At 70.9% G+C, this 115,343-nt stretch carries 89 protein-coding genes and 2 pseudogenes (1 of these 91 only partly in view); 35 read left to right on the top strand and 56 right to left on the bottom strand.

All coding sequences use genetic code 11. The features are described 5' to 3' along the window. Positions 1-39 precede the first annotated feature (39 nt). Both WME95_RS26300 and WME95_RS26295 read left to right on the top strand, forming a co-directional pair. Positions 40-1,581 (top strand): NCS1 family nucleobase:cation symporter-1, encoded by a 1,542-nt coding sequence (locus WME95_RS26300; RefSeq protein ID WP_437540875.1) that lies wholly within the window; start codon positions 40-42, stop codon positions 1,579-1,581. A gap of 429 nt (positions 1,582-2,010) precedes the next feature. Next, positions 2,011-4,791: a hypothetical protein gene (locus tag WME95_RS26295; RefSeq protein ID WP_437902145.1), complete on the top strand. Its 2,781-nt coding sequence runs from the start codon at positions 2,011-2,013 to the stop codon at positions 4,789-4,791. Positions 4,792-4,850: 59 nt separating this feature from the next. Here the strand turns inward: WME95_RS26295 and WME95_RS26290 are convergent, their stop codons facing one another. The 5 genes from WME95_RS26290 to WME95_RS26270 all read right to left on the bottom strand — a co-directional run bounded on the left by WME95_RS26290 (position 4,851) and on the right by WME95_RS26270 (position 10,750). Then, a complete protein-coding gene (locus WME95_RS26290; protein WP_437902144.1) occupies positions 4,851-6,095 on the bottom strand; it encodes a vWA domain-containing protein in 1,245 nt (414 codons plus the stop codon). Beyond that, positions 6,092-7,450 carry an AAA family ATPase gene (locus WME95_RS26285; protein ID WP_437902143.1) on the bottom strand — a complete coding sequence of 453 codons (1,359 nt, stop codon included), beginning with the start codon at positions 7,448-7,450 and terminating at the stop codon, positions 6,092-6,094. The genes WME95_RS26290 and WME95_RS26285 overlap by 4 nt, the downstream gene beginning before the upstream one ends. 188 nt (positions 7,451-7,638) lie before the next feature. Further along, the gene (locus WME95_RS26280; RefSeq protein WP_437902142.1) at positions 7,639-8,247 is read right to left on the bottom strand and encodes a hypothetical protein; all 609 of its coding nucleotides are present in this window, start codon (positions 8,245-8,247) and stop codon (positions 7,639-7,641) included. A 319-nt stretch (positions 8,248-8,566) separates the two neighbouring features. After that, positions 8,567-9,565: a hypothetical protein gene (locus WME95_RS26275; RefSeq protein ID WP_437902141.1), complete on the bottom strand. Its 999-nt coding sequence runs from the start codon at positions 9,563-9,565 to the stop codon at positions 8,567-8,569. Between the two features lie 129 nt (positions 9,566-9,694). Continuing rightward, positions 9,695-10,750 (bottom strand): hypothetical protein, encoded by a 1,056-nt coding sequence (locus tag WME95_RS26270; RefSeq protein ID WP_437902140.1) that lies wholly within the window; start codon positions 10,748-10,750, stop codon positions 9,695-9,697. Positions 10,751-11,344: 594 nt separating this feature from the next. Here WME95_RS26270 and WME95_RS26265 point away from each other — a divergent pair. Continuing rightward, positions 11,345-11,932 (top strand): DUF3995 domain-containing protein, encoded by a 588-nt coding sequence (locus tag WME95_RS26265; protein WP_437902139.1) that lies wholly within the window; start codon positions 11,345-11,347, stop codon positions 11,930-11,932. 5 nt (positions 11,933-11,937) lie between these two features. After that, positions 11,938-12,531, top strand: a complete 594-nt coding sequence (locus WME95_RS26260) for a TetR/AcrR family transcriptional regulator (protein ID WP_437902138.1) — start codon at positions 11,938-11,940, stop codon at positions 12,529-12,531. 19 nt (positions 12,532-12,550) lie between these two features. Here the strand turns inward: WME95_RS26260 and WME95_RS26255 are convergent, their stop codons facing one another. Both WME95_RS26255 and WME95_RS26250 read right to left on the bottom strand, forming a co-directional pair. Beyond that, positions 12,551-13,261, bottom strand: coding sequence for a hypothetical protein (locus tag WME95_RS26255; protein WP_437902137.1), 711 nt, complete (start codon positions 13,259-13,261; stop codon positions 12,551-12,553). A gap of 4 nt (positions 13,262-13,265) precedes the next feature. Then, positions 13,266-13,742 (bottom strand): MarR family winged helix-turn-helix transcriptional regulator, encoded by a 477-nt coding sequence (locus WME95_RS26250; protein WP_437902136.1) that lies wholly within the window; start codon positions 13,740-13,742, stop codon positions 13,266-13,268. A gap of 507 nt (positions 13,743-14,249) precedes the next feature. On the opposite strand from WME95_RS26250, the gene WME95_RS26245 reads away from it, so the two are divergent. Then, complete coding sequence (locus WME95_RS26245; protein ID WP_437902135.1) at positions 14,250-16,322, top strand: TonB-dependent receptor plug domain-containing protein; 2,073 nt, start codon at positions 14,250-14,252, stop codon at positions 16,320-16,322. Between the two features lie 66 nt (positions 16,323-16,388). On the opposite strand, the gene WME95_RS26240 is transcribed toward WME95_RS26245, so the two are convergent. From WME95_RS26240 to WME95_RS26230, 3 genes are all read right to left on the bottom strand, one after another. Further along, complete coding sequence (locus tag WME95_RS26240) at positions 16,389-17,021, bottom strand: NUDIX hydrolase (protein ID WP_437902134.1); 633 nt, start codon at positions 17,019-17,021, stop codon at positions 16,389-16,391. Between the two features lie 160 nt (positions 17,022-17,181). Further along, complete coding sequence (locus tag WME95_RS26235; RefSeq protein WP_437902133.1) at positions 17,182-18,858, bottom strand: carboxylesterase/lipase family protein; 1,677 nt, start codon at positions 18,856-18,858, stop codon at positions 17,182-17,184. An 11-nt stretch (positions 18,859-18,869) separates the two neighbouring features. After that, complete coding sequence (locus WME95_RS26230) at positions 18,870-19,112, bottom strand: hypothetical protein (RefSeq protein WP_437902132.1); 243 nt, start codon at positions 19,110-19,112, stop codon at positions 18,870-18,872. 127 nt (positions 19,113-19,239) lie between these two features. On the opposite strand from WME95_RS26230, the gene WME95_RS26225 reads away from it, so the two are divergent. Further along, complete coding sequence (locus WME95_RS26225; protein ID WP_437902131.1) at positions 19,240-21,045, top strand: hypothetical protein; 1,806 nt, start codon at positions 19,240-19,242, stop codon at positions 21,043-21,045. A gap of 51 nt (positions 21,046-21,096) precedes the next feature. Here WME95_RS26225 and WME95_RS26220 read toward each other — a convergent pair whose 3' ends face one another. From WME95_RS26220 to WME95_RS26205, 4 genes are all read right to left on the bottom strand, one after another. Beyond that, on the bottom strand, positions 21,097-22,911 hold the full coding sequence (locus WME95_RS26220; RefSeq protein ID WP_437902130.1) for a hypothetical protein: 1,815 nt from the start codon (positions 22,909-22,911) through the stop codon (positions 21,097-21,099). A gap of 287 nt (positions 22,912-23,198) precedes the next feature. Beyond that, the gene (dsrP, locus tag WME95_RS26215) at positions 23,199-24,473 is read right to left on the bottom strand and encodes a sulfate reduction electron transfer complex DsrMKJOP subunit DsrP (protein ID WP_437902129.1); all 1,275 of its coding nucleotides are present in this window, start codon (positions 24,471-24,473) and stop codon (positions 23,199-23,201) included. A 15-nt stretch (positions 24,474-24,488) separates the two neighbouring features. Continuing rightward, positions 24,489-25,391 (bottom strand): 4Fe-4S dicluster domain-containing protein, encoded by a 903-nt coding sequence (locus WME95_RS26210; protein ID WP_437902128.1) that lies wholly within the window; start codon positions 25,389-25,391, stop codon positions 24,489-24,491. Continuing rightward, entirely contained in the window at positions 25,388-26,008 is a 621-nt protein-coding gene (locus WME95_RS26205; protein ID WP_437902127.1) for a hypothetical protein, read from the bottom strand. Before WME95_RS26205 ends, WME95_RS26210 begins: the two co-directional genes overlap by 4 nt. A gap of 276 nt (positions 26,009-26,284) precedes the next feature. Between WME95_RS26205 and WME95_RS26200 the strand changes: the two genes are divergently transcribed. The 7 genes from WME95_RS26200 to WME95_RS26170 all read left to right on the top strand — a co-directional run bounded on the left by WME95_RS26200 (position 26,285) and on the right by WME95_RS26170 (position 34,135). Then, positions 26,285-26,527 carry a hypothetical protein gene (locus WME95_RS26200; protein WP_012237335.1) on the top strand — a complete coding sequence of 81 codons (243 nt, stop codon included), beginning with the start codon at positions 26,285-26,287 and terminating at the stop codon, positions 26,525-26,527. After that, positions 26,524-28,947, top strand: coding sequence for a molybdopterin-dependent oxidoreductase (locus WME95_RS26195; RefSeq protein ID WP_437902126.1), 2,424 nt, complete (start codon positions 26,524-26,526; stop codon positions 28,945-28,947). The genes WME95_RS26200 and WME95_RS26195 overlap by 4 nt, the downstream gene beginning before the upstream one ends. Then, positions 28,944-29,717 carry a nitrate reductase cytochrome c-type subunit gene (locus tag WME95_RS26190; protein WP_437902125.1) on the top strand — a complete coding sequence of 258 codons (774 nt, stop codon included), beginning with the start codon at positions 28,944-28,946 and terminating at the stop codon, positions 29,715-29,717. Before WME95_RS26195 ends, WME95_RS26190 begins: the two co-directional genes overlap by 4 nt. After that, positions 29,714-30,070 carry a hypothetical protein gene (locus WME95_RS26185; protein ID WP_437902124.1) on the top strand — a complete coding sequence of 119 codons (357 nt, stop codon included), beginning with the start codon at positions 29,714-29,716 and terminating at the stop codon, positions 30,068-30,070. The genes WME95_RS26190 and WME95_RS26185 overlap by 4 nt, the downstream gene beginning before the upstream one ends. Before the next feature lie 676 nt (positions 30,071-30,746). Continuing rightward, complete coding sequence (locus tag WME95_RS26180) at positions 30,747-32,000, top strand: carboxylate--amine ligase (protein ID WP_437902123.1); 1,254 nt, start codon at positions 30,747-30,749, stop codon at positions 31,998-32,000. Then, the gene (locus WME95_RS26175) at positions 31,966-32,745 is read left to right on the top strand and encodes a metallophosphoesterase family protein (RefSeq protein ID WP_437902122.1); all 780 of its coding nucleotides are present in this window, start codon (positions 31,966-31,968) and stop codon (positions 32,743-32,745) included. The genes WME95_RS26180 and WME95_RS26175 overlap by 35 nt, the downstream gene beginning before the upstream one ends. An 85-nt stretch (positions 32,746-32,830) precedes the next feature. Then, complete coding sequence (locus WME95_RS26170) at positions 32,831-34,135, top strand: GNAT family N-acetyltransferase (RefSeq protein ID WP_437902121.1); 1,305 nt, start codon at positions 32,831-32,833, stop codon at positions 34,133-34,135. A gap of 105 nt (positions 34,136-34,240) precedes the next feature. On the opposite strand, the gene manA is transcribed toward WME95_RS26170, so the two are convergent. After that, positions 34,241-35,440, bottom strand: coding sequence for a mannose-6-phosphate isomerase, class I (manA, locus tag WME95_RS26165; protein WP_437902120.1), 1,200 nt, complete (start codon positions 35,438-35,440; stop codon positions 34,241-34,243). Positions 35,441-35,566: 126 nt separating this feature from the next. Here manA and WME95_RS26160 point away from each other — a divergent pair, with 126 nt between their 5' ends. Next, the gene (locus WME95_RS26160; RefSeq protein ID WP_437902119.1) at positions 35,567-36,187 is read left to right on the top strand and encodes an MmcQ/YjbR family DNA-binding protein; all 621 of its coding nucleotides are present in this window, start codon (positions 35,567-35,569) and stop codon (positions 36,185-36,187) included. 219 nt (positions 36,188-36,406) lie between these two features. Next, positions 36,407-37,438 (top strand): endonuclease/exonuclease/phosphatase family protein, encoded by a 1,032-nt coding sequence (locus WME95_RS26155; RefSeq protein ID WP_437902118.1) that lies wholly within the window; start codon positions 36,407-36,409, stop codon positions 37,436-37,438. A 46-nt stretch (positions 37,439-37,484) separates the two neighbouring features. Here the strand turns inward: WME95_RS26155 and WME95_RS26150 are convergent, their stop codons facing one another. The 6 genes from WME95_RS26150 to WME95_RS26125 all read right to left on the bottom strand — a co-directional run bounded on the left by WME95_RS26150 (position 37,485) and on the right by WME95_RS26125 (position 43,763). Further along, a complete protein-coding gene (locus tag WME95_RS26150) occupies positions 37,485-38,117 on the bottom strand; it encodes a DUF6151 family protein (RefSeq protein WP_437902117.1) in 633 nt (210 codons plus the stop codon). A 48-nt stretch (positions 38,118-38,165) separates the two neighbouring features. After that, the gene (locus WME95_RS26145) at positions 38,166-39,629 is read right to left on the bottom strand and encodes an endo-1,4-beta-xylanase (protein WP_437902116.1); all 1,464 of its coding nucleotides are present in this window, start codon (positions 39,627-39,629) and stop codon (positions 38,166-38,168) included. Positions 39,630-40,087: 458 nt separating this feature from the next. After that, the gene (locus WME95_RS26140) at positions 40,088-40,966 is read right to left on the bottom strand and encodes an SUMF1/EgtB/PvdO family nonheme iron enzyme (RefSeq protein WP_437902115.1); all 879 of its coding nucleotides are present in this window, start codon (positions 40,964-40,966) and stop codon (positions 40,088-40,090) included. 826 nt (positions 40,967-41,792) lie between these two features. Beyond that, positions 41,793-42,179 (bottom strand): VOC family protein, encoded by a 387-nt coding sequence (locus WME95_RS26135; protein ID WP_437902114.1) that lies wholly within the window; start codon positions 42,177-42,179, stop codon positions 41,793-41,795. A 97-nt stretch (positions 42,180-42,276) separates the two neighbouring features. Then, complete coding sequence (locus WME95_RS26130; RefSeq protein WP_437902113.1) at positions 42,277-42,969, bottom strand: DUF4956 domain-containing protein; 693 nt, start codon at positions 42,967-42,969, stop codon at positions 42,277-42,279. Next, the gene (locus WME95_RS26125) at positions 42,966-43,763 is read right to left on the bottom strand and encodes a polyphosphate polymerase domain-containing protein (protein WP_437902112.1); all 798 of its coding nucleotides are present in this window, start codon (positions 43,761-43,763) and stop codon (positions 42,966-42,968) included. The genes WME95_RS26130 and WME95_RS26125 overlap by 4 nt, the downstream gene beginning before the upstream one ends. 500 nt (positions 43,764-44,263) lie before the next feature. On the opposite strand from WME95_RS26125, the gene WME95_RS26120 reads away from it, so the two are divergent. Beyond that, the gene (locus WME95_RS26120; protein ID WP_437902111.1) at positions 44,264-46,687 is read left to right on the top strand and encodes a substrate-binding domain-containing protein; all 2,424 of its coding nucleotides are present in this window, start codon (positions 44,264-44,266) and stop codon (positions 46,685-46,687) included. A gap of 11 nt (positions 46,688-46,698) precedes the next feature. Here WME95_RS26120 and WME95_RS26115 read toward each other — a convergent pair whose 3' ends face one another. The 7 genes from WME95_RS26115 to WME95_RS26085 form a co-directional block, all read right to left on the bottom strand. Next, positions 46,699-47,769 (bottom strand): ABC transporter permease, encoded by a 1,071-nt coding sequence (locus WME95_RS26115; protein ID WP_437540786.1) that lies wholly within the window; start codon positions 47,767-47,769, stop codon positions 46,699-46,701. Next, positions 47,766-47,945 carry a hypothetical protein gene (locus tag WME95_RS26110; RefSeq protein ID WP_437540784.1) on the bottom strand — a complete coding sequence of 60 codons (180 nt, stop codon included), beginning with the start codon at positions 47,943-47,945 and terminating at the stop codon, positions 47,766-47,768. The genes WME95_RS26115 and WME95_RS26110 overlap by 4 nt, the downstream gene beginning before the upstream one ends. Before the next feature lie 45 nt (positions 47,946-47,990). Continuing rightward, positions 47,991-49,019, bottom strand: coding sequence for a substrate-binding domain-containing protein (locus WME95_RS26105; RefSeq protein ID WP_437902110.1), 1,029 nt, complete (start codon positions 49,017-49,019; stop codon positions 47,991-47,993). Positions 49,020-49,351: 332 nt separating this feature from the next. After that, positions 49,352-50,422: a hypothetical protein gene (locus WME95_RS26100; protein WP_437902109.1), complete on the bottom strand. Its 1,071-nt coding sequence runs from the start codon at positions 50,420-50,422 to the stop codon at positions 49,352-49,354. A 192-nt stretch (positions 50,423-50,614) separates the two neighbouring features. After that, a complete protein-coding gene (locus WME95_RS26095; RefSeq protein WP_437902108.1) occupies positions 50,615-51,631 on the bottom strand; it encodes a hypothetical protein in 1,017 nt (338 codons plus the stop codon). Positions 51,632-52,094: 463 nt separating this feature from the next. Beyond that, positions 52,095-52,919, bottom strand: coding sequence for an SDR family oxidoreductase (locus WME95_RS26090; RefSeq protein ID WP_437540775.1), 825 nt, complete (start codon positions 52,917-52,919; stop codon positions 52,095-52,097). Between the two features lie 68 nt (positions 52,920-52,987). Continuing rightward, complete coding sequence (locus WME95_RS26085; RefSeq protein ID WP_437540773.1) at positions 52,988-53,254, bottom strand: hypothetical protein; 267 nt, start codon at positions 53,252-53,254, stop codon at positions 52,988-52,990. A 304-nt stretch (positions 53,255-53,558) separates the two neighbouring features. Between WME95_RS26085 and WME95_RS26080 the strand changes: the two genes are divergently transcribed. After that, positions 53,559-57,446, top strand: a complete 3,888-nt coding sequence (locus tag WME95_RS26080; RefSeq protein WP_437902107.1) for a serine/threonine-protein kinase — start codon at positions 53,559-53,561, stop codon at positions 57,444-57,446. A 112-nt stretch (positions 57,447-57,558) separates the two neighbouring features. Here WME95_RS26080 and WME95_RS26075 read toward each other — a convergent pair whose 3' ends face one another. Continuing rightward, positions 57,559-58,500, bottom strand: coding sequence for a hypothetical protein (locus WME95_RS26075; protein ID WP_437902106.1), 942 nt, complete (start codon positions 58,498-58,500; stop codon positions 57,559-57,561). 372 nt (positions 58,501-58,872) lie between these two features. Here WME95_RS26075 and WME95_RS26070 point away from each other — a divergent pair, with 372 nt between their 5' ends. The 3 genes from WME95_RS26070 (at position 58,873) to WME95_RS26060 (ending at position 61,637) form a co-directional block, all read left to right on the top strand. Further along, positions 58,873-59,661, top strand: a complete 789-nt coding sequence (locus WME95_RS26070; protein ID WP_437902105.1) for an SDR family NAD(P)-dependent oxidoreductase — start codon at positions 58,873-58,875, stop codon at positions 59,659-59,661. A gap of 132 nt (positions 59,662-59,793) precedes the next feature. Continuing rightward, the gene (locus WME95_RS26065; RefSeq protein ID WP_437902104.1) at positions 59,794-61,176 is read left to right on the top strand and encodes an MFS transporter; all 1,383 of its coding nucleotides are present in this window, start codon (positions 59,794-59,796) and stop codon (positions 61,174-61,176) included. A gap of 101 nt (positions 61,177-61,277) precedes the next feature. After that, positions 61,278-61,637 (top strand): hypothetical protein, encoded by a 360-nt coding sequence (locus WME95_RS26060; RefSeq protein WP_437902103.1) that lies wholly within the window; start codon positions 61,278-61,280, stop codon positions 61,635-61,637. Between the two features lie 29 nt (positions 61,638-61,666). Here the strand turns inward: WME95_RS26060 and WME95_RS26055 are convergent, their stop codons facing one another. After that, positions 61,667-62,503 (bottom strand): hypothetical protein, encoded by an 837-nt coding sequence (locus tag WME95_RS26055; protein WP_437902102.1) that lies wholly within the window; start codon positions 62,501-62,503, stop codon positions 61,667-61,669. A gap of 225 nt (positions 62,504-62,728) precedes the next feature. On the opposite strand from WME95_RS26055, the gene WME95_RS26050 reads away from it, so the two are divergent. Continuing rightward, positions 62,729-63,247: a DUF2243 domain-containing protein gene (locus WME95_RS26050; protein WP_437902101.1), complete on the top strand. Its 519-nt coding sequence runs from the start codon at positions 62,729-62,731 to the stop codon at positions 63,245-63,247. On the opposite strand, the gene WME95_RS26045 is transcribed toward WME95_RS26050, so the two are convergent. Together WME95_RS26045 and ybaK are read right to left on the bottom strand one after the other, a co-directional pair. Beyond that, positions 63,221-64,054, bottom strand: a complete 834-nt coding sequence (locus WME95_RS26045) for a hypothetical protein (RefSeq protein WP_437540757.1) — start codon at positions 64,052-64,054, stop codon at positions 63,221-63,223. The two genes, WME95_RS26050 and WME95_RS26045, sit on opposite strands and share 27 nt — an antisense overlap. A gap of 132 nt (positions 64,055-64,186) precedes the next feature. Continuing rightward, on the bottom strand, positions 64,187-64,672 hold the full coding sequence (gene ybaK / locus WME95_RS26040) for a Cys-tRNA(Pro) deacylase (protein WP_437902100.1): 486 nt from the start codon (positions 64,670-64,672) through the stop codon (positions 64,187-64,189). Between ybaK and WME95_RS26035 the strand changes: the two genes are divergently transcribed. Further along, positions 64,650-66,005 carry an ABC1 kinase family protein gene (locus WME95_RS26035; protein WP_437902099.1) on the top strand — a complete coding sequence of 452 codons (1,356 nt, stop codon included), beginning with the start codon at positions 64,650-64,652 and terminating at the stop codon, positions 66,003-66,005. The genes ybaK and WME95_RS26035 overlap by 23 nt on opposite strands. Before the next feature lie 38 nt (positions 66,006-66,043). On the opposite strand, the gene WME95_RS26030 is transcribed toward WME95_RS26035, so the two are convergent. Next, positions 66,044-66,994, bottom strand: coding sequence for a hypothetical protein (locus tag WME95_RS26030; protein ID WP_437902098.1), 951 nt, complete (start codon positions 66,992-66,994; stop codon positions 66,044-66,046). Between the two features lie 160 nt (positions 66,995-67,154). Between WME95_RS26030 and WME95_RS26025 the strand changes: the two genes are divergently transcribed. Next, a complete protein-coding gene (locus WME95_RS26025; RefSeq protein ID WP_437911030.1) occupies positions 67,155-67,733 on the top strand; it encodes a hypothetical protein in 579 nt (192 codons plus the stop codon). Positions 67,734-67,779: 46 nt separating this feature from the next. On the opposite strand, the gene WME95_RS26020 is transcribed toward WME95_RS26025, so the two are convergent. From WME95_RS26020 to WME95_RS25980, 9 genes are all read right to left on the bottom strand, one after another. Continuing rightward, positions 67,780-68,643, bottom strand: coding sequence for a sulfurtransferase (locus WME95_RS26020; RefSeq protein ID WP_437902097.1), 864 nt, complete (start codon positions 68,641-68,643; stop codon positions 67,780-67,782). A gap of 78 nt (positions 68,644-68,721) precedes the next feature. After that, on the bottom strand, positions 68,722-69,207 hold the full coding sequence (locus tag WME95_RS26015) for a response regulator (protein WP_437902096.1): 486 nt from the start codon (positions 69,205-69,207) through the stop codon (positions 68,722-68,724). Positions 69,208-69,290: 83 nt separating this feature from the next. Next, on the bottom strand, positions 69,291-74,654 hold the full coding sequence (locus WME95_RS26010) for a trifunctional serine/threonine-protein kinase/ATP-binding protein/sensor histidine kinase (protein WP_437902095.1): 5,364 nt from the start codon (positions 74,652-74,654) through the stop codon (positions 69,291-69,293). 621 nt (positions 74,655-75,275) lie between these two features. After that, a complete protein-coding gene (locus tag WME95_RS26005; RefSeq protein WP_437902094.1) occupies positions 75,276-75,761 on the bottom strand; it encodes a response regulator in 486 nt (161 codons plus the stop codon). Positions 75,762-76,276: 515 nt separating this feature from the next. Further along, positions 76,277-76,510, bottom strand: coding sequence for a hypothetical protein (locus WME95_RS26000; RefSeq protein WP_437902093.1), 234 nt, complete (start codon positions 76,508-76,510; stop codon positions 76,277-76,279). 109 nt (positions 76,511-76,619) lie between these two features. Continuing rightward, a complete protein-coding gene (locus WME95_RS25995) occupies positions 76,620-78,500 on the bottom strand; it encodes a DUF885 domain-containing protein (RefSeq protein ID WP_437902092.1) in 1,881 nt (626 codons plus the stop codon). Positions 78,501-78,564: 64 nt separating this feature from the next. Then, positions 78,565-78,879 carry a rhodanese-like domain-containing protein gene (locus WME95_RS25990; RefSeq protein WP_012237276.1) on the bottom strand — a complete coding sequence of 105 codons (315 nt, stop codon included), beginning with the start codon at positions 78,877-78,879 and terminating at the stop codon, positions 78,565-78,567. Positions 78,880-79,067: 188 nt separating this feature from the next. Next, on the bottom strand, positions 79,068-81,029 hold the full coding sequence (locus WME95_RS25985; protein WP_437902091.1) for a family 2A encapsulin nanocompartment cargo protein cysteine desulfurase: 1,962 nt from the start codon (positions 81,027-81,029) through the stop codon (positions 79,068-79,070). After that, positions 81,016-81,924, bottom strand: a complete 909-nt coding sequence (locus tag WME95_RS25980) for a family 2A encapsulin nanocompartment shell protein (RefSeq protein WP_437902090.1) — start codon at positions 81,922-81,924, stop codon at positions 81,016-81,018. Before WME95_RS25980 ends, WME95_RS25985 begins: the two co-directional genes overlap by 14 nt. 517 nt (positions 81,925-82,441) lie before the next feature. Here WME95_RS25980 and WME95_RS25975 point away from each other — a divergent pair. The 5 genes and pseudogenes from WME95_RS25975 to WME95_RS25955 form a co-directional block, all read left to right on the top strand. After that, positions 82,442-82,912: pseudogene (locus WME95_RS25975) on the top strand (pyridoxal-phosphate dependent enzyme); the annotation flags it as partial. A gap of 63 nt (positions 82,913-82,975) precedes the next feature. Next, a complete protein-coding gene (locus tag WME95_RS25970; protein WP_437540735.1) occupies positions 82,976-83,398 on the top strand; it encodes a hypothetical protein in 423 nt (140 codons plus the stop codon). Positions 83,399-83,509: 111 nt separating this feature from the next. Beyond that, positions 83,510-83,803, top strand: a pseudogene (locus WME95_RS25965) (short-chain dehydrogenase); the annotation flags it as partial. 170 nt (positions 83,804-83,973) lie between these two features. Beyond that, complete coding sequence (locus WME95_RS25960) at positions 83,974-84,684, top strand: HPP family protein (protein ID WP_437540732.1); 711 nt, start codon at positions 83,974-83,976, stop codon at positions 84,682-84,684. A gap of 438 nt (positions 84,685-85,122) precedes the next feature. Continuing rightward, on the top strand, positions 85,123-85,659 hold the full coding sequence (locus WME95_RS25955) for a hypothetical protein (RefSeq protein WP_437902089.1): 537 nt from the start codon (positions 85,123-85,125) through the stop codon (positions 85,657-85,659). Positions 85,660-85,737: 78 nt separating this feature from the next. Here the strand turns inward: WME95_RS25955 and WME95_RS25950 are convergent, their stop codons facing one another. Beyond that, positions 85,738-86,769: a tetratricopeptide repeat protein gene (locus WME95_RS25950; protein ID WP_437902088.1), complete on the bottom strand. Its 1,032-nt coding sequence runs from the start codon at positions 86,767-86,769 to the stop codon at positions 85,738-85,740. Between the two features lie 367 nt (positions 86,770-87,136). Between WME95_RS25950 and WME95_RS25945 the strand changes: the two genes are divergently transcribed. Further along, positions 87,137-88,060 (top strand): hypothetical protein, encoded by a 924-nt coding sequence (locus WME95_RS25945; RefSeq protein ID WP_437902087.1) that lies wholly within the window; start codon positions 87,137-87,139, stop codon positions 88,058-88,060. A gap of 52 nt (positions 88,061-88,112) precedes the next feature. On the opposite strand, the gene WME95_RS25940 is transcribed toward WME95_RS25945, so the two are convergent. From WME95_RS25940 to WME95_RS25925, 4 genes are all read right to left on the bottom strand, one after another. Then, positions 88,113-89,294, bottom strand: coding sequence for a hypothetical protein (locus tag WME95_RS25940; RefSeq protein WP_437902086.1), 1,182 nt, complete (start codon positions 89,292-89,294; stop codon positions 88,113-88,115). Next, positions 89,282-90,817 carry a hypothetical protein gene (locus WME95_RS25935; protein WP_437902085.1) on the bottom strand — a complete coding sequence of 512 codons (1,536 nt, stop codon included), beginning with the start codon at positions 90,815-90,817 and terminating at the stop codon, positions 89,282-89,284. Before WME95_RS25935 ends, WME95_RS25940 begins: the two co-directional genes overlap by 13 nt. Before the next feature lie 120 nt (positions 90,818-90,937). Beyond that, on the bottom strand, positions 90,938-92,266 hold the full coding sequence (locus WME95_RS25930; protein WP_437902084.1) for a cytochrome P450: 1,329 nt from the start codon (positions 92,264-92,266) through the stop codon (positions 90,938-90,940). A gap of 31 nt (positions 92,267-92,297) precedes the next feature. Beyond that, positions 92,298-93,488: an STAS domain-containing protein gene (locus WME95_RS25925; RefSeq protein ID WP_437902083.1), complete on the bottom strand. Its 1,191-nt coding sequence runs from the start codon at positions 93,486-93,488 to the stop codon at positions 92,298-92,300. 559 nt (positions 93,489-94,047) lie between these two features. Here WME95_RS25925 and WME95_RS25920 point away from each other — a divergent pair. Beyond that, positions 94,048-95,274, top strand: a complete 1,227-nt coding sequence (locus tag WME95_RS25920; RefSeq protein WP_437902082.1) for a cytochrome P450 — start codon at positions 94,048-94,050, stop codon at positions 95,272-95,274. A gap of 95 nt (positions 95,275-95,369) precedes the next feature. On the opposite strand, the gene WME95_RS25915 is transcribed toward WME95_RS25920, so the two are convergent. Next, positions 95,370-96,029 carry a carbonic anhydrase gene (locus WME95_RS25915; RefSeq protein ID WP_437902081.1) on the bottom strand — a complete coding sequence of 220 codons (660 nt, stop codon included), beginning with the start codon at positions 96,027-96,029 and terminating at the stop codon, positions 95,370-95,372. Positions 96,030-96,120: 91 nt separating this feature from the next. Continuing rightward, positions 96,121-100,077: a M36 family metallopeptidase gene (locus WME95_RS25910; protein ID WP_437902080.1), complete on the bottom strand. Its 3,957-nt coding sequence runs from the start codon at positions 100,075-100,077 to the stop codon at positions 96,121-96,123. Between the two features lie 656 nt (positions 100,078-100,733). On the opposite strand from WME95_RS25910, the gene WME95_RS25905 reads away from it, so the two are divergent. Further along, positions 100,734-101,693, top strand: coding sequence for a diacylglycerol/polyprenol kinase family protein (locus tag WME95_RS25905; RefSeq protein WP_437902079.1), 960 nt, complete (start codon positions 100,734-100,736; stop codon positions 101,691-101,693). 22 nt (positions 101,694-101,715) lie between these two features. On the opposite strand, the gene WME95_RS25900 is transcribed toward WME95_RS25905, so the two are convergent. Together WME95_RS25900 and WME95_RS25895 are read right to left on the bottom strand one after the other, a co-directional pair. Next, the gene (locus WME95_RS25900) at positions 101,716-102,369 is read right to left on the bottom strand and encodes an HD domain-containing protein (RefSeq protein WP_437540709.1); all 654 of its coding nucleotides are present in this window, start codon (positions 102,367-102,369) and stop codon (positions 101,716-101,718) included. A gap of 57 nt (positions 102,370-102,426) precedes the next feature. Beyond that, on the bottom strand, positions 102,427-103,539 hold the full coding sequence (locus WME95_RS25895) for a DNA alkylation repair protein (protein ID WP_437902078.1): 1,113 nt from the start codon (positions 103,537-103,539) through the stop codon (positions 102,427-102,429). A gap of 103 nt (positions 103,540-103,642) precedes the next feature. On the opposite strand from WME95_RS25895, the gene WME95_RS25890 reads away from it, so the two are divergent. Together WME95_RS25890 and WME95_RS25885 are read left to right on the top strand one after the other, a co-directional pair. After that, positions 103,643-104,380, top strand: coding sequence for a helix-turn-helix transcriptional regulator (locus WME95_RS25890; RefSeq protein WP_437902077.1), 738 nt, complete (start codon positions 103,643-103,645; stop codon positions 104,378-104,380). Between the two features lie 450 nt (positions 104,381-104,830). Beyond that, positions 104,831-106,225 carry a phosphatase PAP2 family protein gene (locus WME95_RS25885; RefSeq protein WP_437902076.1) on the top strand — a complete coding sequence of 465 codons (1,395 nt, stop codon included), beginning with the start codon at positions 104,831-104,833 and terminating at the stop codon, positions 106,223-106,225. A gap of 82 nt (positions 106,226-106,307) precedes the next feature. Here WME95_RS25885 and WME95_RS25880 read toward each other — a convergent pair whose 3' ends face one another. From WME95_RS25880 to WME95_RS25870, 3 genes are all read right to left on the bottom strand, one after another. After that, on the bottom strand, positions 106,308-106,739 hold the full coding sequence (locus WME95_RS25880; protein ID WP_437540703.1) for a nuclear transport factor 2 family protein: 432 nt from the start codon (positions 106,737-106,739) through the stop codon (positions 106,308-106,310). Positions 106,740-107,095: 356 nt separating this feature from the next. Next, a complete protein-coding gene (locus WME95_RS25875; protein ID WP_437540699.1) occupies positions 107,096-107,959 on the bottom strand; it encodes a mechanosensitive ion channel family protein in 864 nt (287 codons plus the stop codon). A 375-nt stretch (positions 107,960-108,334) separates the two neighbouring features. Continuing rightward, on the bottom strand, positions 108,335-108,793 hold the full coding sequence (locus WME95_RS25870) for a hypothetical protein (protein WP_437902075.1): 459 nt from the start codon (positions 108,791-108,793) through the stop codon (positions 108,335-108,337). Between the two features lie 232 nt (positions 108,794-109,025). On the opposite strand from WME95_RS25870, the gene WME95_RS25865 reads away from it, so the two are divergent. After that, positions 109,026-109,637, top strand: a complete 612-nt coding sequence (locus WME95_RS25865) for a Crp/Fnr family transcriptional regulator (protein ID WP_437540697.1) — start codon at positions 109,026-109,028, stop codon at positions 109,635-109,637. Between the two features lie 45 nt (positions 109,638-109,682). Beyond that, positions 109,683-110,654, top strand: coding sequence for a DJ-1/PfpI family protein (locus WME95_RS25860; protein WP_437902074.1), 972 nt, complete (start codon positions 109,683-109,685; stop codon positions 110,652-110,654). A gap of 255 nt (positions 110,655-110,909) precedes the next feature. Here WME95_RS25860 and WME95_RS25855 read toward each other — a convergent pair whose 3' ends face one another. Continuing rightward, positions 110,910-114,209, bottom strand: coding sequence for a kelch repeat-containing protein (locus tag WME95_RS25855; RefSeq protein ID WP_437902073.1), 3,300 nt, complete (start codon positions 114,207-114,209; stop codon positions 110,910-110,912). A gap of 231 nt (positions 114,210-114,440) precedes the next feature. Then, positions 114,441-115,343 carry the 3' end of a DUF4139 domain-containing protein gene (locus tag WME95_RS25850; RefSeq protein ID WP_437902072.1) on the bottom strand. 1,107 nt of this gene lie beyond the right edge of the window, so 903 of the gene's 2,010 nt are visible here — the last part of the coding sequence; its start codon lies off the right edge, out of view — the gene reads right to left on this strand; the stop codon is at positions 114,441-114,443.

Below are 115,343 nucleotides of genomic sequence, written 5' to 3'. Positions count from 1 at the left end.
CTATCCCGTCTCACGTGCGATCGTGTAGCCTCATCGACGATGGCGCACACGCAAACGACTGCTCAACCCGACGTGCATTCGGCTGCTCACGGCGCGAAGGCCAGCGAGGGCTTTCAGCAGATAGGAGGGGACATCGACTCGCGCTACATCAACGAAGATATCGCGCCCGTGCGCCTGGACCAGCGCAAATGGGGGATGAAGGACATCGCTGCGCTGTGGGTCTCCATGTGCGCATGCACCCCGACGTACATGCTCGCCTCGGGCCTGATCGCCGAGGGGATGAGCTGGGGGCAGGCCGTCCTCACGATCCTCCTCGGCAACGTCATCGTGCTCATGCCCATGATCCTCAACGCGCACGCGGGCACGAAGTACGGCATCCCGTTCCCCGTCTACTGCCGGAGCGCCTTCGGCATCCGGGGGGCGAACGTGCCCGCGGTGCTGCGCGCCCTCGTGGCCTGCGGCTGGTTCGGGATCGGGACGTGGCTCGGCGGGTGGGCCATCTACAAGATCGTGGCGGTCTTCGTCCCGTCGATAGAGCAGATGCCGCCGACGCCGCTGGGCATCAACGTCGCGCAGCTCGCCTGCTTCCTGCTCTTCTGGGGCGTCAACATCTGGATCATCCGCATGGGCATCGAGTCGATCCGGATCCTGCTGAACATCAAGGCGCCTCTCCTGATCGGCCTCGGCCTGGCGCTGCTCCTCTGGGCCTACAGCCGCGCCGGCGGGTTCGGCCCGATGCTCGAGAAGCCCTCGTCCTTCGGGGTCGGGCAGCCCAAGGAGGGCCAGTTCTGGGTCTTCTTCTTCCCAGCGCTCACGGCGATGGTCGGATTCTGGGCCACCCTGGCCCTCAACATCCCGGACTTCACGCGCTACGCGCATTCGCAGCGCGATCAGGTCATCGGGCAGGCGATCGGCCTGCCGCCCACGATGGCGTTCTTCTCGTTCATCGGCGTCGCCGTCACCTCCGCCACGGTCGTCATCTACGGCGAGACGCTCTGGGATCCGGTCGTCGTCATCACCCGCTTCGAGAACCCTGTCGTCTTGATCATCTCGCTCGCGGCCCTCTGCATCGCCAACCTGGCGACCAACATCGCCGCGAACGTCGTGAGCCCGGCCAATGATTTCTCGAACCTCTGGCCGTCGCGGATCTCCTTCCGCACCGGCGGCCTCATCACCGGCATCATCGGCATCCTGATGCAGCCGTGGCGGCTCGTCAGCGACCCGACCGGGTATATCTTCACCTGGCTCGTCGGCTACTCCGCGCTGCTCGGCCCCCTCGGCGCGATCCTGATCGCGGAGTACTACGTCGTCCGCAGGACCAACCTCGATCTCACCCAGCTCTACAAGCGGGAAGGGATCTACTGGTACGCGGGCGGGTGGAACCCCGTCGCGATCGTCGCCCTCGTCGCCGGCGTCTTGCCCAACTTGCCTGGCTTCCTCGGCACCATCAAGGTCGCGACGGTCCCCAAGGCATGGATGGATCTCTACAGCTACGCCTGGTTCACGGGCTTCGCCATCTCGTTCGTCGTCTACGTCGCCCTCTCGCTGATCCGCCGCCCGGCCAAGCTCGCCGCGGCCTGATCCGCGTCGCCTCGCGGCGAGGCGCGCGACCCCGCCGCCCCTCCAACTCCGTATCAGCGCGGGTCCACGGCGAACGCCGCGTCGTCCCCGCGGCGCGCGCGCCCGAGGCCGAGGAGCCCCTCTGCCTCGGGAGCGCCGCCGGCTCCTCGCCTGCGCGCGCCGCCCCGACAGGTCGTTTTTTTGTGTATGCGGGCATTCTTCTCGTGATCAACGACGAGGCTCGCTGATGGCAACAACGTTGTTGTGGGGCGGGGCCCCACCGTGGGAGACCTGTGGCGTGTTGTGGAGCGCTCCCGCCGCCGAGGCGCTCCGCGCTTTAAAAGTGTCTTGCCGAACAACGTGGGTTGATTCCATCCGTCTGTCTATTGCTCCGTGGGCGCCTTTCGATGGATCATAAAATGTCGCTCTCCTCCCGCCTTCGAGGTGCCCATGAACAAGCTCGTCCTCTGGTCGCTCCCGGCTCTCGCCCTGGCCGCATGCGCTGACAGCGGTACGCCTGTCGACGAAACCCCGACCGTAGCGAGGGCTCCGATCACGGTCGCCGCCGCCCGGCCCTACTCCCTCTTCGAGAGCGGCCAGGTCCGCCCTCTCGCCCTCTCGCCCGACGGCTCGATGCTCTTCGCCGTCAACACGCCTGACAACCGCCTCGAGATCTTCAAGGTCCAGAGCGGCGGGCTCGAGCACCGCGGCTCCGTCGCCGTGGGTCTGGAGCCGGTCGCCGTCGCGGCGCGCAGCGACGACGAGGTCTGGGTCGTCAACCATCTCTCCGACAGCGTGAGCGTTGTCGACGTCTCGAGGCCGAGGAAGCCCCGCGTCGTGCGCACCCTGCTCGTCGGCGACGAGCCCCGCGACATCGTCTTCGCCGGCGCCGGCAAGGGCCGCGCCTTCATCACCACGGCGCACCGCGGACAGAACAGCCCCGTGGATCCGGCGCTCACCACGCCGGGCGTGGGCCGCGCCGACGTCTGGGTCTTCTCGGCGGCGAGCTCGAGCCCCGCGCCGCTCAACATCATCACCCTCTTCAGCGACACGCCGCGCGCGCTCGCCGCCACGCCCGACGGCTCACGCGTCTACGCGGCGGCCTTCCACTCCGGAAACCGCACCACCGCGATCGAGATCAACCTGGTGAACCAGGGCCTCGGCCTGCCCCCGCCGACCACCAACGCCGCCGGGGCCCCGCAGCCCCCGATACCCCTCATCGTCAAGTTCAACGGGACGCACTGGGTGGACGAGCTGAACCGATCCTGGGACGACAAGGTGAACTTCTCGCTGCCCGACAAGGACGTCTTCGTCATCGACGCCCTGGCCAACCCGCCCGCGCCCGTCGAGGGGCCCGGGGGCGTGTTCCAGGGAGTCGGCACGGTCCTCTACAACATGGCCGTCAACCCGGTGAGCGGGCGCGTCTACGTGGCCAACACGGACGCGTTCAACGAGAATCGCTTCGAGGGCGCCGGCGTCTTCGCCGGCCACAGCGTGCGCGGCCGGTTCAACCACAACAACATCACGGTGATCGACCCCGCGACGGGCGGCGTCGCCCCGCGGCACCTGAACAAACACATCGACTACAGCGCGTGCTGCGCCCCGGTCCCGAACGCCGAGAGCCGGAAGAGCCTCGCGCTGCCCACGGGCATGGCCGTCTCCAGCAACGGAAAGAGGCTCTACGTCGCCGCGCTCGGCTCGGACAAGATCGGCGTCTTCAACACCGCGGCGCTCGAGGCCGACACCTTCGTGCCGAGGCGCGCGCGCCAGATCCCCGTCTCCGGCGGCGGGCCGACCGGTGTGGTGCTGGACGAGGCGCGCGGGCAGCTCTACGCCCTCACGCGCTTCGACAACTCCATCTCGATCATCGACGTCGATGCCAGGGCCGAGATCGCGCACGTGCCCATGTATAGCCCCGAGCCGGAGAGCGTGGTCCGCGGCCGCCGCTTCCTCTACGACGCCTCGTTCACGTCGAGCCACGGCGACTCGGCCTGCGCGACCTGCCATGTCTTCGGCGATCTCGACAGCCTGTCGTGGGACCTTGGCGACCCCGACGCGGCGAACACGCCGATGCCAGGCCCGTTCATCCTCGATCCGACGCTCTTCGGCGCGCCCGCCGAGTTCGCCGCGCTCAAGGGACCGATGACGACGCAGAGCCTGCGCGGGATGGCCAACCACGGGCCGATGCACTGGCGCGGAGACCGCACCGGCGGGAACGACGCGCCGAGCGCGCAGCCGGACAGCGGCACCTTCGACGAGGAGGCGGCGTTCAAGAAGTTCAGCGTCTCCTTCGTCGGCCTGCTCGGGCGGGACGCGCCCATCCCCGCGGCGGACATGCAGGCGTTCACCGACTTCGTCCTCCAGGTGATGTATCCGCCCAACCCCATCCGCGCGCTGGACAACAGCCTCACCGCCGATCAGGCGGCGGGCAAGGCATTCTTCACGCTGCCGGCCAGCGAGGGCGGGCCGTGCGCTTCGTGCCACGTGCTCGATCCCGCGGGCAACGCCGAGCACGGGGTCCCGTTCCCTGGCTTCTTCGGGACCGACGGGCGCTACACGTTCGCGTTCATCACGCAGAGCTTCAAGGTCGCCCAGCTCCGTAACGTCTATCAGAAGGTCGGTATGTTCGGCATGGTGGAGAACCCCCGCTTCAACGACCGGAATTTCGAGTTCCAGGGCGATCAGATCCGCGGGTTCGGCATTGGCCACAACGGGACGATGGATACGATCTTCCGCTTTCACGATCAGAACGGCTTCAACGAGGTGCCGGGGGTCAACGGCTTCCCGCCGGGCGCGGCGGGCGACGTGCTGCGCGGGCAGGTGACCGCCTTCCTTCACGCCTTCGACAGCAACCTGGCGCCGATCGTGGGCCAGCAAGCGACGCTCTCCGGCGTGGGCGACACGGCCGCCGAGCTGCGGGTAGATCTCCTGATCGCGCGCGCGGACGCGGGGGAGTGCGATCTGGTGGCGAAGGTCCGCAGGCACGGGGACGAGGAGGGCTTCCTCTATCAACAGGGCGCTGGCACATTCCTGCGGGACAGGGCGGCGAGCCCGGCGATCAGCGCGACGGCGCTGCGCGCGATCGCGGCGTCGGGCAAGGCGCTGACCTTCACCTGCGCGCCGCCGGGATCGGGGGTGCGGATGGCGCTCGACCGCGACAGCGATGGGGCGCTCGACGGCGACGAGGCGGACGCGTTGACCGACCCGGCCGATCCGGCGAGCGTGCCCTGAGGCTCCGCCTGCGGCGCGCCGCCTCCCGCGCGGTCATCCACGCCCGATGACCGCGCAGCTCACCGTGGCCGAGGCTTCCTCGCGAGCCACGCCCGGTCTCCCCACGGGCACGTGAAATCGAGCGGCTTCGTCAGGATCCAGAGCACCGGCAGCGGCGGCGGCGCCGGGGGCGTGGGCCCCGCGCCGTCCGTGAAATAGATCACGCCGGAGACCTTCCGCGCCGCCAGGAACTCCGGGGCGAACACCGGCCGCAGATCGGTCCCGCCGCGGCCGCCGACCTCGTCGAGCCGCCCGTCGAACGCGTACACGCGCCCGATCTCCACGTCGCACTCGACGACGGTGATGCGCGCCGACTCGCTCATCACCTGCAGCTGCCGGGCGATCTCCGAGAGCTCCTCGCGCCGCATGCTCATCGACGTGTCGATCGCCACGAGCACCGACGGCTTCGAGATCGCGCGGGGCGCGTACGTCCTGCCCGGGACCTCGCCGACGCGGCCCGGGAAGCGCCGGTTCGGCCGCGCGTACGTGTGCACAGGCGCGCGCTCCCTCGCCACGAACATCCTGAGCGCGGTCTTCCAGTCGAGCGGGTGCGCGGGCGGGCCCAGCGCGTCCGTCAGCTCCTCGATGAGCCGCCCCGGCGTCTTGCCCGCGAGCAAGAGGCCGGGCACGTCCGCCGGATCGCCGTCGTTCGCGAGCGCGTCCGCCTCCTCGGCGGCGCGCAGCAGGAGCTGCCGCGTCTGCTCCACCGCGCCCGGCTCCCGCGAGGGGCGCCGGAGCACGCGGTGATCGTCGACGGCCTCGCCGCCGCGCTGCGGGAGCTTGCCCTCGCGCGCCGCGCTCACGAGCAGCTCGTAGCGCTCGAGCGTGCTCTGGCCGCCGCGCAGGCCGATCGGGGCGTAGGGCTGCCAGCGGATCGGATCGGGCAGCGGCTCCTCGATGTACTCGTTGGCCGACATCTCCAGGGCGAGGTCCATGAGCTCCGGCTCGTCCGCGCCCGCGAACTTGGGGTGGCACAGGTGCCCGAGCGCGACGTGGTGCACCTCGTGGAGGAGCACGCCCCGCAGGAACACGGGCTCGTTCATGAACGACTCCACGTTGACGTGGAGGAAGAAGCGGCCGTCGAACAGCGAGACGGCCATGCGCTTGACCGAGGGGTCCGCGACCGGCGCGAGCCGCGCGAGGATCGCCGCGTAGCAGGGGTACCGCTCCAGGAAGCCGGGATCGCGCACGAAGGCGTCGAGCCACGCGGCGACCGCGTCCTCTGGCACCTCGCGCACCTCGTCGCGCCCCGCGGCCTGGCTCATTGCGGCCGGACCGGCGTGACGCCGTGCTTCTTCAGCGTCGCCGCGAGCCGGAGGGCCCAGCGCTCCGGCAGCTGCGCGAGCAGCTGGCCCAGGCACACGCGCGCGACGTTGCTCCGCCGCACGTCGACGAGCTTCGCCTGCTGGCCGAGGTGCGCCGACAGCGCGGTCACGACGAGCCCCACGCGGTGCTGCCGCAGCGGATCGGCGCGCCACGCCAGCACCTTCTGCTCGGCGGCGCTGCCCGCGTAGTTCTGGAGCAGCTCCTCGGGGCGGACGTCGATGAGCTGCGTGGCCGTCGCGTTGCCGCCGAGCGCGTCCTGGAGCCGCTCGCGGTGGTCGCCCGGCAGGTCGGCGAGCAGCGCCTCGAACGCCCCCAGCGACAGCTTGCGCTGCGCCGCGAGCACGCCGACCTCCGGCCCCTCGAGCAGCGGCGCGAGCCGCGTCGTCACCTCGTCGAACCGGTCGGTCTCCCCGCGCTCGCGCGCCCCGCGCAGCACCTTGCCCGCCGGCGAGCTCGGCCCGTAATCGGCGAGCAGCGCGCGCAGATCGAACGGCAGCCGCGTCGACCAGGTGTCCTTGGACGCGAGCAGGAGCTCGACCCAGCTCGGGGGCAGGTACCCGCCCAGGGCGTCGCGCAGCAGCACGCCGTCCGCGAGCTCCTCGGGGCGGAGCGCGCTCAGCACGTGCGACGCATAGGTCCAGGTGCGCGGGGGCACGTCGTCCAGGACGCGCTCGTGCCCTTGCGCGAGGGCGATCACGCCCGGGTGGAGCCCGTTCACCTGCGCCCAGGCGAGCCAGGACGCGCGGTCCGCGCGGACGTTCAGGTGGAGGAACCGCGCGCGGAGCGCGCGATCGAGGGGGGTCACCTGGTAGTCGGCCGACTCGGGGTTGACGGCGGCGAAGCACACCCACCCCGCGGGCAGCTCGTATTCATGCAGCCGCCGGGCGCTGAGCAGCTGGAGCGCCGGCTGCTGGATGTACCGCTCCGCCCGGTTGAGCTCTTCCAGCATCAGGATGCCGGCGCCGTCCTGGGGCAGCACCGACGGCGCCGCGTAGCTGGTCCGGCCGTCCCGGATGACCGGCAGGCCCACGAGATCGGGCGGCTCGAGGAGGCTCAGATCGAGCACGACGGTCGCGATGCCGAGCCGCTCGGCGAGCTGCCGGACGAGCTCGCTCTTGCCGATCCCCGTGGGTCCCTCGAGCAGCACCGCGCGGCGCGCGCGGTAGGCGAGCTCGAGCACGGCCTCGAGGCGCGGCCCGAGCGGGATGGGCGCGGAGCGTCCCTCGAGGAGGTTCGGTGAAGTCGCCGGGGTCGCCCTGCCCGGCGCGTTGCCATCGGATCTGGGCTTCGTCACGGATGAAGAGTGGGTGTCGCGCGAGGGCGCGAAGAAAGGACCGCCGGGGCCCAGGAGGCTCGGCCCTTCCGTACCCGACGGGCTTCCGGCGCGCATCGTCTTTCTTGCCGGGTCGCCCCGAGCTCTAGCAGCCGCTGCGCGACCTGTCATTCGCCACCGCCCACGCGACGGGGCGGGCCGCGGCGCGCTCAGGCGCCAAGGAGCAGCCCGAGGGCGGCTGCGAGCGCGGCGTCGCTCCACGAGGACAGCCCGCGGGGCAGGAGCACGGTCGCGTGATGAGGCTGGCCTTCGCAGCGCCGCGACCCCTCGTAGGTGCGCCCCGTCCGCGTCAGCTCGTAGCTGCAGCGCCCGATCGTGCCCGTGAGCTGCCGCTCGTCCAGCCGGTAGTCGGAGAGGGCGCCGGCCAGGAGGCCTTGCGCGCGGAGCCCTGCCTCCGCCCGGGTCACCGAGAGCTCCAGCGGCATGGCGCCGACGATGCCGGCCGCGCGCTGGCCCGTCGCTGTGACGTTCACGGTCCGGTTGAACGCCACGCCCCGGACTGTCTGCCCGTCTCGCCCTCTGTCGGCGGCGTACACGCCGAGGTTCACGTCCGGCCCGACGACGCGCCCCGGCTCGATGTCGGCGCTGACGAGCTCGCCCCGGGCGGTCAGCAGGATGAACTCGTTCGGCCCCGCGGCGCGGAAAATATCCTCGCGCGCCGGGGATTCCGCGCCCGGCGCCGTCCCGCACGCCGCGGTGAGCGCCAGCGCGAGCGCGAGTAGCCAGTGACCGCGTCCGGGGAGAAGGTTCATCCGCATCGCAACACCTCGCCGCCCGATCGGGTGTGCCCGATCGGCCACGCGCAACGTGATGCCGTCGACGCCAAATCGGTAGACGCCTGCACCGCCGTGAGCGCGCTTCCCGGATCCGTTCCCGATGCCATCAGGAACGCCCCTGGCAAGTCCGTCCCGGGGCCTCCTCCCACTCCGCCCGCCTCAGCCCCCTGCCGATCAGAGCGGCGGTCTCCCGCACAGGAGACGGGCCCAGATCGGCGTTTTCGGCGCGGAAGCGCACTCCGGTGCGCTGAGCACCGAAAACGTCGAGGTGGGCCCGTATCCGAAGCGGGTGACCGTCGCGCTAGAGGGGGAGATCGAGGGGGGCGCAGGTCGAGACGCCTGCGCCGACGATGCGGAAGCCGATGTTCGTCATGTAGTCCGTGTCGATCGAGCCGTCCGACGGGCGATAGCGGCTCACGTTGGTGGTGCGCGACGACCCGAACTCGCTCGGGGCGGTGTAGAAATAGAAGTCGCCACCCCAGAACGAGAACGCCCAGGCGCTCGGGGTCTCGATGCCCGGCAGGTCCGTGGCCTCGATGATCTCGCCGGTCTCCTTGTCGATCTCGGCGAGCTGAACCGGGGTGGTCGTGAAGAAGCCGAAGAGGCGTCCATCCCCGGTGCCGGTGAGCTCCGCCGAGATGTCGCGCATCGAGCCGCTGAACTCGCCGACCGGCGTCACGGACGCGCCGTCGATCCTCCCCAGCCCGATTCCCGGCGTGCCCGTGGCGCCCGCCACGAACAGCTCCTCGGTGTCCGGGCGCGAGAGGTCGCTCGAGAAGCCCATGCCGAGCCGGGACCACCCGTCGGAGAGCGTGGCCCCGGAGGGCTCGCAGCTCGCGTCCTCGGTGCTGACCTTGAACAACGTCCCCTCGCTGTCGTCGGGCTCCACGTAGTTGACCCACGCCACCGCGTTGCGATCGATCGCCATCGAGTTCGGATCCATGCCGGTCCGGCACCCCAGGACACCAATCTTCGTGAACTCCTTACGATCGGGCCTGAAGCTGTAGAGCTCGTTGTCCTGTGAGAGCACATACACGAGGGAGGCTCGCTCGATGCACCCGTTGTCAGGGGCCCCACTCCCGTTGCCCCCATTCCCGACGTCTCCGCTGTTCCCGCCGATATCGGTGCCGGAGCCAAACGGGTCGTCCTGGCCGCCCGCGCCGCTCCCTTCACCGCTCCCTTCGCCGCTCTCTCCGGCGCCCGAGGACGGGTCGGCCTCCGTCGCGGACGTGCCGCGGTTGGACGCGCTGCAACCGGCCGCGGCGAGCGCGATCCAGAAGCACCATCGTGCGATTCGCATATCCGCTCTCCCTTTCGCGTGATTCGCTCTTATAGCCGCGAAGCACGCGTACGGGTACACGAAGTCGCACCCTCGCTCAATGGGGCGTCCGGGTCGAACAGCTCGAACAGCCCTTGGCGGGCGGGGTCATCAGTAGATAGGGATGACCTCGTCTGACTGGCAGCAATAGTAAGCCGGGCTCTGCGGTGTCACCTGGCCCATGGCGACTCCTCCGGTCGGGGCGCACCGGCCTGGGTCGTCCCTGATCCAGCGCGCCACCATGCTCTCGAGCCGCAGATCCGGCCCCGCGACGCACTTCGGCCCGGCCATCGTCACCGTCTCTGCGCCGAGGAGCTCGCGACAGCTGCCGTCCTCGTAGACGGAGACGAGCGCGGCGCACGTGGCGTCCTCGAGCTCCTCGCACGCGCAAGGCGTGCAGCTGCGCGTGTCGTCGAAGCCCTCGGCGATCGCCAGCAGATCGGGATATGGCTCGGGGCACTCCGGCGTGTTCTGGAGCAGATGGCGGATGCACATCGTGAAGCCCCCGGATCGCTGCCTGGGGGCCGCGACACACATCATCGAGGGATCTCTGCACTTGTTCTCGTCGGCCGCGCCGGTGCACGCGCGCACCCGGGTGCTCGCGGGGGCGGCCAGCTCGGGCGGCGCTCCTCCGGGATCGTGCGCCGGGGCGCACGCGCTCACGGTCGGCGCCGGGATGAGGAGCGAGCTGAGCTCGCCCGAGGTCGCCGCGGCCGGCGCCGTGCACGCGCCGCTCCACCCCTCGGGGGCGGCGAACGACGTGGACGCCGTCCCGTCGCACGTGGCCGAGGCGCTCCCCAGAAGGCCTGAAGGCAGCTCGCAGGAGGGCTTCGTGCAAAGGCACGTCGGACACCTGTGCTCGCCGGCGAATCCGCTGTAACCGTCGAACAGGAGATCCGGCGCCTCCACCGGGCACTCCGGTGGGGACGTCCCGCCGGTCGCGTCGCCCCTCCAGAGCAGGATGGGATCGTCGAACCCGAGGGACGGCGGCGGCACGCACGCGCCGTCGCACACGGGGCACGGATCATTGCACTCGTGAGCATCCAGGCTGAAGCACGGCTCATTGCACGAATAGATCTGGACAGCGCCGCCTTCCCAGCAGCCCGCGAAGCTGCCGGCGCCGGCGAGCGCGAGCGCCATGCCGAACGGGTCCTTCCTTCTCCTCATCCTCCTCATCGTGATGGTCCTTCTCTCGCGTGTCGCGTTTCGGCTCTTCGGCAAGGGGCACCACGACGATCGCTCGGCGCTGCCCCAAGCCTCTCTTCCCGCTCCTTCACGCCGGCGCGGCGACCCGACCGGGGGCGCGCGGCGCCCTTGTCACTTCGGAGCCAAGGAGAGCTCGAACTCCTATTTCATACTTGGGCAGGCGCGGACAAGGAAGCCGAATCGGCCATGAAGGCGCGATGAATCGAGTGTATATCGAGTGTATTTCGATAGGCCCCGAGAAGAACTCAGCATTTGTTGGTCGTGCGCTTTTCGTGAGAATCTCACCGAGGAGGGTGGAAAGCACGGTGGCGCTGCCGCGCTGCCGGCGGGAATCGGGCCGCGCCGGGCGTGGCGGGCGGCGCGCGCAGGGAGTCGCGGGGCAGCGTGCGCGGCGGCGGGCGAGAGCAACCCGAGGCGCCGAGGGCCTCGCGCGGCTCGGGAGCGTCCGTGGCGGAGCGCCACAGCGACGGTCCCTGCGCCGTGCGTTCAGTGAGGCGCAGACGCTTGTCCAGTACCATACCATACCGTATGGTATGGTTTGAAGGTGAGGCCACGATGGATCCACTTCTCTCGAGCGCGGCGGTCGTCGCCCCGCTCCTCGTGCTGGTCGCCGGCGTGTCCCGGCTCGGAGCGCCGCGCGGCGTGTCGCCATGGACGCTGCTTGGCCTGCTCGCGATCCTGTGCGCGGCCGGGGCGCTGGGCGTGGGGGTCCCACGGCGGGACGTGCTTGCCCTGGCGTCGGGCGGCGCCCTCGGGGTGCTCGCGGCGATCCACGTCTACTGGGGCCTGGGAGGCGCGTGGCCCGGGGATGCCCGGCACGAGAAGGTGGAGATGGTGGTCGGCTTGCCCAAGGGCAGTCCCTTTCCTTCCCTCGGCGCATGTCTCGTCGTGGCGTGTCTCCTCGCGTCGTCCGCCGCGCTGGTGCTCGCCCAGCGGTACGGCGGCGGCGGTTCGCCGACGCTGCTCCGGCTCGGCGCGTGGGCCGTCGCGCTGGTGCTCGGGGCGCGGGGCGTCGGCGGCTACCTCGAGGCTCGCCTGCGGCCCGACACGGGCGCGCTGCCGTATCACCGGCTGAACCGCCTCGTGTACTCGCCGCTCTCGCTCACCCTCGCCGCCGCCGTCGCGGGCGCCACGCTCGACTGACCCGCATGGCGCGCACCTCGAGGAACGACTGGCTCGACAAGGGGCTCGACGCGCTCCGCGACGGCGGCGAGGGCGCGCTGACGATCGACGGGCTCTGCGCGAGGCTCGGCCGAACGAAGGGCTCGTTCTATCACCACTTCGAGGACATCGCGGCGTTCCTCGCGGCGCTCCTCGCTCGCTGGGAGGAGCGGCAGACGTCGGCGCCGATCCACCACGCCGAGGCGGGCGGGAGCCCCGAGCAGAAGCGGCAGCGGCTCTCCGCTGTCGTGCGCTCGCTCGACGGCCGGCTCGAGCTCGCCGTGCGGGCGTGGGCGCTCCGAGACGAGCGCGCCGCGGCCGTGCTCCGGCGGGTCGACGCGCGCCGCGTCGAGTACCTCGCGTCCCTGTACGCCTCCGAGGGGCGCGCGCGCGGCGCCGCCTTGCTGCTCGCGCGGCTGGAGTACGCGGCCTTCGTCGGCGCGCAGATGCTCTTCTCCGACCTCTCGGCCGAGGGCGCGCGCTCGCTGGGGCTCGCGCTCGATCGCGCGCTCGAGCTCCTGGCCAAGGACGAGCGTGTCGCGCGTCCGCCGGGCGCGGCACGGAGGCGGCGAGCGACGTGAGGCCTTGCGGCGCGCGCGCCTATCGCTGCGACCGATCGAGCGCGTCCACGGCGTCGAGCTGAGGCCGGAGCAGGGCGCGCTCCTCGTCGGAGAGCGGCGCCTCGTCGATCTCGTCGCGCAGGGCGCGGGCGCGCGCCTGTTCGCCCAGGGCGACGGCGAGCTCCAGCCGGGCGGCGAGGGCGCGGGCGCGCTCGAGGGGGTCGTCCGGCTCCTTCCGGGCGAGCGCCACGTCGAGGACCTTGGCGGCCGCCGCGTCGTCGTTCTTGAAGTCGCGCAGCCGCGCAGCCGCGCGCAGGGCCTTGCCGAGCCTCGAGTCCGAGCGCGACCCGGCGGCTTCCTCGTCGTCGTCCGGCGCGTCCCGCCGGATGAAGATCACCGAGTTGCCCGCGACGTCGACCACCGTGAAGCGGCTCTGCCCCTTCTTCATGCGCGAGATCCTGGGCAGGCCGGAGATCGGCAGCTTGCCGTACGCCCGCCGCAGCCCCTCCGCGAACGTCTCGTGGAGCCGCTCGACCTCGGGGACGATCACAAGGCACGTGCTGTACGCCTGCCTGGGATCCAGCCCCTTGAGGCCCATGAAGTGCAGGTGGACCTCCCCGCGGCGCGTCGCCGCATACACGTTCGGCGCTGTCTGCTGATGGGTGACCTCGAAGCCCAGGGCGCCGTAGAACGCCAGGGTTTCGGGCAGCGACGCGCACGGGAGCACGGGGATCGTCATCGCTTCGCTCATGGGATCACGCCTTTCGAGCGGGTCGCGCAGGCGACGCCGCGTCCTCTTCGAGCACACGTCGGGCCTGTCGCAGCGCATCGAGGGTCGCGTGCAGGATCGACAGGTCGAGCCGCTTGCCGATCCGGTCCGCCCACGCGGCGTGGCGCGCCTCTACCTGCCGCAGGGCCTCGCGCCCTGCCGCCGTCATCGCGATGAGCTTGGCCGTGCGGTGGTGAGGGTTCTCGACATACTCGACGAACCCCTCGCGCTCGAGGGCGTCCGCTATCTGCTGCACGCCCTGGCGGGTCAGCCCCATCGTCCGAGCGACGTTCGAGACCGGCGCCGGGCCGTGGTCCACGACGCCGAGCACCTGCCAGCGCGCGCTCGTGAGCCCCGCCGGCCTGGCCAGGGCGTCCCCGGCCTCGAGCGCCAGACCATTCAAGCGGAACACCTCGATCACCAGCTCGCTGAGCGCGGTCGCCTCCGCGGTGAGCCTCGTCATTGGAAACAACCTGTCATATTGACAACTATTTGTCAATTGAGCGCTGTGCCGATGTCCTCGGCCTGGCTTGCATCTCAGGGAGCTCGGCGCGGCAGGGAGGCCCGCCGGGATGTTTCAAGGCGCGGAGCCCATGCCAGGTTTGAAAGCAGAAATCTCAGAATCGAAAGGTGTCGGGGGTGTCCTTAAGGGTAACCCCAGGAACAGAGAAGGGGATGGCCTTGGCCCGTGTCCTGCTAAACACGGAAGCCAGAGCGCCCGTGACGGCTTCCCCCCCCCGCCGTCGAATGGGCGCTCTGTTTTTTGTCTCCCCGGATCGGGCGAGCAGATGCGTCGCCCGTCGATATGGCGGACGAGCGCCTCGCGAGCGCGGGGATGCGCGTCCAGGGCACGCTGGTGGCCGAGCGTGCATGGACTCCCTGGCTTCCGCCGAGCCGCTGGATTTGCTAAGTGCGGGCCGCCACGGGGGAGGTTCTCCCGGCTGCCCGGCGGCGTAGCTACGACATCCGCGTGAGATCCCCAGGCGCACTCTTCTCCCTCGCGCTCGCGGCCGCCGCGACCTTGCATGCGGGCGAGGCGCGCCCTCAACCTGCAGGCCGCCCGGCCGGCGAGCCGGCAGGAGCCGAGGCGGCGCAGGCGCCCGGCGCGGCCCCGGCCGAGCCGCCGGCTCCCGTGGTCCCTGACGGACAGGCCGTCGCGCCCGCCGGGATCGAGGTCACCGTCGAGGGCAACCGGGCTCCGCCGGGCTCCGTCTCGCTCACGCGGCGCGACGTCCGCGAGCTGCCCGGCGCGCTAGGCGACCCCTACCGCGCCATCGAGATCCAGCCCGGCGTGACCTCGATCGCGAGCGGCATGCCGTACTACTACATCCGCGGCGCGCCCCCGGGGAACATCGGCTACTTCTTCAACGGCATCCAGGTCCCGCTCCTCTTTCACGTGGGCGCCGGCCCCAGCGTCATCCCGGCCGCGATGGTCCAGCGCGTCGAGATGCACCTCGGCCCCTATCCCTCGGACATCGGGCGGCTCGCGGGCGCGGCGATCGAGGCCGAGAGCGCGCCGCCGTCCGACGTCTGGCGCGGGGAGGGGAGCCTCCGGTTCGTCGACCTCGGCGGCGTCGTGGAGGGGCCGATGGACAGCGACACCCACGTCCTCGTGGGAGGGCGCTACGCCGCCGGCGCGGCGCTCACCTCGGCGCTCGTCCCGAGCGTCGACGTGGGCTACGCCGACTACCAGGGCCGGATGACGCACCGGCTCGGGCCGGAGGAGCGCTTCACGGTCTTCGCCTTCGGCGCGTATGACTACCTCGCCAGCATCGGCGAGGAGGACGGCGCCGAGGCGACCGACGTCCTCCTCGACAGCGACTTTCACCGCCTGGACATGCGCTACGACCGCGACGACGCCGCCTCGGGCGCGCGCGTCAGGTCGGCGCTCACCCTCGGGCTCGACCGGTCGCGCGGGGTCGGCGTGGAGAGCGCCGAGGCCTGGAAGCTCAACGCGCGGATGAGCCTGGCCCGGCCCATCCTCGCGGGGCGCGCGCTCGTGCGGGTGGGCGTCGACGCCGCGGTCGACCGCTACGTGGTGACGCCGCGCCCCGGCGCGTCGGACGGCGAGCCCGGAGGCGGCGCGTCCACCGAAGACGACGCGCCCGCCGAGGGGACGGCCCAGCTCGACGAGAGCTTCCCGGAGCTCTTCCGCAGCCGCCTCGACCTCGCGCTGGGCGCGTGGGCCGACGCGCTGCTCGTGCTCGACGAGCGGTCGACGATCACGCCCGGCGTGCGCGTGGACCACTACACCTCGCTCGGCAAGAGCGCGCTCGCCGTCGACCCGAGGATCGTCGGCCGCTTCGGCGTCGGCGACCACGTGCGGCTCATCCCGGCGTTCGGCCTCGCCTCGCAGCTGCCCGGCCTCGCCCCGCTGCCGGCGCTCCAGATCGGCGGCATCCCTGGGGGGCTGCAGCGCAGCCTGCAGTCGAGCTTCGGCGTCGAGGTCGACGCGGGCCCTGTCAACTTCAGCGCCACGGTGTTTCGACAGGCGACCTTCGGCCTGAGCGATCCGATCGGGACGGGCCGAGGCACGACCCTCAGCACGGAGCGCTTTCTCACGCGGAGCCTCGGCGACACGTACGGTCTGGAGCTCGGGGCGCGCGGGGCGCTCCGCCGCGACATGTTCTTCCTGGCGTCGTACACGCTGTCGCGCTCCACGCGCACGCGGGGCAGGGCGACGATCCCCTCCGCCTACGACCGGACGCACGTGGCGCACCTCGCGCTGCTCTACGACCTCGGCGCGGGCTGGCGCGCCGGGATACGCCACGTCTTCTATACCGGCTTTCCCGCCGACGAGGCCGCCCCGGGCCGCCCCCCGAGCGAGCACCCGGATCGCGTCGCGCCGTTCTATCGGCTCGACATGCGCCTGTCGAAGCGCTGGGCGCTGGGCGCGCGGAGGTACCTCGGGCTCGTGCTCGACGTGCAGAACGCGACGCTGGCGAAGGAGGTGTTCGACGTGAGCTGCGATGACGGCGCGTGCACGCCGCGGAAGATCGGGCCCATCACGATGCCGGGGCTCGCGATCGAAGGCGGGTTCTGAGGGGAATCCGAGGGGAAAGCGGGCAGCGTCGCCGCGGCAGACCGGCTGATCCGGCGGCCGCGCGAGCTACCGGTGAAGCACCTCGAAGAGCTGCTTCAGCATGAGGTACGTCAGCCCCCAGACGACCCGCTCGTCCACGAGCAGACACGGGAGCTGGAGGACGTTTCCCTCGTGCGTGTACGCATAACGCGAGGTGCGCTCGCCGCGCGCGAGCGGCCCGAGCGGCGTCCAGAGCGCCTCGGCCACCTCGTCGCTCAGGGTGAGCTCCGGCGTGGAGCGCAGCGCGAAGACGAACGGGGCGACGATCATCCCGGCGCGCCGCCCGCGCGCGACCGCCGGGACCTCGGGCAGGCGCGCGAGCAGGGTCCCGTGCGCCGCCAGGTCGATCCCCACCTCCTCCCGCGTCTCGCGGATCGCGGTGGCGAGCAGGCTCTCGTCCGCCGGCTCGCGCCGCCCGCCCGGGAGCGCCATGTGCCCCGACCAGGGATCGGCCGGGTGATCGGCCCGGCGGATCAGGAGGAGCTCGGCCTCCTCGGGCTCCCGGCCCCCCGCAGGATCGAGCGCCGTGCCCGGAGACCCCGCCGGCGCCCGCAAGATCGCGGCGACCGCGGCCTGGCGCTCCTGCGTGAGCAGGTCGAGCGCGGCCTCGCGCGCGTCGAGGCGGGCCATGATGGCGGCGAGGTCGTAGGAGGAGAGCACCGTGGTCAGGATAGCATAATATCTATCGCTATTTAGCGCGCGGCGGCTGCGCTCGGGGATCGCGCTCGCGGCGGGCCCGGACTCAACACTCGAGCCGCGCAGGCCGCTCGCAGGGCCTCGGCCATCGCGTGACGCGCCGCGGCCCTCCGTGCGAGCACCGTCAGGGGGCCGCCGTGGCGAAGGTGTCCCACGCGTCGCACTGCTCTCCCTTCAGGCCGGCTTGCGGCGCGATGTCGCGATCGAGGGTGAGGCTCTCGTCCCCCTCCGCTCCATACCTCGGCCACGCGACGGCGCCCTCGCCGTTGGGGTCCCCGCTCGCCGCGTGGCGCGACCAGTACCCCATGATTTTCTGCGACATCTCGAGCTCACCCTCGGTCAGCGGCTCCGGCAACACCATCGTCGGGTTGCCGAACACGAACTTGATCTCGGCAGAATGGAAGGCGCCGAGATCGCCGAGCAGCGAGCTCTCGGGCGCATAGGTGAAATGATAGAGATACGTCGCCGCGCCGGCGCCCGCGATCGCGCGCGCCGCCCGCCGCGTCGGGCACACGAACATCGAATCACCCAGCGCCGCGATCGCCGCCGCCTGCGCCGAGCCGTAGGTCTCGCTCGGGTAGAGCGCCACCACCTCCTCGCCGTGGCCCGGGGCGAGCGTCTCGGCGAACGCCTCGAACGCGGCGTCGTCGGCGACCGCCGCGGACTCGCCCCAGAGCGTGACGAAGAGCGTGCCCTCGTCCGCGTTGCTGCCGAGGATGGTCGGCATCTTCTCGAAGCTCCCGGCCTCGAGGAGCTTGCCCGGCGTGTCGGGCAGGTTCCATCCGTCGACGACCGGGAACCACGTCGGGCCGGCGCCCTCGAGGAAGGCCGCGCCCCGCGGCAGCGCGCTCATGATCTCCTCGGCCGATTTGCCGCGAAGGCACTCGAGGACGGAAGGCGCGTCGGTGCAGCCCAGCGCCTCGACGAACTCTTGCCCCTGCGCGCTGGCCGTCGCCTCGTCCGCGGCGGAGTCGCACGGTCCGCTCTCGATGATGGCGGTCTGGAAGAGGCCTTTGCTCCTGGGCGACACCAGATGCATGCAGACGCTGATGCCGCCCGCGGACTCGCCGAACAGGGTGACCCTGCCAGGATCCCCGCCGAACGCGGCGATGTTGGCCTTGACCCACTGGAGCGCGGCGCGCTGGTCCTCCAGGCCGTACGCGCCCGTCGAGGGGTGATCGGGATCCTCCGACTTGAGCTCCGGGAGGGCCAGGAACCCGAGCGGGCCAAGGCGGTAGTTGAAGGTGACCACCACCGATCCTGTCGCCTCGGAGAGCGCCCGGCCGTCGTAATCGGCCTCCCCGCCGCTGCCGAGCTCGAAGCCGCCGCCATGAATCCAGACGAGGACGGGTGCGGACGAGGACGCCGGGCGCTCGGGCGTCCAGACGTTCAGGGTGAGGCAGTCCTCTCCCGAGATCTCATTGAAGCCCGGGGTGAGCAGGTTCAGCTGCGAGCAGGGAATGCCCACCTCGACGGCAGCCCGCGGCTCGGTCCACGGCTCGTGCGGCGCGGGTGATCTCCAGCGCAGGTCCCCGACCGGCGGCGCGGCGTACGGGATGCCCAGGAAGGTGCGCGTCGCGCCGACGAGCGCGCCCTCCACCGGACCCGCCTCCGTCTCGACGAGCGGCGCAGCCACGTCGCCGCCCCCCGAGCCACCGGCGCCGCCGGAGCCACCGGCGCCGCCGGAGCCACCGGCGCCGCCCGCGCCGCCGGAGCCCTCCAGAGCCGGCTCGCTCGAGCTGCAGGCGGCAGCGAGCAAGCCAAGAAGAATGGTGTGCGACAATGAAGGTCGAATGGGCATGATCGTCTCCGTCAAGAGCAAATCGTGAATGCGGGATCGTGGGAGGAGGAGAGCGCGGCGCCGAGGACGTAGGGGGCGATGAAGGCCGCCAGTCGGCGGAGCAACGTTCTGTGCACGCGGAATTCAACCATGAAGTGCGAGCGGTGGTGCTGGAATTTGACGTCGTTGTCTGAGAAGCTCCCACGTGACGGCTTCGTGCCGTGGGGCAGGGCAAGCTTGACATGGCGAAGGGCGCGAACTCCTTCTGTGCCCATGGCAACTCATCGGAGATACGGGATCGCGGGCGGCCCCGGGCGTCGAGGGGCTTCGGCGCATGGGTACCAGCGCCGCGCGGCCCGCATCGGGAAATCAGGCTGGTCCGGGCTGCTGACGTGCATGGTCATGGCCGGCGCCCTGGCCGGGAGCGCGTGCAGCTCGGATCCGGACCCCGGGGGGACAGGGGGAACCGGCGGCATGGCCGCGTCCAGCGGGAGCGCGGGCGGCGAGGGCGCGACCACGGCGACAGGCGCGGGGGGAGAGGGGGGTGGAGGCGACATCACGCCGGTCATGCCCGAGTTCGACCCGGAGGTGTTCGGCACGTTCGACACGTCGGAGCTGACGGTGTTCGCGTTCAGCCAGGTGGAGGTGAACGAGGCGGATCCCCAGGTGCTGGAGCTCGCCCCGGACATGGTGCCGAGAGCGTGGCAGCGCTGGCGCGACACAGGGATCCAGGCCGGCGATTACGACGCCGAGTACCTGGCGAGCTGCCGCGAGCGCGGCATCCGCTTCGTCGCGGGCAGCACCGCATCCATCGTCTTCGAGGACGAGGTCGACAGCGAGGAGCAGTTTCTGGAGCAGACAACGCGCAACGCCGCGGGCGAGCTCGTCGCCCACGACCAGATCGTGCCAGGCGCGCACCGATCGAGCATGGCGTCTCCGAGCTACCGCGCGCGGCTCGTCGAGATGGGCAAGCTCCAGATCGACCTCGGGGTCGACGGGCTGAACTTCGACGAGATCAACGGAGGCTACGGGGGCGCGGAGTACGACGGCAACGAGGGGTTCGACGATCACCATGTCGCGGACTTCGGAAACTACCTCTGTCGCAGGCACGGCGGCCGTCCGGACGGCTGGCAGCAGGGGTTCGATCTCCTCCCCGAGGACGGGCTCGACTGCGGAGGAGCGCCCGAGACCGCCGGGAGAGGCTTTGATTTCCGCGGTTACCTCCAGCGCGTGAACGCCACGGAGAAGCCCTTCGACAGCGGGAACGAGCTGCTCGTCGAGGAGTGGGGCCGGACGGTGGGAAACCGTCCAGACCCGCAGCTCGGGACCTTCGTCGAGGTCTATCCGGCGCTCGTCTACTGGCAGGAGGTGGTGCTCGCGCTCCGCCGCTACGCGCGCGAGCAGCACGGCCGCGAGATCTTCATCTCGTCGAACGGCATCGTGCCGTTCGTCGACATGCAGAGCGTGGGCCTGTACGACTGGAACATCGACGGCGACGGCCCGCGCGGCATGAACTGGGTGCCTGTCGTGGAGGGACACCTCGACGGGACCGTGTCGTTCCAGACGGCCCTGCGGGGGCTCAAGGCGCGCTCGAAGCGCGTTCAAGAGCTCGTCGGCGGCAAGGAAGTCCCGCTGATGCTGTTCCTGGACTGGCCCAATGACATGATGAACCGCTACTACGGGCTCCCGCTGGAGGAGCGGAAGGACTATTTCCGCATCTTCGCCGCGGAGGTCTACGCGAACGGCCTGTACTTCGCCCTGCCGCTGCACACGACGACGGACGAGAGCACCGCGACCGCGCTCGAGATGATGGAGTTCTTCGCGCGCTTCCGCGACTTCTACAAGTCCCACGAGGACCTGGTCCACGGGGCGACCGACGTCACAGGGACCGTGACCCTCTCCTTCGAGGAGTGCGCGTCCGCCGAGCAGCCCGAGGCGTGCGCGGGCGAGAAGAAGATGAGCCACAACCTCGTGCGCCTCGCGGACGGCCGCACGGTGCTCCACGTGATCAACCACGAATACAGCGCAGGTGTTGTGGAGCAGGTGGGGGTGACGGCGAGCTTCCCCATGGACGCGAGCCCGACGCAGGTCACTGTCGCGTCGATCGACTTCGAGGAAGATCGCGTGGTGCCGTTCTCGTACGAGGACGGCGTGGTCACGGCGGTGATCGGGGCGCTCCCGGCCTCCGTCGCGATCGTCGCGGAGTGAGCGGGGCAGCGCTGCGGGCTCAGCTGTCCACCCGGGACGCCTGGGGGGTGGTTACTGGCCTGTGACGTAGAACACGCCCCGCAGATCCTCGGTCGCGGAGATGGCGCCCGGCTCGCCGCCCGGGGAGCGCCAGGAGGTCACGCGGAACTGATAGTACATGCCAGGATCGAGGGGACCGCCGTACTCGACCGAGACCTCGTCGACGCCGCTCGATCCCGGGATGCTCGACCCAGCGCACGTCGGGTCGTCCCCGAGGCACCACACGAGGTCACCATAGGCGTTGTAGACGACCACGGTATAGAAGTCCTCGCTGGCGTCGTCTCCCCACCGGAGCGTGGGCGCGGCCGTCACCGGCTCGGGATCCGTCGCGCCCGGGCCGATCACCGGCAGCGACTCCGTGATCTTGAACGAGGTCGGCAGGGAGACGTCCTCGCCGGGGCTCGGCATCTCCACGGTGACGAGCTGCGTGCCGGCGATGTTCGGATCGGGATCGCGGACGAGGCTGTCGTTCTCGAACGCGGCCAGCACCACGTATTTGCCAGCGGGCACGCCGGAGATGCTGAATTCGCCGCTCACGTCGGGCGGCCCGCTGAGCGGCGTGCGCAGCCCTCGCGGCACCTCCCCTCGGACGAAGGCGTCGTTGAACGTGGACGCGACGACGACCACCACGCTGGTGGTCGAGCCGCCAGGAGCATTGACGATGTTGAGCGTGCCAGTCAGGGTGCCGAGGGCGGCGTCCGAGCGCGCCAGATCCACGCCCGTGACCGCCGCGTCCCCGACCTCCGCGGCCTTCGGATCGAGCGCGAGCCCCGCCGCGTAGCCGCTCACCGAGTAGCTGCCGGGCGGCACGTTGAAGATCGTGTAGGCGCCGCCGCGATCGGTCACCGCGCTGAACCCCTTGCCGCCCTCGTCCTCGGCCACGACGAGCACGCCGCCGGACTGCTCGTCCGCGAGCACCGCGCCCGAGATGCTCGGCAGCCCCCGCTGGTCCTCGGGCAGCGGGATCAGCGCGATATCCGTGAGCGCGGTCTCGATGCTCCACCCGTCGTCGCCCGACGTCGCCTCGCTGGAGGCGATCGGCAGCGCCGTGCGGAGCCCGCCCGGGAAGGGCTGGTGGTCCTGCGCGCTCGCCCGCAGCGTGAAGATCACGTCTCCGACCGGCGCGCCGTCCTCCGTGCGGGGCACCGGCACCTCGAGCACGTAATTCCCTGCGGCGTCGGTGGTCGTCACGTCCGTGATCGCGGTCGCCTGATCGTCGAGCGCGAGCACGAGCGCGCCCTCGATGCCCGCGGTGCTCTCGGAGTCGAAGACGCTCCCTCTCGCCAGCACGGGCGGATAACACGCATGGCCACCTGCGACGAGCTCGGCGCAGGTGAGCCCGCCTGCGCACAGCGGGGCCTCCGGATCGCACGCGCCGCCTTCAGCGATGCCGCAGATTCCCCCGCCGTCTCGCGTCTTGCCGCAAACCGCCTCGTCGAGGCAGAGATCGGGGCCCGCCGGATCGCACGCGCCGCCGGGCGGGGTCTGGCAGGTTCCGTCAGCGCCGCACGTCGTGCCTTCTGCGCAGAAGTCCTTCGTGTCCCCGGCGCAGGGGCCGCCGAGCGGGACTCGGCATGTGCCGTCGTCGCCACAGACGGCATCGCCCAGGCAATAGTCGGTGCCGCCCGCATCGCAGCCGGCGCCGGGCGGCGCATAACAGATGTGGTCCTCGCCGCCCTCGGCGCACACGAGGCCGTTCGGGCAGCCGTCATCCGGAGCACATTCATCGCCGGCGTTCTCCGGGTCAGGCCCGCAGCCCAGCGCGACGAGCGGGAGAGCGACGGCGGCGGCCTGCGCGGCCAGACGAGCGTACTCGGCAACTTTCATTGAAGTGTCCTCCCTCTTGTAAGTTGAAATGCGACGCGGTCGCCAGCGCGGCTCAGCGCTCACTCGCCCGGGCAATCTGGATGACGTGAGGCGATTGCCACTCTCGCCCTGGGCCAACGAGCTGGCCAGCACATGCCCCCTGCAGTGCCCGGGCGATCCGTGGACGGCTCAGCTTTTATATTGTCCGAGGAAGTGCCACTTTCCGGGCCAGCGACCACGCAGGCCGACACGCGCGCTCGCGCGACGCCGGAGGTGTGTCCGGCGGCGCGATGAGGCACACAGCAGCGCTATTGCGCGAGCGGCGGCGCGTGCCCGTCTGCGCGGGTGGCACCGGAGCGCGGCTCGACCGACATCTCGCCGGTGAGCACCGTCAGCGCGATCTTGATGGCGATCGTGAGCACCATGAACCCGACGGCCCAGATGCCCGCCGTGATCTTCCACTCGGCCATCGAGGGCACGTACTCGACGAGCTCGTGCAGGGTGCTCGGCACGAAGCCTGGGATGATGAGGCCCATGCCCTTCTCGATCCAGACGCCGGCGAAGGCGGCGACGCAGGCCGCGTTGAGGTAGGCGCGGCTCCCGCGGCTCGCCGGCAGGTGCAGGAGCGCCGCGGAGGTCACGTTCAGCGCGACCGCCGACCAGATCCACGGCACGAGCGCGCTCTTGCCGTGCAGGCCGAAGAACAGGTAGGTCACCGCGGTGCTGTGCGTGCCGCCGGTGTAGAGCGACGTGAAGAGCTCCGAGCCCAGCATGAACAGGTTGAGCAGGACGGTCACGCGGAGCACGGAGGTGAGCGTGCGGATCGGCCCGTCGCCCACGCGAAACCGGGTCAGCCGGGCGACGAGCTGGAGCAGCAGGATCACGAAGGCCGGGCCGGTGATGAACGCAGAGGCGATGAAGCGGGGGGCGAGCAGCGCCGAGTTCCAGAAGGGGCGGCCGCCGAGGCCCGAGTAGAGGAACGCCGTCACCGTGTGGATCGACACCGCCCAGCCGATGGACAGGAACACGAACGGCAGATACCACTTCCTGTCCGGCTTCCTGCCCAGGTACCTCGTGTAGATGAGGTAGCCCGAGATGTGCAGGTTGATGAACAGGTAGCCGTTCAGGACGATGACGTCCCATGTCAGCATCGAGATCGGCCAGTTGAACCGCCCGAGCCCGGGCAAGATGTGCCAGAACCTGTCCGGTCGCCCCATGTCGGCCACGATGAACAGGAGGCAGACGACGATGGCGGCGATCGCGAGCAGCTCGCCGAGGATCACGACGTCGTGCATCTCGTGGTCGTCGTAGAGATACGCCGGGATCACCATCATCACGGCGCCCGCCGCGAGCCCCACGCCGAAGGTGAAGTTCGCGATGTAAAGGCCCCACGAGACGTGGTCGCTCATGCCGGTGACCCGCATGCCCTCGGCGAGCTGGTGGGCCCAGGCGTTCGCGCCGACGAGGGCGATCGCCGTGAGCACGGTCATCCAGAGATAGAAGCGCCACGAGCCCTCGAAGCTCTGGCCGATGACCCGGAGCAGGAAGCGCGGGTAGGTGATGGCGTGCGTGTCGTTGCCCATCGTGGCTCCGCTCGCTCAGACGTCGAAGAAGTAGAAGAAGCGCGGCCGCGTGCCGAGCTCCTCCTTGAGGATGAAGATCCGCTTGTTCTCGAGCACCCAGCGGATCTCGCTCTTCGGATCCAGCAGGTTGCCGAAGACGCGCGCGCCCGTGGGGCAGGCCTCGAGGCAGGCCGGCATCCGGCCCTCGCGCGTTCGATGCAGGCAGAAGGTGCATTTCTCCACGACGCCCTGGGGCCGGATGCGGTTCGACAGGTAACCCTGGTCCGGGTTGATCTCGTCCGCGGGCACCTCGGGCTTCGTCCAGTTGAAGCGCCGCGCGTGGTAGGGGCAGGCGGCCTCGCAGTAGCGGCAGCCGATGCACCAGTTGTAATCGACGGCGACGATGCCGTCGGGCTCCTTCCAGGTCGCCTGGACGGGGCAGACCTTCACGCAAGGCGCGTTGTCGCACTGCTGGCACTGCACCGGCAGGTAGTATTTGCCCTTCGCGGGCACGGCGTGCTCGTACGTCGCGTCGCCCTTCTCCATGTCGAAGCTGCCCTGATCCATCTCGAGCACGCGGATGTAGGAGTTGTTCGTGCGCCGATCGTGGTTGTTCTCCACGTGGCACGCCTCCGCGCACTTGCGGCAGCCGATGCACACGCTCAGGCTGAGCGCGTAGCCGAACTGCACCCCTTCCTGCGGGCGGACGTCGCGGATCGTGACCTCGCGGCCGTACTCCTCGCGCGTCTCTCGCTCGAGGCGGTCGATGACCTCGGCGAGCTCTTCCCTCGTCATCTCCTTGTAATGGCGCTGCAGGAACTGATCGAGCGAGAGGTCCTTGCTCCACGCGCGGAGCGGCTCCATCGCGTGGGCGAACGCGGAGGCGCCGAGCGTGGCTCCGAGCACCTTGAGCGCGACGCGCCTGGATGTCTGGGTCATTCGTGGGCTCCTTCTCCTGCGCCGTGCGCCTCCACGAAGCGGTCGCGCGGGGGCAGGACAGGCATCGACGGCTGGAACGCCGGCACGTGCGGATCGTGGCAGTCGACGCAGTGGTTGCGCACCCGCGCGCCGCCCGCGTAACTGCCGTTCATCCCGCCATGAGCCCCGTTCGCGTAGTCGCGGAGCTGGGGGCCGTGGCACTGGGCGCAGAGCTGCATGGCGTCGCGCATCGGGAGGAGCGCGCCATCGGCCTTGCGCAGCGTGTCCTGCTCGCCGATCACGTGGCACGACGCGCAGCTCAGGCCGCCGTGCTCGAACCTCAGCCCGACGTGGAACTCGTCGAGCTCCGCCGTCGAGGTCGGCAGCGCATCGGGCCTGCGGAGCGAGTGGCATGTCACGCACGCCGCGCGGATCGGCCGGCCCAGCGAGTCCCGCTTGTCCGTGGCGACACCGGAGAGCTTGTCAGGGCGGTGGATGCTCGCGGAGGCGATCGGCGTCGCGTCGAGCGTGGGGCGCAGCCCGAGCGGCTGGTCGCGACCCTGGCAGCCTGCCGCGTGCGCCACGCACAGGAGGCCCAGGAGCGCGGCGGCCCCGGGAAGATGAAGAGAGGAGTGCACGGCGCGTTTCGCATCGCACGCCACGTGCCATCACGCGCGTCCGGGGCGGCGCCGCGGCCCGCGGCTCCGCGCGGTGCACGGCGCGCGTCCGGACGCACCGTTTGCGTTGCCCCGCGGTCCGCGCGCGCCAGGGATCTCCGGTGAGGCGCAGGGCGCAGCCCGCGATGGGCGGGCGTCCCGGCGTCGATCTCGCGTGGCGTGGACCTTGCGATGTCGTGATCCGACGCTCGACCCGCTCGATCACATCCACCCGATCAACCCCAAACAGGCGTTCCGATGCCCCTCAGTGCTCTTGTCATCACGCTCTCCGATGAGCCCAGCGCGCGAGCGCGGGCGTGTCGCTCTCTCGCCGCGGAGGCGGCGCTCTCGCTCGGACCGCCGTGTGGTTCGAGGCTGCCCGCGATCGCCGAGACAGCGACCCTGCTCGCGGGGGAAGAGCTCGTGGAGCGGATGCTCTGCACCGACGGGGTGGACTTCGTCGATGTGGTCTCGGTCGACTTCTCGGATCTGGAGCCATGATGGATCGCCGCGATTTTCTGAGGTGCTCCGCGATGGGCGCGGCGACCGTGGCCGCCAATCGGCTCGCGCTGGGCAAGGACGGCATCGCCGCCGCCCAGGCGGCGCCCGGGGCGGGGACCGCCTCCGATGTGATCTGGAACAAGGCGCCGTGCAGGTTCTGCGGCACCGGCTGCCACGTGCAGGTGGGCGTGAAGGGGGGCCGCGTGGTCGCGGTCGCGGGCGACCAGAGCGCGGACGTCAACAAGGGCCTGCTCTGCGTGAAGGGGTATCACGTCGGCCTCGCCCTCTACGGCAGAGACCGGCTCACGAAGCCGCTGCTCCGCAAAAACGGCAAGCTCGAGCCCATCGGCTGGGATGAAGCCATCGCGATCGTCGCGCGGCGCGCGATGCAGAATCCGGCGGGGTTCGCGCTCTACGGCAGCGGCCAGTGGACGATCCCCGAGGGGTACGCGGCGAACAAGCTCGTGAAGGCGGGGATCGGGAACAACCAGATCGACCCGAACGCGCGCCTCTGCATGTCGTCTGCGGTGACAGGCTTCCTCTCCACCTACGGCGTGGACGAGCCGGCCGGCTGCTACGAGGATCTCGACAAGTGCGATGTCCTCCTCATGTGGGGGAACAACCCGGCCGAGATGCACCCCGTGCTCTTCTCGCGCGTCGTCGACCGGCGATCGCGGGGCGAGCAGGTGCTCCTCATCGATCTCACGACGCGGCGCACCCGCACCTCGGCCTTCTGCCAGCACACGCTGTATTTCAAGCCGAACACCGATCTTGCGATCGCGAACGGCATCGCGCACCTGCTCGTCGAGCGCGGGACGTTCGACCGGGCGTTCGTCGACAGGTTCTGCAACTTCCGCAAGCGGACGGAGCACCCCACCCTCGAGGGGCAGCCGATGAGCTTCGAGGAGTACAAGATGGCGCTCGCCGAGTACACCCCGGAGCGGGTGGAGGCGATCTCGGGCGTCGCCGCGAAGGACATCCGGATGCTGGCGGATCTCTTCGGGCGCCGCGATCTGCGGATCACGAGCGTCTGGTGCATGGGGATGAACCAGCACACCCGCGGCACCGCGATCAACGATCTGGTGCACGGCGTGCACCTGCTCAGCGGCCACTTCGGCAAGCCCGGCGACGCCCCGACCAGCCTGACGGGCCAGCCGTCGGCCTGCGGCACGGTGCGCGAGGTCGGCACGCTCGCCCACGGGCTCCCCGGCGGCCTCGTCGTCACGAACGCAGAGCACCGGAAGGAGGCCGAGCACCTCTGGAACCTGCCCGATGGGCGGATCAACCCGAAGCCCGGCTACCACACGGTCGAGCTCTGGAAGCGCTTCTCGACCCCGAAGGAGCAGGGGGGCGACATCGACACCATCTGGGTGATGGTGACCAATCCAGGCCAGTCGCTGCCGAACACGAACGAGCTCTTCGACGCGAGCCGCAAGATCCCGGGCAAGTTCCTTATCGTGTCCGACGTCTACCCGACGGCCACGGTGCGCGCCGCGGACCTCGTCCTGCCCTCGGCCATGTGGGTCGAGAAGAACGGGATGTTCGGCAACTCCGAGCGCCGTACGCAGCAGTGGTTCAAGATGGTCGAGCCGCCCGGCGAGGCGCGGGACGATGCATGGCAGATCATCGCCGTGGCGCGCAAGCTCCACGACATGGGGCTCGCCGGGATGAAGGACAAGGACGGCCGTTTCCTGTTCGACATCCGGAAGGACGGCAAGGAGGTGCCGGTCTGGGACTACAAGCGTTACCACGACGTCAACGTCGACGAGCACCTCTTCGAGGAGTACCGCGAGTTCAGCCGGTTCAAGCACAAGGACCTGGCGCCGTACCGCGAGTACGTCAAGGCGCGGGGCCTGCGCTGGCCTGTCGTCGAGCAGCCCGACGGCTCGTGGCGGGAGACGCGGTTCCGCTTCGCGAGGTTCGACGACCCTTATGCCACGAAGGAGGAGATCCAGTTTTACCACTCGGTGACCAAGGACGACCGGGCGCTCATCTGGTTTCACCCCTACGAGCCGCCGCCCGAGTCGCCCGACGCGGAGTATCCCTTCTGGCTGTGCACGGGCCGCGTCCTCGAGCACTGGCACACGGGGTCGCTCACCATGAGGATACCCCAGCTCCAGCGGGCGATGCCGCAGTCGTACCTGGAGATGAACCGCGAGGACGCGCGGAAGCTCGGTGTCGGCGACGGCGAGGTCGTGATCCTGGAGAGCCGGCGCGGCGCGCTCGAGCTGCCTGTCTGGATCGAGGGCCGTGGCGCGCCGCCGCCTGGCACGGTGTTCGTGCCGTTCTTCGATGAGACCGTGATGGTCAACCGCGCGACGCTCGAGGCGTACGATCCGCTCTCGAAGCAGCCTGATTACAAGAAGTGCGCGGTCAGGATCCGCCGCAAACCGCAGGCCAAGCGAGGAGAGGCGCGATGAAGGACGCTCGCGGCCTGCACGTCGGCCTCGCCGCGATCGTCGCTGTCGCGGCGGCGGGCTACTTCTCGGGAGTCCGCGGCACGGAGCAGGGGGTCGCCGAGCTGCACGGCGATCCCCCTCCGCCCTCGGCGAGCGTCGAGGCGCGCAGCTACGCCGACATGCGCGAGCGCGCGCACGGCCCGAACGCCGGCATGTACGAGGGCGCATTCGCCCGGCTCGAGGCGGCGGACGCCGATCTCTACGCGCCTGTCGAGCAGTCGGAGGCCGATCGAGAGGCGGCGCTCGAGCGGCGCGCTTCCCGCCGCGCCTACGACGGCGCGCCGCCCACGATCCCGCATCGCATCGAGCAGCTCGGCGTCCCGGATTGCCTGTCGTGCCACGAGCGCGGGCTGCGCGTCGCGAACCTCACCGCGCCCAGGATGAGCCACCGTCGCTACGAGAGCTGCACGCAGTGCCATGTCGTCGGCGACGACCCGAGGCCGCTCGCGGAGGCGCCGCCTCCGCCCGACAACACCTTTGCTGGTATGCCGTCGCCGCGGCGAGGCGCCCGCGCCTACGAGGGCGCGCCGCCCACGATCCCGCACCCGACGCTGATGCGCTCCGAGTGCGCGAGCTGCCATGGCGTCCATGGCGCCCTGGGCATTCGCTCGACCCACCCTTACCGGCAGAGCTGCACCCAGTGCCACGCCCCTTCGGCCGAGCTGGATCAGCGCGCGCCCACGCCTCTCTCCGCGTGGCCGCCGCCGAGCATGGGAGCGGACAGGCCATGAAGCTCCCCTCCACGGGTGAGACGGATGTCGGTCCCGAGATCCCGCTGCCTCCCTTGCAGGAGGCGGTGCTCGACGAGGCGACCCTTGATCAGCTCTTCTTCGACCTCGCCGAGGCCGCGGAGCTCGTCTCGGTGTCGTTCAAGGCCGGTGCGACTGCCCGCGCCGGCGATCTCCAGCGGGCCGGCAGCGCGGGCGGCGAGCTCGCCCTCGCCCGCCGCGCGCTCGGCGACGGGACCGCGCTCGGGGTGCAGATCCGTTATCGCTTCGCGGGCTCGGAGTGGTGGGACACGCTGCTCCGGGGGCCCTCCGGCGTGCGCCTCGTGCGCGTCCGGATCGAGGACGCTCTGGGATAGCGCGTCGCGCACGGGTGGCGCCGTCATTCGTCCTCATGCTCCTTGACGACATGATGATCCGAAGTCGCTGAGCGGACGCCGCCGGCGCGGCGCAGCGCTCTTCCGCATGGCTCATCCAACGTTGAACGGAGACCACCCACGCTTGCCTGGAGACCGGCCCGTCACCCGGGCGACCGCATGCCCTCTTCAGTGCCCGCGCGATCTGCCGACGGCTCACCTTTCGTAACTGGCCGAAGCCGTCCACGTCGTGGACGAATGAACACGCCGACCCAACAGGCACCCTCGGCCAATCCGCGCGCGGCGAGCGCCGCGCGCGAGGCGCGCAGCCGCCCGGACACGGGGTAGAACAGCTCGGTTCGGCGCGGCGGCCCATGTCCTTATCCTGGTCGGACAGTCCAGCGCCTTGGCTTTCCATTCCTTGCGTGATTCTCTTGTCAGCCAGCAAATCCCCCGTATACTGATTGTGAGTCGCGCTCCTGCCGTCCGCCATGTCGTCCTGAGGCGTGTCGCAGCGCTCGTGTCGATCCGCCGGATCGAGGCTCCGACCGTCCCAGGTCCGTTCCGGCGATGCCCTGGACGGCGCGCTCGCCGCTGGCGCTCGTGAGCTGAGCGGACGCCGGAGCGCTGCCGCCACCGATCTTCGCTGTGGTCAAAGGCTCTCGAAGGGGGAGGACTCATGTCAAACGTGGTGATCAGGGACGGACAGGACATCGACGTTGCCCGCTTCTCCCCCGAGCGCCCCCCCGCGCTCGTGTTGGGAGACATCACCCTGGTCCGGCCCCACGGGATGGCCGGGATCCCGGTCATCGCGGTGACCAAGGACCCGACCGACGCGGTCGTGTGCTCGCGCCACGTGAGCGCCGCGTGCCTCGTGCCCGGCTTCGACGAGGCGAGCCGGGCCGCGTCCGCGGCGACCCTGCTGCGCCTCGGGGCGCGGCTCCACGCCGCCCTCGGACGCAGGATCCCGCTGGTCTACGGCACCGACCCGCAGCTCGAGCTCGTCTATCGCCACCGGAGAGCGCTGGCGCAGCACTTCCTCTTCCTCCTCAACGAGGAGGACGTGTGCTGGTCTCTCCTCGACAAGGAGGGTTTTTACGACCTCTGCGAGGCGAGAGGCGTCCTTGCGCCGCGCACGCTGCGGCCGGGCGGCGATCCCGCGAGCCTGCGCGAGCCGCTCCTCGTGAAGCCGCGCCGCAAGTCGGCCTGGGCCGAGATCCAGCGCGATCTGCTCGGCGGCGCTGGCAAGGCGCGCCTCTTCGACACGCGCGCCGAGCTCCTCGCGCACCCGCATTTCGAGCGCCTCAAGCAGGACCTGATCGTCCAGGAGCACATCCCGGGCGGCGTCGTCGATCTCGTGTCGTTCCACGGGTTCGCGGACGAGGAGGGAGAGTTGCTCGCGTGGTTCTGCGGACGCAAGCTCCGCACCTACCCGGCCTTCGCCGGTGAGAGCGCGGTCGTCGAGATCACGGGCGACGAGGCGGTCGCCGAGGCCGGGCGCGACGTCGCCGCGAAGCTTGGGCTGAAGGGGCCCTTCAAGATCGACCTCGTCCGCGACGCAAGGAGCGGCGCGCTCTACACCCTCGAGGTCAATGCCCGGTATACCCTCTGGAACCACGTGGGCGCCGCGGCGGGCGTCAACCTGCCGCGCGTCGCGTACGACTACCTGGTCGAGGGCAGGCGCCCGCCTGCGCCGCCGCGCGCCGCCCCGAGCCACCGCTGGCTCGACCTCTACCGTGTCTACCGCGCGTTCCGGGAGCAGCGCAGCAGCGCGTCCCTCGCGGGTTGGCTCGGCACGGTCGCCGGGGCGCGCACCGTCTACGACGCGTTCGCCTGGGACGACCCGAAGCCCTTCGCGCGATGGGCCAGCTCATTCCTCACACGAAAGGTGGCAGGCCATGCTCTACGGGATCATCGCGGACATTCACGGTAACCTCGAGGCCCTCTCGGCCGTGCAGGCGTTCCTCGCGGAGCGGGGGGTGGAGCGCCTGCTCTGCCTCGGGGATATCGTCGGGTACAACGCAGACTCCGACGTGTGCGTGCGCCTGCTCGCGCGACCGCCGACCCTCGCGATCGCGGGCAACCACGACCTCATCGCGATCGATCGGATCGGCGTCGAGCGTTGCGGAACCAAGGCGACGTTCGCGCTCCAGCGCACGCGCGTCGCGCTCTCCTCAGACAGCAAGCGGGCCCTCGCCCTGCTGCCCAGGCGGCGCCTTATCGAGGGCGAGATCGTCCTTATCCACGGCGGCGTCGTCGACCCCTGTCAGTACATGGTGAGCCCCGCGCACATCGAGGCGAACGCGCTGCTCCTCAGGGAGCGCGAGCCGAGCGGGCGCATCTGCTTCTTCGGGCACACCCACGTCCAGGCGCTCTACGAGGTCGAGGCGGGGGTCGCGACGCCGCGGCCGACGGGCGAGCGGATCTCGCTCGGCCACGGGCGCCGGTGCTTCTTCATCAACCCCGGCTCGGTCGACGCGGCCCGGAGGCGCGAGAAGCTCGCCGAGCTCGCCGTCTTCGACTCGTCGCGACAGGAGATCTCGTTTCATCGGGTCCCTTATGAACACGAGCGCGCCGAGCGGCGCGCCGCCGAGGAGGGGTATCGAATGACATGGCTGGACAAGCGGTTCGCCGCGGCGCGGACGGCGCTTGCCCAGCTGCGGCCACGATGGCGCTGAGGGGAGCGACGCTGCCGCCGCGCCGCTGAGAGGCCCGGCAGAGCGGCGGCGGACGGCGTGCGGGGTTGTGCGGAAGGGAGGGGGGATGCTGCGGTTTCACCTGGTCACCGATGTCGCCGAGCTCGGCGCGATGCGTGGGGCGTGGGAAGAACTGATGGGGCGGAGCGGCATGAACGACCCGATGCTCACGCCGGACTGGATGCTCGCCTGGTGGCGCGTGTTCGGGGCGCAGGGCCGCTCGCTGCGCGCCGCGCTCTTCTTCGATGGGTCCCGCCTTGTCGGCCTCGCGCCGCTGCTGGAGCGCCGCTGCCGGCACCGCAGCGGCATCGTGTTCCGCCGGCTGGAGCTCATCGCCTCGGGGGAGGATCAGGCCGACGAGGTCTGCTCTTGCAACCTCGGTGTCATCGCCGAGCGGGGCGCCGAGGCCGACGTCGCGCACGCGCTCGCCGGCGCGCTCACGGGCGCGGCGCTCGGGGCCTGGGACGAGCTGGTGATGCCGGCCATGCGCCCCGAGGGCGCGCTCGCCGTGATCCTCTCGCGCGAGCTCCGGCAGCACGGCATCGACGCGCGGATCGAGGTCACGGACGCCTCACCCTACATCCCGCTGCCGTCCAGCTGGGAGAAGTACCTGAGCGCGCTCTCCGCCTCGCGCCGCTACCTCGTGCGCCGCTCGACGCGCGATCTCGAGGCGTGGGCGGGCGGCACGCTGACGTTCGAGCGGGCGAGGACGCGCGCGGAGCTCGAGCGCGCGCGAGAGATCCTGCTCCGCCTGCACGCCGAGCGCTGGTCGGCCGATGGGCGCGCCGGCGTGTTCGCCTCGCAGCGCTTCCGCGAGTTCCACGACGAGGTGATGCCCGCGATGTTCGAGCGCGGCGCCCTCGATCTCGCGTGGCTCTCGGCGCGCGGCGAGCCCATCGCGGCGCTCTATAACCTTGTGTGGAACAACAAGATCTACTTCTACCAGTGCGGGCGCAGGGTCGACCTGCCGAAGGGGCTCCGGCCGGGGACCGTGATCCACGCCTTTGCCATCCGCGCTGCGATCGCGGAGGGGCGGCACGAGTACGATTTTCTGGACAGCCCTTGCCAGTACAAGCTGGCCCTCTCGCTATCGGCGCGGCCGCTCATCGAGCTCCGGGCCGCGCGCCCCTCGGTGAACGACAGCGCCCGCCGCGCCGCGGAGCTCGCCGCGCACGAGCTCCGCGCGCTCAAGCGGCGCGTCCTCGCGACGTGGCGCGCCGCCGCCGGGTCGCTCGCGCGCGGGCCCGCGGATGGCCAGGAGACCCCGCGCGGCGAGCCCGCGGTCGCCCAGGGAGAGCCCGCCATCCCCCCGCGGGAAGCGCGTGAGCGAGCCGCCTCGGAGCGAGCTGTTCGCCAAGAACAGAAATCCTAGGCTCCCGTCCCGTGCTCTGTGGCCCTCTGTTCCTCTTCTGTGGGCAGAGGCCGGGGGCCGGAATCGGACGCTGCCCGGCGTCACTGTGCGTCTCTCGAGGTGGCTTCAGAGGCCGACGGTAGCCCGGAAGAACTGGCCGTGTCCCTCGATGGCGTAGCTCCCCGACGAGAACGGGACGAAGATCGAGCCACCCTGGCGGAGCTCGCGGGCAGCGCCGCGCGCGTCGACCAGCGAGGCCTGTCCCCTGGTGCAGAGGACGATCTCGGGGCCGCGGCGGTCATCGGTCCTCCAGGGGGCCGCGGCGTCGAGGTCGATGCGGGAGAGCCGGAACTCCGGTGCTGGGGTGTCATAGAAGGACTCCACGCCCGCCTGGCGTGGGACGATGGGCTCGACACGCCACGGCGCGAAATCGAGGACGCGAACGAGCTCGTCGACGTTGACGCGCTTCGGCGTGAGCCCGCCGCGCAGCACGTTGTCGGAGCTCGCCATGATCTCGATCCCGACCCCTTGCACATAGGCGTGCAGCCGGCGCGGCGGCAGGTACAGCGCCTCGCCCGGCTCGAGGTGCACGTCGTTGAGCAGGAGCGCGATCACGACGCCGACGTCGCCCGGGTAGAGCTCGTTCAAGCGGAGCGCCCAGCCAGCGGCCCGCGCGAGCCATCCGCCCGCCTGGGCGCGCTCCCGGCACGCCTCGACCACCGAGGACACGAGCTCGCGCCGGGCGGCCGGTTCGAGCGCGAGCAGGCCCTGGACGAGCCGCGCGACAGCGGCCGCGTCGATCCCATCGGCGCTGCGCGGGACGAGCGCGTCCCCCGGGCCTCCGGCGAGGAGCTCGAAGACCTCCGGCAGGGCCGTGGCGGGCCGGAAACCGCAGAGGGCGTCGAACGGGGTGAGCGCGCAGATGAGCTCGGGTTTGTGGTGCGGGTCGCGGTAGGTGCGCTCGGGGGCGTCGACCGGGACGCCGGCGGCGTTCTCCGCGTCGAACCCGCGTCGCGCCTGCGCTTCGTCCGGGTGTGCCTGCAGCGACAGCGGCTGGTCGGCCGCGAGCACCTTGAGCAGAAAGGGGAGCCGAGCGCCGAAGCGTTCGCGCGTCGGTCCTCCGAGGAAGGCGTCTGCGTGCCTGGAGATGGCGTCGATCAGGCGCTCTCGTCCCCCGTCGAGCTCGATGCACGAGGAGGCCGCCGGGTGGGCTCCCATCCAGAGCTCGGCCTGTGGCTTGTCGGAGGGGCGCTGTCCGAGCAACGTCGCGATGGCGTCCCGGGAGCCCCAGGCGTACTCCTGAACACGGTTCTCGAGCGAAAACATTGGGATAACGTGCTCCTGCAAGGCGCCACCCTACCTCATGGCACCGGAGAAATCAGCCCTTGAGCGGGCTGTGCGCAGGCGCCGTTCCGGCTTTACGAGGTCGTGCGAGCGCTCTACGCTGGCCGGATGACGATGCGCCAGGACGACGCGAGGTTCACGCCCATCCTCGCGAGGCTGCGCGACGCCGCGCTGGCCTATCCAGAGGCCGTGGAGGAGTTCCCCTGGGGCGACCGTGTCGCCAAGGTGCGCGGGAAGATCTTCGTCTTCCTCAACAGCCACGAAGGGAAGCTACGTGTCACGGCCAAGCTCCCGCAGTCGGGCGAGGCCGCGCTCATGCTGCCGTTCGCGGAGCCAACGGGGTACAACCTCGGCAAGAGCGGCTGGGTGACGGCGCGCTTCGGCCCGAAGGATCGCGTGCCCGAGGCGATGCTGCTCGAGTGGATCGAGGAGAGCTACCGCGCGGTGGCGCCGAAGCGAGCGTTGCTGTCGCTGGGTGGCGCGGCGCTGGCGCCGGGGAAGCCAGTGAAGAAGGGGTCTCCCGCCAAGAAGGTGGCGGCGGCGAAGGGAGCTCCGGAGAAGAAGGCTGCGGCGAAGAAGAGGACTCCCGTCAAGAAGGTGGCAGCCGAGAAGGGAGCGCCGGAGAAGAAGGCTGCGGCGGAGAAGGGGACTCCCGCCGCGAAGGCTGCGGCGAAGAAGGGGTCTTCCGCCAAGAAGGCGGCGGAGAAGGAGAGCCGGCGAAGTCCATGACGCTTGTGAACGAGGCGGCGCCAGCGGACGCGGCCAGCGCGCCCGGCCGGTGAGGCTGAGTGCGTTCGTCGCCGCCGCGCGTCGAGACGGACTCTACACCCCGACGGAGGAACATCGATGCGCCACCGCGAGCCATCCAGGGATGCGTCGTCCGAGCCGCAACCGCAATCCGCCAGGCGTCCTTCGTCCCCACCACGCTGGCGCCGGCTCCGGTTCGTCGTGCTCGCCGTCGCCGTGCTCTACCTCCTCGCGGTCGCGTCGATCTGGCTCGCCCTGCCCCTCGTGGGCGACCGGTGGTGGCCGGGGACGCTCTTTCTCTTCGGCCCGCGCCGGATCGTCGCTCTCCCTCTCCTCGTGATCGTGCCCGCCGCGCTCCTCGTGCAGCGCCGCGCTCTCCTCCCGGCGGCGCTGGCATCCGCGATCGTGGCCGGGCCGATCCTCGGTTTCACGTTCTCTCTCCGGGCCCTTACCGGAGACGCCGACAGGCACGATCTGCGCGTCGCCTCCTTCAACACGGGCAGCCGCGCGATGGACATCGATCGACTCAAGGGCTTCGTGGCCGAGACCCGGCCCGACGTGATCGCGATGCAGGAGTGCTCGGCGTCGGAGCCGGAGCTGAACGCAGCATTTCCAGGATGGTCCGTCCACGTCGATACCGGGATGTGCCTTGTGAGCCGGCACCCTCTCCTCAAGGCCGAGTCCAGGGATCGCCGTGACGTCTGGGATCAAGGCGGCCACGGCGCGATCCTGCGCTACGAGATCGCGCTGCCGGACGCGCCACGGCTGAGCTCGGAGGAGCCGCCCGGGACCCGTGTCTTCAGCCTGCTCAACCTGCATCTGGAGACGCCCCGCGAGGCGATCGAGGCGCTGATCCACGGCCTGTGGAAGCAGGCAGCGGAGCACGACCGCGTCATCGCATTGCGTGTCTGGGAGTCCGAGCTCGCGCGGCAGTGGGTCGACGAGGCGCCCTATCCGGTCGTCGTCGCCGGCGACTTCAACATGCCGGTCGACAGCGCCATCTACCGGCGCTTCTGGGCGGGCTTCGAGAACGCGTTCTCGCGCGCCGGCCTGGGGTTCGGCGCGACGAAGCGCACGCGCTGGTTTGGCGTCCGCATCGACCACGTGCTCGCCGGGCCTGGCTGGACGACCGAGCGCGCATGGATCGGCCCGGATCTCGGCTCGGATCACCTCCCCATCGTCGCCGACCTGCGCTGGAGCGGTACTCCGCGCGAAGGGCGCGCGGAGCGCTAGCGCGGCGACGCCGCGAGGACGAGCGGGGGAGGTTCGAGCCGGCCCGTCATGCGCGCGCGGGGCGCGGGCCGCACAGCGGGCGCAGCGCCTCGCGCTCGGCCGCGGACAGCACCGTGATGGGGTACTTCGGATCGCCGCTCGCGCGATCGAAGAACGGATGCGGCCACGCCTTGCCGCGGAGCTTCCAGCCGAGCAGCTTCCGGGCCACGTGCGCGAGGAATCGCACGCTCGGCCTCAGCGACCCGGGCGGCGGCTCGCCGATGGCGAACTTGCCCAGGATCGCGCCGCGCGGCGCGCCGAAGACCTCGTCGCACGGGCGCGCGCCCGGCGCTTGCTGGAACAGCTCTGTGACGATGCCGACGAACGGCAGTCGCGGCGTCAACGTGTTGCCGAGCGGCGTCTTGCAGCAGCTCGCGTACCAGCGATAGAGGCCCTTGGGCGTCAGGCGCACCGCGGTGACGAGCTCGCTGCCGCGGTCGAAGGAGACCGCCGAAGGAGCCACCTGCACGATGTCCGTGCCGCCCTGCTCATCGAGCAGGTCGGCGCGGCCGAGATGGTGCAGGAACGCCTGACAGTCGTCGCAGTAGCAGACGGCGCGGTTCACCGCTTCCGGCGATGCACCGCGCAGCCATCCATGGACCTTTCCGCAGCGACACTGGAGCTCGACGTCTCTGGACATTCGGCTCGCATAGCACGGCTCGACGCGCGCCGCGCGCGCTTCTGGTCGTCAGCGGTCGAGGAAGTCCATCAGCCACGTCATGGCCGGCCGCATGGTGCCGTTCGGCTGCTGGAGGCCCGTGTTGGCCCTCCAGGTGGAGCCGACGATGTAACCCCACAGCGTGACGCCGGGAACGGAAGGGTGATTCCAGAACATCGTGAACTGCTCCTGCATCACCCGGCGCTGCTCCTCGTCGTTCGCGATGCCGATATCGTACTCGGTGATGTACACGGGCTTGCCCAGCGACGCGAGCTTGTCGATGTACCCTTTCACCGTGTTTGTGTTGAGCCTGTATGCGTCGTGGGCCTGCGCGCCGAGCGCGTCGACCGGGGCGCCTGCGTTGATCACCGCCCTCGCGATCCGCATGAAGTTCTGGTGCTCACCCTCGTACTCGATGTTGTTGTAGTCGTTGAGGATCAGCTTCGCGTTCGGGCAGAACTCGCGAGCCCACTTGAAGGAGTTGACGATCCAGTCATAGCCGCTGGCGCCGTCGCCGCCGATGCCGTTCTTGTAAGAGGGCGTCGTGTGGGGCGGCGGCTCGTTGACGACGTCGATGTACTTGGTGTCGGGGTAGCGCGCGCAGAACGACCGCATCCAGTCCCTCACGGCCGCCTGCTGCTCCGACCCGGAGAGGCCCGCGAGCCACTCTGGCTGCTGGCTGCCCCACACGAAGGTGTGCTGCTTGAACGGGATGCCGTTGTCCTTCGCGTACTTGTAGATCGTGTCGAGCTTGCTCCAGTCTTTCTGGCCGCGCGCCCTCTCGACGGAGCCCCACTTGCCCTCGTTCTCGGGCGTGATCTGGTTCCAATAGTTCGCGAAGCCGGCGCGGACGGCGCCATTCGTCGTGATGTTGCCCACGAACTTCGCGCCGGTCGGGGTGCCGCCGCCGGAGCCGCCGGAGCCGCCGGAGCCGCCCCCGCCACCGGAGCCGCCTGCACCGCCCCCGCCGCTGCTCGCCGAGGAGCTCGAGGACGAGCTCGAGCTGCTGCTGGTCGATGAGGAGCTCGAACTGCTGCTGCTCGATGAAGAAGAGCTCGTGCTGGTGCTCGAGCCTCCATTGCCCTTGACCGAGACGATCGTGGGGCTCCCGGTGCCGCTCGCGCAGAACCCCCATGACGCCGAGCGGCCCGCGGCGATCGAGCCATTGTAGCTCTCGTTGGTGACGTTCAGCTGCCCGCCGGACGGCGTGTAGCGCGCGTTCCACAGGCTGGTCACCGTGGCGCCGTTGAGCCCGACGACCAGACCCCAGGACGTGGCCGGGCCGGTGCTCGTGTTCGTCACGGTCACGTTCGCGCAGTACCCGCCGGTCCATTGCGACTGGAACGTGAGCTCGGCCTTCATCGTGTTGTCCGGGCTGCTCAACCCCGACTCGAGGGCGTCGCTGTCCTCCAGGTCAGCAGGCTCCATGGCGCAGGCGACCAGGCAGCACGCGAACGAGAAGGAGACAGTGCCAAGTAAGCGATTGATACGCATAAGGTCCTCCATGATCCGGCCGGCCGAGCCGCAGGGTTGTGCTCAAAGCAAATAAGTAAAACAGAGTTGCGTCAGCGAGCCCTGCAGCCCATCGGGTCGAATTTGTAAGATTGCGACCGGAGCGATACGCGATCGACAACGGCCGTTGCACGATCACACCGTGACTGTCGAAGCAAGGTTTACACGTGCCATGCGCGGCGCGAGACGATGCCGAGCATGCCATGTGACTTAAGCATGCAACTGGGAACCGATGTCAAGCGCTTCGCGCGATCGGTCTCCTGATACAGTCACGTCGCATTCACTGGCCCGCGACGGAACGGCGTGCGTGCCGTCCGCCCTCCTGAAGCTGCAACGATGATTCGATTGTCGAACTATGCGCTCAGGGGGATACCGTCGCTCCCGCGGTCTGCGGGCGCGAGGTCAGAAGTCCGGGCGGACGTGTGGCCCGCGGGCCGCGCTCACCCCGCGGGGTGTGTCTCGGCGTCCGCGCAGCAGCGGAAGCCGACCTCGTAGCCGTAGTCGTCTTCCTTGTGAAAGGTCGTCATCGGGCGGCACTGGCTCCGGATCGGACCCCACCATCCGCCCTTGAGCCCGCTGCGGTAAGGGGCCTTCTGATCGGTGCGCACCACCCACTCGTTGACGTTGCCGTTCAGGTCGAAGACGCCCGCCCACGAGGCGCACTCCGCGCGCCCGCCCGACGGCTCGCGGCCGTCCAGGCGCGCGAGCTCGGCGGCGCATCGCGCGTTCTGCTGGCACGCTTCGTAGTGGAGCAGCCGCTGCGAGTGGTCCGGAAAGCGGTAGTCTCGGTCCTGATTGCACGTCTCGGCATTCCGCTCGTAGCCGTAGACGTAAGGCTGCGATTCAGGGCCTTCGCAGGCGAAATTGAACTCGGCCTCGGTGCAGAGCCGCTTGCCCTCCGCCGCGCAGAGCCCGGCGGCTTGCTCCCACGAGGTCAGCGTGCGCGGCAGCGCGCCCGGGACATTCGGGTACTCGTACCGGTCCATGCAGAACGAGAGGTGCTGGGTCTTCTCGGCGACGCACCGCGACGGCTCGCGGAATCGCAAGCATCGGGCGGCGACCCCCGGCTCGCCGTGGCGCTTTGTCCATTCGGGATGGTACTCGAGGCATTCCTGCACCACGGCGCTGCAATACTCGCCCTCCACCCGCACCATCCCGTCGGGGCAGCCCTGGGTCGAGCCGGGCAGCGCGATCGGCACCTCGATCATCGCCGGCTGGTCCAGCGGCTCGTCGTTCTCCGCGGCCGGAAGCTCGACCGGCAGCGGGTCCGAGTTCTCCGCCTCCGTCGCCGGCGTCTCGACCGGCAGCGGGTCGGACATCTCCGCCGACTGCTCGGGAATCTCGACGTGCCGGGCGTCGCCTCCAGCTCCGCCCCCGCTCCCGCCGCTGTCCGAGGGACCGGTGCAGCTCGAGGTCGCAACGCCAAGCAGTGTCAGTACCGTGAAACCCAGGATACGCACGTTAACCTCTTCCCACGTTTGGCTACATCAGCCTACAGGCGTGGGCCAAAATTGATGCTGACCCGGGCTCGCCTCGATTTCTCGCGAGCGTCGGGAGCCGTCCGGAGGCACTGCAAAATCTCGGCCTGCCTCCGCACCCCGGAAAACCGGTCTACGGGGCTGTTTGACGTGGCTTTATCCCGTGGCGTGGCCGCCCGGTGGTCCAGGATGGCCGGCCAGCGCGGCCACCCCGGCACATCGGCCAGCGCGCGAACTGCGCGCCCTGCGTCCTCTTGCGCCGCGGGTCGGTCGCCGCCGTCATGTCGCGTCGACCGAAGGGCTCAGGCGGGGATCTGGGCCTCTCTCTCCTGTCACGCCGGCACGCCGCAGGCGGGGCAACTCAGGAGGTCAAAGCGCGTCCAGTATCCGCGGAACTGCACGACCCTTGCAGGTCTGGAAGCCTCGGCGTGCGCCGCTGGCGCCGGCGCCGACGGCCGAGCGATGCGAACGGGCACCGCGGCGCCAAGGCGCTCGACGGGGATACCTGGATGGATCGGGCTCGGAACCAGTTCGCCAGGGCCGCTCTATCGAGTTTTGCAGAGGAGCGGGCGTGAGCGCAAGAATGGGTAGGGTTGTGTTACGTTATGGTGAATTGCACGAAATAATGAGTTGCCCATTGCGGGCGTCGAGGCCGGAGCCGCCGCTTCTATACGGGGTTCCCCTCGTCGTCCCACGTGGAGAAGCCGTGCGCGTCCGGGTGATGGGTCCTCACCACGCAGAAGCGCTGGCCGGTCGGCGCCTCGAGCACCCACCACGTCGAGGCCTGCGTGACCCGCTTGGCGCCGAGCCGCTCGAGGCGGCGCACCTCGGCTTCGACGTTGTCGGTCTCGATGTCGAGGTGAACGCGGCTCCCGTGCTTCACGCTCTGCACTTCGACCGAGAGATCGCGCGCAGACGCGTCCAGGCGGACGTAGGCCTCGCCGTCTTGGCCGCGCGATCGCATCCCGAGCGCCGCGCTCCAGAAGCGGGCGGCGCCATCGAGATCGTCGGTTCGGCAGTCGATGATGAACCCAGCCAGGCGACTCTTGTGCATGCGATCTGTTAGCACGGCCACCACGGTGCGGCGGCGACGCAGGGCGCCCACGTGAGATTGCTGCCCACGCACCAGCTGATGTGGTGCGTCGCCGTGGTCAGAGGTCCAGCGTCGGCTCCTGGAGCATCAGGCTCACGTCCGCCACGCCGGGCAACGCCTGCAGGCTCGTCACGAGGCCGGCCCGCATGTCGGGGTGGCGAACGCGGATCTGGTAGGCGTGCTCCATGACGGTGCCCTGCGCCGCCTCGCGCAGGGTCACGAGCGAGAAGGTGCCGCAGTGCTCGCGGAGGATGCCCGCGATCGGGCCGGCGATCTCCGCGCCGGCCTGGCCGGCCGGCGCCACGAACCGGAGCAGCCCGTCGGGCTGCCGGCGCGACCCGTAGCCGGTGACGTGGAGCAAGAGCGTCGCGACGCCGAACATCGCCGCCCCCGCGATCGCCGCGCCGTAGGCCCGCGCGCCGCTCGCCATGCCGATGGTGAGCGACGCGAAGACGAACACGACGTCGCGCGGGTCGCGCAGCGTGGTGCGGAACCGGATCGCGGAGACACCCCCCGCGATCCCGATGCCGGCCGCGATGTTGTTGCCGACGGCGAGCATGAGCGTGCACGTGATGATGCTGCCCAGCGCCATGCTCTGGACGACCGTCCGGGAGTACGAGAGGCCGCGGAACGTGAGCATGTAGACGCCGGCGATGCCCTGCGTGAGCCCGAAGGCGACGAGCAGGGCGAGGAGCGCGTCGCGCCACTCGACGGCCTCGCCGTGCGAGAGCGCCGCCAGCCAGTCCATCATTGCCACCCTGCGACCCGGGTCGCCCGCGCTTCCGGGAGCATCAGCTGCGCGGTGACGCTGTAGCAGTACTTGGAGAACGAGTGCCGGACGAGGTCGAGGCGCCGCACGAGCGCCACCATCCACGCAGGCGGCCTGCGCTCGAACTTGAGCTCGAGGACGCAGACGGGCTCCGGCGTCTGCGTCTGGACGGGGTGGTCGACCGGGCGCCACCCCCCGTCGGAGGCGTCGAGATCCAGCGTTTCCCTGCGCTGACAGACGATCTTCCGGTCAAACGTCAGGCGCGCGTAGGTGTCGAGGGTGCTCTCGTACGCCTCGCGCTCGTAGTCGACAAGGAGCGTCGGTCTGAGGTCGTGGCGGTGGAACGCGCCGATGAACTTCTCCGCGCCCTTCCGCGCGCCCGGCGAGAGGTGATCGAGCGAGACGGGGCGGCCGTGCGCGAGCAGATCGCGCCACTCGCTCGCTGGCACCGCCGCGCGCGACTTGATGATCACATCCTGGACGCGCCGCTTCACCTCCAGGAAGGCCGGGCTGGTCTTCCCGGGATAGGTGCGCACCCGCAGCTTGAAGCGGTCGCGCTGCTCCCGGGCGTTGGCCCAGTAGAGGTCGAACCCGCGGGTGTCGAGGTAGAGCGACCGGATGCGGTACACGCCGCCCGGGCCGGCGTACCGGTCCAGCCGGCCGATCGCGCAGGCGGTGGCCCGGATCGCCGGGACCAGACGCTCCGGCACCAGGTATTTGAACTCGTATCGTTCGATGACGTCCAGGACTCTCGCCTCCTCGGTCGTCAAGGGCAAGCGCGCCGCGCTGCTGCGCGTCGCAAGGTTGTTACGGTAACCGCGCAATAATGACACAAATTTCGCCGGCGTCCGCAAGCGGAATCCATGGCCGCTCCGCGAGATCTTTGTGCTTTCCCTGCAACCTGCGCGCCTGCGGCAGCGCGGCTGGGGAGCGCCCGGCGCGGCTGGGGGCCAGCGCGGGCGCTGCTCCTTGCGGTGGGCGGACAGGGGCTCGGGGCCGGCGCCAGCGGGGTGGGCCTTCGGCTGCCGGGGTGACGCGGGCCGGCGCGCTCCCGCGCCTGGGGCGGAGGTCGCTGCCTGTTTGTGCCACGAGCGCCCAGCTCATGATCGCGTCGTCATGAGTCGATGTCGTGAGCGGCTCCTCGCGAGGCGCGCCGCCGCTCGGCCGCGCAGTCTCTTCCGATCCCTGATTGACCCGATCGATCGATCGATCGATCGATCTCGCGCGAAGTTGTTGAAGGCCGCCTGGATCCAGGCGAGATCGTGGAACGATACGCATGCGTCAGGTACCCGACCTCCTCGCCGTCCTCCAGCAGATTGTGCGGCGGGCCGTGGCCGTCCTCCCGCACGCGCCGCGCGGGAGCCTGCTGCTCCGCGAGGGCGACCGCTTCGTGGCCCGAGCGCTTGTCGGGTTCGACGCGGCGCCTGGGGTCTCCTCGCGCGTTCCGGTCGGCGCGGAGGTCGAGGGGGGCGCGCTCGGCACGGCGGCGCCTCCCGACGGCGCGCACGGGAGCCGCATCGTCGATGCGCGGGCCTGGTACGGGACGTACCTGCCTTTCGCGATCGAGGCGGGCTGCGGCGTCCCCGAAGGCGCCGGGGTGCTTGTCGCGCCCATCCAGCTGTGCGGCGAGCCGGCCGGCTATCTCGCCATCGAGCAGGCCACCATGGAGTCTCCGGGCGAGGAGCGCCGCGCCATGATCGAGGTCCTCGCGGGCACGGCCGGAGATGCGCTGGAGCGGCACAGGCTGTATGACGACAAGGCGAGCGCGGCGCAGGAGATCCGCCTGTTCGAGCGGCTGCTCCACGCGGTGGGCACGACGCTCGCGCTGCACGACCTCATCGAGACCATCGCTCACGGCATCAAGAGCGTGCAGCTCGATCCGAGCTGGGACACGGTGGAGATCTGGCTGCTCGACGAGGACCGCGTCGGGGACGGCCCCGAGCTCGCGCGGGGCGACCTGTGCGCCCGCGTCTACCGGGCCCCGGCGTCGGAGCCGACGACCTACTTCCAGAACATCCGCGCCGGCGCGGACAGCGCAGCGCGGCCCCTCGGCGTCTCCATCGACTGGCGGACCGGCCATGGCGGCGACGGCGACGGCTCTCAGCGCGCCCTGCTCGATGAGGCGATCGGCCGGCGCATGTCCGGCATCGTCGTCGCGCCCAGCAACCCCGAGAGCGCGGAGGAGGCGTTCCGGCGGGCGGCCGAGAGGGACATCCCGGTCGTCGTGATCGACACCCCTCCGATCCCGGGCAGCCGGGCGCCGCTCTACATCGGGACGGACAACGTGGCGTCGGGCAGGTTGGCGGCCGAGGTGATGAAGCGGCTGCTCCCGGGCGGCGGCGTCGTCGCGTCCCTGGGCGCCGTGGGGCTCGCGCTGAACATCCGCGAGCGCGTCGAGGGCTTCCGCGTCGCGGCGCTCGGGTCGAACCTCACGGTGCTGCCGACGATCCCGTGCGACTGGGATCAGGAGGCCGGGACGAGGCTCGCCACGGCGGCGCTGGAGGGGCGGCCCGACGTCGCGGGCGCCTTCGGCGCCGCGGCGGACAACGGGCCGTCCTGGGGCCGCGCGGCGCGAGCCCTCGGCAGGGCCGGAGATCTCAAGATCGTCGGCTTCGATCTCGTCGCCCGCACGGTCGCCCTGCTCCGGCAGGGGGCGATCCACGCGACGATCGTCCAGCGCGAGGACGACATGGGCTTCCGCGCCATCGAGACGATCCACCGGATGATCACGCGCGGCGTCGGGCCGACCCTCGCCGAGCTGCCGCCTTCCCGTGTCCTCCACACCCGCGTCGATTGCGTCACCCTCGAGCAGACGCCGTGGTCCACGACGCTGAGCGACTACCTCTCTCTCGAGGCCGCCCGCCGGGCCGCGGCCGGGAACGGCGGGCGGATCGCGCCCGTCGCCCCTGCGATCGAGGTCATGATGATCGGGGTCGCGCCCCCCACGAGCTCCGTCGTCGAGGACCAGGTCTCGATCCCGGCGCGCTCGCTCGTGCGCTGCGCGATCGCGTCGGGCCGCCCGGTCGTGATCGACCCCGCCGAGGGGGGCGCGGACGCCGCCCTGCCTGCCGCGCACGACGGCGCGCGCACGGCCATCGCGGTGCCGCTGCAAGGCCGCGGCAACGTCCTCGGCGCCCTCGTCCTGAGCAGCGCTCGCAGGGAGGCGTGCGGCGCGGGCGACGTGGCGTTCCTGGTCCGCGTCGCCGGCACGGTGGCGATCGGCGTCGAGAACGCCCGGCTGCTCCGCCGCATCTCCGCGCGGAGCGAGGAGCTCGAGCGCGCCAACCTGCAGCAAGCGGCGATGCTCCAGACGATCCGCGAGCTCTCGAGCCCCGTGGTGCCCATCGCGGACGGCATCCTCGTGATGCCCGTCGTGGGCGTCATGGATGCCCGGCGCTCCGGCGACTTCATCGCGTCGATGCTCCGCGAGATCGACGCGAAGCGCGCGCGCGTCGTGCTGATCGACGTCACCGGCATGGCGTTCGTCGACGCGACGGCGGCGTCGCGGCTCGTCGAGGCGGCGCAGGCGGCCGCGCTGCTCGGCGCCGAGGCGGTGCTCGTCGGCATCCGGCCGGAGGCCGCGCAGATGATGGTCCGGCAAGGCCTGGACGTCGGCTCGATGGTGACGCACGCCAACCTGGCGAGCGGCTTCCGCCATGCGCTCTCGAGGGTGCGCCGCCGCGCGGCGAAGCGCCGCTGACCGCGCGGCGGCTACTCCGCCCCGGCGGGCGGCGCCTCGATGGGGTGCGGCTCGGCGGCCTTCGCCTCGCCGGCGCGCCGGGCGCGCCGCTGCGCCTGGGCGACGTGCACCACCTGGTCGAAGACGACGGCCACGAGGATGACGGCGCCGATGATGATGAACGTCCAGTTCGGGTCGAGGCGCCAGATGCGCGGCACGCCGGCGTCGCTGTGGCGGATCTGGAACATGTTGATGCCGTTGTCGATGACCCGCATGAGGGCAGAGCCGATGAGGATCCCGAGCGCGCCGCCCTCGCCGCCGCGCAGCGAGCAGCCTCCGAGCACGGCGGCCGCGATCGCGTAGAGCTCGTAGCCCATCCCGACCTGCTGCGACATCTGGCCGATGTAGGACGCGTAGCAGACGCCCGCGATCCCGCCGGTGGCCGACGAGATGACGTACGTCGAGACCTCCACCCGGCGCACGTCGATGCCCGAGTACTCGGCGGCCTCGCGGTTGCCCCCGATCGCGAACATGTAGCGCCCGAGCACGGTGAAGTGCAGCACGTACGCGCCGGCGGCGAGGACCACGAGGAAGATGACGAGCGGGTAGGGGATGAGCGCGTCGCTTCCCACGCGCAGCAGCCCGCCGTTGGCGAGGCCGAGGAACGGCGAGTCGCCGAAGCTCAGCGTGCCGCCCTCGGCCACCGTCTGCGAGACGCCGCGCACGAGGAGCATGCCGCCGAGCGTGACGACGAACGGCTGCAGCTTGAGCCGCGTGATGAGCAGCCCCTGCGCGAGCCCCACCAGCATCGCGGCGGCGAGCGCGGCCGGGATGCCGACCCAGAGCGGGTAGCCCAGGCACCCCATCCCCGAGGACGAGATCTTGGCGAGCAGGACGCCGGTGAAGCCGATCACCGAGCCGATCGACAGGTCGATGCCGCCGGTGATGATGACGAACCCCATGCCCATCGCGAAGATGCCGAGCATCGCGATCTGCCGCGTGGTGTTGACGACGTTCGATTGCCCGAGGAAGTCGGGGTTGGAGATCCAGAGCCCCGCGCACATCAGGAAGAGCACGACGCTCATGCCCAGCTCACGTCTCATGCGGTCACCGCGCTTTCCACGTCCCCTTCCGCGCCCCTCGCGCTCCCCGTCATCAGCGCGGCGACGCGCTGCTGCGTCAGCCCTTCGCGCGGGAGCACGCCCGTGATCCGGCGCTCGTGCATGACGACCACGCGATCGCTCATGCCGAGCACCTCCTCCATGTCCGAGCTGACCATCAAGAGCGTGATCCCTTCCGCGGCGAGCGCGGCCCCCCAGAAAGGCTATTTCTTCAGCTCCACGAGCTTGGCCTTGAACTCCGCCACGTTCTCCTTGCGGATCACGTCGACGCCGGTGTCGACCATCTTGTCCTTGGGGATGGCGGCCATGGCCGCGTCGCCCTTCGTCGCGAGCTCGTGCATCCACTTGCTCGACAGGTAGCCGAACTGGAACGGCTTCTGCACGACGGTGCACGCCACCGTGCCGTTCTCGATGCCGCTGAGCGTCACGTCCTCCTCGTCGAACACGGCCGGGATGACCTTGCCCTTCTTCCCGAGCGCCTCGACGGCCGCGATGATGGCCGGCCCGTTGTACGACCAGAGGCCGGTCGCGACGTCGAGGTCCGGGTGGGCGTTGATGATGTCTTCGACGTTCGCGCGCGCCTTGGCGCGATCGGCGTTGTCCTCGCGCTTGTCGACGATCTGGATGTTGTGGGCGGTGACCACGTCCTGGATGCCCTTGAGGCGCTGGGTCGCGTTGTCGACCGCGAACATGCCGACGAAGACGGCCATCTTCCCGCCGTTCGGCAGGATCTTCACGATCTCGTTGCCGAGCGCCTTGCCGGCCTCGTAGTTGTTCGTGCCGATGTAGAGCAGCCGGTTCGACTTCGGGGCGTCGGAGTCGAACGTGATCAGCTTGACCTTCTCGGCGACCCTGTTGAGCACGGCCACCTGATCGTTCGGCGCCAGGACGGTCACGGCGACGGCGTCGTATCCCTGGCTGGCGAGGCTCTCCAGGATCTGGTTCTGCTCTTCGGGCGTGCCGTTCGGCGGCGCCTTGATGTCCACTTGAATCTTCGCCTCTTGCTCGTACTTGTGGACTCCGGCCCCGGCGATGCGCCAGAACTCGCTCGTCCCGCTCGTCACGAAGGCGAGCTTGACGACCTTGGCTGTCGTCGGGGCGCTCTTGCCGTCGCCGTCGTGGCCCTTGGCCGCCTCGTCTCCGCCCCCCTGAGCGCAGCCGGCGATCCATGTCATGGACAGCACCGCGAACGCTGCAAACGCTAGCTTCCAGAAACGATTCTTGTCTTTCACGGCAGTTCTCCCCTCCTCGCCTGCGAAAAGCGCGTCGATGTCGGTGTCGCCGAGCCGCGACACAGGAATCCCCCGGCGCGAGGTTAGCGGACGCACCCCGTCGATGTCGCGCCTCGCGTGAACGACCCAAACGGAAAAGTCGGGGACAACGTGTCCGAGTTGCGAGCACCTCAGGGGGCGGGTCGTGTGCGAACCCACCTGCTCCAGGGAGCGGGGGCGACATGCGCTCATGATGTGGGGGTGCAGCGCGGCGTTTGATCCGCGGGGGACTCAGGGATCAACGACGGTCCTGGAAGCTCATGGTCGCCGTCGGCCTCCTGCCCGCGGCGCGATCACTCGGGGCACGCCGCGGCGCAAGCCGCGCCGCCGCAGTCGACGCCGGCCTCGTCGCCGTTCTGCACGCCGTCGGTGCAGGTCGGCGCCTGGCAGACGCCGCTCCAGCACACGCCGCTCAGGCAGTCTGCGCCGGTCTCGCAGCCCCCGCCCACCGGGCAGCGCGGGCACCATAGCTTGCCGCAGTCGACGCCGGCCTCGAGGCCGTTCTTTATCCCGTCGCTGCACGTCGGGATCATGCAGCTTCCGTTCGTGCACACGCCGCTCTCGCAGTCCGTGGCGGCCTCGCAGCGCTCGCTCGATGGGCAGGGACGGCATGAACCGCCGCAGTCCAATCCTGTTTCGCGGGGCCCCTCATCTCGCGCGCCGTTCACGCAGTGCTCCGGCACGCACCAGACACCATCACACGCGAGCCCGCCAGGGCACAGCAGCGTCGGGTCTGTGTCCACGCACTGCACGCACGCGCCCTCATGGCATCGTCCGGCGCCCGAGGCGGGACATGCGACGCCATCCAACACGAGATGTCGCGGCTCGTCGATCTCGCAGGCGTCGAGGGTGCACTGGTTGCCGTCGTCGTAGGGGTCGACGGCCGTCACGCTGACCACGCGGCCCTCGGCCGTGCACTCCTCGACCTTGCAATCGCCGCGGATCTGCGAGGCGATCGGGCCTCGCTCGATCTCGACGACGCACGCGCCGTCCGCGCACCTCCCGACCCCGCACCGCGGGTCCGGCGGGCCGGGGCACTCCGCGTCACCCTCGCAGCTCCCGGGCGGGACCGGCACCCCCGAGCACTCCTCCGTGCCCTCGGCGCACTCGTCGCAGGTCCGGCACTCCTCGAAGCAGCTCGGCGTGTCGTCGCCGCGCGCGCAGCAGATGACCTTCCCCGGTTCGCCACACTCGCAGTGCTCATCGACGCAGATCGTGCCCGGCACATTCTGCTGGTCCGACTGGCAGTGGTCCGTGGTCGCGCACCTTCCACCCACGTAGGGCCCGTCGCCGCACGCAAAGAAGGTCGCCGAAATGATGAGAAAGAGCAGAGCAGCAGCACAACGCGCGATGGGTCTACCCATGCGTCCAGTCCTCCGGCACGAGGCTGTGGCGCCGGCACCCAGGCGGCCCCAATCCGCCGGGGTGTCGTTTGCCAGGTCGTCTCGGGGCGCAGTATGCCGCGGTCAGGCGGCCGCCGTCACGCAAGTTTTCACAAGATCGCGCAGCGTGCGAAGCGTCCGTCGATCAGAGCGGGCGCATGGTCGAAGCGCACATCAAAACGAGCTCGTCAACGTAAGTCCGTTGGCCGACACCGTGATCTCCGCTGGCCCGCGCGGATAGAATGTGTAACCGAGCGTGGCGGCCAGCACGGCCCCTCCCGCGATGAGGCCGGCGAGGCCCACGCCCCGGTAGGCGATCGCGTCGTCGTAGGCCGACGCCGACTGCTGGCAAATCGGCCGGGTCAGCCGGAAGCAACGGTTCGGCCCTGCGGAGAGCGCGGCGGTGTCGCCCGCGTCGTCCTTCTTCTCCGCGCCGACGAGCATCACGCCGCCGATCGCCGCCAGGGTGGCGGAGAGCCCGAAGCCGCCGGCGACGAGTTCCGGCCGCGGCCCGGGCCGGGGAGGCGAGGGGGGAAGGGGGGAGGCGCGGGGGCCGGGGGGCGGCGCCGGCGCGCCTGCGGGCGCGGCCGGGAGGCCTGGGAGCGGCGCAGGGACGCCGGCGGGCCGGGCAGCGAACGTGAGCACGACTTCCCGCGCCTCGCCGCGCGGCACGTCGATCTCGGCCGTCGCGACGTCGCCGTCCAGCACGGCGCGCACCACGTGGTGGCCGGGGGCGACGGGGATGGGCTTGTCGCCCTCGAGCTCGGCGGGCGCGCCGTCGATCGTGATCTTCGAGCCCGCGGGGGCGACCACGTGGAGCTCGCCGGCGAGCTGCCGCGCGCGGGCCAGGTCGCTGAGCCGCGACGCGACGAGCGCGCGCTCCGCGGGCGTCCTGGGCGCGCGCATGATCTCCTGGCAGAGCGACAGCCAGCGCACGGCGGCCGGCGCGTCGCCGAGCCGGAGCGACAGCGCCCCGATGTTGCACGCGGCGACCTGGGCGCGCTCCAGCCGCCAGACCGCCATCCACAGGTCGCGCGAGTCGGCGAGCCGATCTTCTCGAGCGGCCGCGTTCGCCTGCGCCATGAGCCGGGCGACCGCCTCCGGCGGGGCCTCGGCGCGACCCTCCGCCGCGCCGGCCAGCAGGGCGATGCACAGCGGGAGCGCGGCGACGCGGCGTGTGTTCCTTAGCACGGGTGCGGATCTCCTTGGCCGAGCCTCGGTCTGAAGGGCCGCTCCGGAGCCGGGGCCCCGGGCGACGGCCCCACGTACCAGAAGGAGGCTGTCGGTGGAAGCCCCGGAAGCCGCCGGGTTGTCGGGGGGCCAGGCGATGGAGGTTGACCAGGCGTGATCTCGCGCGCTGTGGCGGTGCGCGCCAGATCTACAGCCGCCATCAAGGGCTGAGCACCGGCGATTCTTTACGATGCTCGTCTCGAGGCCTGGCGCGAGGTGGGGCGAGCGGGCAGCCCTACTTGACGAACACCAGCAGCTTTCTTGACACCTTCGACGTCGAGCACCTTGACCGCGACGACATCGCTGACTCGTCCTCGTATCGCCGCTTATTCACGGGTGATGCCAGCTTTGCGTTCAATGGCAGTGTCTGGAATTGTCGGGGGACCTCAGGCGACGAGTCCCGCCCTTCTATCGCCCTCCCGCGTCACCCCACCGCCGGCCCGGCCTTCCGCTGCGCGCTGTCGCAGACCCACCGGACCACCCCAGGAATGACCCCCTGCGCGATCGCGCTCACGCGCGAGCCGACGTCGGGGTAGATCTCGAACCGCCCGCGCGCCATGCCGTCGGCCATGCTGCGCGCCACGGCGTCCGGCTCGAGCGTCTTCACGTTGCCCGCAATGGCCTTTGTCTCTGCCGGCTTGTACTGGTTCTCGAACGCCAGCTGCGGAGTGTCGGTGTCGGGCGGCATGCACACGCTCACCCGCACGCCGTGAGGCCACATCTCCGCGCGCAGCGCCTGCGAGAAGCCGATCAGCGCGAACTTGCTCGCCGCGTACGGCGTGTACCCGTAGATGCCGATCACGCCCGCGAGCGACGAGACGTTGAGCACATGACCGCTGCCGCGCGCCGCCATCGCCGGGAGCACCGCCTTGCACAGGTGCACGGCGCCAAAGAAGTTCACGTCCATCATGCCGCGGAACTGATCCACCGGCAGCTCGAGGAAGCGCCCCGGCATCACCACGCCCGCGTTGTTCACGAGGTGATCGATCGGCCGCTCGGCGAGCCGCGACTCCATCGCCCGCGCCACGTCGTCCGCCCGGCTGATGTCGAGCTCCAGGACGTCGACCCGCGCGGACGGGTGCTCGCGCCGGATGCCCACGGCGGCCTCGTCGAGGAGCGCGCGGCGGCGCGCCACCAGCGTGACCGCGGCGCCGTATCCCGCGACGAGCCTGGCGAACGACAGCCCGATGCCGCTCGAACCGCCGGTGATGAGAACGCTCTTGCCCTGGAAATAAGTTCGGGTGTCCATCGGCGGCCGAACCTACCCCAGGACCGCCCGAGGCGCGAGGCGGTCGTGCAGGCCCGCGGCGGCGCGCCTCATGACGGCTGCGCCAGCTCGACGTCGGGGTGAGCTCTCCCCGATACGCCATTGGCCAGCTTCAAACCGCACAGCGCGCCCGCCCACGCCCTCACCTTCCGGCTCACGGCGGTCTTCGCGCTGCTCAGATAGTTTCTCGCCTCACCGCTGTACAGGCCGGCCGCGAACACCGCTGCGAGGCTCGCCGCCGCGGCCACCGGCCGGAGGGCCCTCCGGGCGAGCTTGTTGAGCTTCCTCTTTTGCTTCTTCGAGAGCTTCGCCTTCATGATCCCATCAGCTCAGCAGGGGTCGTGCCATGGCGATCGAGGCCCAAGCGGGGTGACGAGCGCAATGCGCCCCTGTGACACGCGCCCCGCAGACAGGACGTTTTGCCTCGGTGGGGAGAAAATGTCCCTTCCCACGCTGGCGCTGATGAGCGATGTTTGGCAGCTCACACTTCGATCGGGCTCGCAGCCGCCGGCGGGCAGCCTCGTCCGGCCGCTGGGGGCGGAGTCGCTGGCGATCGGGGCCGAGTTCGTTTACTCCGTTGTAAGCAGGCTCATGCGAGGTCTCAGGTAAGGCGGGGACGAGATGCGCGTGGGAGACGTCATCGACCGTCGCTTCCTGATCGAGCGCCTCGCCAGCTCGGGCGGGATGGGGGACGTCTACCGCGCCTGCGATCTGGTCACGAACGAGCCGGTGGCGCTGAAGGTCTTGCAGCGGCGAGGGCTCCAGGAGGCGATCCGGTTCGCACGCGAGGTCGAGGCGCTCGAGGCGCTCACCGCGCTGCGGCACCCGGGCATCGTGCGCTACATCGCGCACGGCGCGACCGACGCGGGGCAGCCCTACCTCGCGATGGAGTGGCTCGCCGGCGAGACGCTGACCGAGCGGCTCACCCGCAGCTCACTCACGATCGCCGAGAGCATCGCGCTCGCGTCGCGCATCGCGTCGACGCTCGGCGTCGTGCACCGCGCCGGCATCGTCCACCGCGACCTCAAGCCGAGCAACCTGCTCCTCGTGGGCGGCGCGATCGAGGGGGTCACGCTCATCGACTTCGGCGTTGTGCGCCTCGGCGCCATGGACCGGCACCTCACCATGCCCGGCACGATGCTCGGCACCCCGGGCTACATGGCGCCGGAGCAGGCCCGCAGCGAGCCGAACATCGACCCACGCGCCGACGTCTTCTCGCTCGGCTGCGTGCTCTTCAAGTGCCTCACCGGGCGCTCGGCGTTCCAGGGCGCCGACGGGCTCTCGGTGCTCATCAAGGTCATCCTCGAGGATCCGCCGCGGCTCCGGGAGCTGCGCGGCGACATCCCCGAGGCGCTCGACGACCTCGTCGCGCGCATGCTCGCGAAGGCGCAGAAGGACCGGCCCCGCGACGGCGACGCGGTCGCGGCGGAGCTGCTCGCGCTCGACGACGCGAGCGTCGGCGCCGCGAGCAGCCGCCCGTCGAACACCCTGCGCGGGGGCGAGATCACCACGAACGAGCGCAAGATGATGTGCCTCGTGCTCGCGCGCGACGCGAGCGGCGACGCCGAGGCGACGCGCTCCCAGGAGGAGGACCTGGAGCGCAGCAAGGCGCTCATCGCCGTCGCCGAGCGCTACCAGGGCGAGCTCGAGATCCTGGAGTCCCGCTCGCCGCTCATCGTGCTCACCGCCGGCGGCGCCCCGACCGACCTCGCGGCGCAGTCCGCCCGCTGCGCGCTCGCGCTGAACGCGCTGCTCGGCAGCGTGCCGGTCGCGCTCGTCACGGGCCGCGCGGAGATGTCCGCGCGGCTGCCGGTCGGCGAGCTCATCGACCGCGCGGTCCACCTGCTGCCGCCCGCGCACGCGCCCGCGCCGGCCGGCGCGCACGCCGTCTGCATGGACGAGGTGACCGCGGGGCTGCTCGGCGCCCGGTTCGACGTGACCCGCGACGCGGGCGGCCTCCGCCTGCACGGCGAGCGCGAGGAGCTCGCCTCGACGCCGCCCCTGCTCGGCAAGCCGACGCCGTGCGTCGGGCGCGACCGCGAGCTCGCGCTGCTGGAGGCGGCGTTCTCGCACTGCGTCGAGGAGTCGACGCCGAGCGCCGTGCTCGTGACCGCGCCCGCGGGCGCAGGGAAATCCCGCCTGCGCTCCGAGCTGATCCGGCGGCTCCGCGACCGCGGCGAGGACCTGGAGGTGTGGATCGGGCGCGGCGACCCGATGAGCGCCGGCTCGGCCTTCGCGCTGCTGGCGCCGGCGCTGCGGCGCGCCATCGGCCTCTTCGAGGGCGAGCCCATCGAGGCGCGGCAGCGCAAGCTCCGCGCGCGCGTCGCGCGGTACGGCCACGCCGAGTCGGCGCGCACCGCGGCGTTCCTCGGGGAGCTCGTCGGCGTGCCGTTCCCCGACGGCGACAGCGTGCAGCTGATGGCGGCGCGGCGCAGCCCGGTGCTGATGAGCGACCAGATCCGCGTCGCCTGGGAGGAGCTCCTCAGGGCCGAGTGCTCGGCGAGGCCCGTGCTGCTCGTGCTCGAGGACCTGCACTGGGGCGATCTGCCGAGCGTGCTGCTCGTCGACTCGGCGCTCCGCAACCTCGGCGATCAGCGGCTGATGGTGCTCGCGCTCGGCCGGCCAGAGGTGCGGGAGCTCTTCCCGAAGCTCTGGGCGGGGCGCGGCGTCCACGAGGTGCAGCTGTCGGGGCTGCCGCGGCGCGCGAGCGAGCGGCTGGTGCGCCAGGTGCTCGGCGAGGACGTCGCGCCGGAGCTCCTCGCGATGATCGTCGACCGCGCCGACGGCAACGCGTTCTACCTGGAGGAGCAGCTCCGCGCGGTGGCCGACGGCAAGGGCGCCGACCTGCCCGAGACGGTGGTGGCGATGGTGCAGGCGCGCATCGAGGCGCTCGACATCGAGGCGCGGCGGGCGCTGCGGGCGGCGAGCGTCTTCGGGCAGACGTTCTGGCAGGGCGGGGTGTCGGCGCTCGTGGGCGGGGCGCAGGTCGCGCCGACGCTGGTCGAGCTGGAGCAGCGCGAGGTGATCTCCCGGCGCGGCGAGGGCAGCCTCCCCGGCGAGGTGGAGTACGGCTTCCAGCACGCGATCGTGCGGGAGGCGGCTTACGGGATGCTGACGGACGGCGACCGGCGGCTCGGGCACCGGCTCGCCGGCGAGTGGCTGTCGCGCGCGGGCGCGGGCGCGGTGGACGCGATGGCGCTCGGCGAGCACTTCGAGCGCGGCGGTGAGCTGTCGCGGGCCGCGGCCGCGTACTGCCGCGCGGCGGAGCAGGCGCTGCGGGCGCAGGACCTCGCCGCGGCGATCGAGCGCGCCGAGCGCGGCGTCGCGTGCGGCCCGAACGCGCAGGCGCTCGGCGCGCTGCGCCTCGTGGAGGCCGAGGCGCACGTCTGGCGCGGGGAGCTCGCGCTCGCGGAGCAGCGCGGGACCGAGGCGGTGGACCGGCTGCCCGCCGGCTCCGCGGCGTGGTTCTCGGCGATCAAGCACGTCGCCATGGCCGCGGGCAAGCTGGGCGGCTTCGAGCGGGTGGAGCGCTGGATGAGCGCGGCGCAGGCCGCCGAGGCGGAGGCGGAGGGCGCGCTCGTGGCGAAGCACATGTGCCTCGGCGAGGGGGCGCTGCTGCTGGTGTTCGGGGGGCGCTACGCGTTCGCGGACGCGCTGATCGACGCGATCGAGGGCGACGGGACGGATCTCGCGGAGCGGGAGGTCGAGGTCGTGGCGCGGCTGCACGCGGCGCGGTCGGCCCGGGCGCTCGTGAGCGGCGATCCCAGCGCGTGCCTCGCGGGGCTGTCCGCGGCGCTCGCGGCGTTCGAGCGCGCGGGCGACCGCGGCAACGCGTGCGCGTTCCGCATGAACGTCGGGTACATGCACGCGGAGCTCGGGGATTTCGCGGGCGCGGAGGAGGTGCTGCGCAGCGCGCTCTCGGGCGCGGAGCGGATGGGGTTGCACGATCTCGCGGTGGCGACGCTCAGCAACCTGGGGCACGTCCTCGGCTACCGGGGGCGGATCGAGGAGGCGGAGCGGACCGAGCGCGAGGCGATCGCGCTGTCGCAGCGGCTCGGGGATCCGCGCACGGAGGGGAGCGCGCGGACGTACCTCGCGCGGATCGCGCTGCTCGCGCGGGACTTCGAGGGGGCGGAGCAGGAGGCGAGGGCGGCGGCGGAGCTCCTGCAGAGCGCGCCGCCGCTGCGCGCGGCGGCGGTGGCGGCGAGGGCGAGGGCGCTGCTCGGGCTGGGGAGGTTCGACGAGGCGCTCTCGGCGGCGGGGGAGGCGTTCTCGATGCTGAAGGCGCTCGGGGCGATCGAGGAGGGGGAGTCCGCGGTGAGGAACGTCTACGCGGAAGCGCTGGCGGCGAACGGGATGGAGGCGGACTGCGCGGCGGCTATCGCGGCGGCGAGGGAGAGGTTGATGGAGAGGGCGGGGAAGATCAGCGATCCGGTGTGGAGGGAGCGGTTCCTCACGATACCGGAGAACCAGCGGACGCTGGAGATGGCCGCGCGGTGGGCGGGATAGGGAGAAGAAGCCCGCCCCCTTCCACCATCGGTTACCAACGTGAACGTGAACGTGAACGTTCGGATGTAGGAGAACGCGGCGCGAAGCTTGGTTGGCGCCTACGGGACCGGGCTCAGCCCTCGCGGGGCTCCGCCGGAAGGCCGGCGTTCTTGCGCAGGGTGGCGATCAGGCGGTCCATCGCCTCGCGGTAGGTCTTCTGGGCCGCGACGATGCGCTCCTCCATCGTCTCGTCGATCTGCTTCGCCTGGGTCGCGGACGAGTCGAGCATCGCCTTGCTGCGCCCGAGCTCCTCGATGCGCGCCTCCGACGCCTTCTTCTCCTCGTCGGTGCGGCTGCCTGAGGACTGGAATGCTCGCTCCGCCTCGACCGCCTCGTCGATCGACTTCTTGATGGTCTCGATCTCCTCGAGCATGCGGCGGAGCCGGAGCTTGTGCTCGACCATGTCGATGTGGACGACGTAGCTCACGAAGCTCACGGCGTCGGCCTGCTTCTCGAGCGTCGCGGCGTTCTCCTTGCCGAGCGAGGCGCGGTAGCGCTCGATGCGGCGGTGCGCCTCGCTGCGCTCGCGGACGTACTTCTCGAGCTGGCGCTCGACGCCGTCCTCGAGCGCGTGCGCCGTGGCCCCGGTGACGTCGACGTCGCACCCCTTCTGCTTGACGACGTACTGCGCGGCGCCGCTCACCTTGCGGGTGAGGTCCTCCTTGTTGTCGTTGAAGAACGCCGCCGCGCCGTCGACGGCGCGCACGCGCTCCACGTAGTCGTAGCTCCGGCCCGCCGCGTCCGCCTGCTCGATGACGTCGAGGACCAGCTTCCAGTCCGGCTTCTTGAGCTGGTCGGGATAGCCCGCGAACTGCTCGGTGGCGCGCTTCGCGAGGTCGACGCGCTCGCCGAACGACGTGGCCGTCGCCTGGAGCTCGGCCGGGTAGCGCTCCGCGTAGCCGCTCTGCGAGGCCGAGGACGCGATCTCGGGCTCCGGCTTGGGGGCGCTGCAGCCGAGCGCGAAGAGGTGGCCGGCCAGGAAGAGCGCGCCGGCGATAAGGTACGGTCGGTTCATGGACGCTGGCCTATAGCCCATCTCCGCCGTGGCCGCGCGCTCCGCGCCGACGCCACCTCGGTCGAGGGTGACGTGACCCACATCCGCGCAGCCCGGCGCGACCAGGGCGACGCACGCGCGACATCACGGCACAAGGAGCCATGTCGCGCGTCGTGTGCGCGTCGTGTGCGTGTCGTGTGCGTCTCGTGTAGAGGCGCGTAGAACGCCGGAATCGCTTCCCTTTCGTACCCGCCCTTGGCATCGTCACTGGCCCGCTCTGCGCGCTCGATTTGCGCTCCAGACGGTCGAAGACGGTTGTTCCTCAACTCTGCATTTCACAAGCGCCGGCGCCTGTCACGGAGGCGCCGGCCACCTTCGCGAGGGATGTGAGGCATGGGAGCTCTGAAAGACAAGGTCGTCATCGTCACGGGCGCGAGCTCGGGCATCGGCAGGTCGACGGCCGTCGCGCTGGCCGCCGAGGGCGCCAAGGTGGTCGCGAGCGCGCGGCGCGAGGCGCAAGGGCGCGAGCTCGTCGCGGCCGTCAAGGATCGCGGCGGGGAGATCGCCTGGGTCACCGCCGACATGCGGGTCGAGGGCGACGTCGAGGCGCTCGTGAAGGCCGCGGTGTCCACCTACGGGCGCCTCGACTGCAGCTTCAACAACGCCGGATCCGGCTTCTTGATGCCGCTCGCCGACATGTCCAACGCCGACTACGACCTGGTCATGGACACGAACCTCCGCGGCGTCTTCTGGTGCATGAAGTACCAGATCAAAGCCATGCTCGCGAGCGGCGGGGGCTCGATCGTCAACTGCGCGTCGGTGGCCGCGTCGCGCTTCTTCCCCGGGCTCGCGGTCTACGCTGCCTCCAAGGCCGGCCTCGTCGCGCTCACGCGCACCGCCGCGGTCGAGTACGCGCAGAAGGGGATCCGCATCAACGCGGTGAGCCCCGGCGTCGTCGAGTCGGAGATGTCGACGGCCGGCTGGCGCCTCGACGATCCCCAGGGACGCGCCTTCGCCGCGTCGCTCCACGCCATGAACCGCGTCGGCGGGCCCGACGAGGTAGCCGCGCTCGTCGCCTTCCTCTTCAGCGACAAGGCCTCGTTCATCACCGGCCAGGACGTCGCCGTCGACGGGGGCCTCCTCTCGGCGGCGTGGCCCGCCAACTACGCGGGCGGGGGCTGATCCGCGCGCCGCGGCGGCGCCCGGGGGAGCGCGCCGCGGCGGAGCCCGGCCGGAGGCCACGCGCCTCACCCCGCCGCGCTCGGATCCTCCGAACCCCGGGTTCCCGGGCCTTCCGCGCCCCATACTTCGGCCATGGGTCAGCCTGAAGCGGAGCCGCCGCCCGCGGCGGGTCGTGGTGAGCGCTCGGCGGCCTCCGCCCCGTCGCTGTTGCGCGCGCTCCGCCACCGCAACTACCAGCTCTTCTTCGCCGGCCAGCTCGTCTCGCTGGTCGGCACCTGGATGCAGTCGGTCGCCCAGTCGTGGCTCGTCTACCGGCTGACGGGCTCGTCGCTGCTGCTCGGCGCCGTCGGGTTCGCGACGCAGATCCCCGTCTTCCTGCTCGCCCCGATCGGCGGCACGGTGGCCGACCGGCGGAGCCGCCACCGCATCCTGCTCGCCACGCAGTCCGCCGCGATGGCGCTCGCCTTCGGGCTCGGCGCGCTCACCCTGAGCGGGCACGTCCAGGTCCCGCACATCCTCGGGTTCAGCGTGCTCCTCGGCGTCGTCAACGCGTTCGACATCCCGACGCGGCAGGCGTTCGTCGTCGAGATGGTGGGCAGGGAGGACCTCGCCAACGCCATCGCGCTCAACTCCTCGATGTTCAACGGCGCGCGGATCCTCGGCCCGGCGGTGGCGGGCATCCTCGTCGGCGCGATCGGCGAGGGGTGGTGCTTCGTCGCGAACGGGGTGAGCTTCCTTGCCGTGCTCGGGAGCCTCCTGGCGATGCGCGTCGCGCCCCGTCCGGCCGCCGCCGGGCGCGTCTCCGCGTTCGCCCATACGGTCGAGGGCTTCCGGTTCGTCGCGCGCACCAGGGCCATCCGCGCGCTGCTCGTCCTGCTCGGGGTCGTGAGCGTCACCGCGATGCCGTACGCGGTGCTGATGCCGATTTTCGCCGATCGGATCCTGCGCGGGGGGGCGCAGGGGCTCGGCATCCTGATGGGCGCGTCGGGCGTCGGGGCGCTGCTTGGCGCGCTCGTCCTCGCCAGCCGGAGGCGGCTCCGGGGCCTCGGCCGCTGGGTCGCCGCGGCCTGCGCGGGGTTCGGGGTGGCGCTCGGGCTGTTCGCCCTGTCGCGGTCGTTCTGGCTCTCGGCGCTCCTGCTCGTGCCCGTCGGCTTCTCGATGATGGTGCAGATGGCGGGGTCGAACACGCTCGTGCAGGCGATGGTGCCGGACGCGCTCCGCGGGCGCGTCATGGCGGTCTACGCGATGATGTTCATGGGGATGGCCCCGCTCGGCGCGCTGCTCGCCGGCTGGCTCGCGGGCAAGATCGGCGCGCCCGCGACCGTGGCCTCGGGCGGCGCGTGCTGCGTCGCAGCGGCGGCGGTGTTCGCCGCGAGGCTCCCCGGGCTGCGGCAGCAGGCGCGGGAGCTGATCGTCGCCCAGCAGATGGCCGCCGGGACGCCCTCCGAGCAGCTCACCCAGCCGGTCGCGGCGGGGGCCGCCTCGGGGGAGCAGGGCGCGGCGCGGCCCGCGTGAGCGGGCGGGGCCGGCGCGGTCCGGCACCTCGCATGCACGCCGCGGGTCGAGGCGGGCGTGTGTGCGGTCGACGCACTGCGCGCCGGGCGAGGGAGGGGATCATGGGGCAAAAGGCCAAGCAGCGGTCCGAGGCGCAGGCGCAGGAGAACAGGCGGTTCGACGAGGTCGATCAATCGAAGGGGATCTTCCGGCTCGACGGGCCGCACCCCAAGGACGCCGAGCTCCGCGCGCCGGGCTCGCTCGGCGGCGGGCCGTACGAGGAGTCGGGCCGCGGCGGCCCCGCGGGCTCGCTCGAGCTGCGGGAGACCGGCGCCGAGGCCACGGCCGAGGGCGCGGCGGCCCCGCCCGAGGAGGAGCCGCCGCCGGAGAGCGGCGCGACCGAACACGCGCAGCCGAGAGGCGCGTTGCCCCAGCACGAGGAGCCGGGCGAGAAGGACCGCAAGGCCGCCGGGCAGAGATAGCGGGGCGCTTGCGCCGGCGCCTCGCGCGCTCACCGCGGGGCCACGGCGCTCGCGACGCCGAGGGCGACGTACCTGCCGACGGTGCCGAGCGCGCCCATCTTGTCGCGGAAGCCCTTCATGAGCCGGTCGGGCATGACCAGATCGTCGAGCAAGAAGCCGCCGAGCGCCGACAGCGCGCCCGTGAGCGCGCCGCTGCGCCGCCCTGCTGCGTTGAGCGCCGTCTCGTAGCCGATGCCCCACATGAGCATGCCCATGGAGAGCGCCGCGACCCCGGTGGGCGTGGCGACCGGGTCGAACCGGTCCTTCACGCGGCGACCGCCGAGGCCGACCGCCGCCACCATGGCGTTCATCGCAGCCCAGGGCGATCCGCGCTTGAGGGTGGACGCTGCCATCATCGTGCACATCGTCGCTGCCGTCAGCACGGCGCCGGTCCGCAGCCCGCGCGTGACGATCTCGCTCATCCGGAGCGCCTGCTGAGGGCGCTGCGCCGCTGCGCGCGGCGTCGCCCAGGGAGACTCGGGCGCCGCCGCGGGCGGCAGGGCGGTCGCCTCGGGCGGCAGCACCGTCACCTCGGGGGTGACGGACGCGGCTTCGGGCGGCAGGGTGGTCGCCTCGGGCGGCAGCGCCGTCGCCTCGGGGGTCACGGACGCGGCTTCGGGCGGCAGGGAAGTCGCCTGGACAGGTGACGTCACCCGCTCCGAAGGCGGGATCAGCGCCTCGGGCTGATCCGACTCCGCGCCTTCCCGGCGGCCGACATGGAGGTAGTCCTCGCGACCGTCATGGTACGTGTAGGGGACCGGCCTGGGACCCTGGTGCTCCGGCTCCGCCGTTCCTGCGGCGCGTTCCGGGTTCATTCGATTGTCCATCTGGCACCTTTCAGCGATTTCTGCGGCTACGTGGGATCCTCGCATGTGCCAACTCCATGCCAGGCCCGACGTGGCCAGCTCACGGAGTCGGGAGCTGCCAGATCGCGCCGGCCGGCGCGGCGCCGCGGCGGCGAACCGGTCGCCCCGCCCGCCCGCTGGATCCGTCCTCCGCCGCCCGACGGCTGTGGTTTGCCGCTCGCATGGGGGCGCGCTCAGGAGGATTTCATGAGCACAGCCCGCCCGCTCGAGATCACCACCGCCACGAGGACATCACGCGCCGTGAAGACGGCGGGAGTGCTCTTCGGTATGGGCGCAGGTGGCCTGATCGACGGCATCTTGTTTCATCAGCTCCTGCAGTGGCATCACCTGATCTGCTTCAGCTGCCATCCAGGCGCGACCATCGACGATGTGAGGCGGAACATCTTCGCCGACGGTCTGTTCGGCGTTGTCGCATTGGGCCTCACTGTGGCAGGTGTGTTCAAGCTCTGGGGCGCCCTGCGCGTGGGCGGAGCCGAGCTCCCGGGACGGATGCTCCCGGGCGCTGCCGCCATGGGCTGGGGGCTGTTCAACCTGGTCGAGGGGGTGATCGACCATCACCTCCTGCAGATCCACCATGTCCGTCCAGGTCCGGGGCAGCTCGGCTGGGACCTGGCTTTCCTCGCGTCCGGTGTCCTGCTGGTGCTGGTCGGCCGGCGCCTGATGCGCGAGGCGCCCGCGTCAGCCGCCGCGCCGGCTCGGACCTGACTCGCCCCCGCACCAGGCCAGCTGGACCAGGCGGTGCAACAGCGACAGCGAGGGCGCCTGAGGGCCCGCCTCGAGCGACGGGAACGCGCTCGTCAGCTGGGCCGCGGCGAACGGCGTCCTCCTGGCGATGAGCAGCTCGCAGCGGCCGTTGAACACCGCGGGATCCCGGGGCGAGGCGGGGGGAGCCAGCGAGAGCCCCGCCGGGAGCTCTGCGACGGCCCGCCTCAGGTCGTCGAGCTCCTCGAGCGCGAGGCGCCGCTCGTGCGGCGCTTCTGCGCCGTCGCCGCCCGCGCGCAGCAGCGCGTGCCCGCTGGCCTGCGAGCGGAACGGGCCGTCCGAGGAGGGGGACAGCGAGAGCTCGACCTTGACCCAGCGGCGCCCTCCGCCGGCCGGCGCGATGCCCTCGAGGACGAGCAGCCAGTCGGGGGCCGCGGGCCGGCGCGCCAGCGCGCGCCTCGCCCAGCGGCGCTGCGCTGCTGGCCCGACCCACGGCGAGAGCCCCGCGTGCCACGCGCGGAACGCGAGCTCATCGCGGTACGCCGCGCCCGGGAGCCACCCCCTGGCCACGCCGATCGACTCCCAGACCGCGAGCCCGGCCGCGAGCGCGGGACCCACGCTGATGCACTGGACCAGCCCCGGAATGCAGGCGCCGGCCGCCGCGAGCACGGCGCCTCCGGCCGCCGCCGAGGCGGCCAGCTGGACCGCGCCGAGCCCGAGCTCCCACGGCTTGCAGCCCCGGCACCGCTGCCGCAGCTCGGCGGTGCTCAGCTCGCTCGGATCGCGCAGGTCGCATGCCGCTCTGGTCATATCCCTCGTCGCCGCCCGGCGCCGGACCGGAGGCGAGCTCTGCCATCATACCGCGGATCCGGCGGCGCGCGCGTTCAATCCGCGTCGCCGCCGGGCGACGCGTTCAATCCGCGTCGCCGCCGGGCGACGTGTTCAATCCGCGTCGCCGCCGGGCGACGCGATGGCGCCGACCTTCGCCCTCGTCGCGCGCAGATAATCGCCGGGAGCGACGAGGATCTGCGTGCCGCGCACGCCGGCCGAGATGGAGACGACCTCGAAGAGCTCGATCGTCTCGTCTGCATAGACGGGATAGGCCTTCTTCGCGCCCAGCGCCGTGACCCCGCCGCGCACGTAACCGGTGAGCGGCTGGACCTCCTTCAGCGATACCGTGTCGACCTTCCGGTCGCCGGTGAGCCTGGCCATCGCCTTCAGATCGAGCTGGGCGTTGCCCGGCACCACCGCGAAGCAAACGCCGTGGCGATCGCCGCGCGCCACAAGCGTCTTCCACACCTGCTCCGGCGGCAGGCCGATCTTCCTGGCCACGGTGCCCGCGGTCAGGTCGCTCGGGTCCACCTCGTAGGTGCGCAGCTCGTACGCGATGCCGAGGCTGTCGAGGATGCGCGCGGCGTTGGTCTTCATGGGGGTGGGCCGGGCCATGCTATACGCGCCGGCTGCGCCGATGACGATCGAGAAGAAGCTCCCCGAGGGCCGGCTGAACCGCTTCGTCCGCCTCGCGGGCCTCGGGGCGCGCGCGGGGGCGGCCCACCTGCTCGGGCGGCGGGGCGACGCCGCCGCGGACGCCGCGGCGCACGTGGCCGAGGTGCTGGGCACGATGCGGGGGCTCGCCGCGAAGGTCGGCCAGATGGCGAGCTACGTCGATGGCTTCGTCCCCGAGCCGGAGCGAGCGGCCTACGAGGCCGCGCTGCGCTCGCTCCGCGCCGCCGCGCCGACGTCGTCGCCCGCGGCCATCCGCGCGGTCGTCGAGGAGGACCTCGGGGCGGACATCGGCGAGCTCTTCGCGGCCTGGGATGACGCGCCGTTCGCGAGCGCCTCCATCGGCCAGGTGCACCGCGCTGCGCTCGCGGATGGGCGCGCGGTCGCGGTGAAGGTGCAACACCCGGGGATCGACCGGGCGCTCGCGAGCGACCTCGAGAACGCCGGCGTGCTCCAGGCGATCGTCGGCGCGGTCGGGCCCAGGGCGCTCGACTCGAAGCGGGTGCTCGAGGAGGTCAGGGCGCGCTTCCTCGAGGAGCTCGACTATGTCCTGGAGGCGGAGCGACAGCGCTATTTCGCGGGCGTCCACCGGGGGGATCCGACCATCCATATCCCCGAGGTCATCGCGGCCCGCTCGTCGCGCCGCGTGCTCACCGCCGAGCTCGCGCGCGGCGCGACCCTGGAGGAGGCCGCGACGCGCGACGAGCGCACCCGGCGCGCCTACGCCGAGACGCTGTGGCGCTTCGTCTTCAAGGGCAACCTCGTCGGCGGGATGTTCAACGCGGATCCGCACCCGGGCAACTACCTCTTTCACGAGGACGGCCGGGTCACCTTCCTCGATTTCGGCTGCGTGGAGCCGCTCGACGGCGCGCGGCTCGAGCACGGGCGAGCGATGCACCTCGCGGCGCTCCGCAAGGATGAGGCGGCGTTCGCGCGCCACGCGGCGCTCATCCTCGGGACGCGCGGCGGGCGGTTCGAGGAGCTCTCGCTGGCGTACACGCGCCGGTGCTTCGAGCCGCTGTTCAGCGCGCCGTTCCGCGTCACGCGGGCCTACGTGACGGGGCTCGTGGAGGGCGTGAAAGCGATCAAGGAGCAGATCCTCGTGAAGGACAGCGGGTTCGTGCAGCTGCCGCCGGGCATGTTGTTCCTCAACCGGCTCCAGTTCGGGTTCTACTCGGTCCTCGCGCGGCTCGACGTGGAGGCCGACTACGCCGCGGTCGAGGGGGCGTTCCTGCGGGAAGCCGGGCTGCTCGGGTAGGCGCCGCTCGGGTAGGCGGCCGAGCGCGCGGCACCGGCTCAGCGCGGGCGGCGGTCGTGGAAGAGGAGCATCTCGATGGTGCCGGCCTCGCGGAGCCAGGGCTGGTCGTGCGGGCCCGGCAGGACGCGGAGGGTGCGGGGGATGGACCGCTTCGCGAGCTGCGCGGCGAGGGCGGCGTTCGCGTCGCGGAACGGGTCTCCCTCGCTGGTGAGCAGGTGGAGAGCGCGCGGGCCGGCCGCGGCGACGGCCCTGGCGAGCCGGTCGGCGTAGGCAGGGGCGCGGTGGGCGCTGATGGCGGACTGCACGCCGCCCCAGGCGCCGAAGAGCTCGGGCCGGCGGAGGAACACCTCGATCCCGATGAAGCCGCCGAGCGAGCAGCCGTCGAGCGAGGTGCGGGCCGCGTCGTCGAACACGGGCGCCTCGGCGCGGGCGCGCGGCAGGACCACCTCCGCGAGCCAGCGCGCGTAGCCGTCGAGCGCCGCGGCGGGGTTCGGGGCCTTGTGGACGTTGGGCGTGAAGGGGCACGCGATCGCGAGGCCGCGGAACGGCCGCGCCGCGAGCGCGGCGTTGACCTCGGCGAGCCGCGCGTCCGTCCAGTCCTTGCGGCGCGAGGTGCGCCCGAGCGGCGGGCGGCGCAGCCGCTCGTAGGCCGGCCCGAGGCCGTACCGCTCCAGCCACGCGAAGGCGCCGAGGCGCTCGTCGCCGGTCTCGCCAAGGCCGTGGAGGAGCACGAGAAGCGGCACGCGCTCGCCCGGGGCGAGGTGCTTCGGGACGAGCAGCGTGAACCGCCTGCCGAGGGCGCGATCGCCGGGGACCTGGAGGTCGCGGATGTCGAAGGCGGGCGGGGAAGCGGGGGGCGGCGGCGAGGGCGGCGCGGCGCCGGCGGGCGGCGGCGAGGGCGGCGCGGCGCCGGCGGGGTCGGCGACGGCGGTGCTCGGGGCGAGGGCTGCGGCGCACACGGCCAGGAAGGGGCGCCGGTGGAGGAGCATGCGCGGAGTGTCGCAGCTCCGCGGCCGTCAGCCAGCCCGCGGCGGAGGTCTGTGGCGATCCAGACCTGCAGCGGCGCTTGAACGACGCCGTTGCCATGCCTCCCTCGGACTTGAAGGGAGGTGGTCCAGCGCCGTGAGGGGCTGACAGGAAATGCCCGAGATGCGCGGGAGGGGGTGGACGCGCCGGGCGCGCGGCGGGTACACCGACGCGTCCATGGACACGACGCACGATGCGACGGACGCGGCGCACGACGAGGTCGGGCAGACGCACCCGATCCGTCCTGAAGATCAGGACCCGAAGCTTTGGAAGGGGAACGGGTGGACGGCGCGGGTCATCAAGAACGAGGACGACGATGGGTGGGCCGTCGAGATGACGTGCGACGGCCAGAGCGAGCCCTCGCTGGTGGGGCCGTGGACGATGGGGCGTGACAAGAAGAACCCGAAGCCGCTCGACGCGAGCGCCTTCGCCACCCTGGTGAAGACGGCGAACGAGATCCTCTCGCGGCACGACCAGCAACGCCGGGCGCAGCTGCACCGGAGCGTGACGACGGTGGTCGGGGGCGGCGCCCGGATGCGGGTGGACCTCGACATCGTGCCCGACGAGGACGATCCCCACGCCATCCTCACGGGGCGAGACGCGGCAGGGGAGACCGTCAGGCGGTCGAGGGTGCCCCCGGACTTCAAGCTCACCGCCGAGAGCGCGCGGACGTGGCTCGAAGAGGGCGTTCCGGAGCCGTGACGGCCGGCGCGCTCGACGCTGGTGATTGCGCCTGGGCCCGAGCGCGTCAGCCCACTTCCAGCGGGAGCGCGGGATCCGCCGTCCACTCGGCCAGGGACCCGTCGTAGACGGCCACGTTCTCCGCGCCGAGCAGGCTCAACACGAAGGCATCGCTGCACGCCGCGATCCCGCCGCCGCAATACGTGATGATGCGCTTGCGCCCCAGGGCTCCGGCTGCCTCGAAGCGGTCCCGCAGGATCGCCGGAGCCAGGTACGCGTGCGAGCTCGGATCGACCAGAGCGCCTGCGGGGACGTTGACGCTGCCCGGAATGCGCCCGGGCCGCGCGACGCGCGTCACCTCTCCGGCGTGCTCCTCGGCCGACAGCGCGTTGACGATGCATGTGTCCGTGTCGCCCACCGCGGCGAGCACCCCGCTCTTACCGACGATCCAGCCGGCGCGAGGCCGGGCCACGAACCGCGCCCGAGCATGCCTGACGGCGTCGGCCGATACGGGTCGGCCCTCCGCCGTCCACTTCCGCCACCCGCCGTCGAGCACGGCGGCGTGGTCGAAGCCGAACGCCCTCAGCATCCAGAAGACGCGGGCCGCCCACATGTTCATCGAGGCATCGTAGAGCACCACCCGGACGCCGTCGCCGACGCCGTAGCTGGACATCGCCGCCGCGAACTGCTCCGCAGGAGGCATCATCACCGGCGATGGATCTCCTCGGTCCGACAGATCCGCGAGGAGGTCGGCGAACGCGCTGCCCGGGATATGCGCCTCGGCCCACGCGGCGCGCCCGCTCTCGACGTGGACGCCGCCCGACGTCGGTGTCAGGAAGACCGTGCAGTCCAGGATGCGCAGATCGGGGTCGTCGAGGTGCTCCTGCAGCCAGCCGGTGTCGACGAGAGCCTGTGGGTTTGCGAACGTCATGGATGAAGACCTCGGTGACAGGTAGGCCGTGGAGGACGGCGGCAACACGCATCCAGAGGCGCCGGACGTCGGTCGCCGTCAGCCGTCGCGCCTGGTGCCCTTCAAGGAATCGTTGAACCGCTTGTTTTCCATCGTCAACGTGTAGACTCGCACGGCGGTCTCGATCGACGTCAAGATCCTGTTGATGTCACCGTCCTTGATGACATAGGCGAACGGCCGATGTTCTCTGATGACCCTCGCGGGGTCCTTGATGTTCTGGTAGGCCGAATAGAAGATGATGGGGATATCGGGCTGCCTCTTCCGGAGCTGGTCGCACGCCCAGAAGCCGTCGTGCCCCTCCATCTTCACGTCGAGGACGACCGCGTAGACGCCGTCGCGCAAGGCGGCCAGCCCCTCCCTCGCCGACGCGCACAGCAGGACGTCGTACTTCTCGCTCAGGATGAAGTCGAGCGAGTCTCGCGCCGCGGCGTCATCGTCGATCACGAGGATCACGGGGCGTGGCGGCGCGTTCGCCGGTGGTTCGCTCCTCTTGCGCCATGAGTATCTCAGGTCGTTGAACGCCATTGCCCGCATCCTTGCAGCACGGGGCCACCCTCTCGCCGGTTCGTGCTCACCCCGGCTCTTCGCTCGCTCACGATGCCCATCACCTACGACACGCCCGCCGTCGGCAGGGTCACCGTGAACCGGGTGCCCTTGCCCCATTCGCTCTGCACCTCGATGGTCCCGCGACTGGCGTCGATGATCCGCTTGACGACGGCGAGACCCAGGCCGGTCCCGGTCGCGGGTTTCGTGGAATAGAACGACTCGAAGATGTTCGGTAGATCCGCCTCCCGGATGCCCACGCCGTCATCCGTCACCTGGAGGACGCACGCACCGGCCTCCTCCCTCGCCGAGATCTCGATCAGGCCCGCGCCACCTCGCCCGCTCCTCTCGAGGATGGCGTCGCGCGCGTTGTTCAGGAGGTTCTGCAGGACGGAGTAACACTGCGTCGGATCTGCCACGATGCTGATGGTCCCCGCGATGTCGGCCTGGACCGAGATGCTGGATCCTCCGGTCGTCTCCCTGAAATCGACGAGCGCGCTGTCGATCAGCTCGTTCAGGCTGATCCGTTCCCATGAGCGCTCGCCGCCCGTGATCCTGGAGAAATCAAGGATCGCCTTGGTGATGGTGAGCACCCGGGTGGTCGCCTTGAGCACGAGGTTCAGGGCGGCGTCGAGCGCCTCCTGGTTCTCGAAGACGCGCTGGAGCCGCGCCGTGAGCGGACCCAGCGCCTCGCCCGGCAGATGCTCGGCGAGCTCCTCGTGCAGCTTGCCGAGCTCCACAGCCGAGTCGAAGGTGAGGCTGGGGCGCGAGGCCGTCTCATCCTGCCCGAGGACCCTCGCGAGCACCAGGCTCGCCCCCGCGAGCGCGTTCCGGATCTCGTGCGCGAAGGCGCCCGCCATCCGCTTCTCCGTCGCCTCGCGCTCCAGGCGGATCAGCTTCGCCTGGGCCTCCTGGAGCTCCGCCGTGCGCTCTTTGACCTTCTCTTCGAGCCTGCCGTACAGGCGGCTGTTCTCGATCGAGATGGCGGCCTGCGCGGACAGGACCTGCAGGACCTTGATGCGCGCCGGCGTGAACGCGTCCTCGAGCAAGGTGTTCTCCAGATAGAGGACCCCGACCAGCTTGCCTTGCTGGACGATCGGCGCACACAGGATCGATTTCGGCTTCTTCCGCGCCATGTACGGGTCGGACAGGAATGTGCTCTCGCGCGCTGCGTTGGCGAGGACGACGCGCTCCTTCGTCTTCTGGACGTATCGCACGACCGCCCGCGAGAGGCCCTCCACCTCCTCGAGCGGCACCGACTGGAGGACGCTGCTGGGCGGCTCCTCGGCGTCCGCCGCCGCCTCGACGTACAGCTCGTCGTTGTTCGCGAGCAGCAGGTATCCCTTGCTGGCCCCCGCGTTCTCCATCGCGGTCCGCATCAGCCTCTCGAGGAGCTTGCCGAGCTCGATCTCTCCCGAGATCGCCTGGGAAGCCCGCACGACGGTCGCGAGATCCAGCATCTCGCCGGCCCCGACGATCGTCGCTATCTCCGTCGGCCCGGCAGCCCTCGCCGCCCCCGCGTCCCGCGGCAAGAGCTCCGCGTACTTCTCCTTGAGCTGCATGGCCTTGGCCGCGGCGCCCCAGCGCGTGTAGCCGTAGAGGGCGTCAATCATGTAGACGCGCGCGATCTTCGCCCTGCCCCTCGCGAGGTGGAACCTCGCGGCGAGCTCGTTCGCCAGCGCCTCGTGGTGCGGGAACTCGTTCTCGTGCGCCGCCATGATCGCCCGCTCGTAGAGGTCCATCGCCGCCGCGTCGTCGCCGGCGATGCGCGCGCGCTCGGCGGATAGCAGGAGACGCCTGTGGTGGAAGTTCTCCGGGCAGCTGTCCGCCCACACCGCGATCTCGGCCGCGTACCGGTCGAACTCTCTCTCGTAGCGCTCTCGCTCGGCGGGCGCCGCCGCCGGGTACAGCGCCAGCATGATCAGGCTCCCGTAGAACGGGATCTCGGTCGAGATCCACATGTGGCCCAGGTACGGGCGCAGCCGCTCCGCGAGGGCGACGAAGGACAGCGCGCGCTCGTGGTCCTCGTAGAGGAACGCGAGCTGCGCCTTGTGGACGTTGTAGTATGCCGCCATGTGCTCGAGGCCCGGGGCCGCCATCTCGGCGTCGAACGCCGCCTCGTCGAAGGCGCCATCGCTCAGGGTGTGGCGGCCATGCGTGCGCCCTCGCAAGCTCGCGACCATCTGCTTCGCCGAGGTCACGATCAGGATGGCCACGACGTTCTTGGTGCGCTGGAGGAAAGGGGAGCCCCTCTCTATCTCCTCGGCGATCGCGGCGAGGTTGTTGCCGACGCCTATCCCGTTGACGATCCCGTGCATGACGGAGTAGCTGGCGAACTGGATGTCCCCCACCTCCAGGCCGTCCTGGTACGCCTGTGAGAGATACGAGAACGACAGCCGGAGCGGCTCCCGGTAGTGGGCGATGAACACCGCGAAGCTGGACTTCACCTTGGACGCCGTGTCGACACAGCCCATCTTCTCGTTGAGATCCATCGCGAGCTTGCCGAACTCGTAGGCTTCCGAGTACCGACCCAGGCCGATCAGGATGATCGCGTAGACCAGGTAGCCGAAGGGGGAGCCCTCCGCGTGGCCGTGCTTCAGGGAGATGTTGGCCTGCTTGACGCTCGCGAGCGCGTGGAGGGAGGGATACCCGAGGAGGAGGGCCGCGCTCGCGTTCGTCAGGATCGTGAGCGCCGCGCTCTGCTCCGGGTCGGTGAGCGCCGGGGCGTCGAGCAGGTCCGTGATCCGGCGGCCCGCCAGGTTCGATGGCACCTCCGCGAGCTCCGCGGCGAAGGCCGCCTTGATCCGCTCCTCGTCCTCGGGCAGCTCGATCCCGAGCAGCGCGAGGGCTGCCCGCGCGCTGCTCACGGATTCGGCGAACTTCCCGGCGACGTTGAAGAGCGGGATGCGCAGGGCGTGGACGTGCACGCGATCGAGGCGGGTCCTGGCGCGGTCCAGGACGACGTTGAACAGCGATTCGGCCTGCGCGACATGGCCGCTCAGGAACGCGCAGCTGGCTCGCTCGGTGTGGAGCGCGAACGCGAGATCGTAGTCCTGCTCCCACCCGCGCTCGTCGAGGAGCGACGTCCCGGCCCCGAGGTAGGTGGCGGCCACGTCGTAGGCCGCGGACGCCTTCGCCCTCCTGCCGGCGGTGAGGTTCAAGCGCGCGAGGCTCGTCCGCTCGCCCTGCGAGGAGATCCGCGCGGCGCCGAGGTTGAGGTGATTGACCGTGTCGAACAGGTTCTCTTCCGTGTCGCCGAGCTCCCGTTGCGCGAGCATCAGGCGCCCGATCCTGAGGTGCAGGTCCTCCTTGCGCTCGCCGTCGATCAGCGAGTAGGCCGCCTGCTGCACGCGATCGTGCAGGAACCTGTACGAGACGTTGATGTCCCAGGGGGCCGGCTCGCCATCTCCAGGCTGGTCGGGCGCGGCGTGGAGGAACCGGTACTCGGCGTCCAGGGGCAAGACGAGGTTCTCAGCGAGCGCCTCCCAGAGATCCGCGGCCGTGCTCCCGGGCGGCCGCTCGTCGATCATCGAGAGCGTCTTCAGATCGAACCGGTGGCCGATGCAGGCGGCGAGCGTGAGGATCCGCTGCGTGCTCGGCGCGAGCCGCCGGAGCTTCCTCGCCATGAACTCGGCCACGTTGTCCGTGATCGCCGCGCTCCGGATGCGATCGAGATCCCAGGAGAACGAGCCCGATGGGACGTCGAAGGCGAGCAGCTGGTCCTTGTGCAGCGAGGTCAGGAATTGATTGATGAAGAACGGGTTCCCCTGGGTCTTTTCGAGGACGAGCGTCGCCAGCGGGGCGGAGCGCCGCGGATCACAGCCGAGCGCGTCGACGAGGAGCTGGTTGATGTCCGGCAGGCGCAGCGGATCGAGGGTGACCTCGGCCATGTCCGTCCCTGCCTTCCGGAGCTCTGCCCGGGCCGTCGAGAGCGGGTGCCCCGCGTCGATCTCGTCGTCGCGGTAGGCGCCGATCACGAGCAGGTGGCCGCGCTCCGGATCCGACAGGAGCTGCGTGAGGAGCCTGAGCGAGGCGAGATCGGCCCACTGGAGATCGTCGAGGAAGAGGACCAGCGGGTGGTCGGCCGTGGTGAAGACGCGGAGGAAGCGCTGAAAGACCAGGTTGAAACGGTTCTGGGACTCGGTCGACCCGAGCTCGGGCACGGGCGGCTGGGGGCCGACGACGAGCTCCAGCTCCGGCATCAGGTCGACGAGGACCTGCCCGCTCTGGCGCAGGGCGGCCGCGAGCTTGCGCCGGAAGAGCGCGAGCGTCTCGGCGCGCTCGGTGAGCAGGTGCCGGATGAGATCCTGGAAGGCCTGCGCCAGCGAGGCGTACGGAACGCTCCGGTTGAGCTGGTCGAACTTGCCCGAGATGAAGTGGGCTCGCCGTCCGGCCATGACCTTGTACAGCTCGCTCACGACCGCCGATTTGCCGACGCCGGCGTGGCCGGAGATCAGCACGAGCTCGGCCGCGCCTCGGCTCGCGCGGTCCCATGCCGAGAGGAGCGCCGATATCTCCGCCTCGCGGCCGTAGAGCTTCTGCGGGATGAGCAGCCTGTGGTCGCGGTCGTACCGGCCGAGCGGGAAGGGGGCGATCTGGCCCGTCGCCTCCAGCTGCGCCAGGCACTCGCGCAGGTCGGCCTTGAGCCCGTGCGCGCTCTGGTACCGGTCCTCGGCCGCCTTGGACAGGAGCTTCATCACGATGTTCGACACCGCCTCGGGGACCGCGGGCGACCGTTCGCGCGGCGGCGTGGGCCTCTTGGCGATGTGGCAGTGCAGGAGCTCCAGGGGATCCGTCGCCTGGAAAGGCAGCGTGCCCGTCAGTATCTCGTAGAGGGTGACGCCGAGGGAATACAGGTCCGTGCGGTGATCGAGGGTTCGATTCATCCGTCCGGTCTGCTCCGGCGACATGTAGGTCAGGGGCCCTTCCAGGGAGTCGGGGCTCTTCGCCTGCTGGATCTCCTGGGAGAGGCGCGTGGCGATGCCGAAGTCGATCAGCTTGACCTGACACGTATCCATGTGGACGAGGATGTTGTGCGGCTTGATGTCCTTGTGGATGATGTGACGCCGGTGGATCGCCTCCAGGGTGTCTGCGATGGATTCGGCGATCTGGAGGGAGGTCTTCAAGCCGAGCTCCTGCGTCCGGAGGACGTCGTCCAGCGGCCGTTCCTCGAGGTTCTCCATGACGAGCGCCAGGTTCGTGCCGATCCGCTCCAGGCCGTACACCTTCACCACACCAGAGAGGTCGAGGCTCCTGGTGATCGCGACCTCGTGCCGTAGCTTCGCGATCTGACGGGAGCTAGGGTATTCGCTCTTGAAGAGCTTGATCGCGACCGGCGCCCGATCCACGTTCCGGTACCCACGATAGACGATGGTCTCGACGCCGCTGTGGATCTCGTCCGTGATGGTGTAATGGGGAAGGCTGATCATCGTGTCTCCTACACGGAATCGGTGCAATCACTCTCGCTGGCGAGTCGATTCGCGGGTGGTCGAGGCTGAAGAACGTCGATTGAGCTCTGGTCGGCGTGGGTGGAGAGAGCAGAGGGTGGAGCCCCGACGCGCCCTGGCGCAGCCGCGGGCGCGCGGGATGTCGCTCGGAGTCGATTCGCTCGCTCTCCGACGGTCGTCGCGCGCATCGACGCGGGTCGACTGCAGAGTTGTTGCCTCGCTACTTCCCCCCTATCCACATTGCACGTATAGCATTCTCGCACCATGCGAGGAAACGGAATTCCACCAGAGACGTCCGGCGATCCAGCGCCGACTCCCGGCGATCCAGGGCGACTCGACGAGGGCCCCATCGAGTCGCGTGCGGACCGGTGATGGTGGTCACATCACGGTCTCGGCTTCCGATCCAGGGGACTGTAGGAGCTTCGTGGACGGTGTGGGCGGGAAGCGCGGCGGGCTATCGCGTTACGTCGTCGATTTCTCGTCTGAATGTCATCGATGAAGAGCCGGCTGCGTCACGAGGACCGGCCGCGCCGCGCCGCGCGGCCGATCATCCATCGACATCGAGCGCATCGCGCGGGCGCGCGTCGCGAACGCCGGCTGCCGTCAACCATCGCGCTTGGTGCCCTGCAAGAGGTCGATGGACCTCTTGTTCTCCGTCATTGTCGTGTGGACTCGCACGGCTGTGTCGACCGTGGTCACAATCCTGTTGATGTCACCATCCTTGACGACGTAAGCGAATGGCTGGTGCTCCCGGACGACCCTGCTGGGATCCTTGATGTCCTGGTAGGCCGAATAGAAGATGATGGGGATGTCGGGCTGCTTCCGGCGGAGCGCATCACACGCCCAGAAGCCGTCCAGCGGCTCCATCTTCACGTCGAGGATGACCGCGCAGACATCGTCGCGAACGGCGGCCAATCCCTCCGTCGCCGATCCGCACAACAGGACGTCGTACCTGTCCTGCAGGATGTAATGAACGGACTCTCTCGTCGCCGCGTCATCGTCGATCACCAGGACCACGGGGCGCGGCGCTTCGTCCTTCGGTGGCGCTCTTCTCTTGCGCCATGCGTCTTTCAGATCCTTGAACGCCATCGTAGGCACCCTTGCAGCGCGGGTCCAACCTGCCGCCGGTTCGCGCTCACCCCGGCGCTCCGGTCGAGAGCGACGATCGAGCGCCTGCTCCACCCGGCGGCGGCCTGCGCGAAATGGCCGCGCAGGACCTCGCATCCGGCGCGATCGAGGCGGAGCGCGGACGCCAGATCGTATGCCTGCTCCCACGCTGCATCATTCGCGCTTGGCCGCAAATTTGCCGCTGGATCGTTCTTCCCGCCCACACCATGTGAATAGCATTCTCGCATCTTGCAGGTAAACAGATTTTGACCGACGTCGTCGTGCGCCCCGACGCCGACTCCGGGCGAACCGGGGCGGGTCGACGAGCAGCATCATGCAGTGCCGCTTGGATCGCTGTTGCGGTCCCAGGTCGAGGGGGGAGAGTTTTGCTGCCGGTGTAAGCGACCCGTGAGGCGCGACGGGACGCCGCGTGGGGAGGGCGGAGCGAGCCAGGTGAGCGGCTCGCACGTCGCAGCTCCCCGCCTGGCGCACTGCGTTCAGCCCGAGTGGATCGGCGTCCAGGCCGGCGGGTCGCTCGCCGGGAACGACTCGTCCGACGCCTCGTCCTCGGGCTCCCACGCCTCGCGCTCCGAGGGCGCCCCGCCGCGATCGAGCGGAGTCTGCGGGCTCCGCTCCTTGCGCGTCTTCGCCCTCGTCGCCTCGGGGCCGGCCGCGGCGCCTTCAGGCGATTCCGGCTGTCGCTCTGCCGCCTTCTTCTCGTTCGTTCCCATGCGTCACCCTCCGGCGCTCCCGTGCCCGACACGACAGGTGGAGCCGGCGAGGCGCGCCGCAAGGGGACCCCGCGCTGGATCGAGGCCGCTCTCGCTCGCTCCTCCTCGCTCAGCGCGCCGGCTGATCCCCGACGAATCGCTCGAACACGGCCTTGCGCAGCAGCTCCGGCGGCAGGATCCCCTGGGCGAGCACGAAATCGTGAAATCGCTGCGCATCGAGGCGAGGGCCCATCATGGACTCGACCTCTGCCCGGAGCTCCATCAGCCGGATGAACCCGTAGAAATACGATGTCGCCTGTCCCGGCGAGCGGAACGTGTAGCGCTCCACCTCGGACCGAGCGAACGGCGCCGACAGCACCACTTCCTGCTCCAGGAAGGCGCGCGCGGCCTCAGGCGTGATCTTGCCGGTCTGGAGCTCCGGGTCCAGGAAGGCGCGCGCGGCCCGCAGCAGGCGGTATTGCAGCGAGACGAGCTGACCTTCGGGCGGCATGAACGGGAACACGAGGGCCTCGGAGTACAGCCCCCACCCCTCGACGTTGGCGCTGTTCATCGCGAAGACCGCCCGGGCGATCGAGACGCCGCGCTCGACGAGCGAGGCGAACTGGAGCTCGTGTCCGGGGCGCGCCTCGTGGGCGGTGAGCGTCCACGACGCCGCTGCATGGGTGAAGTCGTCGACCTTCTGCAGATCCTCCGCGGCGCCGGGAGCGCCCGGGAGGCTGAGCGGCAACACGAACTCCCCCACTTCCCCCTGGTTGCCGAGCAGCCGCGGCGGCCGCATGTGCGGCGCCGGCGTCTCGGCGCTCTCGGCGGCGGTGCCGAGACGGATGCGCGCGGGCCGCTCGGGCAGCGTGACGAGGCGCTCTTTCCTGATGATGTCCTCTATCTGGGCCAGCCGCGCCTTGTAATGCGGCAAGATGGCCTCGCCCACCAGCTGCTCTTTCTTCAGGGCGCGGAGCACGTCGCGGTAATCCGCGCCTGGCAGCTTGCGCGTCCTGGCGACCGAGCTCGAGAGCTCCTGCATCTGCGCCGTCAGATCCTCGAAGGCGGCGTGGGCCAGGGGCGCGAGCTCGGCGGGCGGCAGATCGACGCCGTACGACTCGAGCGCGAACGCATAGAGCGGCCGCGGCAACGCGAAGTCGGTCCGCGCCCGGGGGAGCACGTCGCTGCGCAGCGCCGCGTCGTACGCCTCGAGCTGGCGATTCAGCGCCGCGAGCGGCTCGTCATGGCCGCTGATGCCGTATTTCCTGAACAGCTCACCGATGCCCTGCCGCACGCGGGCATTCGTGGCGAGGTGCCGCTCGATCTCCATCCTGGGCGGGGCGAGCAATCCGGGCTTCTCGAGGTCCTGGAGGAGCCTGGCCATGGCCTGCTCGGCGATGGGCACGTAACCCGCCTCCATGCCGGCATAACGCCGGAGGCGCGTGCGGGCCGCAGCCCGCCGCGCCGGGGATACCCGGTCGTCCAGGAGGTTCGAGATGCCGTCGAACACGAGCCCTGTGACGTGCACGTAGGTGACGCTGTATTTCTCCGCGAGCTCCGAGCTGCGAACGGCCCGGTCCGCGGCGTCCAGCAAGATCTGCAGATCTTCGGCGACCGCCGGGTCCTTCTCGGTCTCTCGCCGTTTCTGGAGCTCCACGATGGCCGCGCGGAAGGCCGCGCGTCTCTGCGCCTCGACCCCGGGCGAGAGATCCGCGATCTCCCGATCCGCGCGCTCGATCCCCAGAGCTCCGGCGCGCTCCGGCGAGAACCGGACGAGCACGTCGAGGAGGACCTTTGCGTGCTCGTTGCTGCGCTCGACCCAGGCGGGGAGTCGCCGGGCCGCTGCAGGTGCCGAGCGCGCGGCGGGCGCGGTGCTCGCGGCCTCCGAGGGCGCCGGCGAGGGCAGGGGAGCCGGCGCGGCGGCAAGAGGCGGGGCGCCTCGGGCGCACGCAGCGGCGAACAGGGGGACGAGGACGAAGGTGCGAAGTGCGCGCAGGGTCATGCCGCACATCTTGCGACGGCGCCGCTGCGCGCCAGCCGCAACGCGGGGCAAATGCGGCCGGCGCGAGCCCAGCTCAGCTGTGCTCGAGCGGAAGCCCCGCCTTCACCCAACCGCTCGTGCCGCCATCCAGGTTGTAGAGCTGGTTCAACCCGAGCCGCTCGGCGAGCTTCGCCGCCGTCAGGCTGCGGGCGCCCTTCGCGCACACGAACACCACCCGATCGCGCGGCAGGGCCCGCTGCGGATCCGCTCTCAGTTGATCGAGGGGCACCAGCCGCGCGTGCGGCACGTGTCCGACCGACCACTCGCGTGGCTCACGCACATCCACAACGTCCACCTCGCCGCTCTTGATGAGCTCGTCCGCGTCCCTGGGCGATATCGTCTGGATCATCCGTCCATTATAACGGACGCGTCCGACAGTGGCAACCCGGGGGACACAAGTTCGCCGTCGAGACGAAAACCTGCGAAATCCCATGTGTTCAGCCTGTTTCGAGGATCCAACCAGGGGGTTGGACGGTGAGGGCGGCTGGCAGGGAGCCCGGCGACGTCCGCATCAGCGGATAGCCGCCGGGCGGCCAGTCAGCGCGACCTCCCGATCTGGATCCTATGCAGCGCGTCAACCAGCGCGTCGATGTCCTCGCAGGTGTTGTAGGGGGCGAGCGACGCGCGCACGGTGCTCTCCAGGCCGAAGCGGCGCAGGATGGGCTGCGCGCAGTGGTGGCCCGAGCGCACCGCGATGCCCTCCCGGTCGAGCGCTCCGCCCACGTCCTCGGTGCGCTGCCCATCGAGGACGAAGGAGAGCACGCCCGCCTTGTCGGCCGCGGTGCCGATGAGCCGCAGCCCGGGGACGGTCGCGAGGGCGTGGGTGGCGTAGTGGAGCAGCTCGTGCTCGTAGCGGCCGATGTTCTCGATCCCGATCCGCGTCACGTAGTCGAGCGCGGCCCCGAGGCCGACCGCGTCCGCGATGTTGCCGGTGCCGGCCTCGAAGCGCGCGGGCGGCGGATGGTAGATCGTCCGCTCGAAGGTGACGTCCGCGATCATGTTGCCGCCGCCCTGCCAGGGCGGCATCGCGTCGAGCACCTCGCTCTTGCCGAAGACGGCGCCGATGCCCGTGGGACCGAACACCTTGTGGCCCGAGAACACGTAGAAGTCGCAGTCGAGGAGCTGCACGTCCGCGCGCATGTGGGACACCGCTTGCGCGCCGTCCACGACCACGCGCGCGCCGTGCCGGTGCGCCATCGCCACCATCTCGCGGGCGGGCGTGATGGTGCCGAGCGCGTTCGAGACCTGTGTGATCGAGACGATGCGCGTCCGCGGGCCGAGCAGCTTCTCGTACTCCTCGAGGATCACCTGGCCCCGGTCGTCCACCGGAGCGACACGGAGCCTGGCGCCCTTCTCGGAGCAGAGCTGCTGCCACGGCACGATGTTGGCGTGGTGCTCGAGCCACGTGATGACGATCTCGTCGCCCGGGCCCACGTTCCTCCGGCCCCAGCTCTGGGCGATCAGGTTGATCCCCTCGGTGGTGCCGCGCACGAACACGATCTCGCGCGTGGACGGGGCGTTGATGAAGCGGCGCGTCGCCTCGCGCGCCGCCTCGTACGCGTCCGTCGCGCGGGCCGCGAGCGCGTGCGCCGCGCGGTGGATGTTCGAGTTCTCGTGCTCGTAGAAGTACGAGAGCCGATCGATGACGGCCCGGGGCTTCTGGGTCGTCGCCGCGTTGTCGAGCCAGACGAGCCGCTTGTTGTGGACCCGCTCCTCGAGGATGGGGAAGTCGCGGCGGATCGCGTGCGGGTCCAGGATGCCGGCCGAGCCGCTGACGCCGCGGACCAGCGCCGGATCCACGGCGCGGATCTCGTGCGCTTCGACCTGGGGAGGGCCGACCGGCGACTCGATGCCCAGCGCGGGCGCGCCGGGCACGAAGTACGGGTCGGCGTCGCGGCCCGCGAGATCGCCCAGCACCGGGATGCGGAGCACCTCGTCGGCCGCTCCCAGGCTCAGCGGATCGGAGCCCACGAGCGGGACGCGGACGAACCCGGCGCGCACCGTCGAGTCCGGCAGCGACACCTCGCCGGGGAAGGCGGGCGTCGCGCCGGAAGAAGCGAGGACCGAGCCGGGAGCCGGCAGCGCCGCGCCGGAATAGGGGGGAACAGAGCCGGAGTAGGCGGGGACAGAGCCGGAGTAGGCGGGGGCCGACCCGGGGTACACGGGGGCCGCCGCCGCGGACGGTCCCGGTACAGGTGCCGGCGCCGCGCTAGCCGCCGCCAGGTGCGGGACGGGCGACTGCGACGGCGCGGCGCCAGGCAGCGGCGCCGGCTGCGCAGCCGCCCCCTGATTGACCGGCGCGCCGAGCATCTCGTTCGCGAGCTGCGCGATCACCGCGGCCAGGGAGGCGGGGTCGAAGCTGGCGACGGCGGGCGCCGGCGCGCCGCCCGGCGCCGAGAGCGGCACGTTCAAGGGCGCGATCCCAGAGCTCCCTACGGCGCGGGTCACCTGCGGCAGAGCACCCTGGAGATCCGCTGTCTGGATCTCACTTGTACTCATAGTAGCTGTCCACCTGGACGCCCTCGAGCACGCCGAGCGCATCTTCGGTCAGAACCGCCGCCGAGCAATAGAGGGACGCGAGGTACGAGGCAGCCCCGAGCTGGTTGATGCCCATGAAGCGAATCGACAGGCTCGGGCTCACCTCGCCCTGGATCCCCGGCTGGAACAGGCCCACGACACCGCGCTTCTTCTCGCCGGTGCGGACCAGGAGGATATCGGTCTTGTTGCCCGCGAGGTGCAGCTTGTCGGTGGGGATGAGCGGGAGGCCGCGCCAGGTGAGGAACGGCGAGCCGAACAGGGTCACCGTCGGCGGCGGAACACCGCGCTTCGTGCATTCGCGACCGAACGCCGCGATGGCCCGCGGGTGCGCCAGGAAAAAGGCGGGCTCCTTCCACACCTTCGTGATCAGCTCATCGAGATCGTCCGGCGTGGGGCCGGCGCCGCGCGGCTTGATCCGCATGCTCTCGTGCACGCTGTTCAGCAGGCCGTAGTTGCCGTTGTTGATCAGCTCGTCCTCTTGCTTCTCCTTGAGCTTCTCGACGAGGACGGTGAGCTGCTCTTTCACCTGATCCATCGGGCTGCGGAACAGGTCGGAGATCCGGGTGTGCACCTGGATCGTCGTCGTCACCGTGTTGAGCACGTATTCGCGCGGCTGCTCTTCATAGTGGATGCGCGCCACGGGCAGCTCGGCCGCGTCATCCGGGCTGCAATCGACCGCGAAATCGTTGCTGCAGACCCGGTTGAGGCGGTACACGCCTGCTTCGACGGGCGTCCAGGGGAGCAGCTGCACGAGCCAACGCGGGGTGGAACCGGCCCACTGGGGCGGCGTCTTGCTCGTGTTGGCGTGTTGCCTTGCGGCGCGCTCGCCAAGCAAATGGCTTTCGTGGTTTGTCATGGCAGGGCTTTTCCTCGAGCTTTGACGAGTGGGGGGAGAGCTACGCCAAAGCTGAGCCATTACTACAGCTTCTTCCTACGTTGCCGCAATGGCGCTCGTGACGCCCTGGGCGCTTTCCTCCTGTAAAGCAGATGTGCTTTCCAGCATGCTGGACTCCTGTAAAGCGGAGCTTTTTCCGTAATGGTGGAGCGCAGCAGCACGCGCCGCGGCGGATGGCGACACCGGCGGACGTCAGCCGAGGTCGAGGCTCACGGGTGTTGCGGTGTTGTTGCGGTGTCGTTGCGGCGTTGTTGCGATAGCGTCCGACATGAAAGATAGGAGTCAGGCGATGGAGCGCCGGCCCCGAGCAACCGACCCCTGAGCGGCCACCGTCTCCGGCAGCGCACAAAGCGCTTGGCGGATTTCGTCCGTTATGTTAGATGAACATCCGCTGGTAATCAAGCGCGGCGTTCGCTGCCCGCTCGACATCCTCGGACATCGAGGACGCGGAGGCATGCCGTCGCACCCCAGAGGGCCCATGTCGAACGTCACACGCGGCTGGTTCGAAGACAACGCAGAATCCATCGGCCGCACGCCGCTCGTGCGCCTCCGTCGCGTCGTCGAGGGCGCGGGCGCGCTCGTGCTCGCGAAGATCGAGGGTCGCAATCCGGCGTATTCCGTGAAGTGCCGCCTCGGCGCGGCGCTCGTGTGGGACGCCGAGAAGCGGGGGCTCGTGTCCGGCGTCGGGACCGGCGGCACGATCACCGGCGTTTCGCGCTTCATCAAGCACCAGAAGGGCAAGGCGATCACCTCCGTCGCGGTCGAGCCCGCGCACAGCCCGGTGCTCACGCAGACGCGCGCCGGGGAGCCGCTCAGGCCGGGGCCGCACAAGATCCAGGGGATCGGCGCGGGCTTCGTGCCCGACGTGCTCGATCTGTCGATCGTCGATCAGATCGAGCAGGTGACGGGTCCGAGCGCGCCGTCACGGAGCGCTCGTCGCGGGCGAGATCCGGCTCGTGCCCGGCGCCGGCGCGGTGTATGAGCGCCGGCCTTCCGCCGAGGTCGCCCCGCGATGATCCCCCGCCGCCGCCTGCACCGCGCCGTCTTCGCGCTGGCTGCCCTCTACAACGCCTGCTGGGGGCTCTACGCCGCCGCCGACCCGCAATGGCTCTTTCGCTTCGCGGGCATGGAACCCCTCAATCACCCGCAGATCTTCGCCTGTCTGGGGATGGTCGTCGGGGTGTACGCCATCCTCTACGCGGAGGTCGCGCGCGCGCCCGAGCGCGGGTTCCTCCTTGCAGGCGTCGGCCTGCTCGGCAAGGTGCTCGGGCCGATCGGCCTCGCGGCGCTGCTCGCCACCGGGCAGTGGCCGCCTCGGTCCGCCGTCCTCTGCTTGACGAACGATCTCGTCTGGTGGATCCCCTTCGGCCTGTACCTCCACGACGCATGGCCGTTCTTCGTGCGGCAGTGGAGGGATGCGCCGGGGAGCCCGTAGCTCCTCCGGGGGGCTGACCTCCGGACCGAGCCGGGGACGAGCTCGGCCGGCATGTGTCGTTCGTGCGGGCCAGGACAGGCTATACGCTGCCGCGGTTCGCCGGCGCGAGGGGCCTCGCTCCGCGGCGGAGCCCGCTTCGCGTCCCTCGCCGTCGGCAAGTTCGGCCTGCGCGCCGTCGCGCAGTCGCTCGCGCGCGAGCTCGGCCCGCGCGGCATCCACGTGGCGCACGTCGTCATCGACGGGCTGATCGACACCCCGCGGGTGCGCGCGATGGTGCCCGGGAGGAAGGCCGACACCCTGCTATCGCCGGAGGCGCTGGCAGAGACCTACTTCCAGCTCCACGCCCAGGCGCCGAGCGCCTGGACCCACGAGATCGACGTGCGCCCGTCGGTGGAGAAGTTCTGACCCTGCCCTGGGCGGCGGGCCCGAGCGCGCCGGGCGAGATCCCCGATCCATCCCGCGGAGCCCGGGGGTAGAATCGTGGCGAGCTGGCCGTGGCGCCCGCCGGCGAGCGTGCAGACGCGGAGGCGGGCGCGCCCCGCGTGGAGGCGCGGCCCGCCCGCAAGGAACGAAGGATGACAGAGAGAGACAGGCAATCGACCCCCGCGGCGGCGGAGCTGTGGGGAAACGGGCGCGGTTACGGCCCGATCTCGCCGCGGCACCCGCTCGGCGGCGAGATGACGGACGTGGTGCGCGGCATCTTCACGCGCCTCAGGCTCCCGTGGCTCCTCCAGCGCTACGCCAAGATACCGGTGCTCGCGGTCTTCAGCTGCGTGAACGGGTTCGTGAGCATCGGTCTGATGGCGGCCCTCGCCGTGGTGACGAAGTCGCCCTTCGTCTTTCCGTCGCTCGGGCCAACGGCCTTCCTGTTCTTTTACACTCCCACGGCGGCGTCGGCCGCGCCGCGCACCACCATCGTTGGGCACAGCATCGGCATCGCGGTAGCGTACATGAGCCTGCTCGTCACCGGGCTCACGCACGCAGGTCCGGCGACAGCGACCGGGGTGACCCTGCCGCGCGCCATCGCCGCGGCGCTCTCGCTGGGGCTCACGGCCGGCCTCATGGTGCTCGCCCGCGCGCCACACCCTCCCGCGGGCGCGACCACGCTCATCGTCTCGCTGGGCATCCTGTCCCGGCCCCCGATGCTCCTCGTGCTCCTCGGCGGGGTCGTCCTGCTCACGCTCCAGGCCATCGTCATCAATCGCCTCGCCGGCGTCGACTACCCGCTGTGGGCCCCGCGGCAGGCGCGTCCGGAGCAGGATCCGCCGCCTCCGCCTCCTCCTTGATCCAAGGGCCTCCCGTTGCCGGGCGGCCGAGGACGGGCGACTCGCGTCGTCGCTCCATGCCAGCAGGGCGCCTCGTCGCGCGTCGCGCCGCGTCTGTCTGCGATGTCACGATCGCGGTGTGACATGTCACGATCGCGGCGTGACATGTCACGGTCGCGGCGTGACATGTCACGGTCGCCCATCGGAGATGGGGTTGGGCTCCGAGCTCCCGCGCGTCCAACGAAAGGGCCCGATTCGGCAGGATCCGCCGCCCGTTCGGGCCGCGGAGATCGACGTCGAGCGGCTGCAGCGGAGAGGTCGTGGTTTCCCGGGCGCTGGCGCACCGGTTGCTGGGCCGCTCCGCCAGGGGCCCTGGGGCCCGGCCCGGCGGCGATCGCCGCCTTGGTCGTTGCTTCGGGGCCCCGCACGTCATGTGGGGAGTCCAGCGACGGAGGTTTTGTGAAACATTCATGTGTGATGGTCGGGACGCTGCTGCTCGCAAGCCTGGGAACCGCGGGCTGCGTGGTGGAGAGCGTCGAGAACGAGGGAGGCGAAGACGCCCTCGGCGAGGCAGAGCAGGCGCTGGCGTCCAGCCCGGCGCTCCGTGACTTCGGGCAAGTTCAGCCGCAGACCACGGCCTGGCGCACGGTCACCGTGGACAGCCAAGGGGTGACCCTCACAGGTTGCCAGTGCAGCGTCTCGAGCCAGCACTTTGGCGTCTCGAACTGCCCGGTCTCCTTCAAAGGCCAGCGGAACGTCGACGTGTCCTTCACTGCGCCAGGGTCGCCGGGGACCTATACCGCGACGTTCAACATCACATGCGGAGGGCCGTCCTCGCCCTTTGCCAGCAGCAATCTGAGCGCCGTCGCCCCCATCGGCGTCAACCACAACGGCACGCTCCTCCGGGCCGGCGGCGCGAAGCCGAGGGCCGGGCGCAAGGCCGCGCGGCAGGCGCGGACCACGGGCTCGGCGCCGTCGAGGCGACGCTCGCGGTGAGCCGTCGCGCGGCGCCGAGGGCCAGAGCCAGCGACGCGCCACGCTTCGATCCGCCGCGACCGCGCGGCGTGGTGCTCGTCAGGCCACGATCGAGCCGGCATGACCCGCCTCCGCCAGGTTCTCCCGGCAGGCCGCGATCGTCGGGTGGCCCGGGCCGAGCGTCGCCATGTAGATGGAGAGCGCCCGCTCCAGCAGCCGGCGCGCCGACGCCCGCTTGCCCTGCCGGAGGCGCAGCACACCGAGGTTGTTGAGCGCCATCGCCAGGTCGGGGTGGGTCGGGCCCAGGAGCCCCTCCATCGTCCCGATCGCCTTGCGGAACAGGCGCGCTGCGGCGTCGAGCTCGCCCTCGGCGTAGAGGAGGGCGGCGAGGTTGCTCGTGGTGAAGGCGACCTCGTGGTGCGCGGGGCCGTACGCGCGCTCGAAGATGGCGAGCGCCCGCCGGTAAAGCGCTGCCGCCTCGCCGCGCTTGCCCTGCGCGTCGAGGATGGCCGCGAGCGCGGCCGCGTCCTCGGCGACGAGCGGGTGCTCGGGCCCGAGCGCCGCCTCCCGCAGCGCCACCGAGCGGCGCGCGAACGGCTCTCCGCGGGCCGCCCGGCCGCGGGCGTGCTCGAGCCCGCCGAGGTTGTGGAGCAGGGGTGCGAGATCGGGGTGATCCGGCCCGTGCACCCGCTCGAGGACGCGGATCGCCCGGCGGTAGAGCCGCGCTCCCTCGGCGAAGCGCGCGCGGTACTTGCAGCTCATCGCCAGCTCGTTGAGGCAGGCGGCAACCTCGAGGTCGCGGGCGCCGAAGGCGGCCTCGGCCAGCCGGAGCGCGTGGCGGGCGCGCGCCGCCGCGTCTGCGTAGCGCCCCTGGAGCCGCGCGGTCGCGGCCAGGGCGAGCCACGCGTGGACGCGGAGCCGCTTGACCTCGCCGCCCCGCCGCGCCCGCGCGAGCACGAGGACGGCGCGGCGCGCGTGCGCCTCGGCGGCGGGAGGGTCGCCGGACGCCGCCGCGATCCGCCAGTGCACGAGCAGCGCGCCGGCTGCCTCCGGGTCGGCGGGCCCGAGCTCCCGCTCGACGAGCGCGAGCGCCTCGCCCGCATCCGAGCGGGCCTCGCCGAGCATGCCCATGGAGAGATGGTGGAGGGCGCGCTCGCGGAGGGCGCGGGCGCCCGCAGCGGCCTGTCCCCGCGCCGGCCGCGCCGCGCGAGGGGCGGACGCGGGGGAGGCGCTCACGAGCTGTCGGCGCCGCCGGTCAGGAGGGCGATCGTGGAGGCTGGCATGGGGCAGGGAGGATCGGCGATCCGGCGAGCGCGCGCCAGGGGGCGGTGAGCGCATGAGGGAGAGGCGGATTGACCACATGGCACGAGATGCGGTTGGCGGCCGCGCGTGGGTAGGCGGACGCCGGCGCGCCTTGACGTCTGGCGAGCGCTCGTGTGCTCTCGTTCTGCTGCTCTTCGCGCGACGCCGAGCGGCTCGACCAGGAAAGGGAGGAATCATGCTCACGCACAGCTACACCTACGAGGCGGCCCTGGCGGATTCACACAAGATCACCTGGCGCGTCGAGGACATCATCGGCGGCGACAAGCAGCTCGACTTCTCGAGGCCCTTCCTGCCGGAGTCGCTCGCGGGCACGGCGTCGATCCGCTGTCTGAGCGCGCGAGAGAAGCTCCTGCTCAACCAGATCCGCGGCAACAGCTATCTTTACCTCTTTGGCTTCGTGGAGGAGTTCATCCTGCCGTTCGTGCTCGATCAGGCGCGCACCGCGGTCCACGGAGCCGACGCGGTCGAGGTGCGCGCGCTCGTCACGTTCGCCGACGAGGAGGCGAAGCATATCCACCTCTTCCGCCGGTTCTCCGCGGAGTTCGCGCGCGGCTTCGGCGCGGAGTGCGGGGCCATCGGCCCCGCGAAGGACGTCGCGGCGGCGATCCTGAAGCACGGCGCGCTCGGCGTCGCGATGGTGACCCTGCACCTCGAGTGGATGACGCAGCGCCACTACCTCGACAGCGTCAAGGAGGGGGACGCCGAGGGCCTCGACCCGCAGTTCTCGAGCCTGCTCCGCCACCACTGGATGGAGGAGGCCCAGCACGCCAAAGTCGACACGCTGCTCGTCGCCAAGCTCGCCCGCGAGGCCGGGCCGGAGGGCATCGCCCGGGCCTTCGACGACTACGTATCCATCGGCACGATGCTCGACGGCGGCCTCGCCGCGCAGGCCAGGCTCGACATCGAGGCCCTGGAGCGCGCCGCCGGCCGCACGCTCGCCGAGGCCGAGAAGGCCGAGATCTTCGAGGCGCAGCAGCGCTCCTACCGCTGGACGTTCCTCGGCTCGGGCATGACCCACCCGAGCTTCGTCCGCGCGCTCGGCGAGCTCAGCCCCGCCGGCGCCGAGCGCATCGCCGCCATGGCGAGGGCGCTCTCCTGAGCGCCCCCTGGGCAGCGACGCTCCGCCGGGCGGCGCGCCAGGCGCCGCGGCGTCACTCCGCGAGCGCAGCGTCGCCCAGCGTGTTCACGTAGCCCGACTCGATGATCCTCTTGAGGAGCATCAGGAACACGCCCGCGTCGCGCCAGCACTCCGCCGGCAAGCTCGCCACGCCGCCGCGCACGACGTCGACGAATCGCTCGACGACGCGGCCATCCCCGGCGCTGTCGTCGGCGGCGAGGTCGCGCAGCGTCGCCGCGATGACGTCCTCGTCATCGACGCCGACGAACCGCAGGGTGGCCTCGACGAGCCTCCGGTTCGGATGGTTGAAGAGGTTGAGATCGAACCGGCCCCGGGCGCCCGAGCGCCCATCGACGTCCTGATCTCCCACGTCGTCGAAGATGCGCGAAGCCGCGTCGGCGAACCGCTCGCACACGCGCCTGATCGCCGGGGCGGCCAGCACCTGTCCTATCGTGGGGAGCTCGGGGCTCGCGCTCCGGTAGAGGCTGTAGACGACCGCGACCGTCCCGGCCGTCTGAATGCTCCCGATCGCATGCGCGACGAAATCGTCGGCGTGCTCGTCCCAGAACGCACCCTCTTCGCGCTCGAGATAACGCTGGCTGAGCTGCCGCATGGCGGAACCATGGCTCAGGAAGCCGGCGACGGGCGACTCGATGAGCGCGCCCGCGTCCTCGGGAGAGCTCAGGCGAAGCAGCAGGCGCGCCACCTCCGCGAGAGGTCGAGCGCGCGCCGCGACGAGGGCAGGATCGGGGCGCGGCGCCAAGGCCGCGTCGAGCTCGCTCCGGAGGACGGCGGACGCCAGCTGCTCCGCGTCGTTCGCCGCGGGAATGTGCAGGCGCGGCGCGTGAACCTCGATGAACCGGTGCGTCGCGGCCACCATCGCCAGGTCCCCGTCATCCATCAGGCCATCGAACAGGAACAGGAGCCCAAATACGATGGAGACCTCGGCGAGGCGCTCGACCTCCTCGATTTCGATCGCGATGGCGGCGCAGAACGCCGTCGCCTTGGGGCCGATCTGGCGCACGACGCGCTCGACGTGCTCCGGATCGAGGTCGGGTAAGGCGCCCTGGACGATCGGGCGGAACCTCTCGAGAAAACACGCGTGGACGGCGCGCATCCTCTCGGAGAGCGCGCGACGGCCGACGGCGGTCGGGTAGGAGTCGCCGAAGACGTGGCTCTGCCACGTCCTTTCCATCAGATCGTCTAGCTTTCCCATGACGGTTGCGACACGAGCAGCGCGCCGAGGACCCACGCGCGGTCCACCCGCGCCGGGCAATACAGCTCCTTGCCGATCCAGCGGAGATCTTCCTGACCGGCGCCGACGTCATGGTTCGACATCAGCCAGTCGCGCCCCCGTCGCCAGGCGCCCCGCGCCATCGATTCGAGCTCGCGGTTCCTTCGGGCGGCGCGGAGCGCGAGCACGGCGTAGGCCGTCTCTGCCGCGGTGGGCGCGCCGCCGGCTCCCCAGCCGCCGTCGCCGCGCTGGGCGCGCAGCAGCGCCTCCACGCCGCGCTTCACGGCGGGCAGCTGCCCCTCGTGCGAGAGGGCCAGGATGACCTGGCTTGTCGTGTACAGCCAGGAGCTGTGCCACTTGTCGCCGACCCACCGCCCGTCCGGCTGCTGACGCTCGAGGAGGTACCGCGCCGGCTCCGACGCCTTCTCCCCGCGGGACGCGAGGGCGTGCATCGCGTGGGCATTGGTCGTGAGCGAGGGTTGCAGCTCGTTCGCGTACGTGATGAACATCCCGCCTCGCTCGAAGCGCCGCAGCGTCTCGATGGCGCGGGGCGCGGCGAGCTCTCCCAAGGTGGCGATGACCGTCGAGGTGATGTCGCCGTCCTGCGTGAACGCGTCGCTCATGCCGACGCCCTCGGGGCGAAGCGCGGCGCCGAGGTCGAGCAGCTGCGGCCGCGCCACGTCGCCGAGCCGGGGATGGTCGAGGAGATCGAAGGCCCGCAGCGCATACAGGACCCAGGTCTGCTCGAATCGGCGGATGGGCCACACCGTGGGGACGACGCCGGGGATCCCGACCTCGGTCGCGTCGCTCGCTCGAAGCAGGTACTCGCGCGCCGCCGCTCGTGCGCCCGCGAGGCCGGCCTTGTCCCGGGATGCGTGAAGCCAGGCGGCCGTGGCCGCGGGGCTGTGCCCGACGCCGCCGCTCACGTCGAGGAGGTCGGGCGAGGGGCCGCTCCCCCAGCCTTCCCACGAGTGCGAAGCCGCGCTGCCGGCCGCGGGCCGGGCCTTGCCGATCAGGGCCCGGCGCCGCTCGCCGAGCGCAATGAGCGCCCTGTACGGGCCCCAATCGACGCCGAGGCCGAGCGAGGAGGCCCGGTCGAGGAGCCTGGGCATGAGCAGCTCCAGCCCGACAGGGATGTCGTCCGGCAAGGACGTCCCCCAATGCGCTGCCTGGTTGCGCAGGAACGCAAGGCCCCCCTCGCAGGCGCGGCGCGCCTGCGGCATGAGCTCGCGGCAGGGATGGAGGGCCACGAGCGACGCCAGCGTCGGGAGATCGCGCGCGCGCGGCACCGATGACAGCCCCCAGCCCCCATCCGACCGCTGCTGATCCAGGAGCCATGGAATGATGCTCGCCCTGGCATCGGGAAAGACATCGAACATCAGCACGGTGGCGGTGTCGTACACCGACGGGCTGACGAGACCTCCGCCACGCCCGAGCTCCGCCACGAGCTCGCGAAGAACGGCCAGAGCGCGATCGGAAGGACTCGAATGCGGTGAGGTGTTCATGTGCTGATCCACCCGGTGAGGGCCGGCTGCCGCCGGCGACCGTGTTGATGGTGAGCAGCGTCATCCCGTCGGAGATCGCGGCCGATGGCTCGATGCAATGGGCGCTCGATCTTTGCCCGTTCAGCACCGACGAAAGGCGACCCGTGTCGCGGCCGTCGGATGCCCGGTCGGGAAGTACACGTGCTTCGGTGAAGCGCCCTCCAAGTGTGGAACGAGCCCGGCGCGGCGCAACGCCCGGACGAGGAGGAACTGAAGCTGGAGCGCCTCGATGCAAGCCACGTTGTATCCAAGACAGAAGTGCGGCCCCCCGCCGAACGCGGCCAGCTCCAGCGCACCCGGCGGGCTCGAGCGATCTCTCCAGCGGTTCAGATCGAAGCGATCGGGGTCCGGGAACAGCGATGAATCATAACCGAATTGCGCGGGGCTGAGGGCCAGCGGCGTGTTTCGAGGGATGCGCCTACCGTTCAGCGTGATCGTCTCGGTGACCGTCCGGAAGATGAACCAGACCGGCGTGTACATCCGCAGGACTTCCCGGAAGATGGCGTTGGCGACGGGGAGCCGGTCCGCCTCTCTCGCGGACATGGGCACGGACGCGTCCGGCGCGGCCGCGTGCTCATCGCAGAGCGCGCTCCACACCTCGCTCCGGCGCGACAGGACGATGACGATCCAGGCCAGGATGGAGGCGCTGGTCTCGTGCCCGGCGAGCAATATCGCGCGAAGGTTGTCGACGATGTCTTGGTCCGACAGGGGCACGCCCTCGTCGTCGCGAGCCTTCGAGAGCATCTCGACGAGGGAACCCGCGGCGCCGCCCCCGCGAGCGAGCGCAAGGAGCTTCCGCAGGCGGTCGTCTATCCAGGCGCGCGCACGATCCGAGCGGTACGCGGGCATGCCCGGCAGACGACCCGGGATCGGGTAGACACCCAGGAACAGCTCGCGATAGGCCCGGCTCCACGCGCGCACATCCTCTGTCGGGACCCCGCAGATTCGAAAGATGATCTCGAGGGTCAGATCCCGCATGGCGGGATGGACCGCGAAGCTCTCTTGCTGGAGCCAGGCATCGATCTTCGCGGCGAACGCGGAGGCGATGGTGGCGGAGGCCTCCTTGGCGAACCCCTGAGGGGAGAACGAGGGGTTGATGGCCGAGCGCATGTGCCGGTGCAGGGGCCCGTCCTGCGCAGCCATCGAGCGGCCCACGATCCCCTTCAGGTGCTCCGGATGGTCCATGACCACCTCGGGCGCGCGCAGGAGATCGAGGGCGTCGGCTCCGACATAGAAGAGCCGGCGCTGCGCGAACCCGAGGTTGACCCAGAAGAGCGGACCCAGCGCGCTCCTGCTGCGGCGCAGCAGGCCGACGGCGTCCCGGTGGAGGACGGGCAGGTGACCGATCACCGGCAGCTCTCCCGCCGCGGTGGGGAAGCTGTCTCGGTCGGTTCGACCCCGGGAGAGCATGGCGCGCAAGCAGGAGGGGAGGGGCCGCGGCTCAGCGGCCCGAAGCGCCGCTCGTCGCCGACGCCGACGCGAGCTGGCGCATCTGGTTGATGCAGAACATGATTCCAGCCCGCAGGTTCGACCGCGTGACCATGCTGTTCAGATCGAGGCCCAGCTCGACGATCGTCTGCGCGACCGACGGCCTGATGCCGCAGATGATCCCGTCCGCGCCGAGGAGCCGGATGGCGTTCACGAGCTTGAGCAGGTGATTCGCCACCTGCGTGTCCACCATCTCGACGCCCGTGAGATCCAGGATGGCATACCGCGCGCTGGTGCGGACGATCTCGTCGAGCAAGTTCTGCATGACGTCGGCGGTCCTCGCGCTGTCGACGACGCCGACCATGGGCAGCGCGACCACCCCGTCCCAGACCTGGATGATGGGCGTCGAGAGCTTGCCGATGACCTCCTGCTGCTTCTGGATCTGCAACAGCCGTAGTCGGAGCTCCTCTTCGGCTCTCTTCGCCTCCGAGACGTCGAGCGAGAGCCCGATCACGGACTCGACGTTTCCGAGCGGGCTCTGGATCGGCACCATCCAGTTCTCCCAGAACGAGTTGTTGCCGGGGACGTGGCTCATGGAATGGGAGGGAGACCCGCGGAGCGCCCTCCTCACGTTCTCCGTGCCTTCGGGAGCGTTGGCAAAGACGTCGAAGAGGTTCGTCCCGACGAGCTGCCCCCGCTTGAGGCCGAGCCCCGCCAGGCCCTTCCCGTCGTGGCGGGTGATGACGCCCGCCGCGTCGCATGACCAGACGATGACAGGGAGGTTGTCGGAGAGGGCGCGGAGCATGTCCGCGTCCTCTCCCTTCCCGGGCTCGGCGGCGGGGTGATCGTCGGCGCCGGACGTCGCGTGCAGCGAGCCGTAGACCGCCTGGCCGTGCGGCGCTCTGCGCAGCACGCAGGAGAAGGACGCATACACGTTCCCGGCCGTCATCACCCGCCCGCGGAGCTCCACGGACCCGGTCGCCTCCAGAAGCCCGGACCACTTCGCCCGGGCCGCCTCCCGGTCGTCGTCGTGGAAGAGCTGGAAGAACGCCGTCCCCGGCGTGGCCGCGTGCCCGACCGTGTGGCCGAAGGACTCGCTCCAGTGCGACAGCGTGCCATCGACATTCGCTACGAACAGCGCCTCGGGGGAGTAGAGATAGGCTGCCTCCCACGTGTCGCGTGTACTCGTGTAATGCTGTGTCATGACGAATGTTGCCCTCCCCCAAGCCCGATTCAGGCCTCCTACCTGTGCTCACCTCGTTCGTAGGGGCCGTGGATCGCGCGTGATTTTGACCAAGAATCGGCGTCAGCAGACTCACCCCTCTCAGGACCCGCGAGCGCGATGACGAGCGCTCGGAGATGTGCAAACGCTTCGATCCCAGCGAGGGTTCCAGCTTGCATTGGGAGATTACAAGCCGCACATCTCCGGCTGAGGCCGGGTAGATCCGGAACTCGCGCTAAGGCCATTCCCGATGTGTGTTCGTGATCGGCGTCCAGGATGCTGTTCAATCCGTTCGGCCCGGAAGCGCTCGCGAGGCGAGGGGGATTCAGACGAGATCATGACGGTGCCTCACGTCGGTGCCTCATGACGGTGCCTCATGACGGTGCCTCACGACGGTGCCTCACGTCGATGATCGAGCGGACGCCGCCCGGAGTTTCATGGGGTCACCTATGCTGTCGTCCCGCCAGGGGAAAGGACTTGACTTCCACGAACCGCTTGGATGTGCTGTCCGGAAGTGCGGCTGCGCCGCTGTGAGCTTGACATGGAAACCGAGACCGCCCCGAGCCCCTCGCCCGAGCCGATCGACCTCTCCGCGCCTTCGGTGATAGCCGATCCTTACCCCGCGTACCACGCGCTGCGCGGGCGATCTCCGGTGCTCTATGCGCGCGTGCCCGCGGGCGGCGCGGCGGGCCTCGACGAGCCAATCCATGCCTACGCGCTCCTGCGCCACGCGGAGGTGCTCGCCGCGCTGCGGGATCCCCAGACGTTCTCGTCGAACGTCACGGACAAGATCCGTGTCCTGCCGAGGATCACGCTGCTGCACGACGATCCGCCCCGGCACACCCACCTCCGCAGGCTCGTCAGCCGATCGTTCACGCCGCGGCGCATCGCTGAGCTCGAGCCGTGGATTGGCCGCCTCGCCGCCTCGCTGCTCGAAGCGACGGGCGACGGGCCGTCAGACCTCATGGGCACCTACGCGATGCCCCTGCCGATGATGGTAATCGCCACCCTGCTCGGTATCCCGGCGGAGCGCTATGTGCAATTTCGGAGCTGGTCCGAGTCCGTGATGTCCTACAGCGGTATACCGGCGGAGGAGCGCGCGAGCCGCGGTAAGGCGATGGTCGACTTCTTCGCGGCGGAGATCGAGGCGCGACGGCGCGCGCCGTCAGGCGATCTCATCTCGGCGCTCGTCGAGGCCGAGATCGACGGCGCGCGCCTCGACACGCCCGAGGCGGTCGGCTTCTGCGTAGGCCTGCTCGTCGCCGGCAACGACACGACGACGAACCTCATCGGCAACATGGCGCACCTCCTGTCCGAGCGGCCCGAGCTCTACCGGCGCGCGCAGCAGGACCGGCGTCTCGTGGAGCCGATCATCGAGGAGACGCTGCGCCATTCGAGCCCGGTGCAGCGCCTGCTGCGCGTCGCCACGCGGCCGGTGGACGTGAGCGGCGTGACGATACCGGCCGGACACCTTGTCGACGTCGTGTTCGGCGCGGCGAACCGGGATCCGGCCGTCTTCGAGGCGCCGGACGCGTTCCGGCTCGACCGGCCTCCGGTGGAGCACATCGCGTTCGGGCAGGGGACCCATTTCTGCATGGGCGCGGCGCTGGCGCGGATGGAGGCGCGGATCGCGCTGAACGCGCTCCTCGACTGCTATGAGTCCATCACGCCCGGCGAGGCGCCTCCGCTGCGGCAGACGCGGGCGATCATGCCGCTCGGGTTCGAGTCGCTTCCGCTCGTCCTGCGCCGGAGCCGCGCCAAACCCTGATCTCGGATCGCTTGCTCCGCAGCGGCCTTATCAGGTGATCTCGTCTCATGCGTCGAGTCGCCGACTGGCGTGCAGCGACGAGGCGCGCCGGCCCGTCACACGCGCGGGAGGAACGTCACCTTGCCGGTCTCGAGGGCGTACTCGGCGCCCACGATCAGCATGCCTTCCTCGGTGCACAGCCGCTCGAGAAGCCGGCTGCCGTGCCGGAGGTGATCGCACGAGTTGCGCACGTTGGCGCGCACCGCCTCGCGCAGGAGAAAGCTCCTGTCGGCGTGGCGGCCGGCGGCGCTCACCACCGTCTCGACGGGAGCTCGGCAGCGCTCGACGATATCGCGGATGTTGTCGGTGAGGTGGCCGCCGTGGTCCTCGTCGAGCAGCTCGCTCAGCGTGGCGTCGATGGCGCCGCAACGCGAGTGGCCCATCACCACGGCAAGGCGGGTCCCGAAGGCGGCGGCGGCGAACTCCACGCTGCCCACGAGCGAGGGCGCCACCACGTTGCCCGCGACCCGGATGACGAACAGGTCCCCGAGCCCCTGGTCGAAGATGAGCTCCGACGGCGCCCGCGAGTCCGAGCAGCTGAGGATGATGGCGAAGGGCTGCTGCCCCTCCACGAGGGCGGCCCGCGCCCGCGCTCCCATCACGACGTGCTCGCCGCGGACGTTGTCCACGAAGCGCCGGTTGCCCTCGATCAGGCGTTCCAGCGCCTGATCGGCCGTCACGACGGGAGAGGCGGGCGGAGCGTTGCTGAGTCCCATGCTGACCGGCCACGGTGGGGGACCGGGCCGCGGGCGTCAATGGGTGAAATTTCCGCCTCACATGTCAGCTGCCGGGCTCATGGCTCATCGCTCACGCAGCGCCACCGCCGCGCCGCCGCCTCGCAAACGCCGCGAGCGCCGCGGCGGCCCCGAGCGCGGCCAGCGGCCCGCGCGGCGCGCCCCCCGGGATCGCGCACCCGCAGCCTTCGCCTTCAGCTTCCGGCTCCTTCGCCAGATCGACCACCACGCTGACCTGGTCGGTCGCCTCCAGGATCCCGTCGCTGACCGTCACCTCGAACGTCAGGGCCGTCGTCGCGGCGACCTCGGGCGCCACGAAGGTCGCCCGCGCGCCCTCGCCGGTCAGCTCGACCGCGGGCCCCGCCGTCTGCACCCAGGAGAACGTCAGCGTGTCCTCCTCGGGGTCCGAGCTGCCCGAGGCGTCGAGCGTCACGAGCTCGCCGATCGCGACCGCCTGGTCCGCCCCCGCGTCGGCCACGGGCCCGCCCTGGCAGGAGGCGGTGTCCTCGACCACCGTCGCGAACGGCTTGTTCTTCAGGCCCGCGAACCCGATGTCATCGAGCTCCCAGCCGGCGTCGCCCGCGGCCGCGTCCGTGCCGACGCGGAACCGCACCTGCACCGTCTTCCCGGCGAACGCGGTCCCCAGGTCGATCGCCACGTGGTCGACCTCGGGCCACGAGGGGCTCTGGCCGACGAAGGCCCTCCGCCTGCCCAGCGGATTGCCCGACTCGACGGTGACCCTCCCGGTGTAGCCGGGCTGTGCGCGACTCCCGATGTCCCGCCATGTCGCGCCGCCGTCGGCGCTGATCTCGACCACCGCGCCATCCCAGAACGTCTCGTCGCTCGTCTCGAACCGGTGCCGGTGCGCGAACGTCAGCACGAAGCGCTCGGACTCGCTGACCTCCAGGGCCGGCGACACGAGCGCCGTGTCGGACACGCTCCCGAGGTTGACGCCGCGCCACACGCGGTTCGGCGCGGTCCCCTCGGCGCGCGACCAGACGAGCTCGCTGGAGAGCCCCTCGACGCGCCAGGTCGTGCGCTGCGCCTCCACGTCGTCGACCGCCGAGGACGCCGGCAGCTCGTCGAAGTTCACGCGGCGCACCAGGGCCTCGACCCGCACCGGCGTGCACGCCGCGGCGCTCTTCAGCGTCAGGCTGAGCTCGAGGTCCTCGGCGGGCGCCACGGTCCGGTCGAGCTTCACCGCCACGGTCGCGGTCCCGGTCGCGAACGGCGCGATGTCGCCGAACGACGCGCGCGCGCCGTCCGGGAACGTCACCCCGGCGGAAGGCGCCTCGATGGACGCCACCGCCCCGGTCAGGGGCGCCGCGCCGCGGTTGACGATCTCGATCGCGATCGTGCCGGACTCCTCCGCGTCGAGCAGCCCGTCGCGGTCGCAGGAGCCGGCGCTGTCATCGAGCTCCGCCCGGACCAGCGAGATCTCGGGCTGGACGCCGAAGCTCTCCACGACGCCGGAGAAATCGTGCGAGTCGGCGCGCGGGGACACGGCGCACGTGCCGGCGCCGCGCCGGGCGAACGCCTCCGCCAGCGCGAGGAAGTCGCCCTGATCGCTGGCGAGCGCGGCGGCGAGGAGGGCGTCGCGCTGCTCGGTGTACGTCGGGCTCACCGGCGCGAGCTGCATGCCGGCCACCACGTAATCGCTCATCCGCCGCCGGGTCTGCTCGAACGCGCGCGGCGGGGTCAGGCCGCTGCCGTGCCGGATCAGCCCGACGTAGGCCTCGAACAGCATGCTCGCCCAGACCTCTCCCGCGTTGTGCTCCTCGGAGTTGTCGGAGAACGAGGAGCTGAGCGGGTGGTCGGGGAGGCGGGCGCCCTCCGAGATGTGCTTGAACGTCAGCCCGTTCCTCGTGAAGTCGACGGAGTAGGGGGCGCGGCGGATGCCGAAGTAGCTGTCGCCGAGCGCCGCGCTCCCGTAGCTCGAGAGCGGGAAGACGCCGTCGAGGTCGTCGCCGTCGCGCAGCGCCATGTGCAGGGCGATGAAGTCGCCCCACCCCTCGCTCTGCGCGCCGCACATCTTCGTGCCGCACGCGACCTGACGGAGGTGGATGTAATGGCCCCACTCGTGCGCCACGATGGTGTTGTCGATCGTGCCGTCGCGCTCGACGCCGGGCTCGCGGGTCATGGTGACCGTGAGCGGCGCGTCCGCGGCGGCGAGCGCCGCCTTGAGCGCGCTGCCGTCCTCCTGCGAGACGCTCTGGGCGGGGGTCGTCACCTCGGGGGCCTCGCCGGACAGCCGCGGGGCCCCGTCGCTCTCCCGGTTGTTGGCGATGATCACGCCGATGGCGCCCGCCGCCTGCGCGCTCTGCGCCTTCTCGGCGAAGGTGCACCCGCCCCGGTCGACGAGGGCGATCTTGCCGGCCACGTCGCTCGTGATCGGCCCGCACGCGTCGCCGCGGGGCTCGGCGCCGTCCTGGGCGAGGGCGAGCTCGCCGGTGACCTCGTAGCGCCGGGGCCCGAACAGGGCGGTGTTCGACGCGTAGCTGGCGTTCTGCGGCGTGACGCTCAGCGAGCGCTGATCCGGCCCGGACCACAGGTACATCTGCATCCGGGGCGACGCGCCGTCGTACGTCGCGTCCATGTTCGCGTTGTCGCGGCTGCCGCCGGTCGCGTCGTCCTGCGCCTCCGCGAGGAGCGGATCGCCGTCGAGGCCGCCCCGGCCGAGGTTGTCGCGCTGGGCGTTGCCCGCGGCCTCGGTGAAGCCGGAGTCGTAGTACCAGTCATGGAGCCAGTTCGTGACGTAGAAGATCTGGGTGACGGCCGCCATGGTCTGCTCGGGCGTGGCGAGCGGATCGGCGAGCGGGTCATAGAGGTGATCGAACGAGCCCGGCCCCGAGAGCGCCGCGCGGATATCGCCGCTGGAGAACCCGTCGGGCGCGTTGTGGTCCGCGTAGGCGTCGACGTTGTTGCCGCGGGTCGAGGTCGCGCCGGCCGGCAGCCACGGATCGGCCCCGCCGTCGAGGTTCGTGTTGAAGCCATCGATGGAGATGAGGCTCGGCGCGACGAACCGAGGGACCTGGCCGTCGGGCCGCCCGGTCGGGTGCGGCGAGAGATCCGCGAGGGGGCCGTCGAGCGGCGTGTGATCGCCCCCTTCCTCCGCCCAGACCCGGTAATCGAACGCGGCGTGGGAGAGGTTCTCCCGGGAGAGCATCTGCCCGTCGCTGGCCCCGAACACCCAGGCGTACGCCGCGGAGCTCGTGCCGCTGGCGTCGCCCGAGACGAGCTCGACGAAGTAGCCGGCGACGAGCCGGTCGGGCAGGGGAAAGAGCACCTTCCTGACCCGCGCCGGCTGCGTGAAGCGCAGGCTCCCGGCGCGCTGGCGCGCGTGATCGGTGTCCGCGATGTCGAAGAGCCGATACCCGCCCTTCGCCTCGCCGAGCTCGCGGAGGTCGGCCGTCTTGATGTCGATGCGGTGCGCGTCGCGCAGGGCGCGGACGACCGCCTGCGCCGGCGAGCCGGAGAACGCCCGGCCGCGGAGCGCGCCGGCCGCCGGCGAGGCGGCGCCGGGCGGCAGGGGGACGGCCGACGCGTGGAGGTTGCCCGCGAGGGCGACGAGCCCGAGGTCGCGCTTCATGAGCACCTTGAGCCCGCTCCGGAAGACCGGGATCCCGTCGACGTCCTGGCCCAGCGTCACGACGATGCCGCCGCGCCCGGTGTCGTGGACGTGGCGCACCACGGCCGTATCGAGCGCGGCCTGCGGAAGACCGTAGAGGCGCGCGTACCGCTGCACGTACCACCGGGCCGCGGCCTCGGGCGTCGCGTGGGTCGCGGCCGGCGGGCGGTGGCCCGGGGACGTCGCCCACACGAAGGTGGGCACCCCGCGCTGCGGATCGGTCGACGCCACGACGGCGCGCGTCGTCGACGCGCGCTCGTCGACGTCGATGACGCGCGCGCGGACGGGCGGCGCGGGTGGGGCCTTGAAGTATGCGTCGTAGTTCGGGCGCTCCCGCGCATGGGCGATGGGGCCTGCGAGCAGCGCGAGCGATAGCGCGGTGTACCGAACTGAGACCTTCATGTTCATCGATTCTCCGACTCCGAGGGGACGACGCATGACCGGCTGCGCGCGGGTAGGTCGCGCGCTGCCTCCCCGGGCGCCTCGCGCCCACCCGTCGAATCCGCGGCGCGAGGCAACCTAGCCCCAGCGTGCGCGCAGGGAAAGCGCGACGGCTCTCGCTCTGTCCGGCGTCGTAAGGCGCCTCTCATGCGATTTCGTCCGGGCGCTCCGCAGAGCGCGAGTCACGCGGCGCCGACACCAGAATGGAATAGAGAAGCAATCCTTGCTGGCGCATCGCATGAATCCATGAATTGCCGTGTCATGCGTCCTCGCGAGGCGAGCCGAGCGGTTCCCTCGGTCGCCGCGGGGTGGGCAGGAGGGTGGTTGTCGCGCCCGCGATCGGCTCCAGGACCTGGACGGCGTCGGGTCGGCTCGCGCGGCGCGTCGTGCAGGGCCGGCTCGTGGGGTGTGGACTCGCGCAGTGCGTCGTGCGGCGCCGGCTCGTGGGGTGCGGACTCGCGCGGTGCGTCGTGCAGCGCCGGCTCGTGGGGTGCGAGCTCGTGTGGTGCGGACTCATGCAGGGCTGGCGCCGCGAGCCAGCTCACGCGCGGGGTGCCGGTATGACGAAGCGCTGACATGGCGCCCGACGCCCGGAGATTATCTTCGCAAAACCCAACGTGATCCACGCCTTGCACATCGAGACCAAGCTCGTCTCCGAAGAGCTCTGCGTACTGTTGCGTCAGGTCGATCCCGCCGTCTTCGTCTTCCACGACGAACCCGAGGTTCGCGCCCGGGTCGAGCGTGTGGCGTCGCGGCTCCGCGAGCTCGTCGTGGCGGCCGAGCGCGACGATGCCGGGGGCAGGATCGAGCGGCTCCGCGAGCGGCTCCGCGTGCTGCTCGCGGCGGTCGAGCGGGCGACCCCGACCGGAACACCCTCGCCCAAGGCGGCGTGGATTGCGTTCCAGCGAGAGGTGCAGCCTGCCTACGAGTCGCTGCTGCTGACGCTGCGCGGCGTGGTTGCCGCGCCGCCGAGCGTCAGGCCCACGAACCATGTGCGCAGCCTGTGGCACGTGGGCATGGGGCTCCTGGTGCTCGGGCTGATCCAGCTCCTGCCGGAGCGCGGCTGGCTCGTGGCCGCGAGCGGCGCGTTCGTGGTGGCGGTGTGGTCGATGGAGATCGCCCGCCGGGTCAGCGAGCGGGTCAACGAGCGGCTGATGGGGGTCTTCCGGCTCGTGGCGCACCCGCACGAGCGCTACCGGGTGAACTCGTCGACCTGGTACGTGACAGCGCTCTTCTTGCTGGCGCTGTTCGGGACGCGGCTGAGCCAGTCGCTCGCCGTGGTGGTGCTGGCGGTGGCCGACCCGGCGGCGGCCCTCATCGGCCGCCGCTTCGGCCGCACGCGGCTGCGCGACGGCCGCTCGCTGGAGGGCACGCTCGCCTTCTTCGCGGCGGGCGCGCTGAGCGCCCTCGCCGTGATGTGGGCGCTCGGCCCGGCGTCGCTCTCCTCGCGGCTCCTCCTGGCCGCCGTCGCGGGCCTGGCCGGGGCGGCGACCGAGCTGTTCTCGACGCGGATGGACGACAACTTCACGATCCCGGTCGCCGTGGCGGCCGCTGTGACGGTCGCCGGCGCGGGCTGACGTCAACTGACGTCAGTTGGCGTCAGCTTACGTCAGGCCCCATCTCGCCGCCGATCTCCAGCGCGAGGCGAGCGAGGTACTGTCTCATGAACTCCGCGCGTCGCGCGCCCTCGCGGCGCCCTGCGGCCGTCGTGAGGCTCTCGGCGGTCTTGAACAGCTTCACGTGGAAGTGGTCGATCGCGTTCACCCGGTCGTCCCACGGCCTCCGCTCGGCGAACGGATCCCCGGGATCGTAGAACCGCACGCCGAGCAGGCCGCCCACGGCGAAGCAGCGGGCGATCCCGATCGCGCCCAGGCCGTCGAGGCGGTCGGCGTCCTGGACCACCCTGGCCTCGAGGGTCGTCGGCTCGATCCCCGCGCTGTAGCTGTGGCTCTCGATGGCGTGGGCGATGTCGGGGAGGAACGCCTCGGGGTACTCCACGCTCCGCAGGAAGCGCAGCGCCTCCTCCGCGGAGAGCCGCGACGCCTGGGAGCGCCTGGGGTCGTTCTTGGGGACGTTGACGAGATCGTGCAGCCACGCCGCGGGGACGACGATCTCGAGCCTTGCCCCTTCGTCCGCCGCGAGCGCCTTGGCCGTGGCGACCACCCTCGCGAAGTGCGCCAGATCATGGGCCGGATCCTTGCCGAGGTCGGTCTCCTCGAGCTTCTTTGCGAAGAGCGCTTCCCAGTCCTTCATCTCCCGCCTCATAGACGCGGACCCCGACCCGCGCAACGGCTCTGCGCGGCGCCCGAGTCACCGGCACACCTCGAATTGCCCGAGGGGGTGCGCCACGCCGTTGACCATCACATCGATGCTGTGGCGACCGGGATAGTGACGGCGGGTCGTCAGCTCCTCGAAGGAGACCTTGCCGGTGATCTCGGCTCGACCCGACGGCGGCAAGACGAGCTTCCGCAGCTTGAAGACCTTTGGCCGCGTCGCGCCGTTCGCCTTCACGAAGTGCACGGCGCAGTCGACGATCAGCTCCTGGTCGCGCGGGGCCGTCGACGCGAGCTCGAACGAGAAGCGTAGCTCTCCGCCGAGCTTCACCGATCGCGGGGACAGCGCCGCCGAGGCGATCGCGACGCTCGGCGCCGCGCCGAAGCCGAGCGCGTCGAGCGCGCCGCGATCACCCTTCTTGACGAGCGAGCGCAGCGCGTGGCGCACGATCCATTGCCGCCCGGGTGGCGCTCCGTCGAGCCAGCGCCGGCAGAGGCTCGCCGCGACGTCCGGGTGGTCCTTGCCGATGTCATTGATGTTGTTGGCGACGGAGCGCTGCACGTAGCGCTCCGGATCGTCCTTCAGGAGCTCGAGCAGCTCGATGACCGGCCCCGGATCCTGCTGGAAAGCGCGGAGCCGCGGGGCCCACGGCAGCCGCGGGCGCGTCCCCTCGGAGACGAGCCGGCGCACATGGACGTTCGGGTCCACGGCCCACGTGCGGAGCCGGCGGAGCGTCGCGTCGGGGTACCTCGTCAGGAACGCGCGGATGCTGAACTCGGCGGAGAACCGCTTCGTCAGCTCGACTTGCGCGGTCATCGCGTCCTCGAAGTGATCGAGACCGCGCTTCGCCACATAGAACACGTGCGGCATGTACTGCAGCGGCGCGAGGCCGAACACGTCGCTCCGATCGAGCTCGGGCCCGAGGGAGGCGACGATCACCCGAGCTGCCTCCGGAAAGGGCTGCGGCAGGTGGTGGTGCATCACGTCCGCGATGTGGGAGGCGCGGCCCGTCAGCTCGAGATCGGAGAGGCCGGCCAGGCAGTCGCGGGCGAAGCCGCGCTCGTCGAGGCCAGGGTGCGCCGAGCGGAGGTTGCGGGCGATCGAGCGGACGCACCGCTCGTCGAAGAGGTCCTTCAGCCGGTCAGCCATGGGCATCGGTCGGTGCGAGGACGACGAGGCCGATTGGCCAGGTTTTCGTCAGGTTGGACATGGGCGTTGACTAGCGTGAGACCCTGACAGATTCTGTCACCATATGTCGCGCGCCGTCCGCGTCATGGAGCTCTCCGACCTGCTTCGCGCGCGGGGAGCGACGACCGTCGGCGAGCTGGCCGCCGCGCTCGGGGTCAGCGCCCGCACCGTGCGCAGGGACCTCGCGACGCTGAGGGAGCGCGGCCTCAACATCGAGGGCGAGGCCGGCCCCGGCGGGGGGATCCGGCTCGACGCCGGCCGGGGCGTCACCGCCGTGCACCTCTCGGTCGCCGAGATCGTGACGCTCTGGCTCTCCGCGCGCCTCTCTCAGGCCGCGAGCGACCTTCCGTGGAGCGACGCCGCCAGCTCCGCGCTGGCCAAGCTGCTCAGCAGCCTTCCTCCTGAACGAGCGCGAGAGCTGCGCGCCCTCTGCCGCAGGGTCATCGTCGGCGATCCGGCGAGCGGGCCAGTGCGCGCCGGAGCCGGGGCGCCCCCTGCAGAGCTGGTGAGGCTCTTCGAGGAGTCGTTCTCCGCCGGCGTCGGCCTCGGGTTCGACTACAAGGACCGCGAGGGGAGGACGTCGAGGCGACGCGTCGAGCCGCACGGCCTCCTGATCCAGAGCCCTGTCTGGTACGTGCTCGCCCTGGACACGGGGAAGAACGAGCCGCGAATGTTCAGGATGGATCGCATCTCGACCCCCCGCGTCCTGCGGGAGATCGCGTTTCGTCCAAGCGCCGACGTCATCTGGACGCTCCTGCCGGAGGAGTGCGCGTGGCGGCCGCTCCTCGGCGACCGACCATGAAGCTCGGCCAAAACGGATGGACACCGTTCAGGCTCCGATCCTGTGCCCCCAACGGTTCGACCCGGCGGAGCCTGGGAGTCCCGGTGTCGTATGGTTGCGCGCATCGGCTCTGCCTGATAGCTTAGGTTTGATACAACACACGACATCCTGGCGAGTGACCAGAACGAAGCGCGACGTCCGGTACACGGGGTGTGTGCTCGATTCCGGGCGATTGCAGAGAGAGCTCCCGCCGAGCAGTGACCAGCGATCGATGGCGCACGGCCCTCATGCCCCCTGAGGCCGTGCTCGCCTGCGTGCGGTGGCCGGTGTCGCGCGGGTAGATACGGGCTTCGTGCTCGCCGAGGTGGTTGATCCACGCCTCTCGTCGCTGGATGGCCCCCCATCCAGTCGACGATCAAGGGGACATCGTGTGTGATGGCCATCCTTGAGGACTCGAACCAAGGAGCTTGAATGAACCGTTCAGCCGCGAGATGGGCGACCATCTCCTTCGCTGCCCTGACTGCCTCTCTGTTCGGCGGTCCGGCGTCCGCGCACGTGCCGGAGGGAGATCCGCCGGACAGGGACGCGGTCCTCGACTGGAACGCCGTCGCTCTGGACGCGGTCGCGGAGGACACCGCCCGCGCGCGCGGGCGGGACCAGCGCGGGCCGACGCGCGTCTCACGGGCCCTCGCGATCGTCCATGCGGCGATCTTCGACGCCGTGAACTCGATCGTCCCGAGGTACGAGCCGTACTCCATCCTCCTCGACATGCCGGATGCGTCCATCGATGCGGCGGTGGCCACGGCAGCTCACCGCACGCTGACGGCGTTGTTCCCGAGGCAGAGGGCGCTGCTCGACAGGAGGCTCGACGAGTACCTGGCCGAGATCCCCGAGAGCGACGCCAGGGAGGACGGTCGCGCGCTGGGCGGCGCCGTCGCCGACGAGATCCTCGCGGAGCGGGAGAACGACAGGTCAGACGCCCCGATGCCTTACACCCCAGACATCGCCCCCGGCCGTCATCGCGTCGATCCGCTCTATCCCGATCAGGGGTACTTGACCCCGAGGTGGGGGAGGGTTCGGCCGTTCGCCATCGAGAGCGGCGCCGAGTTCCGGTCTCCGCCGCCGCCGCCGCTGTGGAGCCTGGAGTACGCGTTGAGCTTCTATGAGGTCTTCCTGCTGGGTGGCGACGGCCAGCGCACCCCGACCGCGCGCACGCCGGAACAGACCGTCATCGGGATCTTCTGGTCGTATGAAGCCGCCCCGCGCCTCGGGGAGCCGCCCCGGCTCTACAACCAGGTCGCGCGGGTCCTCGCGGTCGAGGAGTGCAACTCGGAGGTCGAGAACGCTCGTTACTTTGCGCTGGTCAACGTCGCGCTGGCCGACGCCGCCATCGCCACGTGGGAGACGAAATACCACTACGAATTCTGGCGGCCGATCGTCGCGATCCGTCGGGCCGACAGGGATGGCAACTCGCTCACCGTAGCTGACAGGCGGTGGACGCCCCTCGGATCCCCCGGCAGCAACCAGGGCCCGCCGCGCATGACCCCACCGTTCCCGGCGTACACCTCCGGGCACGCGAGCTTCGGAGCTGCCATGTTCCAGGTGTTGACCCGTTATTACGGGACAGATCGTATCCCCTTCTGCTTCATGTCCGACGAGTACAACGGGGTAACGACGGACGAGCGGGGCAACGTCCGCCCCGAGATCACGCGCTGCTATTCCAGCTTCGAGGAGGCGTCCCGGGAGAACGCGGTCAGCCGCATCTACCTGGGCGTCCACTGGAGGTTCGATGGCGAGCAGGGGATCCGTCAGGGCAAGCGCGTCGGAGACGCCGTCTTCGACAGGATCCTCCAGCCGCTTCCTTGACGAGCTCGCCAGGGGAGCCGCTCGATCCATCGAGAGGAGATCCGTCGCCTCACCGCGGGTCTCCCCGGCCCCGGCCAGCCTCTCAGTTCATGAGCCGGGAGCGAGCGGGGGCCCACCGCTCGGGCCGCGGCGCGGAGAGCGGACCCGCGTGGTGGTGGACCATCTTCCATTGCCCGTCTTCGAGGACGAACACGTTGGTCGCGCACAGGTGTGCAGGCTCGTCGCCGCTCGCCTCGTAGCACGTGACGAAGGCGAAGTCCCCGAAGAGGTGCGCCGAGGCGCCCTGGCAGCGCATGCGCAGGGGCGAGGTCTGGCGCAAGAGCTGGCTCCAGCTCTCGAGCACGCTGGCGCGCCCCGAGAGCGCCTCCATGCCGGGATGGGCGCAGGCCAGGGGCGCCCGCTCGGCCCACACCCGGCACATCGCCTGGTAATCCCCGGCGCGGAACGCCTCGTAAAAGGCCTCGTTTGCGGCCAGGACAAGCCGTTCCGCCGCGACGCGCTCCTCGACGCTCATGCAGCGACCATGCTCCCCGGCCAGCGCGGGCGCAAGGGCCTCGACGGCGTCGTCTCGGCGCCTCGCCCGTGTAGCGGAGCATCGACGAAAGGAACCGCGCGAGCGCCTGATCCAGGTGCGTCCTGGTCAGGGACGTGACGGCGAACCGGTACGCCCATTTGCTCGCGAGACCACCCGCGGCGAGGATGATGATGGCGGTGGCGATCGCCCTGAGCGTGGCGGCGGAAGGTACGAATTCCTCGGGGTGCATGGTGCGGCGTGCGCGCCGCCCGGGCGTAGAGGATCTGCCCGCCGGCCTCAAGGGCTGCCGAGCAGCGCGCCGCCGCGCGCGCGGCCGACGCGCGGTCGACAGCGCGTCAGGCCGTCGGGTGAATCTCCGAGCCCGCGGCGCGGTGGGGAGGCGCCGCCGCGAGCTGGTTGATGTGCACGTGCTGGCTCGGTACGGGGAGCCCCAGCTTGCCGAGCTCCTCGCGGATGATCTTGGTCGTGGCGAAGTAGACGTCCCAGTAATGATCGGTGTGGCAGAAGGGCCGGACGGCCAGCACGGGCCCGGCGAGCGTGAAATCCAGGATCTCGACGCTGGGCGCAGGGGTCTTCGCGACGTTGGGGATGAGCGCCAGGTGCGCCTTGAGCCGCGTGATCGCCGCCTCGTGATCCGCGCCGTGGGCGAGCTGCGCGGTGCAGTCGACGCGGCGGACCGGGTTCGTGCTGAAGTTCTGGATCGTGTCGCTGAAGATCTTGTTGTTGCCCACGATGGTGCGGACGTTGTCGGGCGTGTCGAGGGTGGTCGCGAACAGGCCGATCGAGTGGACGGTGCCCGTCACGCCGCCGGCGGTCACGTAATCCCCGGTCTTGAAGGGGCGCAGGAGGATCATGAAGATGCCGGCCGCGAGGTTCGACAGGAGGCCGGACCATGCCATGCCGACGGCGATGCCGATCGCGGCGAGCAGGCTGGCGAAGGTGGTCGTCTCGACGCCGAAGACGCTGAGCACGGCGATGACGAGCAGGATATTCAGCAGCACGGACGCCGCCGACTCCAGGTAATGAGCCAGCGTCGTGTCGAGCTTCTTCAGCGCGGAGCTGCGCTGCATCATCGACAGGATCCCCCGGATGATCATGCGGCCGATGACCCAGACCAGGATCGCGCCCACGATCTTCCCGCCGACGCTCACCCCGAGCGCTACCCCCATGTCCACGTACCGCTGAACCCTCTCGTCCATCTCAAGCCTCCTGACGACGTATGCGCCGCTCGCGGGGGCGTCCGTGCAAGGCGCATGCGCGACACGCCTTGCTGGATCTGCCCCCCGGCGGCCAGCCTTATCACACCGGCGGGCCGCTCCGCGAGGGGCGTGAGCGAGATTTTCGAGCCTCAGCGCTGCGGCCTTCAGACATCAGGCGGCCGCGGAGCGGATACCTCGTTGTGGCGAAGGAGCAACGGGCGGCGGGGCCGCGCACCAGGCGGGCGTGTCCAGCCAAGGAGCAGGCCGAGGCGATCTTCGTCGCCGCCGAGGTGATGCTCGACGAGCGGAGAGCGGCCGCGGGCCAGCGGCATGGGCAGAGAACGGCGTGGCCGGCGTACGGGGCTGTGAACCGGCTCAATGAAGACTATGTCCAAAGGCCCTCGGGTTGATCGGGAATTTCAAACCAATGACCAGCCCGTACTCCGTGCCATAGGAAGGTATCGTCGCGCCAGCTCCCCCGTCGAACGGAAGGGCGAGTCGAAAGCCCGCGTAGGCGATGGGGAGCGCGATGAAGGGGACGATCTGCGCCCCATACGTCCGGGCGTTCGACCGGCCCGCGCCCTCGGTATACATCGAGAGCTCCGCGCCGACAGGGCCGAACCCACCCTGGAAACCGAGCGCCAACCTCTCGTGGACCGGCCGGTCGGCGACGAGCTGCGCCTGCACGACGGCGCCTATCCAGGCGAACGAGCGCTGTCCGTACCACGCGAGGCTACCCTCGACGCCGGCGCCAACGGCGTCATCGGCGTTCTCGCGGCCAGTATAGCTGAAGAGGCCCCCCACGCTCACGACCGGGTCGCCAGGGCGCCCCACATTGGGCCAACCTTCCGCGGGAACCACCACGGGGGGAGGGCTCGTTGCGGGGGGCACGCCGTCCGCCTGCGCCGATGCGGAGCCAACGAGAAGGCAAGCGCCGACGAGGACCGCCGTGACCGACGACTGGTTCATGCATCTGTGATCTAGCCCATGCGACTCGGCCCGTCACGATGCAGGCGCAGGCGAGCGGAAGACGCGCTCCGGGAGCGCCGTGCTAGGCTCTCCTGCCATGGTGCAGCTCTCGCGCGCGGAGCAGGTCGCGGCGCTCGCGCGGATGATCTCCGCGCTCGACGCCCGGCCGGCGCCGCACTTCGACGCCTTCGCGGCCCTGTTCCACGGGAAGAGCCTGCGGAAGGGCGAAGCGTTCGTGCGGGCGGGCGAGGCGAGCGACTCGGTGGCGCTCGTCAACTCCGGCATCGCGAGGATGTTTTACACGCGGAGCGATGGGAAGGAGTTCAACAAGGGGTTCATCTCCGCGCCGGACTTCATGTCGGTGCTGGAGGCGCTGATCACAAGGGAGCCCGCCCGGCTGACGATCCAGGCGCTGACCCCGATGCAGCTCTTCGTCGCGCCCTACTCGCGGCTGAGCGAGCTCTGTGAGCGCGACATCTACTGGGAGCGGGTGAGCCGCCGGATCGTGGAGCGGGTGTACCTGAAGAAGGTGCGCCGCGAGGCGTCGCTGCTGATGGATCCGGCCGCCGAGCGCTATCGCGGGTTCCTCGCAGAGCACGGGGCCGTGGCGCGGCGCGTGCCCGACTACCACATCGCCGCCTATCTCGGCATCACACCCGAGGCCCTGAGCCGCCTGAAGCGCGCGGCGACCAGGTCCGCTGCTTCTTGACCTAGGTCAAGGTGCGATCTCGCTCCGCTGGTCATGGTCTCCCGCATGACGACGGAACGAACCAAGCGAGACGGCGAGCGCACAGCGACGGAACCCACGCGCGGCCCGGAGCGCCGCGGAGCGCCGCGGGGCGCGGCCCGAAGGACGGCGCTGATCGCGGGCCTCGCGGTCGTGCTCGCCGGCTCGGCGCTTGTCGCGTGCGGCGCGGCGGCGCCGAGGCTCCACCCCGTGTTCCCCGAGCGCCCGGCGGCAGAGAGACCCAGAGGGAAGATCCTGTTCGTCCTCAGCGCCGCGCGAGAGCAGACGCTCGCCGACAGCTCGAAGCGCGCGACCGGCACCTTCCTCGGCGAGTTCTACGAGCCGTACCTGGCCGTCACCGGCGCGGGGCACGAGGTCGTGTTCGCGACCGACGGCGGCGCCGCCCCGGCGATCGACCCGGAGAGCCTCGACGAGCGGTACTGGGGAGACGGAGCGCGGCGCGCGCAAGCGCAGCGCTTCGTCGAGCGTGCCCCGGAGGTCCGCGCGCCGCTCAGCCTGAAGGCGGCGCGCGCCGCGGCCGACTCGTTCGACGGCATCGTCGTTCCCGGCGGACAGGGGGTGATGGTCGACCTGCTCGACAACGCGGATCTGCACGCGCTGCTCGCTCACTTTGGCGCGAAACACCAGCCCGTGGGGCTCATCTGCCACGCGCCGGCGGTGCTCACCCGCCTGCGGCAGCCGCATCCGCTCAGCGGTCGGACGGTGACGTCGGTCTCGTCGCTCGAGGAGTTTTATATCGAGACCTTCGTGATGGGGGCCGACGCCCAGGTCCGGGGCATCGGCGAGCAGCTCGAGGACCACGGTTACGAGCACGAGGCCGCATTCCCCGGGAGCGCCTATGCGCAGCGGGATTGCAACCTCGTGACCAGCCAGAATCCCTTCTCCACCGATCGGTTCAGCGCGCTGTACCTGGAGGCCCTGGCCGACTACCGGCGCGGCGCTCGCTGCGCCGAGGATGCCGGCGAGGGCCATCGATAGGCCTGCTCGGCGGAGCGAGGGCCATGGATCTCCCTGGCCCGTTCGGGCGCCGGCGCTACGGCTCGCGCGCCGCGATCTCCTCGCGCGACTCGCAGATCACCCGCTCCACATCCCGCAGCGCCTGCACCGCCGGGATCGACCCAAAGCCGAGGTGGACGCGGAGCTTCAGCTCCACGGGCGCCGCGGTCGCGGCTGGGAGCGCGCGGGGAGCGGGCCGCGCTGTTCAGTTCAGCGGGAGCAGCAGGCGATCGGAGTTCACCGCGGGATTGCCGCCCTGGAGCGGCGGAGCCTCCGCCGGAGAGCGGCCCCCATCACAGCGAGGTAGAAGGCGCTCGCGCCGTTGCCGGACGCCCCTTGACCCATGGTGCAGCCAGTGTCTGCCGGCTCGTCCACTCCGGGGCCGCTCGAAGTGCTCGTCGGACCCGGGGTTTCATCGCCGCCGGCGCCGGCAGCGCTGCTGGATGCGGTCGCCGTCCCCGAGCCGCCATCGCCGCCAGCGCCGGCGGTGGTGCTCGTCGAGCTTCCGCTCGCCGAGCCGCCGCCCTCGCCTCCGGCGCCAGCATCGCCGCCCCTGCCGCCTGCACCAGCGACATCGCCGCCAGCGCCGCCCATGCCGCCAGAACCGGACTCACCGCCGCCGGCGCCGCCGGAGCCGCTGGTCCCGGATCCACCGCTGCCAGCGCCGCCAGTCGTGGACGTTCCGCCGCCAGCGCCGCCAGTTCCCGGCTCACCCCCGCCAGCGTTGCCAGCGCCGCCAGCACCGGAATCACCGCCGCCGACGCCGCCAGTTGCCGGCTCGCCCCCGCCAGCGCCGCCCGCGCCGCCAGCACCGGGAACACCGCCGCCAGCGCCGCCCTCTCCGCCAGCGCCCGTGCTGCAGCCGTTGTCCCCGGGGCCGTGCCATCGAGGATCGTACAGCTCCGCGTCCCTGTTGGGGCCGACGATGAGGACATGGCCGCTCGGCAGGAGCGCGGACGTGGAAAAGCCGTGCGAGAGCAATGTCGACGGCGCAGCTGTCCAGGAGTTCGTCGCGGGGCTGTACATCTGCGCCGTCGTCCCTGAGATGACGAGCACCTCGCCTGTCGTCAGCAGCGTGGCAACATGGCTGACACCCGACAGCTGGCTCATGGACCCTGTGGGAGTCCAGACGTTCGTCACCGGGTCGTAGGTCTCCGCGGCTCCCCCGACGACGAGCACGCGACCGTCCAGGAGCCGCGTCGCCGTGGGCTTACCCCGAGGCACCGTCATGGGCGCCACGAGAGACCAGCGCCGGGTCGCGGGATCGTAGATCTCGGCGCTGGCGATCGGCTCCGCGGTCGAGATGTCGAAATCGTCGAATCCCTGTATCCCGCCGACGACCAGCACCCTGCCGTCGTTCAGCAGCGTCGCCGCGTGCTCCGCCCGGCTTGCTTTCATCGGCTCGACGGTGACCCAGGTGTCGTCGGCTGGACGATACAGCGCGGCCGATCCGGTCCTGCGGACGCGGAACGGCTCCATCGGGTAATCCATCACCGCGCCTCCCGCGATGAGCACGTCGCCGCTTCCGAGCAACGTCGCCGTGTGGTTGGATCGACGCTCCTCGTCGGGCGCGGCCAGCGTCCAGGCATCCGCCGCCGGGTCGTAGATTTCGTTGTACAGATCCGTCTCGGAATCATCGAAGCGGCCCCCGCTGATCAACACCCTGCCGTCGGCGAGGCGTGTCAGGTCGGGGAGAGCCCGCTCGAAGCTCAGAGGCGCCGCCAGGGAAAACGTCATGCTCGACGGATCGTAGAGCTCGGTTGTCTTCGTACCGGCGTTGCCGCCCGCGACAAGGATCTTCCCGTCCTCCAGCTCCACGGTCTTCGCGTAATTCCGCAAGGCGTTCAGGGGGCCGAGCTGCGTCCCCGAGGGCGCGACCGATGGGTCATAGATCTCGGCGCCCGGCGCGGTCGAAGTCCCGCCGACCAAGAGGACCCGTCCATCCGGGAGCAGCGTCGCCGTGGCGCTGCCGCGGCTCACTTCGCTCCTGGGCGCTGTCGAGAAGGTCCGCGTGCTCGGATCGTAAAGGTCGGGCGGCTGGTTGCCAGAGACGAAGACCCGCCCGTCGCACAGCCGCGTCGCCGTGTGCCAGCCGCGCCGAAAGCTCATCTTGTTCTTCGCGAGCGTCCATGTGTTGGCTTCCGGATCGTAGGTCTCGGCCTCGGAATCCCAGTCATAGCCGGTCACCAGCACGTCACCGTCCTCCAGCAGGGTCGCCGTGAGCATCCACCTGGCGCGGAGCATGTTGGGCCCCGGGGTCCACGCGCCTGTCGCGGGATCGTAGATCTCGACGCTCGACACCACGCTGGCTCCGATGATCCTGCCTCCGGCGACCAGCACGCGGCCGTCCTGCAAGCGCCTCGCCGCGTGCTCCCTGCGCACGACCAGCGCCGCGGGCGTCGGCGTCCAGGCGTCCGACACGGGATCGTAGAGCTCGGCGGCGGCAGCTGGTGCGGCGCCAGCCGGAGCGCCCCCGGCGACGAGCACCCGCCCGTCCGCGAGCTCGGTCGCTGTGTGTCCGGAGCGCTCCGAGGTCATGGTCGCGGCGGGGGTCCACGAGTCGGTCGTCGGATCGTAGAGCTCCGCGGTGGCGACCCACGCGGCGCCGGTCATGGCGCCGCCCGTGACCAGCACCCTGCCGTCGGCGAGCAGGGTCGCCGTGTGAGCCGACCGCGGCTGGCTCATCGGAGCAGCGGGCAACCACGCATCGAGCGCGGGATCGTAGATGGCCGCGCTGGCGAGGTGGTACTGGTCTGACGAGCTGAGCCATCGCCGCCCGCCCGTGATGAGCACCCTGCCGTCGGGCAGCGAGGTCGCGGTGTGCTCGTGGCGGAGCGTCGCCTCGGAGGCGGCCGTGACGGTCCATGACGGGTCCACGAGGAGCGGCGAGCCCGTCTCCTCGACCCAGAGCGAGATCTCATCGCCTTCTACCTCCAGGCGCGTCGGGACGCGCTGGAGCGGTGACGCATAGGCCTCGGGAGCCGCCACGATGATCCGCGGCTCCCCTGCCGCGTCGAGGACCTCCACGTTCGCGCCGCGGCGGCGGAGGCGCGCCCCCTCGACTTGCCATGACGCAACAGGTCCCGCGGCGGGCGCACCGTCGGGGAACCAGAGCCACTCTTCCGCGCCGTGCCGCTGCGCCGTCCAGAGCGCGAAGCCGCCCGCGCGCGGGTACGCGAGGGCAGCGCCGATCTTCTGGACCTCACCGAGCGCGCCGCGCTCGCGCACCTCGATGCCGAGGCCACCCGGCAGGTCGAATCGCATGGCGCCGCTCCCGTCCGCGGGGAACGCGAGCGTCAGGCCGCCGCGCGACGGGCTCGCCGCGAGCTCGAAGCCCGCTGGGGTGGGCACGAGCGCGTCGTCGCCGCGGAGCGCGGCGCGGGCGCGCTCCGCGAACTGCGCCTCCAGCGCCTCGACGTCGAGCGCCTCGCTCGAGGGCGCCGCGCAGCCGAGCGCGCATATCAGATAGACGATCCAGAGCAGCGCCACGCATCGCGCGGAGCGCCACCCAGCCCAGGGAACCTTGCTTGAGCCCATACCCTCCTCGATTCTCGCGAGCGAGCCTCGTGCGAACCCATCGGCCTGTCGCGCAGCGCGCCCGGCGCTCCGTGGGGTGCAGCTCGCATCGCAAAAATTCAGAGGTTCGCGACGGAATGTTGCAGCGTTCGCCGGAACGTTCGACTTGTCGCGCCTGCTCGAGGTGGGTGGCATTCAACCGCGCAGAAGGGGGGCGGAGGCCGCGCGGGAGAGCGCCGCCTCCGCTTTTCGCTACGTCGTGAGCGACAGGCCGCGCACGTACTCGGCGAGCGCCCGCTCGGCGCTGGCCACCGCCTCCCGCGCGCCCGGGAGCTTCGCCGACACCGCCGCGATCCGGTCTTCCTGCTCGCCCAGCGTCTTGAGGTAGCGCTCGTGGAGCGCGCTCCCCGGAGGCACGACCTTGAGGTTGTCGCGCACGCGCGCCTGCTCGGCGCGCAGCGCCTCGATCTCGGACTTGAGGGCCGAGAGCGCGCGCTGCTTTTCGGCGAGCGCGGCCCTGAGCTCCGCGAGCCGCGCGAGCGCCGCGCGCAGCGCCTCGGGGATCTCGCGCGACGACAGGACCACCTCGAGCTGCTCGCCGGAGAGGCCCGAGAGCGCCACCGTGTGCGAGATGGGCTGCTCCAGCGCGACGGTCACGCGCGCCGTCTCGCCCGCGGCGACCTCGCGCCGGACGCGGTAGCGGTCGCGCGTCGCCTCGACACCTTCCCTGGGCTCGGCGAGGTCCCAGCCGGCGATGCGCGGGTGCTCGATGAGCAGGACGCGCGGCTCGCGCGCCGCGCCCACGATAGTGTAGACCGTCACCTTGCGGGCGGTCCTGACGATCTCGAGCATGCCGCCCTGGATCGTGGCGCGCGAGAACACCTCCTCGCCCCGCTCCTCGCGGTCGATTCTCACCTTCCGGTCCACGGCGAAGCTCACGATCCGCGATTCGCCCGGGGGCAGCGGCGAGAGGCGCGCGTCGCCGACGTAGGTGACGATTCCCCGGCTCGAGCGCTCGTAGACCGTGATCGCGCCGGCCGGGAGGGTCGTGTCACCGTCGTTCCTCAGGCGGACCGAGGCGAGCGGGCTGCGCGCGCTCGCCTCCGGCTGATAGAGCCACAGCCGCTCTGCCGGGATCTCGCGCTGGACGATCGG

Source organism: Sorangium sp. So ce327, assembly GCF_051530205.1.
Taxonomy (GTDB): Bacteria; Myxococcota_A; Polyangia; order Polyangiales; family Polyangiaceae; genus Sorangium; species Sorangium cellulosum_B.
This window is presented reverse-complemented; position numbering and strand designations above follow the sequence as displayed.

Coding starts and splice junctions, on each gene's coding strand:
- WME95_RS26055 (WP_437902102.1), bottom strand. CDS start 62,503: ATGGACAATCGAATGAACCCGGAACGCGCCGCAGGAACGGCGGAGCCG.
- WME95_RS26295 (WP_437902145.1), top strand. CDS start 2,011: ATGAACAAGCTCGTCCTCTGGTCGCTCCCGGCTCTCGCCCTGGCCGCA.
- WME95_RS26100 (WP_437902109.1), bottom strand. CDS start 50,422: ATGGGTAGACCCATCGCGCGTTGTGCTGCTGCTCTGCTCTTTCTCATC.
- WME95_RS26090 (WP_437540775.1), bottom strand. CDS start 52,919: ATGGACACCCGAACTTATTTCCAGGGCAAGAGCGTTCTCATCACCGGC.
- WME95_RS26200 (WP_012237335.1), top strand. CDS start 26,285: ATGCCCCTCAGTGCTCTTGTCATCACGCTCTCCGATGAGCCCAGCGCG.
- WME95_RS26250 (WP_437902136.1), bottom strand. CDS start 13,742: ATGACGAGGCTCACCGCGGAGGCGACCGCGCTCAGCGAGCTGGTGATC.
- WME95_RS26140 (WP_437902115.1), bottom strand. CDS start 40,966: ATGTCCGACCCGCTGCCGGTCGAGACGCCGGCGACGGAGGCGGAGAAC.
- WME95_RS26265 (WP_437902139.1), top strand. CDS start 11,345: ATGGATCCACTTCTCTCGAGCGCGGCGGTCGTCGCCCCGCTCCTCGTG.
- WME95_RS26025 (WP_437911030.1), top strand. CDS start 67,155: ATGCGCGGGAGGGGGTGGACGCGCCGGGCGCGCGGCGGGTACACCGAC.
- WME95_RS26290 (WP_437902144.1), bottom strand. CDS start 6,095: ATGAGCCAGGCCGCGGGGCGCGACGAGGTGCGCGAGGTGCCAGAGGAC.
- WME95_RS26035 (WP_437902099.1), top strand. CDS start 64,650: ATGCGCGCGGCGTTGGTCTTCATGGGGGTGGGCCGGGCCATGCTATAC.
- WME95_RS25885 (WP_437902076.1), top strand. CDS start 104,831: ATGAACCGTTCAGCCGCGAGATGGGCGACCATCTCCTTCGCTGCCCTG.
- WME95_RS25855 (WP_437902073.1), bottom strand. CDS start 114,209: ATGGGCTCAAGCAAGGTTCCCTGGGCTGGGTGGCGCTCCGCGCGATGC.
- WME95_RS26260 (WP_437902138.1), top strand. CDS start 11,938: ATGGCGCGCACCTCGAGGAACGACTGGCTCGACAAGGGGCTCGACGCG.
- WME95_RS25915 (WP_437902081.1), bottom strand. CDS start 96,029: ATGGGACTCAGCAACGCTCCGCCCGCCTCTCCCGTCGTGACGGCCGAT.
- WME95_RS26135 (WP_437902114.1), bottom strand. CDS start 42,179: ATGCACAAGAGTCGCCTGGCTGGGTTCATCATCGACTGCCGAACCGAC.
- WME95_RS25925 (WP_437902083.1), bottom strand. CDS start 93,488: ATGACACAGCATTACACGAGTACACGCGACACGTGGGAGGCAGCCTAT.
- WME95_RS26185 (WP_437902124.1), top strand. CDS start 29,714: ATGAAGCTCCCCTCCACGGGTGAGACGGATGTCGGTCCCGAGATCCCG.
- WME95_RS26235 (WP_437902133.1), bottom strand. CDS start 18,858: ATGCCCATTCGACCTTCATTGTCGCACACCATTCTTCTTGGCTTGCTC.
- WME95_RS25950 (WP_437902088.1), bottom strand. CDS start 86,769: ATGGGCATGCTCGGCGAGGCCCGCTCGGATGCGGGCGAGGCGCTCGCG.
- WME95_RS25875 (WP_437540699.1), bottom strand. CDS start 107,959: ATGGACGAGAGGGTTCAGCGGTACGTGGACATGGGGGTAGCGCTCGGG.
- WME95_RS26280 (WP_437902142.1), bottom strand. CDS start 8,247: ATGCGGATGAACCTTCTCCCCGGACGCGGTCACTGGCTACTCGCGCTC.
- WME95_RS26080 (WP_437902107.1), top strand. CDS start 53,559: ATGCGCGTGGGAGACGTCATCGACCGTCGCTTCCTGATCGAGCGCCTC.
- WME95_RS26195 (WP_437902126.1), top strand. CDS start 26,524: ATGATGGATCGCCGCGATTTTCTGAGGTGCTCCGCGATGGGCGCGGCG.
- WME95_RS26160 (WP_437902119.1), top strand. CDS start 35,567: ATGACGATGCGCCAGGACGACGCGAGGTTCACGCCCATCCTCGCGAGG.
- WME95_RS26045 (WP_437540757.1), bottom strand. CDS start 64,054: ATGACCAGAGCGGCATGCGACCTGCGCGATCCGAGCGAGCTGAGCACC.
- WME95_RS25985 (WP_437902091.1), bottom strand. CDS start 81,029: ATGAGTACAAGTGAGATCCAGACAGCGGATCTCCAGGGTGCTCTGCCG.
- WME95_RS25880 (WP_437540703.1), bottom strand. CDS start 106,739: ATGAGCGTCGAGGAGCGCGTCGCGGCGGAACGGCTTGTCCTGGCCGCA.
- WME95_RS25945 (WP_437902087.1), top strand. CDS start 87,137: ATGCTCACGCACAGCTACACCTACGAGGCGGCCCTGGCGGATTCACAC.
- WME95_RS25900 (WP_437540709.1), bottom strand. CDS start 102,369: ATGAAGGACTGGGAAGCGCTCTTCGCAAAGAAGCTCGAGGAGACCGAC.
- WME95_RS25865 (WP_437540697.1), top strand. CDS start 109,026: ATGGTGCAGCTCTCGCGCGCGGAGCAGGTCGCGGCGCTCGCGCGGATG.
- dsrP (WP_437902129.1), bottom strand. CDS start 24,473: ATGGGCAACGACACGCACGCCATCACCTACCCGCGCTTCCTGCTCCGG.
- manA (WP_437902120.1), bottom strand. CDS start 35,440: ATGTTTTCGCTCGAGAACCGTGTTCAGGAGTACGCCTGGGGCTCCCGG.
- WME95_RS26110 (WP_437540784.1), bottom strand. CDS start 47,945: ATGGTCAGCTCGGACATGGAGGAGGTGCTCGGCATGAGCGATCGCGTG.
- WME95_RS26020 (WP_437902097.1), bottom strand. CDS start 68,643: ATGACGTTCGCAAACCCACAGGCTCTCGTCGACACCGGCTGGCTGCAG.
- WME95_RS26230 (WP_437902132.1), bottom strand. CDS start 19,112: ATGGGCACAGAAGGAGTTCGCGCCCTTCGCCATGTCAAGCTTGCCCTG.
- WME95_RS25940 (WP_437902086.1), bottom strand. CDS start 89,294: ATGGGAAAGCTAGACGATCTGATGGAAAGGACGTGGCAGAGCCACGTC.
- WME95_RS25980 (WP_437902090.1), bottom strand. CDS start 81,924: ATGACAAACCACGAAAGCCATTTGCTTGGCGAGCGCGCCGCAAGGCAA.
- WME95_RS26220 (WP_437902130.1), bottom strand. CDS start 22,911: ATGAAAGTTGCCGAGTACGCTCGTCTGGCCGCGCAGGCCGCCGCCGTC.
- WME95_RS26225 (WP_437902131.1), top strand. CDS start 19,240: ATGGCCGGCGCCCTGGCCGGGAGCGCGTGCAGCTCGGATCCGGACCCC.
- WME95_RS25920 (WP_437902082.1), top strand. CDS start 94,048: ATGGAAACCGAGACCGCCCCGAGCCCCTCGCCCGAGCCGATCGACCTC.
- WME95_RS25935 (WP_437902085.1), bottom strand. CDS start 90,817: ATGAACACCTCACCGCATTCGAGTCCTTCCGATCGCGCTCTGGCCGTT.
- WME95_RS26255 (WP_437902137.1), bottom strand. CDS start 13,261: ATGAGCGAAGCGATGACGATCCCCGTGCTCCCGTGCGCGTCGCTGCCC.
- WME95_RS26120 (WP_437902111.1), top strand. CDS start 44,264: ATGCGTCAGGTACCCGACCTCCTCGCCGTCCTCCAGCAGATTGTGCGG.
- WME95_RS26070 (WP_437902105.1), top strand. CDS start 58,873: ATGGGAGCTCTGAAAGACAAGGTCGTCATCGTCACGGGCGCGAGCTCG.
- WME95_RS26000 (WP_437902093.1), bottom strand. CDS start 76,510: ATGGGAACGAACGAGAAGAAGGCGGCAGAGCGACAGCCGGAATCGCCT.
- WME95_RS26150 (WP_437902117.1), bottom strand. CDS start 38,117: ATGTCCAGAGACGTCGAGCTCCAGTGTCGCTGCGGAAAGGTCCATGGA.
- WME95_RS26030 (WP_437902098.1), bottom strand. CDS start 66,994: ATGCTCCTCCACCGGCGCCCCTTCCTGGCCGTGTGCGCCGCAGCCCTC.
- WME95_RS25970 (WP_437540735.1), top strand. CDS start 82,976: ATGATCCCCCGCCGCCGCCTGCACCGCGCCGTCTTCGCGCTGGCTGCC.
- WME95_RS26275 (WP_437902141.1), bottom strand. CDS start 9,565: ATGCGAATCGCACGATGGTGCTTCTGGATCGCGCTCGCCGCGGCCGGT.
- WME95_RS26010 (WP_437902095.1), bottom strand. CDS start 74,654: ATGATCAGCCTTCCCCATTACACCATCACGGACGAGATCCACAGCGGC.
- WME95_RS26170 (WP_437902121.1), top strand. CDS start 32,831: ATGCTGCGGTTTCACCTGGTCACCGATGTCGCCGAGCTCGGCGCGATG.
- WME95_RS26190 (WP_437902125.1), top strand. CDS start 28,944: ATGAAGGACGCTCGCGGCCTGCACGTCGGCCTCGCCGCGATCGTCGCT.
- WME95_RS26115 (WP_437540786.1), bottom strand. CDS start 47,769: ATGAGACGTGAGCTGGGCATGAGCGTCGTGCTCTTCCTGATGTGCGCG.
- WME95_RS26270 (WP_437902140.1), bottom strand. CDS start 10,750: ATGAGGAGAAGGAAGGACCCGTTCGGCATGGCGCTCGCGCTCGCCGGC.
- WME95_RS26130 (WP_437902113.1), bottom strand. CDS start 42,969: ATGATGGACTGGCTGGCGGCGCTCTCGCACGGCGAGGCCGTCGAGTGG.
- WME95_RS25860 (WP_437902074.1), top strand. CDS start 109,683: ATGACGACGGAACGAACCAAGCGAGACGGCGAGCGCACAGCGACGGAA.
- WME95_RS26210 (WP_437902128.1), bottom strand. CDS start 25,391: ATGACCCAGACATCCAGGCGCGTCGCGCTCAAGGTGCTCGGAGCCACG.
- WME95_RS26065 (WP_437902104.1), top strand. CDS start 59,794: ATGGGTCAGCCTGAAGCGGAGCCGCCGCCCGCGGCGGGTCGTGGTGAG.
- WME95_RS25890 (WP_437902077.1), top strand. CDS start 103,643: ATGTCGCGCGCCGTCCGCGTCATGGAGCTCTCCGACCTGCTTCGCGCG.
- WME95_RS26180 (WP_437902123.1), top strand. CDS start 30,747: ATGTCAAACGTGGTGATCAGGGACGGACAGGACATCGACGTTGCCCGC.
- WME95_RS25930 (WP_437902084.1), bottom strand. CDS start 92,266: ATGCTCTCCCGGGGTCGAACCGACCGAGACAGCTTCCCCACCGCGGCG.
- ybaK (WP_437902100.1), bottom strand. CDS start 64,672: ATGAAGACCAACGCCGCGCGCATCCTCGACAGCCTCGGCATCGCGTAC.
- WME95_RS25895 (WP_437902078.1), bottom strand. CDS start 103,539: ATGGCTGACCGGCTGAAGGACCTCTTCGACGAGCGGTGCGTCCGCTCG.
- WME95_RS26300 (WP_437540875.1), top strand. CDS start 40: ATGGCGCACACGCAAACGACTGCTCAACCCGACGTGCATTCGGCTGCT.
- WME95_RS26060 (WP_437902103.1), top strand. CDS start 61,278: ATGGGGCAAAAGGCCAAGCAGCGGTCCGAGGCGCAGGCGCAGGAGAAC.
- WME95_RS26015 (WP_437902096.1), bottom strand. CDS start 69,207: ATGGCGTTCAACGACCTGAGATACTCATGGCGCAAGAGGAGCGAACCA.
- WME95_RS25910 (WP_437902080.1), bottom strand. CDS start 100,077: ATGAAGGTCTCAGTTCGGTACACCGCGCTATCGCTCGCGCTGCTCGCA.
- WME95_RS25990 (WP_012237276.1), bottom strand. CDS start 78,879: ATGATCCAGACGATATCGCCCAGGGACGCGGACGAGCTCATCAAGAGC.
- WME95_RS26085 (WP_437540773.1), bottom strand. CDS start 53,254: ATGAAGGCGAAGCTCTCGAAGAAGCAAAAGAGGAAGCTCAACAAGCTC.
- WME95_RS25995 (WP_437902092.1), bottom strand. CDS start 78,500: ATGTGCGGCATGACCCTGCGCGCACTTCGCACCTTCGTCCTCGTCCCC.
- WME95_RS25960 (WP_437540732.1), top strand. CDS start 83,974: ATGACAGAGAGAGACAGGCAATCGACCCCCGCGGCGGCGGAGCTGTGG.
- WME95_RS26175 (WP_437902122.1), top strand. CDS start 31,966: ATGCTCTACGGGATCATCGCGGACATTCACGGTAACCTCGAGGCCCTC.
- WME95_RS26005 (WP_437902094.1), bottom strand. CDS start 75,761: ATGGCGTTCAAGGATCTGAAAGACGCATGGCGCAAGAGAAGAGCGCCA.
- WME95_RS26050 (WP_437902101.1), top strand. CDS start 62,729: ATGAGCACAGCCCGCCCGCTCGAGATCACCACCGCCACGAGGACATCA.
- WME95_RS26075 (WP_437902106.1), bottom strand. CDS start 58,500: ATGAACCGACCGTACCTTATCGCCGGCGCGCTCTTCCTGGCCGGCCAC.
- WME95_RS26145 (WP_437902116.1), bottom strand. CDS start 39,629: ATGCGTATCAATCGCTTACTTGGCACTGTCTCCTTCTCGTTCGCGTGC.